The organism is Methylobacterium sp. Leaf93 (assembly GCF_001422345.1).
Lineage (GTDB): Bacteria > Pseudomonadota > Alphaproteobacteria > Rhizobiales > Beijerinckiaceae > Methylobacterium > Methylobacterium bullatum.
In genome coordinates this window covers 1-113,979 of record NZ_LMMS01000004.1, presented here as the reverse complement: position 1 = coordinate 113,979, position 113,979 = coordinate 1, and the positions used below count along the sequence as shown (strand labels likewise).

Annotated in this window: 107 protein-coding genes and 5 pseudogenes (1 of these 112 only partly in view); 70 read left to right on the top strand and 42 right to left on the bottom strand. The window is 66.6% G+C overall.

All coding sequences use genetic code 11. From position 1 onward, the window contains the following. The 14 genes from ASF26_RS05850 to ASF26_RS05785 form a co-directional block, all read left to right on the top strand. A protein-coding gene (locus ASF26_RS05850) for an MFS transporter (RefSeq protein WP_200925888.1) crosses the window boundary here: on the top strand, positions 1-85 show its final stretch. 1,271 nt of this gene lie to the left of the window's left edge; 85 of the gene's 1,356 nt are visible here — the last part of the coding sequence; the start codon falls outside the window, past its left edge; its stop codon occupies positions 83-85. A gap of 22 nt (positions 86-107) precedes the next feature. Then, a complete protein-coding gene (locus tag ASF26_RS05845) occupies positions 108-575 on the top strand; it encodes a low molecular weight protein-tyrosine-phosphatase (protein WP_056250736.1) in 468 nt (155 codons plus the stop codon). Positions 576-591: 16 nt separating this feature from the next. Next, positions 592-1,392, top strand: coding sequence for a fructosamine kinase family protein (locus tag ASF26_RS05840; RefSeq protein WP_056250734.1), 801 nt, complete (start codon positions 592-594; stop codon positions 1,390-1,392). 192 nt (positions 1,393-1,584) lie between these two features. Then, positions 1,585-2,247, top strand: a complete 663-nt coding sequence (locus ASF26_RS05835; RefSeq protein WP_056250726.1) for a protein-L-isoaspartate O-methyltransferase — start codon at positions 1,585-1,587, stop codon at positions 2,245-2,247. A gap of 291 nt (positions 2,248-2,538) precedes the next feature. Beyond that, the gene (locus ASF26_RS05830; RefSeq protein ID WP_056250725.1) at positions 2,539-3,933 is read left to right on the top strand and encodes a TolC family outer membrane protein; all 1,395 of its coding nucleotides are present in this window, start codon (positions 2,539-2,541) and stop codon (positions 3,931-3,933) included. Positions 3,934-4,068: 135 nt separating this feature from the next. Continuing rightward, on the top strand, positions 4,069-4,671 hold the full coding sequence (locus ASF26_RS05825) for a DUF2497 domain-containing protein (RefSeq protein WP_200925886.1): 603 nt from the start codon (positions 4,069-4,071) through the stop codon (positions 4,669-4,671). Positions 4,672-4,768: 97 nt separating this feature from the next. Then, positions 4,769-7,504 (top strand): valine--tRNA ligase, encoded by a 2,736-nt coding sequence (locus tag ASF26_RS05820; protein ID WP_056250723.1) that lies wholly within the window; start codon positions 4,769-4,771, stop codon positions 7,502-7,504. After that, positions 7,501-8,223, top strand: a complete 723-nt coding sequence (locus ASF26_RS05815) for a DUF2459 domain-containing protein (protein WP_056250722.1) — start codon at positions 7,501-7,503, stop codon at positions 8,221-8,223. Before ASF26_RS05820 ends, ASF26_RS05815 begins: the two co-directional genes overlap by 4 nt. Before the next feature lie 93 nt (positions 8,224-8,316). Next, positions 8,317-9,849: a Do family serine endopeptidase gene (locus ASF26_RS05810; RefSeq protein WP_056250720.1), complete on the top strand. Its 1,533-nt coding sequence runs from the start codon at positions 8,317-8,319 to the stop codon at positions 9,847-9,849. 243 nt (positions 9,850-10,092) lie between these two features. Further along, entirely contained in the window at positions 10,093-10,566 is a 474-nt protein-coding gene (locus tag ASF26_RS05805; RefSeq protein ID WP_056250718.1) for a hypothetical protein, read from the top strand. Between the two features lie 42 nt (positions 10,567-10,608). Continuing rightward, positions 10,609-11,154, top strand: a complete 546-nt coding sequence (locus ASF26_RS05800) for a hypothetical protein (protein ID WP_056250715.1) — start codon at positions 10,609-10,611, stop codon at positions 11,152-11,154. 10 nt (positions 11,155-11,164) lie between these two features. Beyond that, positions 11,165-12,022, top strand: a complete 858-nt coding sequence (gene kdsA / locus ASF26_RS05795) for a 3-deoxy-8-phosphooctulonate synthase (RefSeq protein ID WP_056250713.1) — start codon at positions 11,165-11,167, stop codon at positions 12,020-12,022. Between the two features lie 104 nt (positions 12,023-12,126). After that, complete coding sequence (locus ASF26_RS05790; protein WP_056250711.1) at positions 12,127-12,480, top strand: hypothetical protein; 354 nt, start codon at positions 12,127-12,129, stop codon at positions 12,478-12,480. A 154-nt stretch (positions 12,481-12,634) separates the two neighbouring features. Continuing rightward, on the top strand, positions 12,635-13,153 hold the full coding sequence (locus ASF26_RS05785) for a hypothetical protein (RefSeq protein WP_056250710.1): 519 nt from the start codon (positions 12,635-12,637) through the stop codon (positions 13,151-13,153). Positions 13,154-13,177: 24 nt separating this feature from the next. Here ASF26_RS05785 and queF read toward each other — a convergent pair whose 3' ends face one another. Beyond that, positions 13,178-13,645: a preQ(1) synthase gene (gene queF / locus ASF26_RS05780; protein WP_018043795.1), complete on the bottom strand. Its 468-nt coding sequence runs from the start codon at positions 13,643-13,645 to the stop codon at positions 13,178-13,180. 354 nt (positions 13,646-13,999) lie between these two features. Here queF and eno point away from each other — a divergent pair, with 354 nt between their 5' ends. The 3 genes from eno (at position 14,000) to ASF26_RS05765 (ending at position 16,637) form a co-directional block, all read left to right on the top strand. Beyond that, a complete protein-coding gene (eno, locus tag ASF26_RS05775; protein ID WP_018043794.1) occupies positions 14,000-15,289 on the top strand; it encodes a phosphopyruvate hydratase in 1,290 nt (429 codons plus the stop codon). A gap of 164 nt (positions 15,290-15,453) precedes the next feature. After that, positions 15,454-15,870 (top strand): DUF393 domain-containing protein, encoded by a 417-nt coding sequence (locus tag ASF26_RS05770; RefSeq protein ID WP_056250708.1) that lies wholly within the window; start codon positions 15,454-15,456, stop codon positions 15,868-15,870. A gap of 110 nt (positions 15,871-15,980) precedes the next feature. Beyond that, positions 15,981-16,637: a DUF1345 domain-containing protein gene (locus ASF26_RS05765; RefSeq protein ID WP_056250706.1), complete on the top strand. Its 657-nt coding sequence runs from the start codon at positions 15,981-15,983 to the stop codon at positions 16,635-16,637. A 14-nt stretch (positions 16,638-16,651) separates the two neighbouring features. Here the strand turns inward: ASF26_RS05765 and ASF26_RS05760 are convergent, their stop codons facing one another. The 6 genes from ASF26_RS05760 to ASF26_RS05735 all read right to left on the bottom strand — a co-directional run bounded on the left by ASF26_RS05760 (position 16,652) and on the right by ASF26_RS05735 (position 24,183). Then, positions 16,652-17,533 carry a WecB/TagA/CpsF family glycosyltransferase gene (locus ASF26_RS05760; protein WP_056250704.1) on the bottom strand — a complete coding sequence of 294 codons (882 nt, stop codon included), beginning with the start codon at positions 17,531-17,533 and terminating at the stop codon, positions 16,652-16,654. Further along, positions 17,530-19,500 (bottom strand): GumC family protein, encoded by a 1,971-nt coding sequence (locus tag ASF26_RS05755; protein ID WP_056250703.1) that lies wholly within the window; start codon positions 19,498-19,500, stop codon positions 17,530-17,532. The genes ASF26_RS05760 and ASF26_RS05755 overlap by 4 nt, the downstream gene beginning before the upstream one ends. Before the next feature lie 324 nt (positions 19,501-19,824). Beyond that, positions 19,825-20,703 carry a polysaccharide deacetylase family protein gene (locus tag ASF26_RS05750; protein ID WP_056250701.1) on the bottom strand — a complete coding sequence of 293 codons (879 nt, stop codon included), beginning with the start codon at positions 20,701-20,703 and terminating at the stop codon, positions 19,825-19,827. Further along, positions 20,700-21,512 (bottom strand): class I SAM-dependent methyltransferase, encoded by an 813-nt coding sequence (locus ASF26_RS05745; protein WP_056250698.1) that lies wholly within the window; start codon positions 21,510-21,512, stop codon positions 20,700-20,702. The genes ASF26_RS05750 and ASF26_RS05745 overlap by 4 nt, the downstream gene beginning before the upstream one ends. 258 nt (positions 21,513-21,770) lie before the next feature. Next, entirely contained in the window at positions 21,771-22,751 is a 981-nt protein-coding gene (locus ASF26_RS05740; RefSeq protein WP_244475844.1) for a DUF6492 family protein, read from the bottom strand. A gap of 100 nt (positions 22,752-22,851) precedes the next feature. After that, the gene (locus ASF26_RS05735) at positions 22,852-24,183 is read right to left on the bottom strand and encodes a hypothetical protein (protein ID WP_056250694.1); all 1,332 of its coding nucleotides are present in this window, start codon (positions 24,181-24,183) and stop codon (positions 22,852-22,854) included. A 269-nt stretch (positions 24,184-24,452) separates the two neighbouring features. Between ASF26_RS05735 and ASF26_RS05730 the strand changes: the two genes are divergently transcribed. Genes ASF26_RS05730 through ASF26_RS05720 form a run of 3 tightly spaced genes read left to right on the top strand, consistent with a single transcriptional unit; the run spans position 24,453 to position 27,845 of the window. Then, a complete protein-coding gene (locus ASF26_RS05730) occupies positions 24,453-25,532 on the top strand; it encodes an endo-1,4-beta-xylanase (protein WP_056250692.1) in 1,080 nt (359 codons plus the stop codon). Then, the gene (locus tag ASF26_RS05725; protein WP_056250689.1) at positions 25,532-26,494 is read left to right on the top strand and encodes a glycosyltransferase family 2 protein; all 963 of its coding nucleotides are present in this window, start codon (positions 25,532-25,534) and stop codon (positions 26,492-26,494) included. Before ASF26_RS05730 ends, ASF26_RS05725 begins: the two co-directional genes overlap by 1 nt. Positions 26,495-26,507: 13 nt before the next feature. Beyond that, complete coding sequence (locus tag ASF26_RS05720) at positions 26,508-27,845, top strand: O-antigen ligase (protein ID WP_056250687.1); 1,338 nt, start codon at positions 26,508-26,510, stop codon at positions 27,843-27,845. Between the two features lie 26 nt (positions 27,846-27,871). On the opposite strand, the gene ASF26_RS22545 is transcribed toward ASF26_RS05720, so the two are convergent. Beyond that, positions 27,872-28,033 (bottom strand): hypothetical protein, encoded by a 162-nt coding sequence (locus ASF26_RS22545; RefSeq protein WP_018043782.1) that lies wholly within the window; start codon positions 28,031-28,033, stop codon positions 27,872-27,874. Between the two features lie 58 nt (positions 28,034-28,091). Beyond that, positions 28,092-29,204 carry a hypothetical protein gene (locus tag ASF26_RS05715; RefSeq protein WP_244475843.1) on the bottom strand — a complete coding sequence of 371 codons (1,113 nt, stop codon included), beginning with the start codon at positions 29,202-29,204 and terminating at the stop codon, positions 28,092-28,094. Between the two features lie 295 nt (positions 29,205-29,499). Between ASF26_RS05715 and ASF26_RS05710 the strand changes: the two genes are divergently transcribed. The 3 genes from ASF26_RS05710 (at position 29,500) to ASF26_RS05700 (ending at position 33,065) form a co-directional block, all read left to right on the top strand. Beyond that, positions 29,500-30,432, top strand: a complete 933-nt coding sequence (locus ASF26_RS05710; RefSeq protein WP_056250683.1) for a hypothetical protein — start codon at positions 29,500-29,502, stop codon at positions 30,430-30,432. A gap of 107 nt (positions 30,433-30,539) precedes the next feature. Beyond that, positions 30,540-31,619, top strand: a complete 1,080-nt coding sequence (locus tag ASF26_RS05705; protein ID WP_244475842.1) for a GNAT family N-acetyltransferase — start codon at positions 30,540-30,542, stop codon at positions 31,617-31,619. 117 nt (positions 31,620-31,736) lie between these two features. Continuing rightward, positions 31,737-33,065 carry an LLM class flavin-dependent oxidoreductase gene (locus ASF26_RS05700; protein ID WP_056250679.1) on the top strand — a complete coding sequence of 443 codons (1,329 nt, stop codon included), beginning with the start codon at positions 31,737-31,739 and terminating at the stop codon, positions 33,063-33,065. A 42-nt stretch (positions 33,066-33,107) separates the two neighbouring features. Here the strand turns inward: ASF26_RS05700 and ASF26_RS05695 are convergent, their stop codons facing one another. Further along, a complete protein-coding gene (locus ASF26_RS05695; RefSeq protein WP_018043776.1) occupies positions 33,108-33,611 on the bottom strand; it encodes a ferritin-like domain-containing protein in 504 nt (167 codons plus the stop codon). Positions 33,612-34,181: 570 nt separating this feature from the next. Here ASF26_RS05695 and ASF26_RS22540 point away from each other — a divergent pair. From ASF26_RS22540 to pqqA, 3 genes are all read left to right on the top strand, one after another. Beyond that, positions 34,182-34,319, top strand: a complete 138-nt coding sequence (locus tag ASF26_RS22540; RefSeq protein ID WP_156462881.1) for a hypothetical protein — start codon at positions 34,182-34,184, stop codon at positions 34,317-34,319. Between the two features lie 84 nt (positions 34,320-34,403). Continuing rightward, positions 34,404-35,219 (top strand): shikimate 5-dehydrogenase, encoded by an 816-nt coding sequence (locus ASF26_RS05690; RefSeq protein WP_056250676.1) that lies wholly within the window; start codon positions 34,404-34,406, stop codon positions 35,217-35,219. A 183-nt stretch (positions 35,220-35,402) separates the two neighbouring features. Beyond that, complete coding sequence (pqqA, locus tag ASF26_RS05685; RefSeq protein ID WP_018043773.1) at positions 35,403-35,492, top strand: pyrroloquinoline quinone precursor peptide PqqA; 90 nt, start codon at positions 35,403-35,405, stop codon at positions 35,490-35,492. Between the two features lie 112 nt (positions 35,493-35,604). On the opposite strand, the gene ASF26_RS05680 is transcribed toward pqqA, so the two are convergent. Both ASF26_RS05680 and ASF26_RS23055 read right to left on the bottom strand, forming a co-directional pair. Then, positions 35,605-36,762 (bottom strand): helix-turn-helix transcriptional regulator, encoded by a 1,158-nt coding sequence (locus ASF26_RS05680; RefSeq protein ID WP_056250674.1) that lies wholly within the window; start codon positions 36,760-36,762, stop codon positions 35,605-35,607. A 70-nt stretch (positions 36,763-36,832) separates the two neighbouring features. Continuing rightward, positions 36,833-37,930 (bottom strand): helix-turn-helix transcriptional regulator, encoded by a 1,098-nt coding sequence (locus tag ASF26_RS23055; protein WP_200925885.1) that lies wholly within the window; start codon positions 37,928-37,930, stop codon positions 36,833-36,835. A gap of 285 nt (positions 37,931-38,215) precedes the next feature. Here ASF26_RS23055 and ASF26_RS05670 point away from each other — a divergent pair, with 285 nt between their 5' ends. From ASF26_RS05670 to ASF26_RS05650, 6 genes are all read left to right on the top strand, one after another. Continuing rightward, on the top strand, positions 38,216-44,752 hold the full coding sequence (locus ASF26_RS05670) for a calcium-binding protein (RefSeq protein WP_056250668.1): 6,537 nt from the start codon (positions 38,216-38,218) through the stop codon (positions 44,750-44,752). Between the two features lie 349 nt (positions 44,753-45,101). Continuing rightward, on the top strand, positions 45,102-45,254 hold the full coding sequence (locus tag ASF26_RS23050; protein ID WP_018043771.1) for a hypothetical protein: 153 nt from the start codon (positions 45,102-45,104) through the stop codon (positions 45,252-45,254). 163 nt (positions 45,255-45,417) lie between these two features. Continuing rightward, positions 45,418-45,693 (top strand): hypothetical protein, encoded by a 276-nt coding sequence (locus tag ASF26_RS05665; protein ID WP_156462880.1) that lies wholly within the window; start codon positions 45,418-45,420, stop codon positions 45,691-45,693. A gap of 380 nt (positions 45,694-46,073) precedes the next feature. Continuing rightward, on the top strand, positions 46,074-47,177 hold the full coding sequence (locus ASF26_RS05660; protein ID WP_056250664.1) for a helix-turn-helix transcriptional regulator: 1,104 nt from the start codon (positions 46,074-46,076) through the stop codon (positions 47,175-47,177). Positions 47,178-47,360: 183 nt separating this feature from the next. Further along, a complete protein-coding gene (locus tag ASF26_RS05655) occupies positions 47,361-48,242 on the top strand; it encodes an aldo/keto reductase family oxidoreductase (RefSeq protein ID WP_056250659.1) in 882 nt (293 codons plus the stop codon). Positions 48,243-48,600: 358 nt separating this feature from the next. Next, positions 48,601-48,861, top strand: a complete 261-nt coding sequence (locus ASF26_RS05650; RefSeq protein WP_056250657.1) for a hypothetical protein — start codon at positions 48,601-48,603, stop codon at positions 48,859-48,861. A 284-nt stretch (positions 48,862-49,145) separates the two neighbouring features. On the opposite strand, the gene ASF26_RS23370 is transcribed toward ASF26_RS05650, so the two are convergent. After that, entirely contained in the window at positions 49,146-49,454 is a 309-nt protein-coding gene (locus ASF26_RS23370) for a hypothetical protein (protein ID WP_244475841.1), read from the bottom strand. Between the two features lie 60 nt (positions 49,455-49,514). Between ASF26_RS23370 and ASF26_RS22535 the strand changes: the two genes are divergently transcribed. Then, positions 49,515-49,655, top strand: coding sequence for a hypothetical protein (locus tag ASF26_RS22535; RefSeq protein WP_156462879.1), 141 nt, complete (start codon positions 49,515-49,517; stop codon positions 49,653-49,655). A 19-nt stretch (positions 49,656-49,674) separates the two neighbouring features. Beyond that, entirely contained in the window at positions 49,675-49,923 is a 249-nt protein-coding gene (locus ASF26_RS05640; RefSeq protein ID WP_056250787.1) for a hypothetical protein, read from the top strand. A gap of 45 nt (positions 49,924-49,968) precedes the next feature. On the opposite strand, the gene ASF26_RS05635 is transcribed toward ASF26_RS05640, so the two are convergent. Then, on the bottom strand, positions 49,969-50,265 hold the full coding sequence (locus tag ASF26_RS05635; RefSeq protein ID WP_244475840.1) for a hypothetical protein: 297 nt from the start codon (positions 50,263-50,265) through the stop codon (positions 49,969-49,971). A 32-nt stretch (positions 50,266-50,297) separates the two neighbouring features. Here ASF26_RS05635 and rsgA point away from each other — a divergent pair, with 32 nt between their 5' ends. Then, positions 50,298-51,410 carry a ribosome small subunit-dependent GTPase A gene (gene rsgA / locus ASF26_RS05630; protein ID WP_244475839.1) on the top strand — a complete coding sequence of 371 codons (1,113 nt, stop codon included), beginning with the start codon at positions 50,298-50,300 and terminating at the stop codon, positions 51,408-51,410. Positions 51,411-51,454: 44 nt separating this feature from the next. After that, a complete protein-coding gene (locus ASF26_RS05625; RefSeq protein ID WP_056250653.1) occupies positions 51,455-52,084 on the top strand; it encodes a 2,3-bisphosphoglycerate-dependent phosphoglycerate mutase in 630 nt (209 codons plus the stop codon). Positions 52,085-52,123: 39 nt separating this feature from the next. Here the strand turns inward: ASF26_RS05625 and ASF26_RS05620 are convergent, their stop codons facing one another. After that, positions 52,124-52,510 carry a phage holin family protein gene (locus tag ASF26_RS05620; RefSeq protein ID WP_056250650.1) on the bottom strand — a complete coding sequence of 129 codons (387 nt, stop codon included), beginning with the start codon at positions 52,508-52,510 and terminating at the stop codon, positions 52,124-52,126. A 131-nt stretch (positions 52,511-52,641) separates the two neighbouring features. Then, positions 52,642-53,733 (bottom strand): DNA polymerase IV, encoded by a 1,092-nt coding sequence (gene dinB / locus ASF26_RS05615; protein ID WP_056250648.1) that lies wholly within the window; start codon positions 53,731-53,733, stop codon positions 52,642-52,644. 431 nt (positions 53,734-54,164) lie between these two features. On the opposite strand from dinB, the gene ASF26_RS05610 reads away from it, so the two are divergent. From ASF26_RS05610 to ASF26_RS05590, 5 genes are all read left to right on the top strand, one after another. Then, the gene (locus ASF26_RS05610; protein ID WP_348271076.1) at positions 54,165-54,569 is read left to right on the top strand and encodes a response regulator; all 405 of its coding nucleotides are present in this window, start codon (positions 54,165-54,167) and stop codon (positions 54,567-54,569) included. Between the two features lie 139 nt (positions 54,570-54,708). Beyond that, positions 54,709-56,868, top strand: coding sequence for a PAS domain-containing protein (locus tag ASF26_RS23045; protein WP_056250643.1), 2,160 nt, complete (start codon positions 54,709-54,711; stop codon positions 56,866-56,868). Positions 56,869-56,919: 51 nt separating this feature from the next. Then, positions 56,920-57,597 carry a sensor histidine kinase gene (locus ASF26_RS23040; RefSeq protein ID WP_056250641.1) on the top strand — a complete coding sequence of 226 codons (678 nt, stop codon included), beginning with the start codon at positions 56,920-56,922 and terminating at the stop codon, positions 57,595-57,597. Between the two features lie 222 nt (positions 57,598-57,819). Further along, positions 57,820-58,563, top strand: a complete 744-nt coding sequence (locus ASF26_RS05595; protein ID WP_056250638.1) for a Crp/Fnr family transcriptional regulator — start codon at positions 57,820-57,822, stop codon at positions 58,561-58,563. 40 nt (positions 58,564-58,603) lie between these two features. Then, a complete protein-coding gene (locus tag ASF26_RS05590; RefSeq protein ID WP_056250636.1) occupies positions 58,604-59,293 on the top strand; it encodes a sensor histidine kinase in 690 nt (229 codons plus the stop codon). 118 nt (positions 59,294-59,411) lie between these two features. Here ASF26_RS05590 and ASF26_RS05585 read toward each other — a convergent pair whose 3' ends face one another. From ASF26_RS05585 to ASF26_RS05570, 4 genes are all read right to left on the bottom strand, one after another. Beyond that, the gene (locus ASF26_RS05585) at positions 59,412-60,083 is read right to left on the bottom strand and encodes a sigma-70 family RNA polymerase sigma factor (RefSeq protein WP_244475838.1); all 672 of its coding nucleotides are present in this window, start codon (positions 60,081-60,083) and stop codon (positions 59,412-59,414) included. Between the two features lie 633 nt (positions 60,084-60,716). After that, positions 60,717-61,970, bottom strand: a complete 1,254-nt coding sequence (locus ASF26_RS05580; RefSeq protein WP_056250632.1) for a glutamate carboxypeptidase — start codon at positions 61,968-61,970, stop codon at positions 60,717-60,719. Between the two features lie 266 nt (positions 61,971-62,236). Then, a complete protein-coding gene (locus ASF26_RS05575) occupies positions 62,237-63,535 on the bottom strand; it encodes a HAMP domain-containing sensor histidine kinase (protein ID WP_162240216.1) in 1,299 nt (432 codons plus the stop codon). A 13-nt stretch (positions 63,536-63,548) separates the two neighbouring features. Then, a complete protein-coding gene (locus tag ASF26_RS05570; RefSeq protein WP_056250626.1) occupies positions 63,549-64,202 on the bottom strand; it encodes a response regulator transcription factor in 654 nt (217 codons plus the stop codon). Positions 64,203-64,704: 502 nt separating this feature from the next. Between ASF26_RS05570 and ASF26_RS05565 the strand changes: the two genes are divergently transcribed. The 6 genes from ASF26_RS05565 to ASF26_RS05540 all read left to right on the top strand — a co-directional run bounded on the left by ASF26_RS05565 (position 64,705) and on the right by ASF26_RS05540 (position 72,796). After that, the gene (locus tag ASF26_RS05565) at positions 64,705-65,598 is read left to right on the top strand and encodes an antibiotic biosynthesis monooxygenase (protein ID WP_244475837.1); all 894 of its coding nucleotides are present in this window, start codon (positions 64,705-64,707) and stop codon (positions 65,596-65,598) included. A 59-nt stretch (positions 65,599-65,657) separates the two neighbouring features. Further along, positions 65,658-66,140, top strand: a complete 483-nt coding sequence (locus tag ASF26_RS05560) for a nucleoside deaminase (protein WP_056250621.1) — start codon at positions 65,658-65,660, stop codon at positions 66,138-66,140. An 87-nt stretch (positions 66,141-66,227) separates the two neighbouring features. Continuing rightward, complete coding sequence (locus tag ASF26_RS05555; RefSeq protein ID WP_056250619.1) at positions 66,228-67,622, top strand: FAD-binding oxidoreductase; 1,395 nt, start codon at positions 66,228-66,230, stop codon at positions 67,620-67,622. A 759-nt stretch (positions 67,623-68,381) separates the two neighbouring features. Next, entirely contained in the window at positions 68,382-68,927 is a 546-nt protein-coding gene (locus tag ASF26_RS05550) for an RNA polymerase sigma factor (protein ID WP_056250617.1), read from the top strand. 207 nt (positions 68,928-69,134) lie between these two features. Further along, the gene (locus ASF26_RS05545) at positions 69,135-70,142 is read left to right on the top strand and encodes a DUF4880 domain-containing protein (protein ID WP_056250615.1); all 1,008 of its coding nucleotides are present in this window, start codon (positions 69,135-69,137) and stop codon (positions 70,140-70,142) included. Positions 70,143-70,225: 83 nt separating this feature from the next. Next, on the top strand, positions 70,226-72,796 hold the full coding sequence (locus ASF26_RS05540; RefSeq protein ID WP_244475835.1) for a TonB-dependent siderophore receptor: 2,571 nt from the start codon (positions 70,226-70,228) through the stop codon (positions 72,794-72,796). 285 nt (positions 72,797-73,081) lie between these two features. Here the strand turns inward: ASF26_RS05540 and ASF26_RS21875 are convergent. Next, positions 73,082-73,514, bottom strand: a pseudogene (locus tag ASF26_RS21875) (SDR family oxidoreductase); the annotation flags it as partial. A 91-nt stretch (positions 73,515-73,605) separates the two neighbouring features. Between ASF26_RS21875 and ASF26_RS22520 the strand changes: the two are divergent. After that, entirely contained in the window at positions 73,606-74,445 is an 840-nt protein-coding gene (locus tag ASF26_RS22520) for a transposase (protein WP_156462878.1), read from the top strand. On the opposite strand, the gene ASF26_RS05535 is transcribed toward ASF26_RS22520, so the two are convergent. Further along, positions 74,436-75,293 (bottom strand): hypothetical protein, encoded by an 858-nt coding sequence (locus tag ASF26_RS05535; protein ID WP_244475834.1) that lies wholly within the window; start codon positions 75,291-75,293, stop codon positions 74,436-74,438. The genes ASF26_RS22520 and ASF26_RS05535 overlap by 10 nt on opposite strands. A gap of 55 nt (positions 75,294-75,348) precedes the next feature. Continuing rightward, on the bottom strand, positions 75,349-75,969 hold the full coding sequence (locus ASF26_RS05530) for a response regulator transcription factor (protein WP_280136344.1): 621 nt from the start codon (positions 75,967-75,969) through the stop codon (positions 75,349-75,351). A gap of 295 nt (positions 75,970-76,264) precedes the next feature. On the opposite strand from ASF26_RS05530, the gene ASF26_RS05525 reads away from it, so the two are divergent. From ASF26_RS05525 to ASF26_RS05475, 12 genes and pseudogenes are all read left to right on the top strand, one after another. Continuing rightward, on the top strand, positions 76,265-76,852 hold the full coding sequence (locus tag ASF26_RS05525; protein ID WP_056250610.1) for a hypothetical protein: 588 nt from the start codon (positions 76,265-76,267) through the stop codon (positions 76,850-76,852). 3 nt (positions 76,853-76,855) lie between these two features. Further along, positions 76,856-77,407 (top strand): annotated as a pseudogene (locus ASF26_RS23735) (ATPase); the annotation flags it as partial. Between the two features lie 82 nt (positions 77,408-77,489). Then, positions 77,490-77,873, top strand: a complete 384-nt coding sequence (locus tag ASF26_RS23360; RefSeq protein WP_244475833.1) for a hypothetical protein — start codon at positions 77,490-77,492, stop codon at positions 77,871-77,873. 66 nt (positions 77,874-77,939) lie between these two features. Beyond that, positions 77,940-78,530, top strand: a pseudogene (locus ASF26_RS23730) (ATP-binding protein); the annotation flags it as partial. A gap of 73 nt (positions 78,531-78,603) precedes the next feature. Beyond that, entirely contained in the window at positions 78,604-79,842 is a 1,239-nt protein-coding gene (locus ASF26_RS21865; RefSeq protein ID WP_244475832.1) for an AAA family ATPase, read from the top strand. 19 nt (positions 79,843-79,861) lie between these two features. Beyond that, positions 79,862-81,241, top strand: a complete 1,380-nt coding sequence (locus ASF26_RS05505; protein ID WP_056250606.1) for a hypothetical protein — start codon at positions 79,862-79,864, stop codon at positions 81,239-81,241. Further along, entirely contained in the window at positions 81,238-82,599 is a 1,362-nt protein-coding gene (locus ASF26_RS05500; RefSeq protein WP_056142183.1) for a hypothetical protein, read from the top strand. The genes ASF26_RS05505 and ASF26_RS05500 overlap by 4 nt, the downstream gene beginning before the upstream one ends. After that, complete coding sequence (locus ASF26_RS05495; RefSeq protein ID WP_056250604.1) at positions 82,596-83,969, top strand: peptidoglycan-binding protein; 1,374 nt, start codon at positions 82,596-82,598, stop codon at positions 83,967-83,969. Before ASF26_RS05500 ends, ASF26_RS05495 begins: the two co-directional genes overlap by 4 nt. 9 nt (positions 83,970-83,978) lie before the next feature. Further along, positions 83,979-85,307: a hypothetical protein gene (locus tag ASF26_RS23620; protein WP_056250601.1), complete on the top strand. Its 1,329-nt coding sequence runs from the start codon at positions 83,979-83,981 to the stop codon at positions 85,305-85,307. A gap of 44 nt (positions 85,308-85,351) precedes the next feature. Next, positions 85,352-86,164, top strand: coding sequence for a cadherin-like domain-containing protein (locus ASF26_RS05485; RefSeq protein ID WP_244475831.1), 813 nt, complete (start codon positions 85,352-85,354; stop codon positions 86,162-86,164). A gap of 85 nt (positions 86,165-86,249) precedes the next feature. Next, entirely contained in the window at positions 86,250-86,447 is a 198-nt protein-coding gene (locus ASF26_RS05480) for a hypothetical protein (protein WP_056250597.1), read from the top strand. A 60-nt stretch (positions 86,448-86,507) separates the two neighbouring features. Further along, positions 86,508-87,014, top strand: coding sequence for a lysozyme inhibitor LprI family protein (locus tag ASF26_RS05475; RefSeq protein ID WP_082477529.1), 507 nt, complete (start codon positions 86,508-86,510; stop codon positions 87,012-87,014). A gap of 411 nt (positions 87,015-87,425) precedes the next feature. Here the strand turns inward: ASF26_RS05475 and ASF26_RS22515 are convergent, their stop codons facing one another. The 4 genes from ASF26_RS22515 to ASF26_RS05455 all read right to left on the bottom strand — a co-directional run bounded on the left by ASF26_RS22515 (position 87,426) and on the right by ASF26_RS05455 (position 89,879). Continuing rightward, positions 87,426-87,581 (bottom strand): hypothetical protein, encoded by a 156-nt coding sequence (locus ASF26_RS22515; RefSeq protein ID WP_156462877.1) that lies wholly within the window; start codon positions 87,579-87,581, stop codon positions 87,426-87,428. A gap of 254 nt (positions 87,582-87,835) precedes the next feature. Further along, positions 87,836-88,201, bottom strand: a complete 366-nt coding sequence (locus tag ASF26_RS22510; protein WP_156462876.1) for a hypothetical protein — start codon at positions 88,199-88,201, stop codon at positions 87,836-87,838. A 1,109-nt stretch (positions 88,202-89,310) separates the two neighbouring features. Next, positions 89,311-89,643, bottom strand: coding sequence for a hypothetical protein (locus ASF26_RS05460; RefSeq protein ID WP_056250589.1), 333 nt, complete (start codon positions 89,641-89,643; stop codon positions 89,311-89,313). Next, complete coding sequence (locus ASF26_RS05455) at positions 89,640-89,879, bottom strand: hypothetical protein (RefSeq protein ID WP_056250587.1); 240 nt, start codon at positions 89,877-89,879, stop codon at positions 89,640-89,642. Before ASF26_RS05455 ends, ASF26_RS05460 begins: the two co-directional genes overlap by 4 nt. Before the next feature lie 427 nt (positions 89,880-90,306). Between ASF26_RS05455 and ASF26_RS05450 the strand changes: the two genes are divergently transcribed. Then, a complete protein-coding gene (locus ASF26_RS05450; protein ID WP_056250584.1) occupies positions 90,307-90,516 on the top strand; it encodes a hypothetical protein in 210 nt (69 codons plus the stop codon). A gap of 32 nt (positions 90,517-90,548) precedes the next feature. Here ASF26_RS05450 and ASF26_RS05445 read toward each other — a convergent pair whose 3' ends face one another. From ASF26_RS05445 to ASF26_RS05385, 14 genes are all read right to left on the bottom strand, one after another. Next, positions 90,549-91,049 carry a hypothetical protein gene (locus ASF26_RS05445; protein ID WP_156462875.1) on the bottom strand — a complete coding sequence of 167 codons (501 nt, stop codon included), beginning with the start codon at positions 91,047-91,049 and terminating at the stop codon, positions 90,549-90,551. Positions 91,050-91,305: 256 nt separating this feature from the next. Beyond that, positions 91,306-92,502, bottom strand: a complete 1,197-nt coding sequence (locus tag ASF26_RS05440; RefSeq protein ID WP_056250579.1) for an FAD-dependent monooxygenase — start codon at positions 92,500-92,502, stop codon at positions 91,306-91,308. A gap of 331 nt (positions 92,503-92,833) precedes the next feature. Then, positions 92,834-93,154 (bottom strand): thioredoxin domain-containing protein, encoded by a 321-nt coding sequence (locus ASF26_RS05435; RefSeq protein WP_056250578.1) that lies wholly within the window; start codon positions 93,152-93,154, stop codon positions 92,834-92,836. 282 nt (positions 93,155-93,436) lie between these two features. Continuing rightward, the gene (locus tag ASF26_RS05430) at positions 93,437-93,715 is read right to left on the bottom strand and encodes a hypothetical protein (protein ID WP_056250576.1); all 279 of its coding nucleotides are present in this window, start codon (positions 93,713-93,715) and stop codon (positions 93,437-93,439) included. Positions 93,716-93,787: 72 nt separating this feature from the next. Next, positions 93,788-94,921 carry a hypothetical protein gene (locus ASF26_RS05425; RefSeq protein ID WP_056250574.1) on the bottom strand — a complete coding sequence of 378 codons (1,134 nt, stop codon included), beginning with the start codon at positions 94,919-94,921 and terminating at the stop codon, positions 93,788-93,790. 104 nt (positions 94,922-95,025) lie between these two features. Next, the gene (locus ASF26_RS05420; RefSeq protein WP_056250572.1) at positions 95,026-95,526 is read right to left on the bottom strand and encodes a YidB family protein; all 501 of its coding nucleotides are present in this window, start codon (positions 95,524-95,526) and stop codon (positions 95,026-95,028) included. A gap of 58 nt (positions 95,527-95,584) precedes the next feature. Next, a complete protein-coding gene (locus ASF26_RS05415; RefSeq protein ID WP_082477527.1) occupies positions 95,585-97,063 on the bottom strand; it encodes a TAXI family TRAP transporter solute-binding subunit in 1,479 nt (492 codons plus the stop codon). Beyond that, positions 97,038-97,484 (bottom strand): BA14K family protein, encoded by a 447-nt coding sequence (locus tag ASF26_RS05410; protein ID WP_056250568.1) that lies wholly within the window; start codon positions 97,482-97,484, stop codon positions 97,038-97,040. The genes ASF26_RS05415 and ASF26_RS05410 overlap by 26 nt, the downstream gene beginning before the upstream one ends. 178 nt (positions 97,485-97,662) lie before the next feature. Beyond that, positions 97,663-98,100: a CsbD family protein gene (locus ASF26_RS05405; RefSeq protein WP_056250565.1), complete on the bottom strand. Its 438-nt coding sequence runs from the start codon at positions 98,098-98,100 to the stop codon at positions 97,663-97,665. Between the two features lie 67 nt (positions 98,101-98,167). Beyond that, on the bottom strand, positions 98,168-98,371 hold the full coding sequence (locus ASF26_RS05400; protein WP_056171488.1) for a CsbD family protein: 204 nt from the start codon (positions 98,369-98,371) through the stop codon (positions 98,168-98,170). Positions 98,372-98,467: 96 nt separating this feature from the next. Then, positions 98,468-99,388 carry a hypothetical protein gene (locus ASF26_RS05395; protein WP_056250564.1) on the bottom strand — a complete coding sequence of 307 codons (921 nt, stop codon included), beginning with the start codon at positions 99,386-99,388 and terminating at the stop codon, positions 98,468-98,470. A gap of 128 nt (positions 99,389-99,516) precedes the next feature. After that, positions 99,517-100,020 carry a CsbD family protein gene (locus ASF26_RS05390; protein ID WP_056250562.1) on the bottom strand — a complete coding sequence of 168 codons (504 nt, stop codon included), beginning with the start codon at positions 100,018-100,020 and terminating at the stop codon, positions 99,517-99,519. Positions 100,021-100,077: 57 nt separating this feature from the next. Then, positions 100,078-100,239: a CsbD family protein gene (locus tag ASF26_RS22505; protein WP_156462874.1), complete on the bottom strand. Its 162-nt coding sequence runs from the start codon at positions 100,237-100,239 to the stop codon at positions 100,078-100,080. Between the two features lie 92 nt (positions 100,240-100,331). Then, positions 100,332-101,792, bottom strand: coding sequence for a helix-turn-helix transcriptional regulator (locus ASF26_RS05385; protein WP_056250561.1), 1,461 nt, complete (start codon positions 101,790-101,792; stop codon positions 100,332-100,334). A gap of 997 nt (positions 101,793-102,789) precedes the next feature. Here ASF26_RS05385 and ASF26_RS05375 point away from each other — a divergent pair. From ASF26_RS05375 to ASF26_RS05360, 5 genes are all read left to right on the top strand, one after another. After that, the gene (locus tag ASF26_RS05375) at positions 102,790-103,020 is read left to right on the top strand and encodes a hypothetical protein (RefSeq protein ID WP_056250559.1); all 231 of its coding nucleotides are present in this window, start codon (positions 102,790-102,792) and stop codon (positions 103,018-103,020) included. A gap of 10 nt (positions 103,021-103,030) precedes the next feature. Then, on the top strand, positions 103,031-103,399 hold the full coding sequence (locus ASF26_RS05370; protein ID WP_056250558.1) for a hypothetical protein: 369 nt from the start codon (positions 103,031-103,033) through the stop codon (positions 103,397-103,399). 589 nt (positions 103,400-103,988) lie between these two features. Continuing rightward, entirely contained in the window at positions 103,989-104,333 is a 345-nt protein-coding gene (locus tag ASF26_RS05365; RefSeq protein ID WP_056250556.1) for a hypothetical protein, read from the top strand. Between the two features lie 23 nt (positions 104,334-104,356). Next, positions 104,357-104,620 carry a hypothetical protein gene (locus tag ASF26_RS22500; protein ID WP_156462873.1) on the top strand — a complete coding sequence of 88 codons (264 nt, stop codon included), beginning with the start codon at positions 104,357-104,359 and terminating at the stop codon, positions 104,618-104,620. A 113-nt stretch (positions 104,621-104,733) separates the two neighbouring features. Further along, positions 104,734-107,250, top strand: coding sequence for a CheR family methyltransferase (locus ASF26_RS05360; protein WP_056250553.1), 2,517 nt, complete (start codon positions 104,734-104,736; stop codon positions 107,248-107,250). Between the two features lie 877 nt (positions 107,251-108,127). Here the strand turns inward: ASF26_RS05360 and ASF26_RS23615 are convergent. After that, positions 108,128-108,253 carry a hypothetical protein gene (locus ASF26_RS23615; RefSeq protein ID WP_280136343.1) on the bottom strand — a complete coding sequence of 42 codons (126 nt, stop codon included), beginning with the start codon at positions 108,251-108,253 and terminating at the stop codon, positions 108,128-108,130. A 287-nt stretch (positions 108,254-108,540) separates the two neighbouring features. Between ASF26_RS23615 and ASF26_RS05345 the strand changes: the two genes are divergently transcribed. From ASF26_RS05345 to ASF26_RS05330, 4 genes and pseudogenes are all read left to right on the top strand, one after another. Next, positions 108,541-110,178: a pilus assembly protein TadG-related protein gene (locus tag ASF26_RS05345; RefSeq protein WP_056250548.1), complete on the top strand. Its 1,638-nt coding sequence runs from the start codon at positions 108,541-108,543 to the stop codon at positions 110,176-110,178. A 1,149-nt stretch (positions 110,179-111,327) separates the two neighbouring features. Then, a pseudogene (locus ASF26_RS23345) lies at positions 111,328-111,526 on the top strand (IS3 family transposase); the annotation flags it as partial. 360 nt (positions 111,527-111,886) lie between these two features. Continuing rightward, entirely contained in the window at positions 111,887-113,371 is a 1,485-nt protein-coding gene (locus ASF26_RS05335) for a PAS domain-containing methyl-accepting chemotaxis protein (protein ID WP_056250544.1), read from the top strand. 33 nt (positions 113,372-113,404) lie between these two features. Further along, positions 113,405-113,698: pseudogene (locus ASF26_RS05330) on the top strand (transposase); the annotation flags it as partial. Positions 113,699-113,979 lie beyond the last annotated feature (281 nt).

Sequence of the window (113,979 nt, the reverse complement as noted above, 5' to 3'; positions counted from 1 at the left end):
CCGCCAGGAGGCGAGGCGGGTCGCGATGGAGGAGGCAGAAGGCTCCGACGGGAATCGGGCGACCGGGCCGTCGCGCGACCGCTGACTTCGACATTCGAGGAGCCGTTATGTCCGCAGCCAAGCCAGCCATCCTGTTCGTGTGCCTGGGCAACATCTGTCGCTCGCCCCTGGCGGAGGCCGCGTTCCGCCTGGAGGCCGAGCGGGCGGGCCTCGACGCCGAGGTCGATTCGGCCGGCACCGGCGGCTGGCATGCGGGCGAACCGCCCGACCCGCGCGCCCAGGCCGTCGCCCGGCGCAACGGCGTCGACATCTCCGGCTACCGTGCGCGTCAGGTCGAGCCGGCGGATTTTGCCCGCTTCAGCCATATCGTCGCCCTTGATGGCGACAATCTCGCCGTGCTGCGCCGGCTTCGTCCCAAAGAGGGCGCCGCGCTGTCGCTTCTCCTCGACCATGTGCCGGGGCGCAGGGGCGAGGCAGTCGCCGACCCCTATTACGGCGCCGATGCGGGGTTCGACGCCACCTGGGCCGACGTGACCCTGGCCGCCCGCCACCTCGTGCGCGCGCTCACGACATGACGCCTCTGGCCGAGCCATGATGCCACTGGCAGAGCGCGGAGCGGCATTGCTCGGGCGCCGGCTGGTGCGGGCCGACCCCATGAGCGGCGGCAACCTCTCCGGCCTCGTGCGGATCCTGCTCGACGACGGCAGTGCGGCCATCGTCAAGGACGGACCCGATCCGCCGGCGGAGGCCGGGATGCTCCGCGCGATCCGCGCCGCCGGCATCCCCGCGCCGGAGGTGTTCGCGGCCGACCTGCGCACCCTCGTGATCGAGCCCCTGCCGGCCGGCGGCGGCAACGCGGATGCGGATCTCGGCCGCGTGATGGCGCGCCTCCATGCCGTGACCGGCGAACGTTACGGCTGGAACCGTGATTACGCCTTCGGGACGGTGCGGATCGACAATCACGGAAGCGAGGATTGGCCCGACTTCTGGGCCGAGCGGCGCCTCCTCTGCCACGCTCCTCATCTCGACCCCACGCTCAGGCGAAGGATCGAGGCCCTGGCGAGGGCGCTCCCCGAGCGTCTCCCGGCCCGTCCGCGTCCGGCCCTGCTGCATGGCGACCTGTGGAGCGGCAACGTCCTCACCGATGGCGGCCGCGTTTCCGGGCTCATCGACCCCGCCTGCTACCACGGCCATGCCGAGGTGGACCTCGCCATGCTGTCCCTGTTCGGCATGCCCGGCCCCGCCTTCCGCGAGGCGTATGGCGAGGCCGAACCGGGCATGGCGGAGCGCAGGGCGATTTACCGCTTGTGGCCGGCGCTGGTGCATCTGCGCCTGTTCGGATCGGGCTACCGCTCCATGGTCGAGGCGCTGCTCGACGCCACCGGCTGCTGAAACCTCCGCGCGTCCCATCGGACCGGAAGCGCGGCGCTCTTCGCGCGACACGAACCGCACCGCGAACCTTGCGTTTTCAGGGCCGATCCCCGACAACCCGGCAAGCTTCGGCGCTGGCGTCCGGCTCCTTCCGAATGTCCGGATGAGGCGGAGGGGCGCCTACGGTCGATGCGGCGAGGGAAGACGAGACCCATGCTCGATTACGCGCAGGCGCGACGCCTCATGGTGGATTGTCAGTTGCGGACCTTCGACGTCAACGACATCCCGGTCCTCGACGCGTTCGAAGCCGTGCCGCGCGAGCGCTTCGTGCCGCAGGGCCGCGAGGACTTCGCCTATATCGACCAATCCCTGCGCATCACCGGGCAGGACCCGGCGACGGATCGCGTTATCCCGGCGCCGATGCTTCTCGCCCGCATGATTCAGGCGCTCCAGCTCACGCCGGGGAAGGTCGCCCTCGACGTCGCCACCGGCTACGGCTACGCCGCCGCCATCATGCGGCAGCTAGGGGCTCGGGTGGTCGCCCTCGAATCCGACGACGCCATCGCCGCCGAGGCGGAGAGCCGCCTATCGGCAACGGACGGAATCGAGATCGTTCGCGGCCCCCTGCCGGCGGGCGCGGCGAAGGCGGGACCGTTCGACGCCATCCTCGTCAATGGCCGCGTCGAGACGCGGCCCCAATCCCTCCTCGACCAGCTGAAGGATGGCGGACGCCTCGCCTGTGTGCTGGGCCGCGACAAGGCCGCGAAGGCCACCCTGTTCATCCGGACCGGGGACGCGTTCGGCGCGCGTCCGCTCTTCGATGCGTCGCTGCCCGCCCTGTCGGCCTTCAGTCCGGAATCCAGCTTCTCCTTCTGAGCGGGCTCGGCAAAAACGGTCGCCTGTTTCGCGTCCCGAAACCCGCGACTCTTCAAAGCCCTGTGCGAGGGGAAGCGTTGGCCCGCCCATGCGAACCAGCTTGGCGGCGAGGATCAGGTGTCGCTTTTATGCGGCACTGCGCCATCAATCTCCTGCCTAATCCCTCTCCGCCGATGCCCTGAAGCACAACCTCCGCTAAGCTGACCTGTGAGGCGGGCAATCCGGATGGCACCCTAGGCGCTATGGCTGTGATGAACAGCCGACCGGTTCATCGAGAAACCGCAAGGGCAGATGGACGTGAGACAACGCAAACTTGCGAAAAGCTTCCGGCTACGGCTGGGTGGCTTCGCCGCGCTGACGCTCGCCGCCGCCTCTCCGGCCGTGGCCGAGACGCTGGATAGCGCGCTGGCCCGTGCCTATGGCGCCAACCCGGCGCTGAACGCATCGCGTGCGGGACTGCGCGCCACCGACGAGAACGTCGCGCAGGCCAAGGCCGGCTACCGTCCCACCGTGAGCCTCGACGCCGATATCGGGCTCAGCCAGTTTCAGGGCCGCATTAGCGGCGCGACCCTCAATCAGGCGACCAAGCCCGGCGGGGCGGGGCTGACGATCAACCAGACCCTGTTCAACGGCTTTCAGACCGACAACCAGACCCGCCGCGCCGAATCGGACGTGCTCGGAACGCGCGAATCGCTGCGCTCCACCGAGATGACGACCCTGTTCAACGCCGCCCAGATCTACATGTCGGTCCTGAGCGACACGGCGACCCTGGAGCTTCGCCGTAACAACGTCGAGGTGCTCGAAGAGCAGCTGCGCCAGACCCGCGACCGCTTCAATGTCGGCGAGGTCACCCGGACCGACGTGGCCCAGGCCGAGGCCCGCCTCGCCGGCGCGCGCTCCGACGTCAGCGGCGCGGAGGCCAATCTGCGCGCCAGCATCGGCACCTATCGGCGCATCATCGGCGTCGAGCCGCGCCAGCTCGCGCCGGGACGGCCCCTCGACCGGTTCGTGCCGCCGAACCTCGACAGCGCCATCTCCATCGGCCTGAAGGAACACCCGCAGATCCTGTCCTCGATGCACGCGGTGGACGTGGCCGAGGCGCAGGTGAAGATCTTCGAGGGTCAGCTCGCTCCGAGCGCCGCCCTCCAGGGTAGCGTCCAGCAGCGCTACGACACACAGTTCCCGGGCGATAACGGCGTGACCGCCTCCATCGTCGGCCGCATCTCGGTTCCGCTCTACGAGGGCGGCCAGACCTATTCGCAGATCCGTCAGGCCAAGGAGCTGGTCGGCCAGGCCCGCATCAACGTCGAGGACATCCGCGACCAGGTCCGTTCGGCCATCGTCACCGCCTGGGGCCGGCTGGAAGCGGCCAAGGCGCAGGTCATCGCCTCGCAGGCCCAGGTTCAGGCCAACGAAGTGGCGTTGAACGGCGTGCGCGAGGAAGCCCGCGTCGGCCAGCGTACCACCCTCGACGTCCTGAACGCCCAGCAGGAACTCCTGAACTCGCGGGTGAACCTCATTCTCGCCCAGCGCGACCGTGTGGTGAACTCCTATGGCGTGGTCCAGACCGTGGGCCGCCTGACCGTGCGCTTCACGTCGATCCCGGTGGTGGCCTACAGCCCGAAGGAGCATTTCGACCAGGTCAAGGATCTCTGGTACGGCGTGCGCACGCCCGACGGGCGCTGACGGTCGCAAGGAACCCGCGAGGCACCGGTGTTATCCTGTGCCTTGCGCCCGGCCGGTGCTTGTTTCGGGCGTCCGTGGTGAAATACTCAGGGTGACCGAAATACTTCTTTAACCATGTGACCGAGCGTCGTCCGGATGAGTGCAGCGAGCCCCAAGGCGCCGGACAAGGCCCCGGAACCCTCAATGGAGGAGATCCTGGCGTCCATTCGCCGGATCATCGCCGACGACCAGAACGCCAAGGCGGAGGTTGTCGCGCCGGTACGCTCCCCTCCGCCACTACCGGAGAACGACGACGTGCTCGACCTCGCCGAGGTCGCACAGCCGCGGAAGCCCCAGCCCGCTCCCATCGAGGAACCGGAGATCGACTTCGCCGAGAGCGGCCAGATCGATTTCGATTCGATCTCCTTCGACGACGACGAGCCCGAACCAGAGCCCCTGCCGCCGCCACCGGTGGTGCGTCAGCCCGAGCCGCCCCGCGCCGCCCCCCGCCCCGAGCCGGTGGAGGCCCCGCGCGAGAGCCTGAAGCAGCGCCTCGTGTCCGACATCACCGATGCCAGCGTCGGCCATGCGTTCCAGCTTCTCGCCGGTACGAGGGTGAGCCAGAATGCCCGGACCATCGAGGACATGGTGCAGGACATGCTCCGGCCGATGCTGCAATCCTGGCTCGACGACAACCTGCCGCGCATGGTCGAACGCCTCGTCCGCGCCGAGATCGAGCGCGTGGCGCGGGGCCGCTGACCGCCCTGCGATGTTGACGCGGGGGGCGTGACGGGGTGAAAGCGGGCCAACACGCGGCCTGACGGTCGCCTCGCACGAACTGGCCCGACGCAAGCCCATGATGGACAAGACCTTCGATCCCGCCGCCGTCGAGGCGCGCATCGCGTCCGCCTGGGAGGCGGGTGACGCATTCAAGGCCGGCAGGCCGGAGCGCGCGGACGCCCGGCCCTTCACCATGGTGATCCCGCCGCCGAACGTCACCGGCAGCCTGCATATGGGCCACGCCCTCAACAACACCCTGCAGGACATCCTCTGCCGGTTCGAGCGCATGCGCGGGCGCGACGTGCTGTGGCAGCCGGGCACGGACCATGCCGGCATCGCGACCCAGATGGTGGTGGAGCGCCGCCTCGCCGAGGCGAAGGAGCCGGGCCGGCGCGAGCTCGGCCGCGAGGCCTTCGTCGAGAAGGTCTGGGCCTGGAAGGCCGAATCCGGCGGGGCCATCGTCAACCAGCTGAAGCGGCTGGGTGCCTCCTGCGACTGGTCGCGCGAGCGCTTCACCATGGGCCTGTCCGGCCAGCCCGACGACCAGATGGTCCGCGCCGTCACCAAGACCTTCGTCGATCTCCACGCCCAAGGGCTGATCTACCGCGACAAGCGGCTCGTGAACTGGGACCCGAAGTTCCAGACCGCGATCTCGGATCTCGAAGTGCTGCAGGTCGAGGTGAAGGGCCATCTCTGGCACTTCGATTATCCGATCGTCGACGAGGCCGGAAACGAGACCGGCGCGGTCATCACGGTGGCCACCACCCGGCCCGAGACCATGCTGGGCGACACGGCGGTGGCGGTCCATCCAGACGACGAGCGCTACACCCATCTCGTCGGCAAGCACGTGCGGCTGCCGCTGGTCGGCCGCCTCATCCCCATCGTCGCCGACACCTATTCGGACCCGGAGAAGGGCACGGGTGCCGTCAAGATCACGCCCGCGCACGACTTCAACGATTTCGAGGTGGGCAAGCGGGCCGGCTGCACGCCGATTAACATCCTGGATCCGGAAGCGCGCATAACCCTGGACGGGAATGCGGCTTTCCTGAAGGACTCGAACCCGGAGCCGGAGGCCCTGGCCCTGCACGGCCTCGACCGGTTCGAGGCGAGGAAGCGCGTCGTCGCCCTGATGGAAGCGCGCGAGCGGCTGCGGCTCACCGAGCCCAACACCCATGCGGTGCCGCATGGCGACCGTTCGAACGTCGTCATCGAGCCCTACCTTACGGACCAATGGTACGTGAACGTGAAGCCCCTGGCCGAGCGCGCCCTCCAGGCGGTGCGCGACGGGCAGACCAGGTTCGTTCCGGAGAATTACGAGCGGACCTTCTTCCAGTGGCTGGAGAACATCGAGCCCTGGTGCATCTCGCGCCAGCTCTGGTGGGGCCACCAGATCCCGGTCTGGTACGACGACGAGGGCGGCATCTTCGTGGCCTCCAGCGAGGTCGAGGCGCAGGCACAGGCCGATGCGAAGCACGGACGCGCCGTTGCTCTACGCCGGGACGAGGATGTCCTCGACACGTGGTTCTCCTCCGCCCTGTGGCCGTTCTCGACGCTGGGCTGGCCCGATGCGACGCCGGAGCTCGACCGCTACTATCCCACCGACACCCTGGTCACCGGCAAGGACATCATCTTCTTCTGGGTCGCCCGGATGATGATGCTCGGCCTCCACGTCACCGACCGGGTGCCGTTCGCCACGGTCTATCTCCACACCCTGGTGCGCGACGCGTCGGGCGCCAAGATGTCGAAGTCGAAGGGCAACGTCGTCGATCCCCTCGGCCTCATCGACCAGTACGGCGCCGATGCCCTCCGTTTCACCCTGGCCGCCATGGCCGCGCAGGGCAGGGACATCAAGCTCGCGGTGAACCGCGTCGAGGGCTACCGCAACTTCGCGACCAAGCTCTGGAACGCCTCGCGCTTCGCCGAGATGAACGGCTGCGTGCTCCGCGCCGATTACCGCCCGGAAGACGCCACCGAGACCCTGAACCGCTGGGCCCTGGGCGAGGCCGCGCGCGCCGTGGCCGAGGTGTCGGCGGCACTCGACGCCTATCGCTTCAACGATGCGGCGGCGGCCGCCTACCGCTTCGTCTGGAACATCTTTTGTGATTGGTATCTCGAACTGGCCAAGCCGGTGCTTCAGGGCGAGAGCGTGGAAGCCGGCCTCAAGGCCGAGACGCAGGCCACGGTGGCGTTCCTGATCGACCAGATCGCCAAGCTGCTGCACCCGTTCATGCCGTTCCTCACCGAGGAGCTCTGGGCGATCAAGGGCGAGGGCATCGCCGAGCGTGGGCTCCTGGCGCTGGCGCCCTGGCCCGACCTGTCGGGGCTGGCGGATGCTCGGGCCGAAGCCGAGATCGGCTGGGTGGTGGACCTCGTCTCCGAGATCCGCTCCGCCCGCTCGGAGACCAACGTGCCGGCCGGCGCCCAGATTCCCCTGGTCATCGTCGGCGCCGACGAGGCCCTGCGGGCGCGGGCAACGCAGTGGCAGGACACGCTCCTGCGCCTCGCCCGCCTGTCGGACATCTCCTTCGCCGAGACCGCGCCGAAGAACGCGGTCCAGCTGCTGGTGCGCGGTTCGGTGGCGGCGCTGCCCCTGGAGGGCATCGTCGACCTCAAGGCCGAGGTCGCCCGCCTGAACAAGGAGGCGGTGAAGGCGGCCTCCGAGATCGGAAAGATCGAGGCCAAGCTCGGCAATGCCGACTTCCTCGCCCGTGCCCCCGACGAGGTGGTGGACGAGCAGCGCGAGCGCCGCGACGCGGAAGCGGCACGTCTGGAGAAGATCCGGGAAGCCCTGGCGCGGTTGTCCGACGCGTGATCCTGCGCCGGCTGGGCCAGGGCCTCGCCGGCCTGTTGGCCCTCCTCGTCCTCGCAGCGATCGTCACGGCGAGGCCCGGCGACCCCGCTCTCTATCCCGCCCCCGACGACGACTCAGAGAAAATCGAACTCGTCAGCCACGGCTGGCATTCGGGTCTCGTGATCCCGCGCGAGGCCCTCACCGGGGAGGGCGCCGGCACGGCTTTGCGGAGCATCGCCACCCGCTTTCGGGCCTATCCGGGGATCGAGTTCGGCTGGGGCGAGGCCCGCTTCTACCGGGCGACGCCGACCCTGGCGCAGTTCGACCTGGGCCTCGCCCTCGAAGCCCTGTTCACCCCCGGCGGCCGCGAGGGCGTCGTCCAGGTGGTGGGCCTCGAAGACGATACCCGCACGAACTTCCCGCATTCGGATATCGTCCCCATCCGGGTCTCGAAGGCCGGCCTCGCCCGTCTGCTCGCCCGCCTCGACGCGAGCTTCCGCCTCGCCGACAATCTCCCCATCGAGGGCGGCCGCGGCCTCTACGGACCGAGCCTGTTCTACGAAGGGCAGGGCCGCTTCAGCGCCGCCAACGTCTGCAACCACTGGGCCGCCCACCTCCTCCACGCCGCCGGCCTGCCGATCACGCCTGTCCTCGACACGCACCCGGCGGGATTGCTGCTGGATCTGAGATGGCGGGCGGGGGTGAGGGCGCTCCCTCTTCCCAACCTGTCCAAACCGTAATCTCGGCGACACGGGCGGGTCAGGCTGAGGTCTCTACATGGAGGGTCATGGCCCCGCTCAGCGGGGACACGACCTTTCCGGAGAGCCCAGTCCATGATCTCGTCCACCTCTCGCCTGCGCCGTAACGCCCTCGCCTCCGTCGCCGCTATCGCCCTGGTGGCGACCGGCGCGGCCGGCGTTGGCCTAACCCAGCCCTCCACCCCTGCCTATGCCCAGGCCCTGTCCAAGAACCCCATCGACGTGCCGGACCATCCGCCCGGCTCCTTCGCCAGCGTGGTCGACAAGGTGAAGCCCGGCGTGGTCGCCGTGAAGGTGAAGCTCGACGACAGCGCCGGCATGGATGACGATGACGGCCCCGGGCAGGGCCAGCAGCAGGTTCCGCCGCAGCTGCGCGAGTTCTTCAAGCGCTTCGGCCAGGGCGGTCCGGGGCAGGGCCAGGGCTTCGGCGGTCCCTCGCCCAAGCGTCAGGGCCAGCGCGGCGCCATGGGCTCGGGCTTCATCATCTCGGCCGACGGCTACGTCGTCACCAACAACCACGTGGTCGACAAGGCCAAGACCGTGCAGGTGACGCTCGACGACAACCGCACCCTCGACGCCAAGGTCATCGGCAAGGACCCCAAGACCGATCTCGCGCTGCTCAAGATCACCGAAGGCGGCACCTTCCCCTACGTCTCGCTGGGCAAGACCGCGCCCCGCGTCGGCGATTGGGTGGTGGCCATCGGCAACCCGTTCGGCCTCGGCGGCACGGTCACCGCCGGCATCGTCTCGGCCCGTGGCCGCGACATCGGCGCCGGCCCCTATGATGACTTCCTCCAGATCGACGCGCCCATCAACAAGGGCAATTCCGGCGGTCCGACCTTCAATGTCGGCGGTGAGGTGGTGGGCGTGAACACTGCCATCGCCTCGCCCTCGGGCGGCAGCGTGGGCCTGGCCTTCGCCATCCCGGCCGAGACCGTCCAGGCGGTGGTCGATCAGCTCCGTGCCGACGGCAAGGTGGCCCGCGGCTACCTCGGCGTGCAGGTCCAGCCGGTGACGAAGGACATCGCCGACGGTCTCGGCCTCGACAAGGCCAAGGGCGCCCTCGTCGATCATGCCGAACCCGGCACCCCGGCGGCCAAGGCCGGCCTCAAATCCGGTGACGTGATCGAATCGGTCAACGGCGCGTCGGTGAACGATGCCCGCGAATTGTCCCGCCGCATCGCCGGCCTGAAGCCCGGCGCCAAGGTGGAACTCGCCTATCTGCGGGCTGGCAAGTCCGACACCGCCACGGTTGAGCTCGGCGCCCTGCCGAACGATCCGAAGGCGGGCAACGATAACCGCAGCAGCTCGACGAGCGACGGCCAGCCGCGCCTGGGCCTCAGCCTCGCCCCGGCCGCGCAGGTCGGTGCCGGCGACGAGGGCGTCGCGGTGATGGATGTCGATCCCGACGGTCCGGCCGCGGCCAAGGGCATCGAGCAGGGCGACATCATCCTCGATGTGGCCGGCTCCAGCGTCTCGAAGCCCTCGGAGATCGCCGAGCGCATCAAGGCGGCCGAGGCCAGCGGCCGCAAGGCGGTGCTGATGCGGGTCAAGAGCACCAAGGGCGTGACCCGCTTCGTCGCCGTAGCCCTCAACAAGGCCGGGTGAACACCCGCTCGGCGGCCCGACGGTGACAAGTCCGGCCGCCTCTCAGACGGCCTTTCCATCAGCGCCGGCCCGTTCGTTCGGGCCGGCGCTTCGCGTGACGGCATCCAAGGCCGACGGGACCGAATCTTGCTTCGAGCGCCGAGGTGCCTTCGCGCACGCCGAGGCCGGATCCTGTCGCAATCCAGAGACATGACGGAGCGAGGCTGCGGGTCTCCTGATGCGAGCACGGAGGGGGAGAATCCGATGCAGGTTGTGAAGCGGTTGTTGATGGCCGGCCTGCCGCTTGCGGCCCTCGCCTCGACGATGGCGGCGACAGGGCCTGCCCGCGCCAAGTCCGTGGCGGCGAAACCGGTCTGGGCCACGGGAACCTTCGTCTTCGCGGATCTCTGCACGGCCACCGAGAGCGGCGAGCGGGCAGGGCGGCGAATCACACTCAGGCGCTTTCCCACCGGCGACGTGCTGATCTACGAGACCGCATCCCAGTCGGCGCAGGCCGAGAGCCTCACCCTCGACGACGACACCAAGACCTTGTCGTTCCTCGTAGGCGGCGAACGGGGCAACGTCGCCTTCCGTGGCACCCTGGCGACGGATGCGCTGGTGGGCACGGTGGAAGACGAGACGGGCGCCTATCCGTTACGACTGCGCCGGGTCCTCCGCTCGCACGCCCACGAGGCCTGTCCCCCGGATGTGACGGGATCGATCGGAACGCGACGCTGAGATCGTTGGGCTCGAGCGGCGGCCTGCTTTAGGATCGGGCCCATGAAAGCCCGATCCCTTCCATCCATCGCCTGCCTCCTGACCGCCATCCTCCTGCCCTCGACACCGGATCCGGCGAGGGCGACGGAATCCTGCGACCGGCTCACCGCGCGGATGATCCGGGCCACCGGCGCGTCGCTGACAGGGCGCGAGGCGTCGCTCGCCGTGTTCCGCGCCGAGGATGCGAATCGCATGAGCCTCGATTGCCGGGCTCCGGCGCGGATGGCGTTCGGGTCGCGCGACCCTGAGCCGGCCGGCGCCTATTTCATCCTGATCGGGCTGGCGGCGGAAGGGCTGACCGGCGCGAGGGCCGGCATGGTCGAGATCCTGGCCCGCACGCTTCATCGGGATTCCCGCCTCACGGGGATGGCGCAGGCGGGACGGGCAGGGAATGCGGCCCTGCGATGCGAGACGAGCGGGCAGGGGCTCGCCGACACGCTCGGTCTGGTTGGCGCAGCGCCCGACCTCACCCGCTGCATGCTCACCCGGCATGGTCGGACGATCCTTCGCCGTCGCGCCGGTCTTTTCGACGGGGCTCAGGCGGGCTAGACCGGGCGCCATGTCCGAACCCGCTCGCTCACCCGCCGGTCCCGTCGTGATGGCGGGGTCCACCGCCTTCGCCAACCATCTACCCTTCGCGCTCATCGCCGGCCCGTGCCAGCTCGAGAGCCGCGACCACGCCATCGAGATCGCCGACGCACTCAAGGGCATGACCGACCACCTCGGGATCGGCATGGTGTTCAAGGGCTCGTTCGACAAGGCCAACCGGACCTCGGGCTCCACCGCGCGCGGTCTCGGCCTCGCCGGGGCGCTGCCGATCTTCGCCGAGATCAAGGAGCGCTTCGGCCTGCCCGTCCTCACCGACGTCCATGAGGCGGCCCAGTGCGCGCCGGCGGCGGAGGTCATCGACGTCCTCCAGATCCCGGCCTTCCTGTGCCGGCAGACCGACCTGCTCCTGGCGGCCGCCGCCACGGGCCGCGTGGTGAACGTGAAGAAGGGCCAGTTCCTCGCCCCCTGGGACATGGCCCACGTGGCTGCCAAGGTGACGAATGCCGGCAACCCGAACGTCCTTGTCACCGAGCGCGGCGCCTCCTTCGGCTACAATACGCTGGTCTCCGACATGCGCAGCCTGCCGATCATGGCACAGGTCACGCACGGTGCCCCCGTCGTGTTCGACGCGACCCATTCGGTGCAGCAGCCGGGCGGGCAGGGTGCCACCTCCGGCGGGCAGCGCGAGTTCGTGGCGGTGCTGGCCCGCGCCGCCGTGGCGGTGGGGGTCGCCGGCCTGTTCATCGAGACCCATCCCGATCCGGATCATGCTCCGTCGGACGGCCCCAACATGGTTCCTCTCCGGGCGATGCCGGCGTTACTGGAGACCTTGCAGGCTTTCGATCGCCTAGCGAAGTCCAGCCGCTGACCGAGACTCGTCACCCGGACTCGTTCGTACCGCCATGACAATGGAACCAACCCGTTTTCATCCCGTTGTCATCACTTGAATGTGACAACGATTTGAGGAGCCCCATGCGCAAGTTCGCACTGATCACGGCCGTCACCCTTTCCCTCGGCGCCATGGCTGCCGGAACGGCGGCGGAAGCCCGCCCCGGACACGGTCATGGCTATGGTCGCGGCGGCCATGGTGGTTACGCCCACGGTGGCTACGGCCATCGCGGTTATGGACATCGTGGGTATGGCAGCCGCGGTTACGCCTACGGTGGTGGCCATCGTCGTGGCATCGGAACCGGTGCCGCAGTCGGCCTGGGCATCGCGGGCCTGGCAGCCGGCGCCATCGCGGCCGGAGCCGCGCGGGATTCCTATTACAACAACGGTTATGGTCGCCCGGCTTATGGTCGGCCCGCCTACGGCTACGGCTACTGAGCCGACACACCCGAAACTTCGTGCGAGAAGGGCGGCCGGTTTTTACCGGCCGTCTTTTTTTTGTGTTCCGATCCCGGCCGCATGGCCGGGTGGTTGCGGGATGGGCCGCACGGTTGCATGGAGGCCCCGTTTCGAACAGGTGGGGACCCGCGCAATGCCGATCATCGCAGCCGTCTTCGGCGCCCTCGTCGCCGGACTGGTCTATTGGATCAAGTACGGCAACGGGATGGAGCATATCGACAACGCGGTGCGAGACTGGCGCGGCACCCGCCGCCGGATGGCGAGCGAACGGCAGATCCGCTCCGCACCCCTGCGCTCCCTCCGCCATCCCGCCGATGCGGCCGGCGTCCTGATGGAAATGGTCGCCCGTCTCCGTGGCGTACCGACGCCCGAGCAGGAGGCCGTCATCACGGCGCAGATGCGCGGCATCGTGGAGGCCGGGGACGACCTCGATGCCCGGATGGTGTTCGTCCGCCACGCCGCCGCGCAGGCTCCCGATACGACGCTGGCCATCAAGGTCCTGGCGCCAATCCTGCACGATGCCCTGAGTTTCGCGGAGCGAGACCATTTCGCCGACATGCTCCGGACGGTCGCGGAGGTCCATCAAGGTCCCACCGAGGCACAGGAACGCCTGATCGACGAGATCGTCCGCGCCGTCGCCGAAGATCGGTGAGGCAGGATGCGGCTTCGCCGAGGCTCAGCCGCGGCCGCGATAGGGCGCGATCCCCTGGTCCGGCAGCCAGATGGCTTTCGGCGGCTCGCCGGTCTGCCAGAACACGTCGATGGGGATGCCGCCGCGCGCGTTCCAGTAGCCGCCGATGCGGAAGTACCGGGGCTTGAGCAGGTCGACGAGGGTGAGGCCGATGCCCACGGTGCAATCCTCGTGGAAGGCGCCGTGATTGCGGAACGCGCCGAGATAGAGCTTCAGCGATTTCGATTCCACGAGCCAGAGGTCGGGCACGTAGTCGATCATCAGGATGCCGAAATCGGGCTGGCCGGTGACCGGGCAGATCGATGTGAATTCCGGCGCGGTGAAACGCGCGAGGTAATCGGTCTTGGGATGCGGATTCGGCACCCGGTCCAGGCGCGCCGCCTCCGGAGAGGCGGGCAGGGGGGTGGCCTGGCCGAGTTGCAGGCCGTCGGAGGAGGGGGGCGGGCTGGTCATGTCCGCCGCTATAGCGCACCGGTCGCGGCAAGGGAACGTGTCGCCTCGATTCCCCGTATGAAATCAAGGGCGTAGACGCGGCCGGCGAAGTCCGGCCCTTCGCCCGCCGCATGGCCTCGCGGGATGGCCCGAACGGACCGCTTCAGAAATTCTCGTGCGCGCCGCAAAGATTTGTCACGGTCCCAAGCCCTCCGCGCACAGGGGGACGCTTGCCGGACGCGGCGTGTTGACGGATAAGCCTGCCCTGGATCAGACCGGTTCCGCTGGCTCATCCCTCGGTTGAGGGGTTCCCGCGGGATCATGACGGCTCGGGCGAGCGCCCGCCGCACCACATCTTGAGAGCTAGGGGCACGCATGACCGCGATCACCAACATCGCCGCCCGCGAGATCCTCGACAGCCGGGGCAACCCGACCATCGAGGTGGACGTCCTGCTGGAGGACGGCTCCTTCGGCCGTGCCGCCGTGCCGTCGGGCGCCTCCACCGGCGCCCACGAGGCGATGGAGCTGCGCGACGGCGACAAGGGACGCTATGGCGGCAAGGGCGTGCGCAAGGCGGTGGCCGCGGTCCGCGGCGACATCCTCGACGCCATCGGCGGCATGGATGCCGAGGACCAGATCGCCGTCGACGAGGCGATGATCGAGCTCGACGGCACCCCCAACAAGGCGCGGCTGGGCGCCAACGCCATCCTCGGCGTCTCGCTCGCCGTGGCCAAGGCCGCCGCCGAGACCGCCGGCCTGCCGCTCTACCGCTACGTCGGCGGAACCCAGGGGCGGGTGCTGCCGGTGCCGATGATGAACATCATCAACGGCGGCGCGCATGCCGACAACCCGATCGACTTCCAGGAATTCATGATCATGCCGGTGGGCGCCTCCTCGCTCGCCGAGGCGGTGCGCATGGGCGCCGAGGTGTTCCACACCCTCAAGGGCGCGCTCAAGAAGGCCGGCCACAACACCAATGTCGGCGACGAGGGCGGTTTCGCCCCCAACCTCCCCTCGGCCGAGGCCGGGCTCGACTTCGTGATGGAATCGATCCAGGCGGCCGGCTTCAAGCCCGGCACCGACATCGTGCTGGCGCTGGACTGCGCCGCCACGGAGTTCTTCAAGGACGGCGCCTACCATTACGAGGGCGAGGGCCAGACCCGCTCGATCGAGGCCCAGGTCGATTACCTCGCCAAGCTCGTGGATTCCTACCCGATCCTGTCCATCGAGGACGGGATGTCCGAGGACGACTGGGCCGGCTGGAAGCTCCTGACCGAGAAGGTCGGCAACCGCTGCCAGCTCGTGGGCGACGACCTGTTCGTCACCAACGTCACCCGCCTGTCGCGCGGCATCGCGGAGAACACCGCCAACTCGATCCTGGTGAAGGTCAACCAGATCGGCACCCTCACCGAGACGCTGGCCGCCGTCGATATGGCGCAGCGCGCCGGCTACACCGCCGTGATGTCGCATCGTTCGGGCGAGACCGAGGATTCCACCATCGCGGATCTCGCTGTCGCCACCAATTGCGGACAGATCAAGACCGGCTCGCTCGCCCGCTCGGACAGATTGGCCAAGTACAACCAGCTCATCCGCATCGAGGAAGGCCTCGGCGCGCAGGGTCGCTACGCCGGCAAGGCCGCGCTCAAGGCCTTCGCCGCCCGCTGACCCGCGGGGGGCATCCCGAAACACGGGTGCCTCTCCGACATCACATCGAAAGACGGCCACACCTCCGCTTCCATCGAGGCTGTGGCCGTTTCGCGTGTATCGGCGTTGTCCCCGGACACGGTCTCCCTCTCTGGAGCCGATGAAGAGGGACGGTACCGCCCACCATGACCCCACCCGCCGCACTGACCGTCTATTACGACGGGGCCTGTCCGCTCTGTTCCGCCGAGATCCGGACCTACCGGCGTAGCCGCGGGGCCGAACGCCTCGCCTTCGTCGACGTCAGCGGCGACGACGCCCCCGCCACGCTCGGCCCCGATCTCAGCCGCGAAGCCGCGCGGGCGCGTTTCCACGTCCGGGACGATCAGGGCCGCCTCGCCTCCGGGGCGTCGGGCTTCATCCGGCTCTGGCGCGAGTTGCCCGGCTGGGGCTGGCTCGCGACCCTCGCGAGTCTGCCCGGCATGCCGATCCTGGCCGAGGCCGCCTATCGCGGGTTCCTGCCCCTGCGCCCTCATCTCGCCAGGCTGTTCTCCCGGTACTCGGGGACCTCCTGCGACACCGCCTGCCGCCCACCCAAGGCGTGATACCGGGCCCTCCGCCGGGTCCCAGTGAGCGCACCTCTTCTCACGGGGATGCGATGACCGCTCGGCGCGATCCGGCGTTATAGCCGGGGGCCGGAGCGCGAGGCCCATCGATGCAGAACCCCTTCCAGGCCTTCCTGCTGCGCCCGCGGCTCCTCGGGGCGATCGTGTGCGCGGTGGTGCTGTCGGTGGCCCTGCCCTTCGCCTCGATCTGGACGCGCCTCCTCGTCGGCTGGTGCGTCGGCGTCGTCGTCTACACCGCCCTGGTGATCTGGCGGACCTCGTCCCTGTCGCAGGACTCCCTGCGCCGGGAGGCCTCGCGGCTCGACGACAGCGCTCCGGTGATCTCGCTCTTCGCCATCCTGGCAGGGCTCGCGAGTTGCGGCGCCGTGGCGATGCTGGTGATCGGAGGGCGGGAGCCGGATGCGCCGCGCCTCGCCCACTTCACCCTGGCGGTCATGACGATGCTCTGCGCCTGGGTCTTCGTGCAGGTGATCTTCACCGTGCATTACACTCACCTCTACTACGGCGAGGTCGAGACGGGCCGGCACCGCGGCGGCTTGGATTTTCCGGGGAACGAGGATCCGGATTTCTGGGACTTCCTCTACTTCTCCGTCACCATCGGGGCGACGTCACAGACCTCGGATACCGACATCACCAGCAAGACCTTCCGCCGGATCGTGACGGCACAGACCGTCTACGCCTACCTCTTCAACACCAGCGTCCTGGCCCTGGCGGTGAACATGGCCGCAGGCTTCGCGCAGCATTGAGCGCGGAGGAGGGGTCAGGCTCCCTTCGCCCGTCTCCCGACGAGATCGTCCTTCTCGGGCTCCGCCAGCACCATCGCCTCGCCGGTCTTGCCCTCGCCTTGCCGCGTGCGCCGACGGTCGCCGCTGCGCGTGAGCATGAGGTAGAGGGAGTGGGGATTGGTGAGACAGTATCGCCAGAACAGGCGCCGGGGTTCCTGCACCAGCCGCCAGAGCCATTCGAACCCGACCCGCTGGACCCAGGACGGTGCCCGGCTGCGGCTTCCGGAGAGGAAGTTGAACAGGCCGCCCGAGGTCTTGATCAGGGCGACGTTGCGCAGGAGCGGACCGTGATCCCGCACGAAGGCCTGCTCGCGCGGTACCCCCAGGGCGATCCAGAGAATGTCCGGCGCCAGGGCGTCGATCTCCGCGATCTTGTCCGTCAGCGCGTCGCCCGCGAGGTAGCCGTGGTGATGACCGACGATGCGCAGCGCCGGATACAGGCGCTGCGTCGTCGCCACCGCCGCGCGGTTCTCGTCCTCCGTGGCGCCGTAGAGATAGAAGGTCAGGCCCTCCGCGGCGGCCTTGCGGGCGACCTCGTGATAGAGGTCGGTGGTGGCGACCCGCACGGGCAGGGCCCGGTCGCCGACGACGCGTGACAGCGTCACCATCGGCTGTCCGTCGGCACTGATGAGATCGGCCATGTCCACCAGCCGCGCGAACTCGGCATCCCGTGCGTGCCGCGACATCACCTCACCGTTGGCCGAGGTGAAATAGAGGGGCGTTCCGGGTCTCGGATGGAGGCGCACGGCCTCGGCCATCCTATCCACGGTCTCCTGCATTCCCAGAGCCGCGATCGACATCCCGCCGAGAAAGGTCACGGGAACCTGCCCGAGGACCGCCCGGGACGGCGTCGTCATCGTCCCCCTCCCACCAGCGCAGCGGCGCCCGAAACGCTGAACGATGTGGTCGAGGCGCGCTTCCCCGCGGGACGCTTGGCCGAGGCGGGATTGTCGAACGACGGTGTCACGGCCTGTTCCGGTTCGTGGGGCGGCTTGAGTTCGGCGCGGGATTCGGGCTCGGGACGGATATGGGATCTGACCGGACGTGCCGGCTCCACGGGACGTGCCGGCTCCGCTCGCGCTACGGGTTCGACGGCCGGCTTGCTATCCGCCTCCTTCGCTCCGCCGCGAAAGAAGGCCATGGGCGATCGCCGGGGTGTGGGGAGATCGGCCGCGCGGAAGGCGCGGGGGGTCGCGGGGTTTCGGCTGTCCCTGGGGGCACGCGGCGGGACCGGCGCCTCGACCGAACGGGTCCGCGGGGCCGGCTCGGGCATGCGGGTCGGCTCGGGAGCGTGCTTGGCCCGCGGCACTTCCCTGGCCGGCGGGGCCTCCTCGGCTTGCGTCTGCTCGGGAGCCCGCGCTGCCGCGAAGGCCCGGGCCGGCCTCGACACGCGCTCCGGCCGGCCGAAACGCGCCCAGTCGTCGAGCAGGGCGAGGAACGCGCCGAGGCCGAGGCCCGCCAGGAGGCCCATCACCATCAGCGTGCGCGCCGGCGGCGGGAAGCTGCGCATGATCGGCTTCGTCGCCGCGGAGACGACACGAGCATTGCCCATGTCGAGATAGGCCTGCTGGCCGGTCTCGCGCGAGCGGGTGAGGAAGGCCTCGTAGACCGAGCGGCTGGCCTCGGCCTCCCGCTCGAGCTCGCGCAGGCGGATGGAGGCCTGGGCGAGACCGACCGTGCGGCCCTTGGCCTGGTCGAAGTTCTTCTCCAGGGCCGATGCGGTGGCCCGCGCCTTGGCGAGGTCGGTCTGGGCCGCCTGGGCGAAGCGGGCGACCTCCTGGTCGATGGAGCGCCGCGCCTGGGCGACCTGCTTGACCATGGAGGTGACGGCGGGATGGCGCGGCCCGAGTTCGTTGGTGAGTTCGGCCTGTCGACGGGTGAGTTCCGCGTATTGGCCGCGCAGGCCGGCCACGGTCTGCGAAGCGAGGACATCGTCCGTCGCCCCGGCATCCAGGCCGGCGCGGGCGATGCGCTGGCTCTGCTCGACGCGGGCCTGCGCCTCCACGACACGCGCGCGGGCGGCGGCGAGCTGCGCGTTGATCTGCGTCAGTTGCTGATCGCTGACGAGGGCGTCGCGGGTGCCCACGAGCCCGGTCTCGGCCCGGTAGGCCTGAACCCGGTTCTCGGCGGCGTTGAGGGCGTTGCGCAACTCGCCGAGGCGCGCGGTGAGGCCGGAATTGGCGCGGTTGGCCGCCTCCGTCCGGCTGGCGGCATCCTCGGCGAGGTAGGCCGCCACGACGGCATTGGCGAGGCGGGCGGCCTTCGCCGCGTCCCGAGACCAGACCGAGACGTCGATCACGTAGGTCCGGCCCGTCCGGCGCACGGAGAGGCGCTGCTGCAGCAGGGCGATCGCCGCATTCGCCTCGCCCTCGGCATCCGGCGGCGCGTCCGGGCTCCCGAGGCCCAGGGCGGCGGCGATCTTCGAGACCATCCCGCCGGACGCGCCCGCGAACTCGTCGTCCTTGGTGAGGCCGGTGGCATCGACGGCCCGGCGCAACACGCTGCTGGAGGTGATGAGGCGGGTCTGGCTCTCCACCACGCTCTGATAGGCGTTGGAATCCTGGCCGCCGGTGGTCAGCTCGCGGGAGACCAGGTTCAGGTCGCGCGGGTCGATGTAGATCTGCGCCTCGGCGGTGAAGCGCGGGGTCAGCATCTTTCCCACGGCGAGGCCGAGACCCGCCAGAACGAGGGCGCACGCGAGGATCCAGACGATACGACGGCGCAGGGCCGAGAACACGCCTCCGACGGACAGGCGATACGCGCTCCGCTCCGGCTCGGCCGCACCGGGCCTGCCGGATGCCGGGGGATCGTCGTAGACCAACATCAATCGCCTCCCAACATCGCGGAATTTCGACGGAAAACGGGGTCCGGCGCGCACCGGGATTGCCGACTGGACGATCCCGTTTCCATCCGCTCCTGTCCCGAGCCGGCACACTTCGCGGAGTGCGCGGCGGAATGCACGAGGGAATAGCAACTGCGAGTCCAGATTAGATTAAATTCTCAGTCGACCATCAATGAATGCGTCACGACGCGAAACGATGATGAATCACGTCTTTACGCGGCCCGACGGAAACGGATGCGACGTCTTGACGACATGGTGTCGTCACCACGCCGGACGGGACGGAAAGCCCCACGGATGCGGTCGGGATCACGGGTCGCGCGGGCCGCCCTCCGCGAGCCGCACCGAGACCTCGCTCGACGAACGGGATGCCTCCTCCATGGGGCACAGCTCCGCGGCGACACCACGCGCCCGCGCCATCCCTTGCGCGATCGAGACCACCGGAATGCCGCGCCGGCCGGCGGCCGCGAGGGTGGCCTCCAGCAGGCCGGGGGAGCAGCCATAGGGGCTCGCTCCCTCGGCGACGTCGTGACCGAAGAAGATGACCCAGCCGTTGCGGGCCACCGCCTCCTCCATCAGGCGGGCGAGGAGACCCGTGTCGAGGTAGCGGTCGAAGAGTGGGTTCGCGCGCAGGAAGTAGCGGTCGATGCGGCCGGTATTCAGGCCTGGCATGATGCTGCGGCCCGACCCGTAGGTCCGGCTCAGCACGCGCTTTGCGGCCAGCGACGCATAGCCGTAGGGAAAGGCGAAGTTCTCCAGCGTCAGTCCGGGCAGGAGGGCGGCGAATGCGTCCCGGTTGCGCCCCATATCCGCGGCGAAGTCCCGCGCGTCGAGGGTGGGAACGAGGCTGTGGTCATGGGTGTGGCAGCCGATCTCGTGCCCGCGGCGATGGATCTCCGCCAAGGCCTCGACCCCGGCGACCCGCCAATGCTCGGTGGCGGTGCCGAGGAGGGTGCGGGAGACGTAGAACGAGCCCTTGGCGCCATGGGCGTCAAGGAGGGCGGCCCCTGTGCTGCAGGCCGTGTCCGGCACGTCGTCGAAGGTGATGCTCACCATCGGGCCGGACAAACGGGGGAGCGCGGGCGCGGTCGGGACATGCCGCGACAGACGATGCGAGAGCCGCGCCCGCAGCGAGAGCCGGGCCTTGAGTTCGGTCGCGTCGCGATCGAGGATGGCGTCGGGGGTCATTGCGGCGTCGGATGCCCGGACCGCTTTTGCAGCACCAAGTGATAATCACCGCGCCGCAGATTGAAGCGCCGCCCCATCACCCTGTTCACCACATCGGTCACACCGTCGATGAAGGCGGCGAGGCGCGGACGACGTATCCGCATCTCCGCATAGCGCGGGCTCTCGTAGACGTGTTCGTAGATCGGCTCGAGCCCGAGGCGATCGAGGAACGGCTTCAGTCGGGCTGGCAGGACGAGTGGGTGATAATGGACCGGGAAGGGAGGTTCGCCCGGCTCGCCCGCCCGCTCGTGACCGCGGATATGGCGGTAAAACCAGACGTGGAACGAGTGCGGCGAATATTTCGTCACGAGGCCGGAGAGCGAGCGCGGATGCGGTGCGCCGATCAGTAGAAGGCCGCCGGGCTTCAGGCATTCGGCGAAGCGCTCCATCGCCGCGCCGACATCCGGCAGATGCTCGATGACGTTGTAGCTCGTCACGAGGTCGAAGGTCAGGGGCGTGAAGCGGTGGGCCTGGACATCGCCGCAGATCACCGTATCGGCATAGCCGTTGTTGCTCACCTGAGTCGGGTCGATATCGACCACGGTCACGCGGGAGCGGCGCAGCACCGAGACCGGAAGATAAGAGGATGCTCCGCCGCCAGCCTCGTAGACCGAGACCTCGCCCGCCGGAAGCCGCGCCTCAAGAATTTCGTGGACCTTCGCGAGGCTGAACCCGGCCTCGCCCGCCGGCATCTCCGTGTCATGGTGGAGGTCCTGCCGCCCGACCTGCCCCGCCATGGAGGTGATGTCGTCCTGTGCCGTGGCCTGCATACTCCGTCTCTATTCCGTCGTGATGGGGAGAGACGGGAGCGAGGACTTCTGCGAGGGCATGGGGGGAGAATCCGCCTTCCGGAAAGTGCGTCGACCGTGCTCCGACACATGACACGGCAAATCTTACTTTTCCAAGTACCGGGCGCGAGGAAACTTATTCGCGCCCCTGTCGATCGCCCTCATCATTCATCACCCGCGAGGGATTTGCCTCAGCGAGCGGTGTGCATCAGAAAGTGCGGGCGCAGGCGGAATGAGGCCTCAGGCCGCCTCCGTTCGTAGCTTGGAACGCTCTTCTCCGCCCTCGGCACGGAACGCGTCGATACTGGCGCGGATGGTGGCGAGCGGCGTCGATCCGAAGGACTGGATGCAGAAGGCCCGCTCCGTCGGGGTGGCGGCGTCCAGCATCGCCAGGATGTCGGCCCCGCTCAGGGCGTCGTCGTCCCAATGGGTCCGGCAGAAGCGCTGCGTCGTCACCGCATGCCGCGCCATCACCGAGGACGTGTTGGTGACGAAGGTGCCGTAGATCATGTATTCTGAAAAGTGGCGGTCCCGGCACAAAGCGGCGACCCAGCCACGGCCGGTCACCGCCTCGATCCGGTCGGTCATCGCGCGCGCCGTCGCCTGGTCCCAGATGATGATCTGGTCGATGTAATCGTCGGCGGGCACACTCTGGGGTTTGGTGCCAAGGAGCCGGCTCGCAGTGCCGAGCCATTGGATGTGGCGCGGCCGGTTGGCCACGACACCGCCGGGATGGACGTGGAACGGCGTCGGATTGGGCTCGGCCAAGGCGGCGAGGTCGAAGTCCCGGAAGAAGCAGACGTCGGAATCGATCAGGCAGTAGCGCGCCTCCGGCAGCCTGCGCGTGGCCTCGATCTTGACGATCTGCTGGATGTGCCAGCCGCTGACCGGCTTACCGAACGGCGTGAACCAGTAGCGGAGCCGGCGCCGACGCAGGTACGGGATCGGCTTGATCCACCAGGGCAGGAACTGCGACTGCGGCAGGATCCGCCGGTCGGGACGTGCAAAGCGCGCGAACAGCGCCACGTCCCTGTCGTCGACGAGGACGTAATGGCAGCCGCGCGACGCCGCGTGCCGATCGATGGTTTCGAACAGCAGGGCGCATCGCTCCAGATCGCCCCGGTGGCTGAGTGTGATCAGGCCCACCGTCTTGGATCGATCCTGCTCGGCCCGGTCCTGCCCCGCGGATGCGGCGGCACGGTCTCCGGTCTCGGCCTTCATGCCCATCTCCTTCGATCCGCCGCCCCTCATCGGGGGGACCCTGCGCCGGGAAGGGTGAAGGATTCCGTCATCGAAGGGCGCCTGTCTCGGGGTGTCGCGATCACGGTGCCGTGTTCCGCCACAGAAGACCGTAGAGTGTCAGGAAGGAGAACGCGTAGATCGCGACATAGATCGCGTTCAGCCACAGGCTCCACTGCGCCGGGTCGGGAAGCGCCGTGAGGAGCAGGGCGAAGCCCAGAGCCTTTAGGGCAATAAGGGTCGCGGTGACGCCGGCGCGCAACCCCATCCGACCGAAGGCGAAGAACAACTCGCCATGAAATTCGAGAAGATTGCGCACCGCCGGAACGGCGACGATGACGGTGAGCATGCCGTAGGCCGCCGACACGTTCGGGCCGAGAAGGTCGGGGCGGATGTGCAGGACAGCGACCATGAAGACGAGGGCGCCGGTCGAGACGACCGCTACCATCGCTTCCACCTTTAGAGATTTCCGTAAGGACGCCCGGGTGGCGCGGCCGGCCTGGATGAGCTGACGCGAATACATCATGAACATCGGCCGCAATGGCACACCGGTGAAATCGATGAGCCGCATCGAGATGGCGTAGATGCCCGCCATGCGCTCGCCGGCCAGCGTCAGGACGATGAGCTTGTCGATCTCGCCCTGGGCGAGGAACATGAAGTAGGAAGCGGCAAAGAGCAGTCCGTCGCGCAGCCGGCCCTTGAGCAGTGCTGCCCGGAACCGCATCCGCGTGCGCGGATGGAAGCGGATGGCGAGGACGACGACCGAGATCGCGTTGCCGACGAGATAGTAGACGGCCCAGGTTTCGGCATCGCCGCCGCCCGCAGCCCAGAACGCCACGGCGGCGGCGGCGCGGAAGCCGATGGGAAGCGACATCACCGTCGCCGCCGCGGCGTAGCGGCCGAGCCCGTTATTGACCTGAACCAGGAGCTCAATCTGGCGCCAGAGCGCCATCTCGACCACGATGATCGCGAGGTAGCCGGGCAGGGCGATCACGTTGCGGAACAGCAGGACGTAGAGGGCCAGCGAGAGGCCGAGCATGATCGGCAAGGCGAGCCCGAAACAGGCATAGTAGACGGCGAGATATCCTCCCATCGACGAGCGCCGGCCGGCGGCAGAGCGCATCACGAAGGATTGGAAGCCGAAGCCCGCCAGACAGCCGATCATCACGCCCGCCGCCGAGACGGAGGCGAAGACGCCCATCTCCGCGAGGCTCAGCGTGTTGGCGAGAACCAGGAAGTAGACCATTTGGAGCACGAGGCGCCCGCCGGCGCCGGCCAGGAGCTGGCCGTAGCCGATCAGCACGGTGCGGTGGGTCGACCATGCGCCGGCGACGAGGCGCAAGGGCGCGAGGCGTAGGGGCGCGAGGCGGCGTCCCGCGCCGGGTGTCGGATTTCGGGACGATTGGGCGGTCATGGCCGATGCATCCGCAGAGCCCGTGCCACAAAACGGGGCAGGAGAAGGGCCGGCCTCGCCCGAGGCGGGCGGGTCGGAACGAGACGCCGTCGAGTTTTGGCGTCTAAGGTGCACGGTTCGATCGCCGGGCGGCGGACGGCATGCCGCACCTATCGACCGTATCGGGACATCTATCATCTCATGTGCGGACCCGAACTTGCAAAATCCTTCGCCATGCCCCGGCGGAGTGTGCCGTTTTGGACGTCTCCCACCCTTTGCGAGGTTTCGGCATGAGGCAGGGCTTTCCCCATCGCCGGTCTATCCTCAAGGGAGTCCTGGGCGGCGTGCTCGGCGCGGGAGGCATCCTGCACGACAGTCCGGTCCTCGCCGGTCCGCGAAAGACGATCCCGTTTGGCGCCGCCGTCCGGGGGGACGCGCTCATGGCGGATGCCGGCTACGGTGCCGCCCTCGCGGAGAGGTGCCGCCTGCTGGTGCCGGAGGGCGCCCTGAAATGGCCGGTCCTGCGGCCGAACCGAGAGACGTTCGATTTCGGCGACGCCGACCGGATCGCCACCTTCGCCCGCCGCAACGGGCTCGGCCTGCGCGGCCACACCCTGGCCTGGTATGGCGGAATGCCGGCCTGGGCGGAGGCGATCACCAGCCGGGTCGAGGCGGAATGGGTGCTGACCGGCCATATCGAGACGGTGGTGTCCCGTTATCGCGGCTTCATCGGTTCGTGGGACGTGGTGAACGAGCCGATGCCCGACGATCCGGCCTCGCCGCAGGACCTGCGCCCCTTCGTCTGGACGAAGACTCTCGGGGCCGAATACATCCCGATCGCCTTCAAGGCCGCCCACGCGGCCGATCCCGCGGCCCGGCTCGTCCTCAACGAATACGACATCGAGTATGTCGGCCCGCGCTTCGCCATGCGGCGCGCCGGCATCCTCGCCATCGCGCGCTCCCTTCTCGACCGGGGCATCCCGATCCACGCCATCGGCCTGCAGGCTCACCTGTTCGCCGACCGGGAGATCGACCGGGACGGCCTTCAGGGCTTCCTGCGGGAGATCGCGGCGATGAAGCTCGACGTTCTGATCACCGAGCTCGACGTGATCGATGTCGGCCTGCCGACGGACGTCGCCATCCGCGACGAGATCATCGCGCGGAAAGCAGCCGACTTCCTGCGGATCGTGGATGAAGTGATACCACCGAGCGAGGTTCTTACCTGGGGCATTACGGATCGTTATACCTGGGTGCCGATATACTTCACCCGTCCCGACGGCACGGCGAACCGGCCGCTTCCGCTGGATTCCGACCTGAGGCCCAAGCCGCTGATGACCGTGATTGAGCGCTTCACCGGAAGCGCGTCGTGATGGCGCGCGCCAATCCTTTCGACGCGGTGGTCTGCGTCCCGACCTTCAAACGGCCGGAGCACCTCGTCCAGACCCTCGCCTCCCTGGCGCGCCAGCGGACCGGTCTCCGCTTCGCCGTCGTGGTGGTGGACAACGACGGCGCGTCGCAGGCCGGCTTGGCGGCCGCCGAAGCGGTGTTCGCGAAGGGACCGCTCCAGGGCCAATGCGTGGTCGAGCAGCGCCAGGGCAATTGCTCGGCGATCAACCGCGCCTTCACCACTGCCCTCACGGCCTATCCCGACACCCGTTATTTCCTGATGATCGACGACGACGAGCTGGCACAGCCCGACTGGCTGGAGCGCATGGTGGCCACGGCGCAGCGCACGGGGGTCGGCATCGTCGGCGGCCCGGTGATCCCGCGCTTCCAACCGGGAACACGGCCCGGCCTCGACACCCACCCCGCCTTCGCCCCCGCCTACGACAAGAGCGGGCCGGTTCCGATGATCTACGGCAGCGGCAATTGCCTGATCACGCGGCGCACCTTCGCGCTGATGGGAGCTCCGCCCTTCGACACGAGCTACAATTTCCTCGGCGGCGGCGACACCGACTTCTTCACCCGTGCCCGCCGCTCCGGCGTGACCTTCTACTGGGAGGCGGATGCGGTCATCACCGAGACGGTGCCTCTCGCCCGCACGCGGACGGGATGGCTCGCCGCACGCGGCCTGCGGATCGGCGCCATCAATTACCGGATCGAGCGCAAGCATGCGCAGGGCAGTCTGGGCCTCGTGACCCTGGCCGGCAAATCCTTCGCCATCTTCGGGGTCTCGTTCGGACGCGCCATCCTCAATCTGGCGCGGACACGGGAACCCACCATCGCCCTGCATCCGATCCTCGTAGCCCTCGGGCGCTGCTTCGCCGCCCTGGGCGTCGAGCCGCAGCCCTACCGCGCCAGCACCCCGCGCCTGCGGACGCGCGGGAGATGAAGGTGGCGGGTCGATGAAGACGGGGGCGATCGGAGTGCCGGCATCGGAGGCAGCGCCCGGCGGATGGCGCCGCCTGCAGGCGGTACTCGCGGACACGCCCGCCATCCTCATCGCGCGCAAGGTCGTCTTCCTCGCGGTCCTGCTGCTCAGCTGGATTTCGCTCAAACCGTTCCAGGATCTCAGCAATCCGGACGTCCTGGAACTCGCCACGGGGCGGGAGGGGCTCACCTATGCGGGCTTCGGCCTTCTCGCGCTGCTGTGCCTCGCCCTGACGCTCCCGGCTCACGCCAAAGCCTTGCGCGGCTTCGCCTCGCCCTGGTTCCTGGCGCTCGGAGCGTGGCTCGCCGTGAACGTCGTTCTGTCGCAGGATCCCGGGACGTCGGCCAAGCGCCTGACCCTCGCGGGCTCCGTGATGCTGGCGGCCGCCTGCCTGCCCCTGCTGGCGCGGTCGCGGACCGATCTGCGCAACCTCCTGGCCATTGCCTCCCTTCTGCTGCTGGGCGCCTGCTACCTCGGCATGCTGCTCGCGCCGGACCTCGCCATCCATCAGGCGAAGGACGTGGGGGAGCCCATGCTCGCGGGCAATTGGCGCGGCGTGTTCGGCCATAAGAACAGTGCGGCGGCGGTCATGGCCATGCTGGTCTTCATCGGCATCGCCGTGGCGCGTTCGGGGCTCGCGACGGTGGGCCTCGTCATCGTCGCCCTGTCGGTGCTGTTCCTCCTCGGCTCGGAAGGCAAGAGCGCGACGGCGCTCCTGGTGGCGGTGCTGGCGATCACGGGGCTGTTCGGCGTCATCCGTTCGTTCGCGGGCCGAATCCTCCTCACGCTGGTTCCGCTCTTCACGATCAACCTGTTCAGCGTCGGCACGGTGGTGAGCGAGCCCCTCGCCGCCGTCGTGCGGGCTCTGCCCGTGGATTCCACCTTCACCGGTCGGACCGATGTATGGCAGTTCGCCATCGAGGCCCTCACGGCGCGTCCGCTCACCGGCTACGGCTTCTCGGCATTCTGGAACAACGTCACCGTGCGCGCGGCGTCCGATGACGGGTCGAGCTGGGCCGGATACGCCTCGCACAGCCACAACAGCTATCTCGACACCGCCGTCACCCTGGGCCTGCCCGGCCTCGTTATCGTTCTCGCGATCTTCGTCGCCGCCCCCCTGCGGGACGTGATGAGGATCGAGGCGAACGGCCGGGCCGACCCGCTGGTGACGATCTTCGTACAGGTCTGGCTGTTCGGCCTGCTGCTCTCCTGCATGGAGAGCTTCTTCTTCGATGGAGGAGACCCGGTCTGGGTCACCTTCCTGATCTCCGTCTTCGGCCTGCGCTACCTCGCCCGTTTCCGCAGCGCGTGAGACGCCCCACGTTCGGGATGGCTCCCTCAGAACTCGATGATTCCGACGGCCCAGCCGCCGAGGGTCATCAGGAGGCCGCACCAGAGCACGGTCGCCACGCAGCCGACGACCAGCCCGCCGACCGCCCAGTGTCCGGACCAGCCGGACCTGCTCGTTTCCGGAACGCCGCTTGGGTCAGATTGGGTCATAACGCGTCTCCTTGCCCTTCGATCGCTGCGAAAGGGCAAGGTTCGCACCCTCGGACCGTCAGCCGAGGGCATCCCTAAGGCTACTGGCGGCATCGGCGAACCAGACCCGGCGATCGAGGGCGGGGGGCAGAGTCGGCCGTCCCGACGCGGCCAGGGCGAGGTCGGCATAGGCCTCCGGTCCGGCGCCGCCCGGGGCGAGGACGATGGCCCCGCCGGACAGGAGCGCACGGAAGCGCGGATGGTGATCGAACTCGTCCGAACGCACCGACTCGGTGACGATGACCGGGCGTCCGGCCTGGACGCAGGCCAGGATGCTGGCGCGGCGCGCGGTGAGCCCCTCGGGGAGGACGTAGACGAAGGCATCGACCTCGTCGAACAGGCCGAACAGCTCCTCGGGCGAGGCGACGTAGCCGGAGACCACCACGGTCTCGGCGAGGCCGAGTGCTGCGACCTTGTTCCGGAAAATGTCCTCGATTCCGTCCGAGGCGCGGATGAACGAACCGATGAAGACGACGAGCGGATCGGCGCCGCGGACCTTCAGGCTGGCGGCGATGTCGAGGATCGCCTCCGGCTGCTTGCCCGGATAGATCGAGCCGAAATGACCGACCACGAGACGGCCCTGCTCACGGGCGGCGCGCATCCGCTCGGACAGAGCGCTCGGCACGCTGATTTCGGGCCGCGTGATGTTCGGGGGCAGGGGCATCATCACCGCCCGCCGGGCGAGACGGCCGATCACCGGATCGGCGGCGAGCTCGTCCCGGACCTGGGGCGACAGGAGGACGATCGTGTCCGCGAGGAGGAGAAGCGGCCTCAGCACGAGCCGACGCAGGCGGTGCAGGCTGCCCCATTCGTGCAGGATCGCGACCCGTCGCCGGCCTTGCAGGAGCGCGATGGCGAAGGCGGAAGGCGGCCCGGAGAACGCCCGCTTCCAGGCGACCACGGGCAGGTTGGCGACGACCGCGCGGCTCTTCCCCACGGCGCGCCAGATCTGGCCGAGCGGCACGCGGCCCGGCGCGAGCACGAGGGTCTCCTGAGGCTGTCCCTGAAGCCCGAGCGCCTCCACCAGCTGGCCCGCGAAATCGCCGACGCCGCAGGGCGGATGCCCCGTTCCCATGAGATGGAGGCAAGGGGAGGGTGCCTTCGTCTCTCCCGGTCCAGGGCGTTGCGTCATGCGGCGAGATTCCGGAAGAGAACGTGACCGCGCGGTCCTAGCAGGCCGTCGCTTGCGAAAGGCTTTCGCCCGAACGGTTTAAAGCGCTCGATCCGCCCGCCGACGGCTCTTCGACGAGGAGCACGACAGCGTATTCACGCGGCCCGCGCAGAAATCCTGTCCCGGCGGCACCGCGAATGCAAAGATTCCATCTCAGTCGGATATGATGTCCGGAAATGGATCGGACCTGTCCCGCAGGGGGACCGACCCACCTCGTCTGAAGAGCAGCGGGACACGATACGGATTGACCGTAGCCATGAACGACCCGATCTTCACCTCCTGGGACGAGACCCACAGCGCCCTCTGGGGCCATCAGCCCCTGCGGCTCGAGCATCGGCTGCACCAATCCCCCCTGTTCTCGCGGGAGGCCCTGGCCGACCTGATCGACACCTATCCGCGCGACCAGTACAGCCTCGTCCATATGGGCGCGCCCGGTCAGCGCAAGTTCTGGCGCGAGGGCGAGACCGGGGGACTTCCCGGCGCGCAGGTGATCGAGTCCATCGCCCAAGGGCGGATGTGGCTCAACCTGCGCAATGTCGAGACCGTGGACCGGCGCTACAGCGACACGCTCGACGCCCTATTCGAGGAGCTGGCCCGGCGCGTTCCCGGCTTCTCGCCGGCGAAATCCACCTGCGGCATCCTGATCTCGTCACCCAACGCCCAGGTCTATTATCATGCCGACCTGCCGGGGCAGCACCTGTGGCAGATCATCGGCGCCAAGCGGGTCTACGTCTATCCCTCGACCCCGCCCTTCGTGACGCCGAGGCATCTCGAGGACATCGCCCTGTTCGATGTGGAGGTCGATATGCCCTACGCGCCCTGGTACGACGCCCATGCCCAGGTGATGGAGCTGTCGCCCGGCCAGATGCTGAGCTGGCCCCTCAACGCGCCGCACCGGGTCGAGAACCTCGACTGCCTCAACGTGTCGATGACGGTCTCCTTCGTGGACGAGCCGATCCGCCGCAAGCAGATCGTCAACCTCGCCAATGGCATGCTGCGCCATCGCTTCGGCCGCGAGCCGGCGAGCCACGCCATCACCGGGCCGGGCTACTGGTCCAAAGCGGTGATGCAGAAGCTGCTGCGCAACAGTGATTGGGTGAAGAAGGAGCGCGCTGCCCGCCGCGCCGTTGATTTCCGCCTCGATGCGGCCCGACCGGGCCAGATCCTCGAACTCTCCGCTCCGGCGTGAGCGGGACGGCGCTCCCGGCCCATCGCCGGGGCATCGCGCCATCGGGAACTGGTGCGTCGGGAGCGCGACGCTATGATGTGGCGGTCGCATCCGACTGGACGGAGTGCGTGCCCGGATGGACGGGTGCGCCGACGCCGTTCCAGGATCCGGTCTGGATCGAGACCTGGTATGAATCGCTCCACGCCCGCGCGGGGCTGACGCCCCTCCTGGTGACGGCGCGGGACAGGGCGACGGGCGCGCTCGCGCTGCATCTTCCCCTCGTGATCGACGAGACGGGGACCCGCCGCATCATCGCCTTCGCCGATCTCGGCCTCACCGATTACAACGCGCCGCTCCTCGGCCCAGCGGCTCCGAGAGACCATGCCGGCGCCCTGGAGCTTTGGCGGGCGATCCGCTCCGCGCTGCCCCGCGCCGACCTTCTCTCCCTGCGCAAGATGCCGGCGACCTTGGCCGACGGACCCAATCCGCTGTCTCTCCTCAGGGGCGTGTGCCCGTGCCCGCTCAACGGCAACGAGGTCAGGACGGGCGAGGACTGGGATGCCTATCATCGCAGCCTCGCCAAGACCGTGCGCAAGGAACTGGAGCGAAGCTGGCGGGTGTTCTCCCGCGAGCCCGAGACGGATTTCCGCATCGTCACCGACCAAGACGAGGCCCAGCGGGTCCTGAAGGTGATGGCGCGCCAGCAGGAGGCGCGCATGCGCAGCCTCGGCGCCGATTACCGCCTCGACGAGGCCGAGTTCGACGCGTTCTACCGTCGCCTGGTCGGACGGGGCCTCGGCCGCGGCTATGCCGTCGTCAGCGCCCTGATGGCGGGAGACGAGGTCGTCGCCGCGCTGCTCGGCATCCGCGATGCCGACACCTACGTCATGATCCGCATCAGCAATGCCGGGGAGGGGTGGTCGAACTGCTCGCCGGGCCGCCTCGTGATCGACAAGACCATGGAGGCCCTCCACCGAGAGGGCTGCCGCTCGTTCGATTTCAGCATCGGCGACTACGATTACAAACGCCGTTTCGGGGTCGAGCCCCTGCCGCTGGTGGACCTCGTCGCGCCGCTCGGCTGGCGCGGCCTGACGGGCGCGGCGCGGGCGAGGCTGGTCGCGACCCTGCGCCGCTATCCCGCCCTCGACAGGCGGGTGCGGGACGTCGCCTGCCGGGGCATCCTGCTCTGGCGCAAGCGCCGTTCGTGAGGGCGGCGGCTTCCCAGCATGGTCGTTGCCTAGCTCGGCAAAAACCAGAACCCTTTTCTCCCGCCGCTACTGTATTCCAACACCGTGCTTTCATCGGCCGGACGGAGACAGCCCCGCATGAGCCAACCTCGTCGCCTGCATCTCGGCGCCTTCATGCGGCCGATCGGCATCCACACCGCGTGGTGGCGCTATCCCGGCGGATATCCGGACGCGAATTTCAGCTTTCCCCATCTCAAGCGCTTCGCCCAGCGCCTGGAGGTGGCCAAGTTCGATGCGTTCTTCATGGCCGACCATCTGGCGGTGATGAACATGCCCATGGCCGCGCTGAAGCGCAGCGCCACCGTGACCTCCTTCGACCCGATGACCCTGCTGCCGGCCCTCGCCGCCGTCACCGAACGGATCGGGCTCATCGCCACGGCCTCCACCACCTATAACGAGCCCTATCATGTGGCCCGGAAGTTCGCCTCCCTCGACCATATCTCCAACGGCCGCGCCGGCTGGAACCTCGTCACCTCCGGCAACCCGGACGAGGCCCTGAATTTCGGCCGGGACGCCCATCTCGACCATGCGGTCCGGTATGCCCGCGCGCGGGAGTTCTTCGACGTGGTCACAGGCCTGTGGGATTCCTGGGCCGACGACGCCTTCATCCGCGACGTGGAGGAGGGGGTCTATTTCGACCCCGACAAACTCCATGTCCTCGACCATGCCGGCGAGTTCCTGAAGGTGAAGGGGCCGCTCAACATCGCCCGTCCCGTCCAGGGCTGGCCCGTGATCGTGCAGGCCGGCGCGTCGGAAGCGGGACGCCAGATCGCCGCCGAGACCGCCGAGATGGTGTTCGGCGCCGGCTCGAAACTCGCCGCTGCCCAGGACTTCTACGCCGACGTGAAAGGCAGGATGCCCGCCGCCGGCCGCGATCCCGACCATCTCAAGATCCTGCCCGGCGCCTTCATCGTCCTCGGCGAGACGCGCGACGAAGCCGAGGCCAAGAAGGCCCGGCTCGATGCGCTCGTGCCCACGGACAGCGGTATCGCCAACCTCTCGGTGCGCCTCGGCGTCGATGCCTCGGGCTTCGACCTCGACGCCCCCCTGCCCGATCTCCCGGAGACCAATGCCAGCAAGAGCGCCCAGGCCCAGATCGTCGGCTATGCCCGGAAGACCGGGGCCACGGTGCGCGAACTCGCCCAGCGGGTCGGCGGCTATGGTGGGCTCACCATGGTGGGGACGCCGGCCGAGGTGGCCGACCAGATGGAGGAATGGCTCGTGACGCGGGCCTGCGACGGGTTCAACGTCATGTTCCCCTTCGTGCCGGAAGGCCTCGACGACGTGGTCGATACCCTGGTGCCGGAACTCCAGGGGCGGGGCCTGTTCCGCACCGAATACGAAGGCACGACCTTGCGCGACCATCTCGGCCTGCCGCGCCCGGCCAACCAGTTCTTCCCGGCCTGACGGACGGGCCGCCCTCCGACCGGGGAGGGCGGCGTTCTCGGGTCAGGCGGCGCGGCGGTTGACCTGGCTCTCGGCCAAACGTGTCAGGCGCTCGTCGGTGGCGCGCTCCTCGTCCAGGGTCTGCTGCAGCACGCCAGCGCAATCGTCCCGGCCGAGCTGCTTGGCCCACGCCACGAGGGTGCCGTAGCGCGTGATCTCGTAATGCTCCACCGCCTGGGCGGAGGCGATGAGGGCGGCATCGAGAACCTGCTTGTCGCCGATCTCTCCGGAAACCTCGTTGGTCTCCTTGATGATGCCGTCGATGGCCGGGCAGGTCACCGCCTTCGGCGTATGGCCATGCATCTTGAAGACCCTCTCCAGGCGCTCGATCTGGCCTTCGGTTTCCTTGAGGTGCTTCTCGAACCCGCTCTTGAGTTCGGGAGCGGTCGCCTTGGCGATCATCTTCGGCAGCGCCTTGGTGATCTGATTCTCGGCGTAATAGATGTCCTGCAGGGTGTGCACGAACAGGTCGTCGAGAGTCTGGATGTCCTTGGTGAAAATGCCCATGGCTCGTTCCTCCGTGAGTGAATTCGTGACGCATCGGACAGGCCGCGGCGCGCTTTCATCGACGATGACCTGGATCGTGACCCCGCAACTATTTGCGCACGGCAAAGCTCGATCCAGGTGACATCATGATTTCGTCGCGCGCTTGCTAGGACGGATCAAGAGATTCACGCCGCGATGGTTCCGGACGACATGAGGCGGCGGAGGTCGGGATTCGTCTCGCCGCGGCGATGGACCGCGCCCCTCTCACGGACGTCGGGCGCCGGGCCGGAGAACCGGATCGGCCCGGGGCAGGGGATCGCCTGAGGACCCGAGCCGCGGCAGTGCACCATCATTCTTTGCGTGAAACAAATTAAGGCATGCTCGAATTACCGGCATGTACTGTTTTTCGTACGTTTAGCCGGTGCAAATATCAGACACTGCTCATATCATCACGAGACGTCGGGGGCATGAACGCCCAGCAGCCATCGGAGACGTCGAACCATGACTTTGAGCGCACCTCGGAATTCGGCCGAAATCTTCACTTTCGTGCCCAGAAAGGACGCATCACCCGCACGTGCCTATTCGACAGGCATGCGGAAGGGCATCAATGCCGTGGTGGACCTCGTAGGGCGCATTGCGCAGCCGACGGCGTTGCCCAGGATGGATTTCGGCGACAGCTGGTACCATGCCGAGGCGATCCTGGAGGATGGGCGCAGCCGGAAGCTCTGACGGGCGCGACGCAGCACGGGACATGGTATCGCTCCGGGACCGGAACGCGGGACGCACCGCGCCTCCGGCCAGCCGGAGACCGCGATGAAGCCACCGATCGGACGCGAGACCACGCTGTGCATGTCCCTGTCGGGACGACCGGGCCATTTCGGGTCGCGCTTCCACAACCGGCTCTACGAGCTCATGGGGCTCGACTATGTCTACAAGGCCTTCACCACCACCGACCTGCCCGCCGCGATCGGCGGCATACGGGCTCTCGGCATTCGCGGCTGCGCCGTCTCGATGCCGTTCAAGGAAGCCGTGATCCCGCTTCTCGATCGCCTCGAAGCCTCGGCGGCGGCCATCGACAGCGTCAACACGGTGGTGAACGAGGCCGGGCGCCTCACCGGCTACAACACCGATTACATCGCCATCCGCCTGCTCCTCGAAAAGCACGAGGTCGATCCCCTCACGCCGTTCCTCCTGCGCGGCTCCGGCGGCATGGCCAAGGCCGTCGTCGCGGCCCTGCGCGATGCGGGCTTCCCGAACGGCACGGTCGTCGCCCGCAACGAGCCGGCCGGACGGGCCCTGGCGGACAGCCATGGCTATGCCTGGCGCGCCGAGATCGGCGAGGCACAGGCCCCGCTCCTCATCAACGTCACGCCCCTGGGCATGGAAGGCCCGCAGGCCGATGTCCTCGCCTTCCCCGCCCCTCAGATCGCCGCCAGCACCATCGCCTTCGACGTGGTGGCGCTGCCCTCGATGACGCCCTTCCTGCGCGCGGCCGAAGACGTGGGGAAGCGCCTCATCACCGGCCACGAGGTCGTGGTGCTGCAGGCCCTGGAGCAGTTCGTCCTGTATACCGGGCAGATTCCGGGCGAGGATCAGGTCGCCGACGCTGCGGCCTTCGCCCGAACCTGACGCGCCCTCTGCTCATGAGGCTTCATGCACCGTTCCATGAGAGAAAACTAAGGGACTCCTGCAGGATATTTCCGTCTTTCGGCTTGCTTTGGCGGGGGGCGGGCAATAGGTATCTCTCAAGCGCGGTGAGCCCGCGCAATCGAGATGTCTTCTAAAGAAGACTTGCAACGCAGGAGAAACATCATGGCTTGGACTGCCCCCGTCGTTCAGGAAGTGTGTGTCGGCATGGAAGTCACCAGCTACGAGTCGGCTGAGATCGACACCTTCAACTGAAGCAGCCGGAAGCGTTCGGGCTTCCAGCGCATGACATGAGAGTCATCTCTCCGCGACGAGCCGCCTCCGGGCGGCTTTTTGCGTTTTCGGGACCCGATAAGACCTGAGCCGCTCAGCACCCGGTGCCGCCCTCGCGCTCCCGCCGCCGGCTCAGGATGGCATCCAGGCGAGCCACGATGATGGCGAGTTCGCTCTGGCGCCTGAGGCCGAGCCTGCCGAAGATCGCCTTCAGGTGAACCCGCACGGTGCCCTCCCGGATCGCGAGCGATTCCGCCGCCTCCCGGGGCGAACTTCCCCGGCCGATGGCCATCGCCACCAGGGCCTGCATCCGTGTCAGGCCCAATTGCTCGAGTTGCGGCGCGATGGAGACGAGGTCCGGCGGCGTCATGGGGTGGAGCAGGAGCAGGGCACCGCCCTTGGTCGAGCCGATCAGTTCGAGGCCGGGCTCACCGGCGCGCAGAGGCATCGCCTCCGCCAGGAGGCAAGGGGACCCGTCCGACGAACGCAGGATGATGGGCTCGGCGGCGCAGAACCTGCCCTCCGCCAGGGCAGCGGCGACGAGACGGTCGAGTCGCGGGCCATCGGCCGCCACGACGGTCCTCACGGGCTGTCCCGGAGAGATCTTCAGACGGCCGGCGACCATCCTTTCGGAGCCGGGATTGACGAACCGCACAGCGCCGCCCCGGTCGAGCAGGACGACGCCGATCTCCGCCCGCGCCAGGGCCGTACCGAGATCGGCCGCCGCCCGGTGGGCGACGCCCAGCCGCGTCGTGAGGTCGAAGGCCCGGGCGACATGCGGCCCCACCTGCGCGAGGAGGGCGATCTCGCCCGCCTCGAAATACCCCTTGCGGGCCTCGCGCAGGGCGCTGACCGACATCAGCCCGCCGCCCGGATCGGGGGCGCAGAAGGCCATGAGTTCGTCGAGACCGTGCTGGGCGCAGAAATCCTGGAAGAAGGGATCCTTCCGCTTGTCCCCCGGCGAGAACAGCATCGGGTCCGCCACGATGAGGCCGGGCCGCATCCCGAACGAGCGCGCCCGCGCGATGCGGGTGTCATGTTCCCACCACCCGCCGCTATACGCGGCGTGCACCTCCCGCAGACTGTCCGAATGGAGCGTGTCGGCCGTCCGGCGAGGGTCCTGGGAGACGATCACCGTCCCCCGCGCCCCGAGGCAGGCGCTCACCTGATCGAGAACTCCGGGCCAGAGCGAGGCATCGAGGGCGGCCGCGTAGCAGGCATCGACGAGGCGCAGCGGATCAGGAAGGGTCATGGCGATCCGGCGGAGTCGAGCAGGTGTCGCGCTTCATACAGGCATCTCCTCGGATCGAACGGCCCGATCCCTACGATGTCCGCCAGTCCCCCGGGGTCGTTCCCGCGAGGAGCCCGACGAGTTCGGCCTGGCGGTTGGTTCCGGTCTTGGACAGGACGGATCGCAGCTGCGTCCGGACCGTGCTGGTGGCGACGCCGGTCCGCAGGGCGATGTCCTCCACCGTCCTGCACAGGGCGATCTCGCGCGCCACCCGCGCTTCGGCCACGGTCAGGTCGAAGAGGCCGGACAGGACGGTGAGGTCTGGCGCGGCGCCTTGCACCACGGGCGTGACGATCGCGATGGCGGAGGCGGCGTTGAACAGGTCCGCCGCCGCCCGCCGGATCGGCAGCAGATGCAGGATCAGCGGGCCGCGCTCGTCGGTGGCCGGGATCGGGATGGACCGGGTCGAGGTCCGCCGCTCCGTCGCCAGCCCTTCGAGGGCCCGCTCCAGCAGGCGGTCCGCCTCCGGGTTGGACAGGGTCAGGCGATGCGCCTCCCGGATGGTGCCTCCGAGGAACGCCGCGCAGCCGGCATTGACCGCCAGGATCTGGGACCGCTTGCCGAGGATCGCGGCGGGAATGTCGACGACATCGAGCACTTGAGCCGCCACCTGGACGGTCTGCAACCGCAGCCGCGCCGATAGGGTCGCTGCCCGGGCGAGGTGGGGGCGCAGGGCATCGAGGCGGGCGACGATCTCGCCGGGGACGGGTCCGCGCGCGAATTCCCGCTCCACGTCGAAGACGAGGCGATCCCCGCTCGGCACCGCGATGGCGCTGGCGACGCCCCAGCCCAGCCCCCTCGGCCGCAGGAAGTCGCGGAAGACCGGCTCCACCTCCATCTCCGCTTCGGTGTAGACGTCGAGATCGGTGAGGAAGCCGGCATGTTCCCGGGCGAACAACCGCGCCGGCCTGTCGGTCCGCGCCGGCCAGCCTCCGGCGACATACTCTGCGATTCCCGCCTCGAAGCCCGGGGACGTGACGTAGCGGAACTCGCTGCCCACCGTTGTGAACAAAAGCGCGCCATTTCCCTCGCCGACCCGCACGAGTTCGGCCAGTACACTGGGCCACATCTCCGGAATGACTGCGGCTTCGTAAATATGGTCGATCAGATTATCTGAACTCGCTGCCACCTCAATCCCCTACGGCAATCGACCAACCACGTGCTACTGACTTATTTCACCACAGGAGGGCTAACCGAAAATCATCCACGGCAATATCATGAAGTGACGTACATTCGGTCTTTGCCGGTTGTCGATGAGAAAGTTCACCCCAGTGACACTGCTGATTAATCCGCCTCCTATCCCCCATATGGGTGATGGAGGAGCTTGGCCAGTCACTTAAGGCTCCCCGGACGACACCCGTCATGTTCGAGCTTCGAGAACGTCACGGCGCGTTTCCAGGGGAAGACGACCATCATGGCTCAGCTCAATGTTCCCGGTACCTACGCAACGATCGCCGATGCCATCGCCGCATCGAGCCCCGGCGATACGATCGTGATTTCATCGGCTTATGCCGGGAACGAGTCCACGGCGGTGACGGTCGACGACCTCAGTTTCGACGCGCCGGCGAGCGTGACCGGCATTTCCCTGCAAACCGCCGGAACCGCGAAAACCATAACCCTCCTCGGCGCGTCGCCCATCGCGATCATCGGCTCCTCCTCCTTGAGCGAAACATTCATCGGCAACGCCGGCGCCAACGCCATCGACGGGGGCTTCGGCAGCGACACGATCTCCGGCGGGGCGGGCAACGATTCGATCGTGGTCTACGATGACGGCGAAGACCGCCTCGATGGCGGGGCCGGCAACGACACCTTTCGCGTGATCGGCGGCTATGGCGGAACCGTCGTGGTCGATGGCGGAACCGGTACGGATACGCTGCGTGCCCAGACCCTTGGGGGGGCGAGCTTCACCAGCGTCGAGGTGCTCGATACGCCAAGGGTCAACGCCACGATCGCGCAACTCTCATCCTTCGGCAGTCTCATCGATAGCGAGGCGGAGATCTCGCAGATCCAGGTCAGGATGATGGGTGAGGGCGGCTCGATCGACTTCACCAATCGGATCGGCGGCTCCGATTCGGTCTACCTCTCCAGTGACGGGTTGACCTCCGGCGCAATTGTGACCGGCACCGTCAACGGCGACACCCTGAATGGTTCACGCTTCGGCGACACGATCAACGGCGGCGCCGGAGAGGACACGATCGATGGCGGGGCCGGAGACGACACGATCAACGGCGGCGCCGGAAACGACACGATCATCAGCGACATCGGAGGTGGTACGGACACCCTGCGTGGCGGGGCCGGCAACGACACCTTTCGAGGAATCGGCGACTACGACGGAACCGCCACGGTCGATGGCGGCACCGGAACGGATACGGTGCGCGCCCAGAACCTCGGGGGGGCGAGCTTCACCGGCGTCGAGGTGCTCGATACGCCATGGATCAACGCAACGATCACACAAGTTTCCTCCTTCGTTAGCCTCGTGGATAGCGAAGCGACGAGCACGCAAATCTCGGTCAGAGTAAGGGGCGACGGTGGCACGATTGACTTCACCAATCGCATCGGAGGCTCGGATTCGATCTACCTCTCCACTAACGAGTTGACGTCCGGCATCACCGTCACCGGCACCGTCAACGGCGACGCCCTGAATGGTTCGCGGTTCGACGACACGATCGACGGCGGGGCCGGGGACGACACGATCTACGGTGGCGGCGGCGGTGCGGACACGCTGCGTGGCGGGGCCGGCAACGATTTTTTCCAGACCACGGGCGGATTCAGCGACGGAGGCACGATCAACGGAGGCACCGGCGCGGACACCGTCACAGCCTTTGCTCTCGGCACTTACACATTCACCAACGTTGAGACGCTGGATTCCAGTTTCGTCTACGCCACCGTCGCGCAATTGGCCTCCTTTCAGAACATCATCGACAGTTCCGCCTCGAGCACACGGTTCAACTTCATCCTGAACGGCGCGGGCGGGACGATCGACTTCACCAATCGCGTGACCGGCACCGACACGGTCAGCATGTACGACAACGGGCTGACCTCCGGCATCACCGTCAGGGGAAGCGCCAGGGCCGACGCCCTCTCCGGTTCCGTCTTCGACGACATCCTCAACGGCGGGGGTGGAGACGACGAACTGTCGTCGAACTACGGAGGCAGCGACACGCTCAACGGCGGCACCGGCAACGACGTCTTCAACCTCGGCGCGAGTGCCGGCATGGCTGGGACGGTGAACGGCGGCGCCGGCACGGATACCGTCGTGGGAAGTAGCTTCGGCGATTACCAGTTCACCTCCGTCGAAATCTTGCGTTCTGCATACATCAACACGACGATCGCACAATTGTCGGCCTTTGCCACCATCACGTCCGGCGGGGGCGCCGACGATCGGATCACCCTCGATCTTTCCGGCGCGGGCGGAACGATCGATTTCACCAATCGGATCACGGGGGCTCAATCGATCCAGTTTGACGGCCGCTACCAGACCGCCGGCGTGACTATAACCGCGACGGTCAACGACGACACGCTCCAAGGCTCCGACTTCGACGACACGATCAACGGCGGCGACGGCAACGACCGAATCGACGGGTCCGATGGCACCGATGCCCTGAACGGCGGGGCGGGCAACGACACGTTCCGGATCGGTGCGCAGACCAATTCGGCGGGTAGCACGGTGGACGGTGGTGCGGGAACCGATGTCGTCACCGGTTCTCATTTGGGCAACTACAGCTTCACGGGCGTCGAAACCCTCGATACGGATTACGTCACCGGAACAGTAGGCCAGCTATCTTCCTTCGGTCGCATCATCGATAGCGTCCATGAAGGATCACAGATTAGTATCAACTTGACAGGTGCCGGCGGAACAATCGATTTCAGTCAATACCTCGAAGCTACCGATTCCGTTTCGGTGGGCATTGCATATTTCGAATCCAGCGCCGGGTTCACGGTAACGGGATCGATCAACGGCGACAATTTTAACGGCGCTAGGCTCGCCGACACGTTCCACGGCGGTGCCGGTGACGACATCTTCACCACCAGCAGTGGCGGCGACACACTGAACGGCGATGCCGGCAACGACACATTCCGGCTCGAAACCCCCGACGCCTCGGGCACGATCGACGGCGGCGCCGGCATCGACACCGTCAGGGGCACATATTTCAGCACGCTCAGCTTCAAGAATGTCGAGATCCTCGACACGAATTACTTCGATGGAACGCTCTCCCAACTGGCCTCGTTCGGAACAATTCTCAACAGCAGCCAGCCGGACGCTCAGATCGCTTTTATCCTTAACGGCGCCGGCGGGCGCATCGATCTATCCGGTGTGGTCACGGGCAACCATTCCGTGTCGTTCAATGGCTCCTCCCTGACGACCCGGCTCATCGCGACAGGCTCGTCGAAGGACGATGTTTTCCAGGGAACCAGTTTCAACGATGTCCTCACCGGCGGCGCCGGCAACGACTATTTCTACACTTCCCTCGGCACCGATACGTTGAACGGGGGCACAGGCGACGATCTCTTCGAGATGTATTCCGGTGCCGATGTCGGTGGCAGCGTGAACGGCGGCGCGGGGCTCGACACGGTCAGGTCCACCGACCTCGGACAATTTAGCTTCACGAATGTCGAGACTCTGGTCTCCACCGACGTCCTCGGCACGGCGGCCCAGTTTTCCTCGTTCACCGGTCTCAGCGACGCGAGTTCGTCCTCGACACGGATCGACGTCCGCTTGAGAGGCGAGGGCGGCACGGTCGACTTTTCGACCCGGGTCGGGGAGGGCGACTCGATCTACGTCTTCGACAGGGGCCTGACTGCCGGAATCACCCTGACAGGCTCCGCCGGGGACGACATCATCGAGGGCTCGGGCTTCGACGACACTCTGAAGGGTGACGCGGGCAACGACACGATGAATGGCGGGCTGGGCAAGGACACGCTGGAAGGCGGTCTGGGCGACGACGCCATCTCCGGTGATGGCGACGATACCGCCTCGTATGCCGGTGCGGCCGCGGCCGTGACGGTCAGCCTCGACGTGGCGTCGGCGCAGGACACGCTGGGTGCCGGCACCGATACCCTCACGGGCATCTCCCATCTGATCGGATCGGCTCGTGCGGACCGGCTGACCGGCAACGATGCCGCCAATAGGCTCGATGGCGGCGCCGGAAACGACACGCTGGATGGCGGGGCAGGGGCGGATACCCTCGCCGGTGGAAGCGGCGACGATACGTTCATCGTCAGCAGCGCGAGCGAGATCGTCATTGAGGCCGAGGGCAGCGGCTCCGATACGATCAAGACCGCCGTCAGCTTCGCCTTGAAGGCGGCCCAGGACATCGAGATCCTGCAGACGACCGACGATGCCGGGACGAGAGCGATCTCGCTGACCGGGAATGCCCTCGGCAACACGCTGCGCGGCAACGCCGGCGCGAACGTGCTCGACGGCGGAGCCGGCGCCGACGGATTGTCAGGCCTGCGGGGCGACGACACCTACATCGTCGACAATGCCGGAGACCGCGTGTTCGAGGCGACGGGGGCTGGCAACGACACCGTTCGGTCGAGCGCCAGCTTCGTGATCGCCGCCGGCCAGGAGGTCGAAACCCTCCTTCTCACGGGTTCGGTCGCCATCGACGGCACCGGCAACGCCTTGGTCAACACGATCCAGGGCAACGGTGCCGCCAACCGTCTCGACGGCGGCGGTGGTGCGGACATCCTCATCGGTGGGCTGGGCAACGACACCTACGTCACCGATGGCGGAGACACGATCACCGAGGCGGCCAATGCCGGCACGGACCTCATCGAAAGCTCGATTTCCCTGACCCTCGGCGACAATCTCGAAAACCTAACCCTCACGGGGACGGGGGCCCTCGACGGCACCGGCAACACCCTCGCCAACACGCTTCAGGGCAACACCGCCGCCAACGTCCTCGACGGTGTCAGCGGTGCCGACATCCTCATCGGCGGGCTGGGCGACGACACCTACGTCACCGATGGCGGCGACACGATCATCGAAGCGCCGGGCGGTGGAACCGACCTCGTCCGGAGTTCGGCCACGTCCATCCTGAGCGAAAACGTCGAAAACCTCACGCTTCTCGGCTCGGCCGCGATCAACGGCACTGGCAACACCCTCGCCAACACGATCCGGGGCAACGGTGCCGCCAACATCCTCAACGGCGGCAAGGGCAGCGACACGCTCATCGGCGGGCTGGGCAACGACACCTACGTCACCGATGGCGGAGACACGATCACCGAAGCGATCAATGGCGGAACCGACCTCGTAAAGGCCTCGGCGACCCTCACCTTGAGCAGTAACGTCGAGAACCTGACCCTGACGGGGAAGGCGGCGATCGACGGCACCGGCAACACCCTCGCCAACACGATCACCGGCAATGCCGGGGCCAACCGCCTCGACGGCGGCGGCGGGGCCGACAGGCTCGTCGGCGGGCTCGGCGACGACACCTACGTCACCGATGGCGGAGACACGATCACCGAGGCGGCCGATGCCGGCATCGACCTCGTCGAAAGCTCGGTCTCCCTGACCCTCGGCGACAATCTCGAAAACCTCACCCTCACCGGAACGGGGGCCATCGACGGCACCGGCAACGCCCTGGCCAACACGCTTCAGGGCAACGCCGCCGCCAACGTCCTCGACGGTGTCAGCGGTGCCGACATCCTTATTGGCGGGCTGGGCGACGACACCTACGTCACCGATGGCGGAGACACGCTCACCGAAGCGGCCTCCGCGGGCACCGATCTCGTCCTGAGTTCGGCCAGCCTGACCCTCGGACTGAACCTCGAGAACCTGACCCTCGCCGGCTCGGCCGCGATCAACGGCACCGGCAACACCCTCGCCAACACGATCCGGGGCAACGCCGCCGCCAATGTCCTCAACGGCGGCAAGGGCAGCGACACGCTCATCGGAGGGCTGGGCAACGACACCTACGTCACCGATGGCGCCGACACGATCGTCGAGGCGGCCGACGGCGGCACCGACCTCGTCCAGAGCTCAGTCAGCCTGACCCTCGGCGACAATCTCGAAAACCTGACCCTGACGGGCAAGGCCGTCACCAACGGCATCGGCAACGCCCTGGCCAACCGCATCACCGGCAATGCCGCCGCCAACATCCTCGATGGCGGCACCGGCGCCGACAGGCTCGTCGGCGGATCGGGCGATGACATCTACGTCACCGACGGCGGCGACACGATCGTCGAGGCCCTCGGCGCCGGAACCGACCTCGTGCGGAGTTCGGCCACCCTGACCCTCGGCGACAATCTGGAGAACCTCACCCTCACGGGAACGGCGGCGATCAAGGCGACGGGCAATGCCCTCGACAACACCCTCCTGGGCAACGACGCCGCCAACGTCCTCAATGGCGGGACCGGCACCGACAGGCTCGTCGGCGGCCTCGGCGACGACACCTACGTCACCGATGGCGGCGACACGATCGTCGAGGCGTCGGCGGGCGGCATCGATCTCGTCCGGAGTTCGGCAGCGTTCACTCTCGGCAGCGAGATCGAGAACCTGCTTCTCACCGGCAGCGCCGACATCAACGGCAAGGGCAACGCCCTCGCCAACACGTTGACCGGCAACGGCGGCGCCAACATGCTCAATGGCGGTCTGGGCGACGACATCCTGAAGGGCGGGGCCGGTGCCGACATCTTCTTCTTCAACACGGCACTCGGCGCCGGCAACGTCGACCGCATCGTCGACTTCGCCGCCATCGACGATACGCTCCGGCTCGAGAACGGGATCTTCACGGCACTGACCAAGGCCGGAACCCTGGCGGCGGGCGCCTTCAAGGACCTTGGAGCGGCCGGTGCCGTCGTGGATGCGGACGACCGGATCCTCTACGATTCGCGGACGGGCACCGTCTCCTACGACGCGGACGGCAGCGGATCGGCCGATGCCCTCCAGTTCGCCCTCCTCACCACACGCCCCGTCATCACTTTCCAGGACATCCTCGTGGTCTAAGCGATCGGGGTCATGAGGAACGGGGCGCTCGTCACGGGCGGGAGCCCCGTTCCCGCATGCCACGCGCCGACACTCCGGCGGCATGAACCCGCGGCGGTTCCCCGGGGGAGGCGGGGGACCGACGCGCCATGGCACCGGAACGGATTCTCACGTCAGGCGGCGGTCCATCGCGCTCGGCGTCTCGGCCGTGGCAGCACCGTCGCTGAAGCCGGTGCCATTATAGGGAGGCAGAGCCGATGTGCGCGCCGGCACAGCGAAACGGATAGCGGCCAGCCATGAACCATTCAGCCGCCATAGGCGCATGATCTCAAGGTGACGCTCCGACCGCGACTCAGCCCAGGAACCCGACATGACCGTTGCACGTCCCTTCCGCTGGCTGCTCGCCCTCGTCACCCTGGTGATGCCGGCATCCCTGATCCAGAGCCGCCCCACGGTCGACGGATCCGAGCGCGGCAAGACGAAGGAACCCCAGAGCCAGGTCGTCTTCCGGCACTACATCTGATCCCGCTGTCGGCCCCGGCGACAGGATCGCGGCAAAGGCGGCGGGCGCCCTTCAGCTACGGTTCAACCAATACGGTCTAGCTTGAGCGGCCTTACGAGACAGGCCGCCGCGAATGCCCAGCGGAGGGATCGCGCAAGGCGCGTCGCGCACCCCCGTGGAAGCCATGCTCGCTCTGCCCACAACCACCCTCGGCACGCCCGTCCTGCACATCCCGTCATCGGCGTCGGCGCCGCCGCGTCCCGGCGCGGAGGCGTCCCACGCCTTCCTGCGCAGCACGATGCCAGCCCTAGACCGCGCCTTCGGCCTCGAATGCGCCGCCGACCTGCCCGAGGACATGGCACGGCTGATCGCCCGGCTTCATGCCGGCCCCTTGGGTGCCCCTTCGCAGGACACGGCGTCGGAGAGCACCGGACTGTCGGCGGCCTACGAGCCAGCCTGATCGCGGCGACCGGACGGCAAACCGAGGCGCCGCCCTCGGCCCGCCCCTCGACGGCGACGGAGCGGGCGGCATGGATAGGGGCGGATGGATTCCGGTCGACGCGTTCGCCCGTGCTTTCGCGCGCATCGTTGGTCGATCGCACGATGAGAAACCTCACCGAACGACGATCCGACAGTCGACTCAGATAGGATCCCGGCTCAATAATGAATGCCGGACGACCGATAGAGCCAACCGGCTTATACTGCCTCGACGGATGATATTTTCCTTTTCATGCGAAAAAACCTGTTGGTCTTTCAAATCTGATCCGGCCGGGTTAGTCCTTCCTTCGCCGATAGTGTGCGGCGTTACGCGGGAGCGTTCCGTGTCGCTGAAGGACTGAGATGGACCTCGACGACGAGACTTTGCAGGACATTGAGAACTCGCTCGTCACATCCGCGCTACAGTCGCATGACTGGGACAAAGCAGTCGCCAAGATCGCGACCGCGACGGGCGCGAGGGGGGTCGTCGCGATCCCGTTGAAGGGCCGCGTGCCCGGCCTGCCGATGAGCGCCAGTCTCGACGCCTTGGCCGACGGATACTTTCGCGGTGGCTGGTCGAAGAACGACTACCGCTCGAGAGGCGTGCCCAAGCTTCTCAGGACCGGCCTGTTCGTGGATCAGGACTATGCCACGCCGGAAGCGATGCGGTCCGAACCGTTCTATGCCGATTACTTGCACAGCCACGGCTTTCAATGGTCCGCCGGACTGATGGTCCAGGCGGGCGATGATGCCTGGGTGATGATGATGCAGCGGACCATCCAGCAGGGGGCCTACACGTTGGACGACCAGATCGCCCTGCGGCGCCTCATCGCCCCCCTCAACCGGGCCGCGCAGCTGGCCCACAGCCTCGGCGAGGCGCGCCTCACCGGCATCGCCGACGCCCTGGAAACGGTCCGCAGCCCGAGCCTGCTCCTCGACAGGACGGGACGGGTGCTGCGCGTGAGCAGCAGCGCGGAGCGTCTGTTCGGACCCGATCTGAACGTGCGGCTGGGGGAACTCGTGGTTCCCTCCGATGCGCAGGCCACCGCCCGGCTGCGCGCGCATGTCGCCGCCGCCCTCTGGTCCGATCCGCAGGGTGTTTCCCTGTCCCGGGCGCCGGTCGTCGTCCGCAGGGTAGCCAAGCGGCCCCTCACCCTTCGTGCCCAGCCCCTCCGCAAGGCGGGCCTGGAGTATTTCGACGGCTGCCGGGCGATCCTCACGATCACGGATCTCAACGAAAGCGGGGACCTCGACGGCGATGTCCTCAAGACGTCCTACGGGCTCACGCCTCGCGAAGCCGAATTGTGCCACAACCTGCTCGCCGGCCACAGCACCAAAGAATGCGCGGACAGGCTCGGCATGTCGATTCATACGACACGGACGCATCTGAAGAAGATCTTCGTCAAGACCGACACTGACAGTCAGACCGAACTGATGATCGTCCTGAGCCGGCATTTCGGGCTTTAGCCTGAAGACGAACCGCCCCCCTGATCTTGGCGGAAGAGATCCTTTGGCCAACGGAGGATCTCGCGAGGTTGCGATGACATCCCGTAACCCGTTCGCCCTGTCGCGCACCCCGTGCGGATGGGGCGTATTACCACGCCGATCACGAGGTTCTACGATCCCGCTCGTCACACAGGAGCGAGATGCATGACCGATATCGCACGAGCCGGGACCTACGCCCTCGGAGACCGCACGGTGAAGCGCCTGGGCTACGGCGCGATGCAATTGGCGGGTCCCGGTGTCTTCGGGCCGCCGAAGGATCGGGCCGGGGCCATCGCGGTGCTACGCGAAGCGGTCGCGCACGGCGTCGACCATATCGACACCAGCGACTTCTACGGACCGCACGTCACTAACGAGATCATCCGCGAAGCGCTTCACCCCTATCCCGACGACCTCGTGATCGTCACCAAGATCGGAGCCAGGCGCGGTGCCGACGCCTCCTGGAACCCGGCCTTCTCCGCCGAGGACCTCACGGGCGCCGTCCACGACAACCTGCGCAACCTCGGCGTCGAGGCTCTCGACGTGGTCAATCTGCGGATCATGCTCGACGTGCATGGGCCGGCCGAAGGCTCCATCGAAGCGCCGCTCTCAATCCTCGCCGATCTCCAGCGCCAGGGTCTCGTCCGCCGGATCGGGCTGAGCAACGTGACGGCGCGGCAGGTAGCGGAGAGCCGATCCATCGCGACGATCGTCTGCGTCCAGAACCAGTACAACCTGGTGCATCGGGCGGATGACGCACTGATCGACGACCTGGCCGCATCCGGCACCGCCTATGTCCCGTTCTTCCCGCTCGGCGGCTTCAGCCCGATCCAGTCGGCCGCTTTGAACGAGATCGCCGAAGGGCTCGGCGCGACGCCCATGCAGGTGGCGCTGGCCTGGCTCCTGCGGCGCTCTCCCAACATCCTCCTGATCCCCGGCACGTCGTCGGTGGAGCACCTGCGCGAGAACCTGGCCGCGGCAGACCTCGACCTGTCCGACGACACGATGGCGGCCCTCGACCGCATCGCCCCCCGCCCCGGGGAAGGCTGACGCGGCGGGGAAGGGGAGGAGCTTGGGAATTGAGCGTCTTGTATCGACGCGACCGGGGCGGCCTGTCTCGATATTGGGCCGTCGGCACAGGCACTTCCGTCACGAATGGCCCTGCGACACTCATTCCCGAGACAGGCCGGGATTATAAGAACAACCCCCCGCCATGTGCGTGTCGATCCAAAGCACATGGCGGTGGTATTTGTTATAACTCACTCATCTGACCTATCGGGCACCTTTAATCCACGACGTCGCGTGCGTGTCAGCACGCCGAAGAGGAAATTATTACTTCATAGTGGCTTCAAGCAGAAGAAGCAGCCAAGACACGGCGGCTTCACGAGACAAGAAAGCCGTTGCTCACATGAAGACTTACATTGCCGCTCTCTCGACCGCCCTCGTCATGGGCCTGGCCTCGATCGCGCCCACGACGGCGATGGAGCGCCCTTCGCGTTACACCACGTTCAACCCCTATGACGTCGACACCACCCATTCGATCCAGGCCGATCGTCGGGCACCCTCGTCGTTCGGTTGTCCGATGAGTTCGGCAGCCGAGGGCAACGCCAACCAGCAGACCCGCGAGGTCATGCAATATGGCCAGACGTCGGGCGGCAGCCGCTGCTGAACCAGTCAGGACAGCGCCTTGGCATCGATGCTGAAAGTCTTCTCTTACTTCATGGTCGGCGTTGCATCGGTGATGCTTGCAGCGACCATCGTTGGCTCCGCCAACATACTGATGAGCTCGTAGCGCGTCGTCCCGGATCACGATCCGGGACGATTTCTAGACATCACGGCCCGGATCGGCTCCTTCCCCTGCGGCCGCATCCGCTATGGGGCGGAGCCGATCCCTCGCTTCCGCCCCATGAAATGCGCGACAATTCGGATCCGGCAGACCTTCGCCGTCCGGCCTCAGGGCCGGCGCATCTGCTTGCCGGCACAGGCCACGAGCTGGGAAAAGGCCAGGGCCGCCGCCGAGGCCTGGACCCGGCTCGGATACGGCATCGGAGAATGGGCGACCTCCTGGCCGTAGGCGTCCCGCAGGGACCAGCCCCAGCGCCCCACCCGCTCCTCCAGCACGTCGAAATGCATGGTCCGGTCTCCGCTCGTGCGGGGCGACGGTGTGCTGGCCGCCGAACCGAAATTCGTCCGCCTCGCCATGCCCGAAGGCAGGCCGGCGGGAGCGAGATTCCCCGATATCCACAGGTCGGCCGTCTGCATCTTGACCTCCGCGCTTGAACTCTATGTTCACTATATGTTCTTATTGGCGGAGTGTCCACCATGCTGTTGAACCCCAGGCTGCGGCTCGCTGCCATGAGCCGGTCCGAGGCGACGGAGATCGCCGATGGAGAGGCAGCCGCCCGCGACGTCGCCCGGGCGTGGAGCAAGATCCGGGGCGCATCGCCCCTTTCGGCGGCCTGACGTGGAGCGCCTCTGCGACGTGAGGGCCTCGCACCTCGTCATCGCCTGCGGTCCCTGCGAGCGCCGGGGCGTCTACCGGGTCGCCCGCCTCCGCGAGCGATTCGGCGATCACGCCTCGGTTCTGGACGTCTATGTGAGGCTGACGCAAACCTGCCGCTGGCAGCGTGAGGTCGGCAGTCGGCCGCCCAATGTCTACGCGGTCGGGTGTCGGGCCAAGCTCGACACGTCGGGCGGGGCCGTCGCGAACGGCCTGCCCTCGCGGACATAGGCGAAGGGCAGATCCCCGATTCCGCCGGGGTCGGCCGGGCCGGATTCACGCATCGTCTTCGCGGCCGAACACCTCGCCCTCTTCGGCCAGCCGGGCATCCGCCTCGTCCCTCCGCAGTTCCAGCAGGGCGCGGTACTCCCGTAGCCGCAGCCGGAGCTGCGTGCCCGCCTCCTCGCAATCGGCCGGCTCGTCCGTCTCGAGGGCACAGCCCTCGATCACCTCCGAGGTCTGGCGATCAACGGCCGCGCGGTCGGCCTCGCTCAGTCCGGCCGGATCGCCGAGACCGAGTTCCGACGCGATCAGGGCCGCGATCTCCTCGCGCTTCTCATGGAGCTTCGACATCGTCTGACCCATTCCTTGAATCCGGCGCACCGATGATCGGGCACCTTACCGCCGGGGAGCAAGGGGACCGGTGCCGGAAGACGGGCAGGGCGCTGGTCAATCCGCCAAGGCCCTGTCATGGCTGGCTGGTGAGCGATGATCCCAGCCATTCCCATCCCCTGCGGCCCTCCCGTCTCGGATGGTCCGACTTCTTCGAGGAGCAACGTGAACCGGCCGAGGCCGGTCTCGTGCCCATGCGGATCGCGACGGTCCACCGCTCCCGCCTGACCGCCCTGTCCCTCACGGGGCCGGTAGGGCTCGTGCTCCCGGTCCACACCCAGACCGGCGATTTCGCCGTGGGGGATTGGGTGCTGGTCGAGCCCGAGACCGGGACGATGCACCGCCGTCTGTCGCGCAGGAGCGTGCTGCAGCGACGCAACGAAGGCGGAGGCCCGCTGCAGCTGGCGGCCGCCAATGTCGATACCCTCTTCGTCGTCACGTCGTGCAACGCCGATTTCAACATCGCCCGGCTGGAGCGCTACCTGGCGCTCGCCAATCAGGGGGGCACGAATCCCGTCATCGTCCTCACCAAGGCCGATATGGCGCCCGATGCCGAGACCTACCGGCGGCAGGCCGCCGGCCTGCAGCGCGACCTCGCCGTCGTCACGGTCAATCCGCGCCTTCCGGACGCCGTGGCGCAGCTTGCCCCCTGGTGCGGCGAAGGTCTGACCGTGGCGGTCGTCGGCTCATCGGGGGTGGGCAAATCGACCCTGGTCAACACGCTCGCCGGCCCGGACCAGGACCTCCCCCAGGAAACCGGCGGGATCCGCGAACACGACGCCAAGGGGCGCCACACCACCACGTCGCGCTCGCTCCACGCCATTGCGGGCGGCGGCTGGGTCATCGATACGCCGGGGATGCGAACACTGCATGTGAGCGACGCGGCGGAGGGCATCGACACGCTGTTCGCCGAGATCGTCGAGCTGGCCCCCTCCTGCCGGTTCCGCGACTGCACCCATGCCCACGAGCCCGGCTGCGCCGTCCAGGCCGCCGTGGCGGAGGGCACGCTCGATCCCGAACGCCTGACCCGGTGGCGCAAGCTCCTCGACGAGAACCGGACCAACACCCCGGTGGTCACCGGGCCGCGCGGCAGCCGTCGACGCTGACCCGCACCCCCTTCATCCAACCTCCTGCGGACACCGCTCCCCGAATGCCCCTTTCCGACCGAACCCTCGTCATCGTCCGCCACGGGCAGAGCCTCGACAACGAGCGCGACCTCTTCTCCGGCATCCGCGATCCCGACCTGACGGAACGGGGCGTCGGCGAAGCGCGGAGCTGCGGGCGCCGCATGAAGGAGGTCGGGCTCTCCTTCGACATCGCCTTCACCAGCGAGCTGACGCGGGCCCGGCGCACCCTGAGCCTCATCCTGTCGGAACTCGGGCAGCCCGACCTTGCCGTCCACCGGAGCGCGGCGCTGAACGAGCGCGATTACGGCGAGCTCGCCGGGCTGAACAAACGGGAATCGCAGGAGCGCTGGGGGGTCGCGCAGGTCCGCGCCTGGCGAAAATCCTTCGATGCGGTGCCGCCGGGCGGCGAGAGTCTGGCGATGACCGCCGACCGGCTGCTTCCCTACTATCGGGACGAGATCGAATCCCGGGTGCGCGCGGGCCAGCGGATTCTGCTGGTGGCGCATGGCAATTCGCTGCGGGCGCTGATCATGCATCTCGACGGGATCAGCGCCGACGCGGTCGCCGACGTGCATCTCGCCACGGCCCAGACCCTGGCCTATCGCCTCGACGAGCGGGGCAGGGTGGTGGAGAAACGCGCGATCTCCGCCTGAACCCTGAGGTGGACGTGCAGGGAGGACCCTGAATCGGCGTCAGCGGGCTCTCAGGGCGTCCCGATCCCGCGCGAGCTGGCGCCGCGTCCGCATCGGCTCCAGGTTCGAAAGGGACATCAGCCGATACCCGAAAGCGAAGAGACCGAGCGCCACAGCGGCGAAGGCACCGCCGACGATCAGCGACGCGATCGCCTCCGACCCGATGAGGAGCGCCAGCCCTTTGACGATCGCCACCAGGAGCACGAACAATCCGATCAGGACGAAGAGGGCCGCCATCAGGAACAGGATGAGCGGACGCGCCACCTGCCCGACCGCCGATCCGACCTCGGCCTGAAACAGGGCGAGGTGCTTGGAGAGGAGGATCTGGGTTTGCCCGATGGCATCGCCGACGAGGAGCAGGAGGCTCTTGTCATCCCGGCGGCTCATGTATCCCCTCTCATCGACGTGTTCCGATCGGACCCGGCGGATCCGTGCGCAGACAAGCCAGATAGGGCCGCCGGGGTTGCGCGGCAATCGCCGCACATTCCTGCCCGGTACCTGCCTGCCCGGTACCTGCATCAGATCGCGAGCCCGAGCTGGCGCGGTCCCTCCGTCTCGCTCTGCTGAAGGCCCGACAGGGAGACGCCGAGCAGGCGAACGCTGCGGCGGAGCGGGAACACCATGCGGAGCAATCCCAGCGCCGTGTGCATCATCGCATCGCGGCCGGCGACCGGGGCCTCGAAGGACTGCGCCCGGGTGATCTGGACGAAATCAGAGAACTTCACCTTCAGCGTGACCGTGCGCCCCGAGACGCCCTTGGCGATGCAGGAGGTCCAGACCTTGTCGATCAGCGGCGCCAGTCGCTCCGCCATGGCGTCGAACTCGGTGAGGTCCTCCGAGAAGGTGGTCTCCGCCCCCACCGATTTGCGGATGCGGTGGGCGCGCACCTGCCGCCCGTCGATGCCGCGCGCCACCGAATGATAATAGGCCGCCGAACTGCCGAAGGCCGCCTGAAGCTCTTCCAGGGAGCGGGCCTTCAGGTCGCGGCCGGTGAGGATGCCGAGGCGCTTCATCTTCGCCTCCGTGACGGGGCCGACGCCGTGGAACCGGCCGATGGCCAGATCCTCGACGAAGCCCGGCCCCATCGCGGGCGTGATCACGAACAGCGCGTCGGGCTTGCGGAAGTCCGAGGCGACCTTGGCGAGGAACTTGTTGTAGGAGACGCCGGCCGAGGCGACGAGGCCGGTCCGCGCGAGGATCTCGGCCCGGATCACCCGCGCCACCTCGGTGGCGGTGGCCAGCCCCTGCAGGTTCTCGGTGACGTCGAGATAGGCTTCGTCGAGGGCCACCGGCTCGATGATCGCGGTATGCTCGGCGAACACCGCACGGATCTCCTCCGAGATCGCCCGGTAGACCTCGAAGCGCGGCTTGACGAAGAGGAGATCGGGGCACAGGCGCCGGGCGGTGACCGAGGGCATGGCCGAGCGGACCCCGAAGACCCGCGCCTCGTAGCTGGCGGCGGCCACCACGCCCCGCTCGCGCGACCCGCCGACCGCGAGGGGCCGGCCTCGCAGGGCCGGATCGTCCCGCTGCTCCACGGACGCGTAGAACGCGTCCATGTCGATATGGATGATCTTGCGGACGGGGGTATCGTCGCCGGGGCTCGACATCGGATCGGGCTGTCACATCGGTGCGCGGGCAATGAGCGGGCGTCGTTGAGCAGACATCGTGGGGAAGGCGCTGTGTTCGTTTTTTGTTCCTCGCGGTTTCAGGGGTCCGGGTCAACCCGGCCGGGGCTGGTGCCGCGGTCTGGACTTTCCCGTGATGGCGCGCATGATGCCCCCCGGTTGTACCGTGCCTCGCGGGGAACGGCCGGAGCCGGGCCGTCGTCCCCGGCTGCATGTAGAGCACGCTCCGACCGGCTCGGCGCCGGAACGACCACCATGATGGAGAAGGACGGCATTCCCCTGCACCCTGGCGCTGCCCCTCTCGGACCGGATACGGGAGAACGAGGATGCCGAGTATCTCACGAAGCGTCTCTCCCGGAACTCCCGCTGCGCCGTCGTCCTTCGAGCGGGGACCGATCGTGATGGGGAGCTTCGTGAGGCACTCCAGGCGGGCTCTCCGGGGACGGCGCATCCTGGTTGTGGAAGACGAGTACTTCCTGGCCGATGAACTGGCGCGGGGCTTGGCCGAGGCCGAAGCGGAAGTGCTCGGTCCCATCGCCACCGTGGACGGCGCCCTCGGCCTCCTCAAGGGGCCGTCCCCGCCCAACGCGGCCATCCTGGATGTGAACCTCGGAGGCGAGGACGTGTATCCGGTGGCCGATGCGCTCCTCGCCCTCGGCGTCCCGTTCCTGTTCACCACCGGCTACGACCAGGCGACGATCCTCGGCCGCTACGCGTCGGCCCGGCTGCTGGAAAAGCCGTTGGATACCGCGGCGGTGTTGCGCGCGCTCGACCTCATCCTCGACGACCGGGCCTCACGGACGGACGCGGCCGGATAGAGTTCGCTCGGCTCCGGAAAAGACATCGGCGGTCATCCGCGCGGGAATTTGATCGAATCCTTGCGCGAGAGTAGAACTCACCATGTGTTCGGCACGCTCGACCGGTGCGACGGCGAGAGAACGGCGAGCGTCGAAAGACATGACACCGACGGTGGTGCCGGTTGGGTTCGCGGGCCTGGATGAGGTCTCGATCACCGATGCGTTGGTGACGCGTCCCGTACGCCCTCCCGACTACGAGGCGGAAGCCCATGCGCTGACCGAACTGGCCCGGGAGTTGGCCGTCAGCCCGGGCACGGTCCTGCAGCGCATCGCGGACCTCCTCGTCGAGATGGGCATGGCCGGGTCGGCCGGGATCAGCGTCCTCGAACCGGGAGAGAGCCCGAAACGCTTCCGCCGGGCCGCGATCGCTGGATCATGGGCCGCGCATCGCGGCGGCACGATCCCCTTCGCCGAAAGCCCCTGCGGCATGGCGGTGACCCGCAACACCCCGCTGCTGTTCTCGCGCCCACATGCCCGCCTCCCGGCCGCCTATGTCGAGCCGCCCATCCAGGAACTCCTGCTGGTGCCGTTCCATGCCGGCGACGAGCCAGTCGGGACGCTCTGGGTCGCCACGCATGACCTCGATCGCACCTTCGACGGCGAGGATCTCAGGCTGCTCACGCGGCTGACGCACTTTGCCTCCGCCGCCTGCGTCATGACCCACGCCCTCGATGAGGCGCGCCCCCAGGGGCTGCGCGGAACGGAAGCGTGGCATCGTGCCGAACTGGAGCGGGAGGTGAGGGAGCGCACGGCCGAGCTGCAGCGGAGCCGTGACCTGCTGCAGGCCACGCTGGACAGCTCCATGGATATGATCCAGGTCTTCGAGGCCGTCCGGGACGCCTCGGGCGAGATCGTCGATTTCCACTGGCGGCTGAACAACCACACCGCGGAACGGACGCTTGGCGAGGTGAGGGGACAAAGCCTGGTCGAACGCAGTCCAGGCGTGGTCCGGGACGGCATCTTCGATGCCTTCCGGCAGGTCGTGGAGACGGGCCGGCCCTCGGTCGCCGAGCGTCGCCATGCGCACGGGCAATGCGACGGCTGGTTCCATCAATCGGTGGTGAAGCTCGGCGACGGCGTGGCGACCACCACCAGGGAGATGACCGCCTGGAAGGAGGCGCAGGAGGAGATCCTGCGTTTGCGCGACGAAGTCGCTCGAACGCAACTGGAGGAGAGCGAGGCGAAGTACCGCCACCTGTTCAACTCCATCGACGAGGGCTTCTGCATCGTCGAAATGATCTTCGACGACCGGCAGCGACCGGTCGACTATCGGTTCCGTTCCGTCAACCCTGCCTTCGATCAGCAGACCGGACTCAGCGACGCCACCGGGCGGACGATGCGAGAACTGCTCCCCGGGCTGGAGGCGAGCTGGTTCGAGACGTTCGGCCGGATCGCGCTCGACGGCGTGGCGGAACGGTTCGAACGCCAGTCCCTCGCTCTCGGGTGCTGGTACGAAGTCTATGCCTTCCGCGTCGGCACCCCCGAACAGCGGCAGGTTGCCCTCCTGTTCAAGGACATCCAGCCTCGCAAGCGCGCCGAGGCGGCGCTGCGCGAGAGCGAGGAGCGGTTCCGTGCCTTCGTCACGGCCAGCTCGGACGTGGTCTACCGGATGACCCCGGACTGGTCCGAGTTGCAGCGGCTGGAGGGGCGCGCCTTCCGGAACGTCCCCGACCAGCCGAACAGGACCTGGCTCGACCGCTACATCCGTCCCGACGATCAAGCGGAGGTCCGTGCCGCCATCGACCGGGCGATGGCGACGAGGTCGATCTTCGAGCTGGAACATGCAGTGATCCGCAGCGACGGTTCGCTCGGCTGGTGCGTGTCACGGGCGGTCCCGACCCTCACCGACACCGGCGAGGTCAAGGAATGGCTGGGGGCGGCCAGCGACGTGACGGCGCGCAGGAACGCCGAGACGGCGTTGCGCGAGAGCGAGGAGCGCCTCAGCCAGTTCGGCGAGGCCTCGTCCGACGTCCTCTGGATGCGCGATGCCGCGACCTTCCAATGGATCTATATCACCCCGGCCTTCGAGACGATCTACGGCCTCGATCGCGTGACGGCCCTCTCCGGCAACCACTTGGTGAGCTGGGCCGAGCTGATCGTGCCGGACGATCGCGAACGGGCGGTGGGGAGCCTGCATTGCGTCCGGGCGGGCGAGCGTGTCACCTTCGAATATCGCGTCAGGCGGCCCAGCGACGGCGGCATCCGCTGGATACGGGACACCGGCTTCCCCATGCGCGACGCCGCCGGCGCGGTGTGCTGAATCGGCGGCGTCGGCCGGGACATCACCGAGGAAAAGGAGACCGCCGAGCATATGAGCGTGCTCGTGGCGGAGTTGCAGCACCGCACCCGCAACCTCATGGGCGTGGTGCGCGCCACCGCGGACAAGACCCTGCGCAACAGCAGCGGCCTCGACGACTTCCGGGAGCGCTACGGCACGCGTCTGGCGGCCCTCGCCCGCGTGCAGGGATTGCTGTCCCGCCTCGCGGAGGGCGAGCGGGTCAGCTTCGACGAGCTGATCCGAAGCGAAGTGGCGGCGCTCGACGGCGAGGCGTCGCGGGTCAGCCTGAGCGGACCGAAGGCGGTGGCGCTGCGCTCGTCGACGGTGCAGATCTTCGCGCTGGCCCTGCATGAACTGGCGACGAACGCGCTGAAATACGGCGCCCTCGCACAACCGCGGGCGCATCTCGATATCCGCTGGCACGTGGAGATTGCTGAACCGGAGCGGGCTCCCTGGCTGCATGTGGATTGGCGTGAGCGCGGCGTGCGGATGCCGGCGCGGGATGGCCTGCCGCAGGGGAGCGGCTCGGGACGCGAACTGATCGAGCGGGCGCTGCCCTACCAGCTCGGCGCCAGGACGACCTTCGTGATGGAACCGGACGGCGTCCACTGCACCATCGCACTTCCCGTGTCGGGACATACGATCCGGGAAAGAGCCAAAGCCGCCCCGCGGCGGAGTTCGGGGGCGGCCGATCCCGATCGCGGAGGATGAGGAGGCCGGCTCGCTCGCACGCACCGCCAGGAGACGCCCCGACAGTGAAGCCCCGGACGGGGCAGCGGCGATCGCAACACTACGCGACGGCTGGCACCGCCATCCGCAAGCTATTACCCCTCCATCCAGTGAGCTTAACCGGCGAGGATCGAGCCTTTAATGCAGGTGAATGACCCTGCAATGACAATTCCCTATTCGTGTCCTGTGTGCGAGGAAGAAAGAATGCCGCACTATTTCATCCGCAAGCTTGAGCAGTTCACGAAGCTATCCTCCGACGACCGGCAGGCCTTGGAGAACGCGGCCTGCAAGCGGCGGACCATTGCGAAGCACGCCGACATCATCCGCGAGGGCGACGATCCTCATCACGTCAACCTGCTCCTGGACGGCTGGGCGTGCCGCTACAAGCATCTCGACGATGGCCGGCGCCAGATCATCTCCCTCTTCGTGCCAGGCGACCTCTGCGACAGCCACGTCTATCTCCTGCGCGAGATGGACCATTCCATCGTGGCCCTCACCCCCGTCAGGCTGGCCGAGATCTCGCGCGCCGGACTGGAGCAGGTGGCCAACGACAATGTACGGGTGACGAAGGCGTTGTGGTGGGACACCCTGGTGACGGTGGCGGTTCAGCGCGAATGGACGGTCAACCTCGGCCAGCGCACCGCCCTGGAGCGTCTCGGCCACCTTTTCTGCGAACTGTTCCTGTGTCTGCGCGGGGTCGGTCTGACGGATGGCCCCAGCTGTGAGTTCCCCCTGACCCAGGTGGAACTGGCGGATACCCTGGGTCCCTCGAACGTACACATCAACCGCACGCTCCAGGACTTGCGGCGTGCCGGCCTTGTCGTGCTCAAGGGCGGGCGCCTGACCATTCCCGACTTCGATGCCCTCCGGAGGGCATCGCTGTTCAATCCGAACGACCTGCACCCCGACCGCGAAGGTCGTCAGTTCGATGCCGACGGATCGGTGTGATGCCGAACCGGTCTCCCCTCAAGCACCCCGTGGAACTGCGATGACGATGGGATCCGACCCGACGGGCGCCGAGGAACGGGTGGCGCTGCTGGCCGAGTTGCAGCACCGGGTGCGCAACACGCTGGCGACGATGCGGCTGATCGCGCGGCGCTCGGCGGAGTTCAGCGAGAGCCTGGAGGACTACACCGCGCATCTCGACGGGCGGCTGGCCGCCTTGGCACGGGTGCAGAACGTCATCATCCAGAACCCCACGGCCGGGGTCGATCTCGACCGCCTCGTCACCGACGAGCTCACGAGCGCGCTCGCCTACCAGGATGGGCGCACGCGTGTGGACGGACCGGATCTGAGGCTGCATCTGCGCGCGGCCGAGCCCCTCGCCCTCGCCCTACACGAACTCTCGACGAACGCCCTCAAGTTCGGAGCCCTGGCCACGCTGGCGGGCCGCCTCACGGTGATCTGGCGGATCGAGGAACGGGACGGCGGCCCCCGCCTCGTCTTCGACTGGTTGGAACGTGGCGTACCCCTGAACGAAGACGAGCCTCGTCGCCGGGGGTTCGGCACGGTCGTGCTGGAAGAGATGCTGGCCTACAACCTGAAGGCCGCGACGAGCCTCACCTTCGCCCCCGATGGCCTGCATTTTCGCCTGACGCTGCCCCTCACCAGCCGGACCTTGCACGCCGGGACCGGCCGCGCCTCGCCGCTCCTCCACCCGCCGGACGGCCAACTCTAAACGGGTTTCGCAGGCGCGCCCCGGGCTCTGCGAAACCCGCGGAGCGGGCAATGGAAAGACGCCTCGCGCCGGTAGGGCGCGGCGTTCTTCTCCTCCGCGGCGGTGGGTACCTGCGCCGTCACGACAGGCCCAGAGCCGTCGCGAGGTGCTCGCGCGCCCGGCTCACCCGGCTCTTCACGGTACCGACCGGACAGCCGAGGATGGCGGCCGCTTCCTCGTGCCGGAGCCCGTCCACCGTTACCAGCAGCAAGGTCTCGCGCTGCTCCGCGGGGAGGGCGTTCAGGGCGCCCTGCAACGCGACGAGCGCGACCCGGTGCTCCTGGTCGGGGGGCGAGGACAAGGCCCCCGCGATGGCTCCGTCGACGTCCTCGATCTCGCGGCGCAGGCGCTTGCGCTGGTTCAGATGGGCGTTGCGCAGGATCGTGAACAACCACGCGACGAGGTTGGTGCCGTCCTTGAAACGGGACCGGTGTTCCCAGGCCCGCATCAAGGTCGCCTGCACCATGTCGTCGGCCTCCGCGGTGTTGCCGGTACGAAGGAGGGCGAAGCGGCGCAGGCGCGGCACGAGGGCGATGAGGTCGTCGCCGAACGCCTTGGTGATCTGGCGTTCCGCCTCCGCGTCGAGCAGGGCGGCCCTCAGTCGAAGCAGGACCCGGCCGAGGCGCGTATCGGTGTCGACCGCGCTGGCGCTGGGAATGAGTTCGTCCAGTCGCCGTCCGATCTGGTCCTGGACATGACGAGGCAATCCCTCGCTCGGCGAAGGCTCGTCGGCGATTATACTGACAGGCATAGGGAGGATGCGTCCTTTCTCCGGACAACGGACCGGGTTTGTCCGCCCCTCTACGGTGAAATATGCGTATCTGGTTGTGGCTGATCGCTCGCGTTCACGTCAATGATACAGATATACCAGATAATATCTTGCGCGATCCGGAACCCGTCAGGTCACTGCACCTGCTACGGCTTGGCTTCCTCCAAACGGCAACCCGAGCCGCCTCGCCTTCATCCTGAAGACCGTACTTGGGTGGTTTGAAGCCGAGGAGCGGTTCGAGGCCACCTTCAACGCCAACCCCGCGCCAGCCGTGATCTGCCGGCTCTAGGACCTGCGCCACGTCAAGCGGCGCGGCCGAATGCGGGCTGCAATGGGACATGCCCCCATCTTAAAACTGCGATTTTACTGGGTTCTCGATAGCGTAAGCTCGGATTTGAGCAGGGTCATACGCCAAGGGCGGTCCACAGCCCGGAACGGGGGTCATTCAGTCCGTGGAGAATGGCTCGGCGCAGGGCGAGACCGACCTCGGCACACTCGAGGGGGCAGCCTGGATGAGCGGCCCGGGGCATCCGCACTACCAGGTCGAGCGGTCGGCCCGGACGACGCCATGCCTCTGGTACGGATACGTGACCATGTCGAGATGGACGTTGCCGATCAACGGCCCGTGTCCTGCGCCGCCTCCATCACGAGGCGGGTCGCGAGGTAGAGCCGCGGTGTGATGCTGGCGAGGACCGCGAACTCATCGGTGCTGTGATAATGGCCGCCGACGATGCCGAGCAACTCGAGGATGGCGGGTTTTGCCGGGCTGTCGGGCTGGAAGGCGTAGCCCGCATCGGTGCCGCCGCCGATCTCGGCCAGCGCGAGCTCCGCCCCCAGTTCGGCGTAGATCGCCTTCGCGCGGTCGCCGAGCGACGTCGATGCCGGATTGCGCGGCAGCGGCGGACGGCCTCTGGCGAGATCGAAGGTCACCTGCGTGTCGGGAACGCGATGCGCACCGACGATCCTGCGGGCCTCCGTCAGGATGCGGTCGTACTCGCTCGGCACGAAGTAGCGCATGTCGCCCTCCGCCTTGGCGGTCTCGGGGATGATGTTCGGCTTGGTGCCCCCCTGGATCATGGTCCAATGCAGGCTGGTCCCCTTGCTCGGGTCACCGAGGTCCTGCAGTTGAAGGATCTGGTGGGCGAGTTCGACCACCGCGTTGCGCCCGGCTTCCGGCGCGCCTCCGGCATGGGACGCGCGTCCCTTCACCGTCAGGCTCGCGTAGTTGATGCCCTTGGTCGCCACCGTGACGGCGTCGACGCCGGCCTCGGCGAAGGAAGGCTCGAAGGACAGGACCACATCCTGCTCGCGGGCGATCCTGGCGATCTCGTCGCGTGACCCGCGCGAGCCGCGCTCCTCGTCCGGATTGAACACCACCGTGAGGGTGCCGTAGCCGTCGAACCGCAATGTCTCCAACGCGCTGAGGACATGCAGGATCATCGCCACGCCGCCCTTGGCATCGGCAACGCCCGGTCCGTAGGCGCGGCCGTCGCGCTCGGTATAGGGGCGCTTGGCCGCGTCGCCCGTGCCGAACACGGTGTCGTAATGCACCAGGAGCAGGATCTTGCGCGTGCCCGTGCCGGATCGCGTGCCGATGAGGGTGTTGCCGCCGAAGGCGGGGGCGGTCCGGGTGCTTACGGTCAGCCCCGACGCTTCGAGGCGCTTCGTCAGGACCGCTTCGACCTTGGAAAGGCCGGGCACATCGCCGGTTCCGGTGTCGACGTCGACGAGCCCCTTCAGGGTCTCGCGATACGGGCCATTCTGGGCCTCGGCCGCTTCCAGAACGGCCTTGTCCGGCGCGGACAGGGCCGGAAGCGGCGCCAGGGCCGCGAGCAGCGTGAGGGCGAGCGAGGAGGCGATCGTGCGCATGGAGATCCTGTTCGTCGGCGGCCGACGCGGCACGTCATGCCGCACGCGCCGGGTCCGCGTTCCTCGGGGATGGCGTATCATTGCTCGCAAAACGCCGACGCATCAATTCGATGGGCAGGATCGATCCGCTCGCCCTCGATGGGGAACTGCGCAGGTTCAGCAAAAGTGGTCACCGGTTTTGCGTCCCAAAACCTGCGACGCTTCAAAAGGCCGAAGCGGGGTGAAGCATTGGCGTGCCAATGCGAACCTGCGGAGCATCGGGCGCTCTACGTCTCGGTCCCGCCCGCGGACAGCGTCACTACAAAAACCGCGCCCCCATCCGTCGCGGGCTCGCACCGCACCGCGGCCCCCATGCGGTCGGCGAGGGTCGCGACGATGAACAGGCCCATGCCCGTGCTCGGCGCCCCTTCGGAGCGTGCCCCGGCGGCCTGATGGAATTTCTTGAACAGGAGAGCGTACCCGGCCGGATCGATGCCCGGTCCGCGATCCCGGACCTCGATCGCCACGGACCCGCCATCCCGGGCGGCGGCGATCGTCAGGATGCCGCCCGTCGGGCTGAACCGAACGCCGTTGCTGAGGAGGTTGTCGAGGATTTGCGAGAGGGCGCCCGCGTCGAGGGTGGCGATCAACGGCCGGTCCGGCAGATCCACCTCGATCCGGACATCGGCCGATTGGGCGAGGGGCTGGATCCGGTCGACGGCGGCGAGCACATGCCTGCGCACATCCTCGTTCGCGAGGCGCGCGAGCGGCCGATGCTCGGCGGCGTGCGCCTCGAGCAGACGCGTGGCGAGACCCAGCATCGCGTCGATGCTCGCCTTCGCCTCTCGCAGCACCACGAGCGGCAGTTCCGGCTCCCGCGGCGCGCGCCGGACGGCGAGGTCGAACAGGTTGCGCAGGCCGTAGAGGGGACTGCGCAGGTCGTGCGCGGTGATCGCCATCAGGGTGTCGAGTTCGCTGTTCCTTTCCGTCAGCCGATCGTTCTGGAGACGGATCGTCCGCTTCTGCTCGTAATCGCTGCGCCGTCCGGAATGGATCAGCGCCGCGGCCACGACGGCGATCACCGAGACGATGGCGGCATTGACGATGGCGACGACCTGCTCGGCGGGAAAGGTCGCCGTGGCGAGCACGATCCAGCAATAGCTCACCAGCAGCGGGATCAGGGCCAGCGCGAAAGCCAGGGGCGGCAGCACGAACAGCAGGGTCAGGGACAGGAGCATCATCGGATATCCGCTGGTCAGCCGTCCCTTGGCGCCCATCGCGGCGATCGCCCCTTGGGTGTCGAGCAGGGTCAGGACCAGAAAGACCGCGACGAAGCCGCGCCGGAGCCACGGTCCGCCGCCGCGCCGCAACGCCAGCGAGGCGAGGAGGAAGGCGAACGCCAGCACGATTTCCACGACGATCTGAACGGTCCTGAGTCCGGTGGCGAACTCGATCGCCTTGGTGAACAGCCCCAGCATGCAGGCGATCTCGACCCGTCGGATATTGACGAGGGTCAGCACCTCTCCGAACGTCATGCCGGCCTGTTCGGCAGGGGTCACATCCCAGCGGGCCAGCCAGCTCTTCATGACGGACTGTCCTTCATGACGGATCGAGACGCCCCGCGACGTGATCCGCCGCATGGCGTTCGAGCATCCTGACGCTGTCCAGCCCGAGCTTGATCTTCAGGCGCTCCCTATAGGTGCCGACCGTCTTCACGCTCAATCCCAATTCCTTGGCCAGCGATTGCAGCGTCGCACCGCTGCCGATCAGCCGGAGCACTTGCAGTTCGCGGCCGGACAGGTCGCCGATCTCCGTCCGACGGTCGCGTCGCCGCGCGAGATCGCCCATCAACAGCTGCTGCACCGGCTCGCTGACATGGATGGCGCCCGCCATCACCCGGTCGAGGGCCACGGCGACGGTTTCGAGCGGCTCGGATTTGGCGACATAGCCATGCGCGCCGGCATAGATCACATGCGGACCCCAGACCGTCTCGTCGCGGCTGGAATAGACGACGATCCTGGCCGCCGGCAGCATGGCACGCAGATCCTCGATCAGCGCGAGGCCGTCGCCGTCTCCCATGATCAGATCGGTGATGATGACGTCGGGCTGCAGCCGCTCGGCCTCGATGCAGGCCGCCTGCGCCGATCCGGCTTCCCCGCACACGTCGAAACGGCCGTCGCCACGCAGCAGCAGCTTCAGGCCCGCCAGCACGATCGGGTGGTCGTCGACGATCAGCAGCCGAAAGAAGGACATGTCTACCCCGAGCGAGCCGGCCAAGCAGGGTCTTGTCCCCTAAAATCCATGCCGCTGCTGTCGGTCATCGACCTACAGCAGACTTCGGCCGGTGCCCATCGCTCCCGATCATGAACAGCGAGCCTTCGAACAGGGATCGAAACGCTGAGGACAGCCGGACAAGGCGGCATTGATTGCAGACCAGCCGTTTACCATCACGGCGATCATGCTCGTCTCGTCAATAAATCAGAACCGACGCGGCGTAGTCCGTTTACAGTTCTGGGCGTAGCTGACGATGTGCCGTCAAAAGAGGCGCGAGGATCGAACTCTTGTAGGTCATCGACCTACAGGGCGGCCTCATGGGTGGCGTATTCTGGAAGCTGCCAATGAAAGGGCTTCGTCGACGATGTTCGAAACGGGTGCGATCGATGTCCCGAATGCAGGCGAAGCTCCGGGCTCCCGCCGGGATTCGTCGCGTTCGATAAAAGTCGGGGCGACGAAAGCCGTCGCGACGAAGCTCACCGTGCCGCCCGGCATGGAGGCGCGCTTCGCCGCGTGGCAGGCCGAGTTCACCCGGGTCGTCTCGGCCTCTCACGACTTCGTCAGCCTGGAGATCATCCCCGCCTTCTCCGGCTCGTCCGAATGGCAGATCATCCAACGGTTCCGCTCGCCCGAAGCGTTGACCCGATGGATCGAGGACGAGGCGCGCACCGCGCTCCTCGCCGACCTCTCGGCCCTGGAGGGCGACGGCAAGACGTCCCGCGTCGACGAGGCGGCCCCGGATTACCATTCCACGACCACCGTCACGGAGGTCATCACGACGATCGTGAAGGCGGGACAGGAGGAGGCTTTCCGGCGGTGGGCCGAGCGCATCCAGCAGGTCCAGGCCCGGTTTCCCGGATACATGGGCACCCTCGTCCAGGCGCCCCTGTCGTCGGACGTCCCCTACTGGACCACGCTGGTGCGCTTCGAAGGCCCGGCCTTCCTCGATTCCTGGCTACAATCGGCGGAGAGGAAGGCCATCCTGGCCGAAGCGACGCCTCAGGTCTCGACCTGGCAGAGCCACCGGATGAGCAACCCGTTCGCCGGGTGGTTCGCCAATGAGCAGCGTCTCGCTCCGCCTCCGGCCTGGAAGCAGACCTGCCTCGTCCTGCTCGTCCTGTTTCCCGTCGTCATGCTGGAAATCCGCTTCCTCAGCCCTCTGCTGAACGGGGTGCCGCTGGCCGTGTCCACCTTCATCGGCAATGCCATCAGCGTCTCGCTGGTGTCGTGGCCCTTGATGGCGGTCGCGATCTTCGGCCTGGGCTGGTGGCTGCGACCGGATCCGCGGACGCGCTGGCGTACGGAGTTGCTGGGGGGGACGGTTCTGGCCGCCTTGTACGCGGTCGAGTTGTTCGTGTTCTCCCGCTTCATGTGATCTCAGATTAACCAACCATGACGGCGAAAGCCGATCATCATCACCGGGGAAGACCGCAAATGGCTCACGACCACACTGATTTCATGGCTCGGGCGATCGCCCTGTCCGAGAAGACCTCACTGGTCGAGAGTGCCGGCGGTGTCTTCGGATGCGTGATCGTCCAGGATGGCGAGATCATCGCCGAGGGCGCCAATCGCGTCGTCGCGGAAAACGATCCGACCTGGCACGGCGAGATCGAGGCCATTCGCAAGGCCTGCAAGTCGCAAGGGACATTCAAGCTTCGCGATGCGACGCTCTACACCAGCGCCGAGCCCTGCCCGATGTGTATGGCGGCGGCCTACTGGGCCGGCATCAAGCGGGTCTACTACGCTGCCCAGGTCGAAGACGCACTGGAATACGGCGGCTTCGACGACAGCATGATCTATGCCGAGCTCAAGAAGGACGTCGCCGAGCGGTCCATCCCGACCACCCAGATCATGCGTGCGGAAGCCGTCGAGGTCTGGAAGAAATACGCCCAGAAAGCGGACCGGGTCCCTTACTGAATCGACGGCTCGGATTCCACCTGAAGCAAGATCCCCCGCCCGGATCGTTGTCGTCCGGGCGGTCCCTCCGTCCTACTGCGTGACGCCATGAACATCGACGGTCTGAGGGATGCCTGCAAAGGCGAGGTCTTCACTGCGGGTGATCCGCAATTCCTTGAGGCGATCCACGGAAATCTCTGGAACAGGCTGATTCCGGATCGCGCTCCCGAGGCCATCGTGAGGGCCGCGGACGAGGACGACGTCATCGCGGCCGTGCGGTTCGCCCGCGCGAGCGGGCTGAAGGTCGTCGTGCGCGGAGGCGGCCATAATTGGTGCCAGCCGAGCTTGCGTCACGGCGGTATTCTGATCGATCTCGCGAATTTCACCGAGATCGTCTCCATCGATACCGGCAACCGCAGGGCGGTCATCCAGCCGATCGTCAGCAACCGTGACATCCAGAAGGCTCTCAATCCCCTCGGGCTGGCCTTCCCGACCGGCCATTGCCCTCAGGTGAAAGCCAGCGGCTATCTGCTCGGCGGCGGCATGGCCTGGAATCCCACCGTCTGGGGCTCCGGGGCGGAGAGCATCGAGGCCATCGAACTCGTCACCGCCCAGGGCGAACTGATCACGGCGAGTGCTACGGAGAACGCGGACTTCTTCTGGGCCGCCCGAGGGGCGGGGTCCGGCTTCTTCGGTGTCGTGACGAAGTACCATCTCAAGCTTCATCCGCTGCCGAAAGCCATGCATGGCAGCACCTCTTACTATCGCCTCGCGGACGCTCCGGCGATCGGGACCTGGCTCGGCACGCTGGCTCCCGGTATCTCCCCCTCGGTCGAATTGAGCCTGTTCGTCGTGCAGGCTCCGCCGGAGTTGAGAGGACAGGTCGCCTCCGAGAGCGGCTGGCTCTGCATGGTGACGGCCACGGCGTTCGAAGACACGCCGGACGCCGCGAGGACCGCATTGCAGGTGCTGGAGCGCTCTCCGATCACACCCCTTTCATCGTCCTTCGCGACACCGCTCACCTTCGAGCAGCTCTTCGATGCGTCGGGATCCTTCTGGCCGGAAGGCGCCCGCTCTCGCGTGGAGGCGACCTATTCCGATCACAGTCCGGGCGAGTTGATCCAGGCCGTCCTGCCCTTGCTGCCCGATGCGCCGTCCGCCACCTCCGTCTTCCTGCTGACCATCTTCTGCGGCCCGGATGTCCCCGCCGCGCAGAAGGACATGGCCTATTCCGTCTCCGCCAAGGTCTATGGCGGTCCCTGGACCATGTGGTGGAAGCCCGAGGACGACGCCGCCAACACCGAGTGGCATCGCCGGATCACGACGATGCTGCGCCCCTACAATACGGGTTACTATATCGGCGAGACGAATACGGTCGAGCAGCCCGCGAACGTCCCAAAGGCCTTCACGCCTGAGAAATGGGAGCGATTGTGTGCCCTGAGACGCAAGCACGATCCGGAGGGCGTGTTTTTCGATTATTTCGACGCACTCGGCGACGAATGAAGCATATCGCATAATTGGCGATTCTTATAATATGGAGGCAATCTCCGCCCGCGGACTGTCACTATCTCATTCCCCGACATGCATCATTACGATGCTTTCTTCTACATATCGGCGACCCTAATACAATTAATGATTTGAAACGAGCCAAGATAGTGTGGCGTCGAGGCATTGTGATACATCCGGTTGAAGGGACGCCTCACCGCAGCTTGTTTCGACGTAAAGCGAAAGGGCAAAGAGGTGAGCCGGGCAGGAGATCTGCCTCATAAATTTTAGGGCAACAGGCAAGATGATGCGTTGAGGCACAGCATCAAGCAACCATAAAACATTTCCGAGATTAAGCGATAGTATTTTGGTATTTATAGATATTACGATTGAAAATCGGCATATCATGCAGCGGTACAGATTGCCTCCTTGGAATTTAAATACAAAAAGGCACACATCATCCGACGTACCGACCAGAAAATTCATAGATATCTCACGGATGAATACGCTTACTTGGAAGAGTGCGCACAGGGAAATCGCCGAAAATGCATTTGCGCTCCGTACAATGGGCCTCTTCGGTGAGACGATCGAGGAGCGCATCGATGTCATAGCTGCGTACTGTCCCTGCCCGGGAGCGGATTGATTATTTAATTGCATCAATTCTAATATTGACCGCATCACTGGTTTGCGTGAATTGCCTCTTGTGTGTGTATCGGAATTTTGCGATCCGATCCTTCATGCGCATCTGCTCCGAGATGCTTCAACTCGGCACTCGAAATGCTCCGCGTTTCCCGAACGCAGCCCGATCAGGAGTCCCGGCTCAGCATACTTTATCGCACCCATCGCGAGGCACTTTTGCGGTTTCTCGGTCGGAAGGTGGGCGTTCACGAAGCCTCCGATCTCGCGCACGAGACGTTTCTTCGCGTGGCCCACATCGTCTCGGACGATCCCCCGCTGCAGAACGAACGCGCATTCCTGTTCAAGGTCGCGGCGAACTTGGCGATCGATCATCGGCGAGCCGAGGCACGTCGAACCCGCTTGCTCACCGCGGAGGACATCGCCGCCCATCTTTCGGTGCCGGACGAGGCACCGGGACCGGAGCGGGATGCCAAGGCCCGTGCCGATCTCCGCCGTCTGACGCAGGCGCTGTCCGAGTTGCCGCCTCGTCGGGCGGCCGCATTCCGTCTCAGCCGGATCGAGGGCATGAGCCATGCGGCCATCGCCACGCATCTCGGTGTTTCGCTCCGCACGGTCGAATCGGAGGTTCGGATGGCACTGGACCATTGCGCCGAGCGTCTACGGATCGATCACCATGGACGCTGATTGCGGGGCGGCACCGGCGGAGGCGTCTTCCAACGTATCGGCCCGCAACAGAGGGGCTGTGTCGCAGAGCCGTGCCGATGCCCAGCGAAGGCTCCGAGCATCCGGTGGGATCGGCTGTCCACGCCGTCGCTCCGGGAGAGTGGCCCTTGCACGCCGCGGTCTCGGAATGCTCTTGCGGCGTGTCCACGAGGAGAAGGCGCGAAGGCTATGATCGCCGGGGATCACGACCGTGAAGATGGGTCCGGCGACCTAGCGGCCGTCGAACGGGAGGCTCGTGCCTGGATCGTCAGATTGACGTCCGGGACGGCAACGCACGCCGATGCCGAGGCCCTCACCGCGTGGCGCGCGCAGCCCGAGCACGATGCCGCCTTCCTTGCCGCGTCGAAGCTGTGGCGCCAGGCCGGTATCGCGCTCCCGAAGCAGGTCGCCCCCGCCCTTGTCCGTGTGGCACCGCGTGACATCTCCCGCCGCCGGATGCTCCGGGGTGCGGGTCTGGGCATCGCCTCGGCCTCCATCGCCGCGAGCGGGGCGGCCTTGGTTTCGAACTGGCCCGAACTCGGCGCGGATTACCGGACCGGCACCGGAGAGGTGCGGACGGTCGATCTGCCGGGAGGGGTCCGGATCGAGCTCGATGCCGAAACTGCCCTCGATGCCAGGACGGCCGAAGCCGGCACCCTCGTCCTGCATGCGGGGGCTGTCGCCGTCACGGTCCCCGCCGATGCGCGTCCGATCTCCCTGACGGTCGGTGCGACGCATGTGGCCACGCGACCCGGGATGGCGACGGAGTTCGTCGTTCGCTGCCGTCCGGCCGAGGGGCTCACCGGCTGGACCGGCGGGAGGGACGCCGAACTCTCCTGCCTGTCCGGCTCCGTCGAGGTGGTCGCGGAACCGGGCGCGCCGCCGGCGGTGCTGGCCGCCGGCCAGGGGGTCGACACGACGCGCGGGGCAGGGGGCGTCCATGCCATCGACACGGCGACGACAGCGGCGTGGCGGCGCGGCCTTCTCGTCTTCCGCGACACCCCGCTGTCTCAGGTGGTCGACGACCTCAACCGCTATCGCCCCGGTCGGATCGTGCTGGGCAGTTCGGCGGCTTCCGTCCGGCGGGTGACGGGCATCTTCCACCTGTCCCGTCCGGAGGAGGCCCTCACGAGCATCCGCACCGCCCTCGCTCTCTCCGAATTCAGACTCAGCGACCGGCTCGTCATCCTGCGCTGACCCGTCACGGACTTTTCTTGCGGGGTGACGGGCTCCGCAGCGTCTCAGGAATCAGACGGGCGATCACGACCCGTCGCACAGCGGTGGCAAGCCGCCTTGAGACGATGGGGCTGATGACGGTGCGGCGTAGCAGACAAGACCGGGGACGGGACCAGTACCGGATGGCCATTGGATTGAGCGGTCTCGCGACATTGGTCGCCGCCCTGCCGGCTCCGGCTTCGGCGGCGATCGAGCATGCCGGCACGGCCGCAGCGATGGGTCGACCACACCTCGTCCAGGCATCGGCGCTCATGCCGGCCCAGGACACGGCGATCGACTTCGCCCTTCCCGCCATGCCCCTCGACGAAGCGCTCGCAGCCTATGGCACGGCCAGCGGCGTCCAGCTGATCTATGACAGCAGCGCCACCCGACATCTGCGCTCGGTCGCGGTCGTCGGACGCTACGACCGCGCCGAAGGACTGCGGCGGCTCCTGGCCGGCACGGGACTGACGCCCCAGTTCACCGCCGAGCGATCCGCCACCCTCCTGCGCGTGGTGGCACAGGCCGATGTCGTCGCCCCGGATCAGGCCGGGGCCGTTGCCCTCGACGTGCTGGAGGTGACGAGCGAGAACGCCATAGGTCCCGTCCACGGCTATGTCGCCCGCCGCAGCGCCACCGCGACCAAGACCGGAACGCCGATCCTGGAGACCCCACAGGCCATCAACGTGGTCGGGCGCAAGGAGATCGAGGACCGTCAGGCCCAGAGCGTCAGTCAGGCCCTGCTCTACACGCCCGGCGTGATGAACCAGTACGGCACGGATGTGCGCTATGATTGGCTCTACGTCCGCGGCTTCGTGCCGGGCCGCTACCTCGATGGATTGCGCCTGCCCTTCGGAGCCCGAGGCTACTCGCAACCGCGTGTCGAATCCTATGGTCTCGAGCGTGTCGAGCTGCTGAAGGGGCCGTCATCGGGACTGTATGGCCAGAACTCCCCGGGGGGCCTGCTCAACCTCGTGAGCAAGCGCCCGACGGCGACGCCTCTGCGCGAGATCCAACTCCAGACCGGCAGTTTCGGGCGTGCGCAGGCCGCCTTCGACCTGTCCGGGCCGATCGATCCGGATGGCAAGATCCTCTATCGACTGACCGGTCTGGCCCGCACCACGGGGACGCAGCTCGACTATCTCGAGGAAGACCGCGTCTTCATCGCGCCGAGCCTCACCCTGCGCCCGGATGCCGATACGTCCCTGACGATCCTGTCGCAGTATCTCAACATCGACTCACCCGGCGGCGGAGCGCCTCAGGGCCTGCCCGCCCTCGGTACGCTCTACGCGAACCCGAAGGGGCGCATCCCCACGAGCCGCTTCATCGGAGAGCCGAATTACGACCGGTTCAAGCTGCAGCAGGGCTTCATCGGATACGCGTTCGAGCATCGCTTCAACGACGTCTGGACCGTCCGGCAGAACCTGCGTTACTCGCATGTCGACGCCAATACCCAGCGTGTGCAGGCGATCGGCCTCGGCGCCGATAACAGCACGCTCTCCCGCTACGCCTGGGCCTTCCCGGAGCGGTCGGACCTGTTCAACATCGACAACCAGGCCGAAGCCCGCTTCTCCACCGGCCCCTTCGCGCATACGCTTCTCCTCGGTGCGGATTATCTGCGCGAAGACGCCCGGTACGATGAGTCCGAGCTCCGGATCGTACCCTCCCTCGACGTGTTCGCCCCGGTCTATGCGGGCACGGTCACGCGCCCCCCGCTCGGCACGCGGATCACCCAGGGACGAAACCAGACCGGACTCTACGCGCAGGACGAGATCCGCTTCGGCGGCTTCCGCCTGACCGTCAGCGGGCGTCAGGACTGGGCCGACGCGGTGACCCGCACGACGAATGCCGCAAACGGTGCGCTTTCCCGGGTAAAACAGGATGACGCCGCTTTCACGGGCCGCGTCGGGCTGAGCTATCTGCTGGACGGCGGCTTGGCCCCCTACATCAGCTACGCCACCTCGTTCCAGCCCACCGCCGGCACGGACCGAGCCCTCCAGCCTTTCGCACCGACGAAGGGCGAGCAGATCGAAGGCGGCATCAAGTTTCAGCCGCCCGGCACGAACCTCCTGATGACGGGAACGGTGTTCGATCTGACGCAGAAGAACGTTCTGACACCGGACTCGGTGGATTTCCGGTTCAATACGCAGACCGGCGAGGCTCGCGTCCGCGGCGTGGAACTGGAGGTCAAGGCCAGCCTGACCGAAAGCCTCGACCTGATCGCCTCCTACGCCGCCATGAACAGCGAGATCACCAAGGCCAATGCAAACGCGGCCGGGGCAAGCATCATCGGGAACGAACTTCCCTTCGTGCCCCAACACCAGGCGTCGGCCTGGCTCGACTACACGGTCCGAACGGGCGATTGGGCCGGGCTCGGTCTCGGAGCGGGCGTGCGCTACATCGGTGCCTCGGTCGGGGACAACGCCAACCTCTACCATATCCCGGTCGTCACCTTGGTCGACGCGGCCGTTCGGTATGATTTCGGCTACCGCTACCCAGCGCTCAAAGGCGTGGATCTCGCGGTCAATGCGACGAACCTGTTCGATAAGACCTACGTATCGACCTGCATCGCCGCGACCGGCTGCTTCTACGGAAATCGTCAAACCGTGCTGGCGACGCTGCGCTACCGTTGGTGAATAGCTGAAGACAACTTCCTCCCAGGCGAATCGATACCGTCGCTTCGCTTGGCCCTGATAAGATTATGCTTGCTGGACGAATTTGGGTATTTCGCTGGAAGCGTAAAGATTGCCTATGTAGCAATGTTCCGCTCAAGGCGGATGTTGGCGTTGTGGGGGGCAATCCGGTAGTGCCTTACTTCGATCTCCGAATTGCCAGTAGAGAAAACCAGCGGCAGCGCCGTAGAAACCAAAGGGCGCCGTTCTCGTCTCGACGAACGCCCCTCCGCTTCGAAAGAGGCGGGTTCAGAGCTCCCCACCCGCTACCGTGACAACCTGACCGGTCATGGCACCCGCGGCGGCTCCGCCGAGCCAGGCAACGGCGTCGGCGATCTCGTCGGGGTGGATGAGGCGACCCTGCGGGTTGTGGCGCACCAGGGAGGCGAGCACCGCGTCCCGGTCACGGCCATGATTCGCTCCAGGCTGTCGCCGACGAGGTCGGTATCGGTGAAGCCGGGGCAGACCGAATTGACGGTGACACCGCTGCGGGCTGTCTCCTGGGCAAGGGCTCGGACGAGGCCGACGACCGCGTGCTTGGCCGCGCAATAGGCAGAGACGTAAGGGTAGCCCTTCTGTCCGGCGGTCGACGGGATGGCGACGATCCGGCCGCCCCCCCCCGGCGCGTCATGTCCGGCAGCACCGCCTGCGCGGCGTGGACCACGCCGAAAAGGTTTACATCCTAAGAGCCTGTTTGAGGTCCTACGCCGGCTGTCCCCATCTGTCTCCTGTGCAAACACAAATTCCGCCTAGCGGGGCTGAGTGGAGAGCAGATGTGGACGGACCGACATCGGACACGCCATGAGGCGCGCCTGAAGGACATGGTGCTGCAGGCAGGCCTGGACGAGGTGGCCGGTTTCCTGGAACGAGCCGATCCGCCGGGCCGACCGGACGCGACAGCGGCGCGCCACGTGTTGGCGGGCATCGCCTGGCACCTGCGGACGGGCGGAGGGTGGCGGGCGCTGCCTGTGGGCTTTCCGCCCTGGCGCACGGTCTACGGCTGGTTCCGGCGCTGGATTGAGAAGGGACTGTTCGAGAGCCTGATGCGGGCTCCGGCCCGCCGCCAGCGGCAGCGCTGCGGACGTCGGCCCGATCCGAGGCTGGCGATCATCGACACGCAAAGTGTCAAGTGCATCGGGGTGCGGGGGCCGCGTGGCTACGACGGAGCCAAGAAGCTGGTCGGGCGCAAACGCGTCGCGCTGGTCGACGCCGAGGGGCACGTGCTGGCGTTGGCCGTCCTGCCGGCCAACGTGCAGGATCGCGACATGCTGCCGGCGCTGGACGCGGGCAAGGAGAACTGGCCCAGCTCAACGTCTGGCCCTCCTCGACGGTGCCCTCACGGCCCAGCGCTGCCAGGAGTGGTGCAACCTCCACGGCATGCGCCACCGCGTCGTCGAGAAGCGGCCCGACCAGAAAGGGTTTCGTCGTTCTGGAGCGGCGCTGGATCGCGGGGAGGACCTTCGGCTGGCTCACCCATTGGGGTGGCCTGCAGCGCGAGCGCGCTGGCCGCCTCGACGTCGCAATTGGGCGTCTCGCCTGTGCCACAAGCCTTATGGCCGCCAATGCACTCAACAACCCAGCTTAAAAAAGCTGAAACAGGCTCTCAGCGATAGGCGCCCTTCGCCTCGTCGAACGCGAAGGTCCGGGCATCCCGGTCCGTCGCCGGGCGGACCTTCCCATCCTCGCCACGGACCGTGCCCGTGAGGGTGACCCGGACGGGAGGCCATGCGAGGGGCTTGAACGACTCCTCCGGCAGGATCTCGAGCCGGCCCTCGCTCTTGCCCATCCGGCAGGGCTCGCCGTCCTCGGAATCGCAGGCGGCGGTCTCGTCGGACCCGGCGGGGACCTCCCCCGCCACGCTCCAGCGCAGCGGCACCTTGCTGAATTGCAGCAGGAGAAACGAGAAGCTGCGCGCGCCCGCCGCTCCATACGAGGTGAGGCGCAGGCCCATCACCAGGCGCACCCGGTTCACGGCCCTGGTCACCGCCCCGAGACCCTCGTCCACCTGCGGAGCGTCCCCGTTGCGGTTGCCGGTACCGATGCGCCCGATCTCGGTCTGCACACCCTTGAGGCGCCAGCGTGAATCCTCGAACGCGAAGGTCGCGGTCGCGACGGTCCGCCGGTTGGGCGTGTCCGCGTCCTCCCCCGGCGCCGGCATCGTCGCGAAGCCCGTAAACCAGATCCCGTTGGCGGCGGGGATCATCGCCCCGTACCAGAACGCCGCCGGGCGGCCGTCCTTCATCCGGCAGGTCCCGGTCTCCGTGCGTGGCGGATTCCCGCAGATCGCCGCCAGCACCGTCTCCTCGGGCGGCCCGACGAGGTCCGGATCGGCCGCGGCGGGGGAGACACCACCGATGGCCGAGGCCGCCAGCGCCAGCGCGCTCGCGCGGGCCGAACGCCCGCACAGTCCCTTCAATCGCTTCATGCCCTTCGATTGCTTCATGGGGCCGAGCAATGCCACGGGCGCCGCCGGTCCGACACCGGAACAGATGTACGATGGCCGGGACCGGGGCCGGTCACCCGCACACCCCGGCATCGGCCGCCTTCGCTGCGGCCGCGGAACGGGAGGTGACGTCGAGGGCTCGCAGGAGCGCAGAGACATGCACCCGGACCGTGAACGGGGAGATGTCCAGTTCGCGGGCGATCTCCTTGTTGGTGTGCCCCATGGCAACGAGGCGCAGGACATCGCGCTGGCGCTGCGTCAGGGCCGGCAGGGGAGAGCGCGGCGCGGCGAGGCCCGAGGCGAGGTCGCGCCGGATCACGAATTCGCCATCGCGGATCGCGGAGATCGCCCGGGCGATCTCCTTCGCGGGCAGGGATTTGCGGATGAATCCGTCGGCGCCCTCGGCCATGACCGCGCGGATCACCGCCTCGTCCTCGATCATCGAGATGACGACGATCGAGGCCCTCGGAACCTCCTCGCGCAGCGCACCGATGGCGCGATGGGGATCGAGGCAGGGAAACACGGGGTCGAGGAAGACGATCTCCGGCGGCGGCCCCGCGCGCGACAGCGCCAGAACCTGTTCCAACGTGGCGGCCTCCTGCACGAGCGCTTCCGGGTAGAGCCGTTCGGCGATGTGCACCATCCCCGCGCGGAACAGCGGATGGCCATCGGCGACGATGATCGTCTCTTTCACCGTTCCACTCACTCCACTCCCGATCACGACATCGGACTTGAGCCCCCATGCGATCGGATTGGCTGCCTAGTGCCAGGCAAGGGGCACGAGGGGTCAAGGCCAAGGCCATAGGTCATGTGTACTAGTAGACCGGTTTTTGGCGGGTGCATAGAAGCTCGAACGAATAACGAACGCATCTTAGCCGAGAATTTTTAGAATAATTTTAATTCATGCGATGAGCGATGTTCCTGTGGAAGACAAAATCCAGAAAAAAGCAGCAAATAGGTTGAGTCAGTCAAGATAAAGGGCCGGATCAATGTCGAATACTGAGCACCAGACGCAGGCTCAGGTTAAGGGCGCCGAGAGCAAGGCCGCCCCGTCCAGACCGGGTCCGTCAAAGCCAGCCCTCTCTCCGAGCGTCATCGCCCTCGCGGGCGGCGTCGTGGCGGCGGGCGCCATCGCGGGTTTCCTGCTCCTGAGCGGCGGCGGGGAGACGGCCGGGACCGTGGAGCGACCGGCCCTGAACCTCGTCAAGACGAGCGAGATCGACAAGGCCGCCGAGACCCTGGTGCCAGAGGAGAAGGAGAAGCTCGTCGCGCAGGCCAAGGCCTGCACCGCGCCCCTCGGCAACATGCGCCTGTCGAAGATGACGGCGAATGCCGGCGGCGTGGTGCGTATCCGGGCCGGCAATTACCTCTCGCCGGCCTTCAACGTCGCCGAGGGGCCGATCAACATCGCGGTCCCGTTCCCCGCCCCCTACGAGGTCGGCAAGGGAGAGATCGTCGTCGAGGGCGCGGCCAAGGACGTCTTCTTCGAGCTGACGCCGGGCCTGAAGATCGACACGACGGGCGGCGTCCAGCGGATCCCCGTCATCTGGAACACCAGCAAGCCCTGTGGAGGCTGACCGATGTCGAAATCCGCCATCATCCCGTTCGTCATCTCGGGACTTCTCGTCGCGATCCTGACGCCTTTGCTGATGAGCACGGAGTACGGGCCGGTGGCATGGTGGAACGCCGCCGGAAGCGAGTTGCGCTGGCAGGCCGCCATCGGGTCGGCCGCCGCCCTCTTCGCCGCCCTCGGCCTCGTGGTGACGGCCACGGCCGCGCGGCGGGCCGAGGCGGGCCTGGGGCAGCCGGCCGGGGGCTTGAGCCTGCCGCGCCTGCTCTTCGCCCCGCGCCGCATCGTTGAGGCGCGGTCCCCCGAAGAGGTCATCGCCACGCTCGAGGGCATGGTCGGCCTCGCGCCGGTCAAGCGCGAGGTCAACGCCCTCATCGCCCGGCTCGAACTGGAGCAGCGCCGCCGCGCGGAAGGCCTCCCGGTCTCGGCGATCAGCCAGCACATGATCTTCACCGGCCCCCCCGGCGTCGGCAAGACCGAGGTGGCGCGGGCGATCGGCGAGATCTTCCGGGCCCTGAACGTCCTGCGCCGGGGCCATCTCGTGGAGGTCGACCGCGCCGGGCTGGTGGCGGGCTATGTCGGGCAGACCGCCGCCAAGACCCTGGAGAAGTGCCAGGAGGCCCTCGACGACCCTGCTGAAGTTCATGGAGGACAACCGCGACCGGATCATCGTCATCGTGGCCGGCTACACCAACGACATGCGCCGGTTCATCGACACCAATCCGGGGCTCGCCGGGCGCTTCACCAAGACCATCGAGTTCCCGCCCTACAAGCCGAAGGAGCTGTGCGAGATCCTCCGGCGCATGGCCGCCCGCCAGCAATTCACGCTGCCCGAGGGGTTCGAGGCGGCGCTGACCCCATGGCTCGCCCAGCGCTCCCGTTCCGACGATTGGTCGAACGCCCGCGAGATGCGCACCCTCCTGGAGAAGGCCCGCGAGGCGCAGGCCGCCCGCGTCGCCCTGGAGGGCGGCGACATGCGCCGCCTGGAGATCGTCGACCTGCTCTTCGCGATCGGCGAGGACGCCTGAGGGCCAGCGCCCATTCCGGACCGCGACACGCACCGCGCCCGACCCGCATCAAGGCACGTCACATCCATGGAACGCCTCGACAAGCATCCCGCCGCCCTCTTCCTGGCCATCGTGCTGGGCGCGACCGCCCTGGTGGTCGCCCTGCGGCCGGACGTGCTCGCCCCCCTGGCGGCGACACCCTCGGCCCTGCTGCGCAACGTTCTGATCCTGGGGGGAATCGTCGGAGGCCTGCTCGCCGCCACCTACATTCCGGCGCGGATCGCCGGCATGCGGCGCGCGATGGATCAGGAGAGGGCGAACCGGAAGATCCGTCCGATCCAGTTCGAGGATGACGGCGCGGCGGTGGAGAAGAAGGACCTCCTCGCCACGGCGCTGGCGACCCTGGACGGCATGGTCGGCCTCGCGCCGGTGAAGGCGGAGGTGAAGGGCGTCATCGCCCGGATGCAGGTGGAGCAGCAGCGCCGCGCCCAGAACCTGCCCGTGGCGGCCATGAGCCAGCACATGGTCTTCACCGGTCCCCCCGGCGTCGGCAAGACTGAGGTGGCGCGGGTGCTCGGCAGCGTCTTCAAGGCGCTGAAGGTACTGCGCAAGGGACACCTCGTCGAGGTCGACCGGGCCGGGCTGGTAGCGGGCTATGCCGGCCAGACCGCGATCAAGACCCTGGAGCGCTGCAAGGAGGCCCTCGACGGCATCCTGTTCATCGACGAGGCCTACGACCCTGCTGAAGTTCATGGAGGACAACCGCGACCGGATCATCGTCATCGTGGCCGGCTACACCAACGACATGCGCCGGTTCATCGACACCAATCCGGGACTCGCCAGCCGCTTCACCAAGACCATCGAGTTTCCGCCCTACAGCCCGCCGGAACTCGCCGAGATCCTGCAGCGCATGGCGGCCAACCAGGGCTTCGTCCTGCCGGAGGGCTTCCAGAAGGAGCTGCTCCCCTATGTGAGCGCCCGCTCCCGCGCCGAGGATTGGGCCAATGCCCGCGAGATGCGCACGGTGCTGGAGAAGGCCCGCCAGGCCCAGGCGATGCGGCTCTCCGCCCATCCCGGCGGCGACATCAACCGGTTCGAGCCCTCGGACATCGCCGCCGCCCTCGGCAGCCAGGGCGCCGGCGCGATCGACATGGAGGAGGCGCGCAGGGTCATCGGCCGCCTTGAGGCGATGATCGGGCTCGCCCCGGTCAAGCAGCAGGTGAAGACCGTGGTGGCGCGGGTCCTGGTGGATGCCAAGCGGCGCGCGGAGGGCATCGAGGTCGGCGCGGTGAGCCAGCACATGGTGTTCACCGGTCCTCCCGGCGTCGGCAAGACCGAGGTGGCGCGCATCATGGGCGACATCTTCAAGGCTTTGGGCGTCCTGCGGAAGGGCCACGTGGTGGAGGTCGACCGCGCCGGGCTGGTGGCGGGCTATGTCGGGCAGACCGCGGCGCGGACCCTGGAGCGCTGCAAGGAGGCCCTCGACGGCATCCTGTTCATCGACGAGGCCTACACGCTGGCCGCAGGCGGCGGCGGTGGCGGCAGCGATTTCGGCAAGGAGGCGATCGACACCCTGCTGAAGTTCATGGAGGACAACCGCGACCGGATCATCGTCATCGTCGCCGGCTACACCGAGGACATGAGCCGGTTCATCGACACCAATCCGGGGCTTGCCGGCCGCTTCACCAAGACGATCGAGTTCCCGGCCTACGATCCCTACGACCTCCTCGAGATCCTGCGCCTGATGGCGACCCGGCAATCGTTCCGGCTGCCGGCCCGGTTCGAGACCCTGCTGCTCCCGTGGATCGAGCGGCGCGCGCAAGGCCGCGACTGGGCGAACGCGCGCGAGATGCGCACGCTCCTGGAGCGCCTGCGCGAGGCCCAGGCCCTGCGGCTCTCGGCCGATCCCCTGGGCGATCACGGCCAGTTCGAACTCGTCGACGTCGAGCGCGCCATCGGGGGCGCGGCGCCCTCCGCCACGGCGTCGTGAGCGCATGAGATCCGGCACGATGACCCCGCGCGCGGCCGTCCATGGCAGCCTGTGGTACGAGGATCCCTGGTACAGGCTGGCCTGGCTCGCCCTGCCGCAGGCCGGCACCGTTCTGCTCGCCAACCTGCTCTTCGCCCTCGTGGCGCAGGGCGAATGGGGTCGCCCCGCCACCGGGTCCCGGCAGCGCGCCGCCGAACTCGAAATCCTGCGCGACCGCGCGGGCGGGGAGGGCGACGCCGCCGCGCTGAGCCAGCTCGCGGCCGGAGCCAAGGCGGGGGAGATCGACGCTCAGACCCGGCTGGCGACCCTCTACGATCCCCTCGTCGCCGGAAAATTCCCGCGCAAGGCCGTGCCGAGCGATCGTGCGCGCGCAACCGAGCTCTACCGCGCCGGCAGCGAGGCCGGAGACCTCGTGGCCATGGCACGCCTCGCCGACCTGCTGCTCGAGGAAGCCGGTTCCGAGGACGACCGGAGGCGGGGATGCCGCCTGGCCAAGGCCTGGCTCGACCATCCGGCGACGACGCGGGACATGCTTCGCGGGGAGGAGCGCCTGGCCGAGAAGCTCGCCCGCTGCCTCGTCGATGCCGAGAGCGGCATTCCCCAGGAGCCGCGGCGGGCCGGCGACCTCATCGTCGACACCCTCCGGCTGAAATACGAACCGTCGATCCGCACCTATGTGCGCGGCCTCGGCCTGCACAAGCCCGCGCTGATCCGCGCGCTGCAGGAGGCGATGGCGGCGCGGACCATCGGCCGCTACACCGGTCCGGTGGACGGGCTCGTCCACCCCGAGACGATCGCGGCGCTGGAACGGGAGGCGGGCCTGCGCCCGTTCCTGCCGGATCCCGCCCCGGAGCGCCGTGCCGAGACCGGCACCGGCCTGACGGCGGAGGAGTTCCGCAGCCTCGCCCAGGCGGCGACCCGGGATCTCGCCGCCCTGGCGCGGGTCCAGGCCATCGCCGACCGGGGGGATGCCACCGCGCTGGCGACCCTCGGCTACCTCTACAGCCCGTTCCTCAACAAAGGCGAGGTCTTCGCGCCGGACGCCCGGCGGTCCGCCGCCAATTTCGAGCGGGCGGCAGCGGCCGGCGCCCGCGACGCCGCCGCCCAGGCGGCGGGTCTCTACGACAAGGGCGCGGGCGCCCTGGAGAAGAACCCGGACCGGGCGGCCTCCCTCATCCTTCGCCAGCTCGAGCTCGATCCGGGCTACCAACTCTTTCTGACGGACCCGGTCTTCGGCGCGACCTGGAGCCCCGCTTTCTGGGGAGCGCTCCAGCGGGCGCTCGCCGCGCGCGGCATCTACACCAACCCGGTCGAGAACCGCCGCAACGACGCGGTCATCGCCGCGATCCGACGCTTCGCCCAGGCGAACGAAACGGCCCGGAGCCCATCGAGACCATGAGCAACGCGCGAGACGAGTGGCTGCGCGCACACGCGGCCCTATGGTACGGCGATGCCCGCTACCGCCTGGCCTGGTTCGGCCTGCCGCAGGTGGTGACGCTGGGGCTGGCGGGGCTGTGCCTGTCCCTGGCCGCGCAGGGGGAATGGGGACAGCCGGCCACGGTCTCGAAGGCGCGGGTGGCCGAACTGACGACCTTGCGCGACCGGGCCGGCAAGGAGGGCGACCTCAAGGCGTTCCAGGAACTCACCGCCGCGGCCACGCGCAACCAGATCGACGCCGCGACCAAACTCGGCACGCTCTACGACCCGCTGACCGCCGCCTATTTCCCGAAGAAGCCGTCGCCCAACGACTTCTCCCGGGCCGCCGCCCTCTATGCTCCCGGCGCCGCGGCGGGCGACCTCCTGGCGATCACGCGCCTGGCCGACGTGCTCCTCGACCCCGCCAACCCCAATGGCGACCTCAAGCGCGGCTGCCGCCTCGCCCAGACCTGGATGGACGACCCGGAGACGCTCAACCGGACGATTACCGGCGAGGAGCGCGTCACCATCAAGCTCGCCAAATGCTATGTCGAGCCCGAGAGCGGCCTGCCGCAGGATCCCGTCCGGGCGGGCGAGCTGGTGACCGCGGTGCTGTGGCGCAAGCACCAGCCGACCATCGACGCCTTCGTCAACAATCTCGGCATGCAGAGCCCGGCCCTGGTGGCGGGGATCCAGCGCCATCTCGCCAAGTCCGGGCGCTATATCGGCCTCGTGGACGGGCGCGCCAATCCCGCCATCGTCACGGCCCTCCAGGTGGAGGCCGGGATCAAGAACACCGTCGCAGCCCCGAGGCCCGAGCCGCGCAAGGTGGCACCGAGCGGGCCGGACCCGGAAGTCACGGCCCTGGCGGGGGCCGCCATGGCCGGAGACCGGGGGAAGATGGCGCAGCTCAAGGCCCGGGCCGATTCCGGCGACGCGGACGCGCAGATCGCCTATGCGCGCCTGTACAATCCGGTGCGGAACAAGGGACAGGTCTTCGCGCCGGATGCGCAGGTCGCCGTCGCCTATTACGAGCGCGCCGCGGCCGCCGGCAACGTCATGGCGGCGGGTGAGGCCGCCTCGATCTACGATCAAGGCTGGGGCAACGTCGCCAAGGATCCGAAGAAGGCGGCCGCCCTCGCCCTGCGCGGCGTCGACCTCAAGGACGACCAGGTCACCTTCTGGCTGTTGTTCGAGGAGGCGGGCAGCTGGAGCGGCCCGTTCTGGGGCGCCCTCCAGGCCGAGCTGACGGCGCGCGGCTTCTACACGCTCCCCGTCGAGAACAAGCGCAACCCCGCCGTCATCACGGCCCTGCGCGCCTACATGAAGGCGAAGTCGTGAGCGGGACCGACCGGCTCGGCGCGCACGCCGCGCTCTGGTACGCGGATGCGCGCTACCGTCTCGCCTGGTTCGCCCTGCCACAGGTGGCGGTCGCCCTCGCGGCCGGCCTGGCACTCGCGGTGCTGAAGCCCGCCGGGGAATGGGGCAAGCCGGCCGACAGCAAGGAGAGCGAGAAGACCTATCTCGACCTCCTCGACAAAGCCGGCAAGGATGGCGACAAGGCCGCCTTCGACAAGCTGAAGGCCGCGGCGGATGCCGGCGACATCTCCGCCCGCTCGTTCATGGGCGCCCTCTACAATCCCGAATGGGCCGGGATCTACGTCAAGAACCCCGTCAAGGCCGATGCCGCTACCGCCCTGAGCTATTATCAGAAGCCCGCCGATCTCGGTTATCCGGGCGCCCAGCGGGGCATGACCGACCTCCTGCTCAACCGCGGGCGCGGCCAGTACGACCTGAAGCGCGGCTGTCGCTACGGGCTCGCCTTTCAGGCGAACCCGGTGGCGATCCGGAACAACTATCTGAACTCCTGGTCGACACTCTTCTGGATCGCCGGCTGCTACGCCGACGCGGAGAGCGGCGTGCCGAAAGACCCGCAGAAGGCCGCCGACATCTACATGGACACGGTGGCGGCCAGGCTGCCGCTGGCCATAGGCACCTTCACCGACGATCTCGGCCGCCAGCCCCCCGATCTCGTGGCCGCGATCCAGCGCAATCTCGCCCGGCGCGGCTTCTATTCCGGGCCGACCGACGGGGCGGCGACGCCCCAGACCCAGGCGGCCATCCGTGCCCTGTCGGGCACAGCCGCCGCTCCGCAGGGCCGGCCGGCCGATCCGGGCCAACCGCCGCCCCAGGCGCGCCCCCCGGCACCGGCGCCGGCGCCAAGCACCGACGAGATGATGGCGCTCTTCAAGAGCGCGACCACCGACGCCGCCGCCGAGGGGAAGCTTCGCGCCCTGGCGGAGAGCGGCGTATCGGTGGCGCAGTATCTCTATGCACTCCTCCTGTCCCCGGCCAACACCAACAAGCAGCGGATCACCGCACCCGACGCCGCCCTGGCGAGCCGGTATCTCGAACGCCTCGTGGCGGAGCGGTCCTTCGCGCCAGCGGCCGCGGCGGCGGCCTTCCTCTACGATGTCGGCGGCGCCAATTTCCCCCGCGCCCCCGGGAAGGCGGCGGACATGACGATCCGCGCCCTGGAATTGAAGTCCACCGACATCATTCAGAACCTCAGCGAGGACAAGTGGGGCGCCGGCTTCTGGGCCGCCCTGCAGCAGCGCCTGGCCGACCGGAATCTCTATCAGGGCCGCATCGTCGACCAGCGCAACGACCGGACCATCCAGGCGGCGCGCCGCCTCCTCGGCAACCCTTAGGAGATGCCCGTGGCGGCTGATCGCGAACCGAACATTCCCGACTCGCCTTGCCGGCGGGTCGGCCGTTGCCTCGCCCTCCTGGCGGGCATTCTCATGCTGACCCTCGTCCAACCCGGCCGCGCCGAAGCGCAGATCAAGGTCCGCAAGGCCGATTGCTACGTCGAGGCCGATGGCAGGATCGCCATCAACGGCGTCTGCGAGTTCCTGACCGACGCGCGCAGCTACGGGACGGGCGGGTTCCGTCTCGCCACTTACGAGAACGGCTACCTCCGCTACGGGGTGGTGGTGGCGGTGACGAGCCCCGGAAGCGGCACGGCGACATGGAACGAGACGCCCGGCGGCAAGCCCGACGAGGGTCCCTCCGAAGCCGTCACCTCCGGCGGGGCCTGCTGGACGGGGCCCCGCACCCGGACCTGCGCCTGGAAGATCGGCGAGGGCCGTCCCGGTTTCGCCGGGGGCGGCGTCGCGCCGGCACCCGGGATCGGCGCGCCCCGCACCGCCGATTGTCTCATCGAGGTCAGGGGCGCGGCCCGGATCGACGGCCCCTGCCAGTTCCGGGTGGATGCCGGACAGGACGGGGCGGGCGGATTCGAGGTCCGCTCCTATGCCAGGGGAGGGCTGGACTTCATCGCGCGGCTCACCCGCGATCCACGGGACCCGCAGAAGGCCACCGCCTCGTGGAATGAGCGCCCCGGCGCACCGCAGGCGACGGCTCCCCTCGGCACCCTGGCGCCCAAGGGGCCGTGCTGGGAGGGTGCGGAGGCGCGTCTCTGTGTCTGGCAGGCCGGACAGCCTCGCGACGCGTCGGACCGGCCCGGTACCGATCCGGGCCGCGCCCCGCCCGCCGAAACGCCGCCGGCCGAGACCGCGCGCCCGGCCTCGCCGCCCGTGCCCCGGGACAATGCGGGGACGGAGACGGGAGAGACACCGCCGGGGATGGTCCTGAAGCTGACCTTCAAGGGCCGCTGCGAATCGCTGGTGGTCGATGGCGAGGACATCACCGCGTCCTGCGCCCCCACCGCCAGGAATTCCTCCACCACCGGGTCGGCACGGGCCGAGTTCGTGTTCGGAACCACCGACGACCGGGAGGTCAGCTTCCTCGCATCGGCGAAGGGATGGGTCGAGAGCGGCACCCTGCGTCAGCCCATCGACGAAGTCATGTACGAGGAGCGCGGCCAGAGCCTCCTCGTGAAGGCCAAGGGCGTCTGCGAGATGCCCAACCCCATGGGCGGTCCCGTTGTGATCACGTGCAGCGCCCAGACGTCCAACAGCACCTACACCGTCCGCTTCCGCACGGATGGCGGCAAGCCGGTCCTGGAGCGGTCCAGCCCCGGCTGAGCGCCCGCCACGACACGCCCGTCCCGAAGCCGAGGAGAAGCCCCATGAAACACCGTCTCCCGAACTTGGCCCTGCGATCCTTTGCCCTCCGATCCTTGGCGCTCGCCGGCCTCACCGGCCTCCTCGGGCATGGCCTCGTGCTGCCGGCGCAGGCGGAGACCGAGAACAAGACCGCCCGCCCGGGCCAGCGGATCTTCCTCCAGGGCTTCACCCATTACTTTCCGACGCAAGGATGCCGCTCCAAGGCGGCCCTGGTCGATATGGTCTCGCCACCGCGCGGCGGACGCGTCGAAATACGCCGCGAGTTCAGGATTCTCAGCAACAAGATCGACGAGCGGGGCGCCACGATCCGGCAGGTGGATGGCTGCGAGGACGTGAAGAAGGATTCGATGTCGATCTTCTATACCGCACGGCCCGATTTCTCCGGTCTCGATACCCTGTCCGTCGCCGTGACTTTCGGCGACGGGACGACGGTGCCCTACACCTTCCGGATCACGGTGCCGGAGGGCGAACGCCGCCAGGCTCCGGCCGTCTCGCAGGCGCCGGCCCCGCGCGGCAACGGCGCGGGCCAGGCCGCCGGAACCACCGCGACGGCACCGGCGGCGCGGGCCGCCACCACCGGCGACTTCCTGCGCGACACGGTCCGCGAGGCGACGCCCGCGCCCCGGCAGGTGCCGGCTTCTCCGCCACCGCCGGCGGCGAATGCGCCCGGCGCCACCGCCGCCGGCGTGGCAGCACCTCCTGCCCGCGTCGAAGCCCCGCCGCCCGCGCGGATCGAAGCCCCTGCGTCTCCGCCCGCCCCGCGAGAAATGGCGCCCGCGCCCCGGCCCCGTCCCGCTCCCATGCCACAGCTGTGATGTGTCCCGCCTCGAAATCCGGTGGTCCGAGCGAGCGCTGCCGCAGCACCGCCGACGATGACCTGCCGAGCGGTGCTGTGAGGCGATGACGCAGCTTCTCATCGGGGCGATCGTCGCCCTCGGCGCGATCCTGTCTGTCGCACGCGTGCGGCAGATGCTGAACGCCGCCGCGCGCGCGCATTTTCCGCGACGGATCCTGCTGGTCTACATCCTCGTCCGGACGCTGATCTTCGGGGCCGTCCTTGCAGGCGGCATCTGGCTGGTGTCGTGGCTGATGCGCTGACGGGGGGACGACCGGCAGCGCCTTGCGGAGCGGGGCGGGATCATTGCAGAACCGGGCGCAATGACGTCCGGCTTCCACGGCCACCTGAGAGCCGGCTTCATACCGGTCAGATCATGGCTGTTCTTGTCTGGAGAACCGAAGATCACAATGACCCGCACACTAGCCTTTCTCGTCGCCGTGATGGTCAGCCCGCTCGGCAGCATCGTCGTCGAGCCGTCCTACGCCGCCGGCATGAATACGCAGACCTATTCACCGGACTACGATAAATGCATGGACAAATCCGGTGGCGTCACGGCCGAAATGCTGGATTGTGCGTCCGCCGAACTGTCGCTGCAGGACAAGAAGCTGAACGCTGCCTATCAGGCGCTCATGCGCAAATCGACGGACGAGGAGAAGACCGCGCTGCGCGATTCCCAGCGGGGCTGGCTGGCCTACAGGACCGCTTCCTGCAAGCTGACGATGATCTTCGGAGGAGGCGGAACCATGGACCTGATCGCCGCCTCGAGCTGCAATCTCGACGAGACGGCACGGCGGGTGTTCTTCTTGGAAAGCCTGCTCGCCGAGTAGGGCCGTCCGACCGGGGACATCGGCAATGGCGTGCTGATCTACGTCCTGGCCGGCATCCTGCGGGACTATGCCCTGAACGCCGCCATGGAGACGTTCACGGCGGCCAAGCACGACGGGCACCCGACCGAGATCGCGGCGTTGCGCGGGGCCCGCCTCGTCACGGGGTCCGAGACCGAGCATGGTCGGCAACGGACCGAGAGCCGGATCAAGCAGCTCACCGGCGGCGACGTCATGCGCGCCTGCTCCATGCGCCAGGACGAGTTCGAGTTCACGCCTGTCCTGAAGCTCCTCATCATCGGCAACAACAAGCCCGGCCTATCGGGTGTGAATGACGCCGCCCGGGCGCCGGTTCAACTTCCTCCCCTTCCTATTCAAGCCCGCGGTGCCCGACTCGAAGCTGGAGGAGAAGCTTCAGGCGGAATGGCCGGCGATCCTGCGCTGGATCATCGAGAGATGCCTCGGCTGGTAGACAAGGCGGCTGGTTCGGCCCGACGTCGTGAAGAACACCACCGACACGTATTTCCACGCGCAGGACACGTTCAGCCAGTGGCTGGAGAAGCGCCGCATCGTCGATCGGAGGACCCCATACCGGAAAGCCGCCACGAAGGAGCTGTTCGATTCCTGGTCGAAGTATGCCTTCGGCAACAACGAGGCGGTTGGCTCGCTGAAGGCGTTGCCGGAAAGCTTCGAGAAGCGTGGCTTCGCAGGTGTCGAGGTGCGCCCGGACCACACCGTAGGTGGTTCAGGAGGTAACGATGTACATCATCGTGATCAGTGTCTTGGTCCAACGACCAGGCCCCTGTCCACCCGACGAGATCTTACTATGCCGGTTTTAGACCAATCAGCTTCCGGCCCATATTGTATAGGCGTTTGCCGTCTTCATGGGCGCATCGTGAGAAATTAGACAACTTATGGTCGTCTCTTTGGCCCATCCGATATGCGTCCATAGCGGACGAGACGTATTTAGGGTCGCCTTTGCTGAAAGCTTCTCTGAGTTCGTCACGGCCCTTTACGTCTTCGCCTTGATTCAGGCTCCAATCCAGGTCGTCTTTAACTGATTTCCAGTTTGCAGACATTTTTCTCTCCCTCGTCCCATGCGGGACAAGAAGGAGGATACTCCCCTTTTGATCTTCGTCGAGCACATCCACATCGGCGGCCGGGCACGAAGCTATAAGGGGATCGAGCATGGGCCATCCCCATCTTATCGCTGTTGATGGTCGCCGATCCGCAGCGATACCGACGCATGGCCGACGCCACGGATCTGGTGGCAGCAAAGCCTTTTCAGGAGAACGAACCGAAGCTTTCGAAGACCGACGGAGACACAGCTCTGGCATATGGGGGCTGAGGCGCGGGCGCAGCATTATCCGCCACATTGTCGGTAGCCGACTTGCAAAGGCCAATATTGTTCAGAGGGGCGGCATCGCTATCCATCACCTGGCCGGTCAAAGTCAAGGAAAGACGATCACGTTCAATGTGATTGTACATTTTTCAGGCCCATCTGGACGCGTTGAGTTGGGAGCGGCGAGCTTAGAATGCGCTGCCAGCAGGCGTGTTCCAACTGGTATGCCTATGGTCTGGTGTCGCACCGGTACACGCTCAAGCTACGATCTACTGTCCGCTGAGGGATGGACCACCGGACGTTCCGCCAGTGCCGGGCGGGCTGCTGGTGAGCGTGCCGCCAATATTCACATCGGGCGTACTGCCGGGAACGGACGATGGGCTCGGATTACCGGGAATAGCATCGGCAGGGCGGCTACTCGTACCGCTCGCCCGCGGGACCGGACCCGGCTCCATGGATGGCGTCATGACGCCGGTGTTGCCGGCCCCACCGGTGGGAGCCAACGGCTCGGCGAGTGCCGGCACGGCCATCAAGCCAGCCAGCGCAGCCGAGAGAGCGAGTTTCATTCGTGTCATGTGTCCGTCCGGTTGAGGTCCATCGGCAACTGACGGGATGCTCGGAAGTTCAGAGCGTTGGAGCGGGGTGGGCCATCCCAGGAGCAGCGATGATGAGGATTGACGAGTGTCTACCGTACTGCACGCACACGCGCTGGCGCGTATGAAGGCCAACCCGCATCGACCCTCATCATCCTGACGGGTGGTGGTCAGTGGCGCCTCGGCCGAGCCGTCCTATCAATCGATCCATAGACGTGAGCAAGGCGGACACAGCATTCGCGCTGCTGGGTGAATTATGCCCGTCTCGTCGGCGGTTCAGGGTATCGACACTGCGACCTACCCACGATGGCCGACAAATGCACGCCCATGCGGCGCCACCGATCAGGCCCCAGCGAGCCCCACTCTACCTGGATGGAAGACGACAGGATGGTGGCGTATCGATGACGCATGACGGCGGGGCCTCGCGGTAGATCCTGACCAGCGGCGGCTCCTCTGCATTCTCTATCGCATACAGACGTTCCTCCTCGACGTAGGCCCAGCCTTTCTCGTCCGAGTGCTCTGCTTCCAGGAACACGCCGGATCGGCAGCCCCAGCCGTGAGCCCGTGCCACCTGCGCCTGCTCGTAGCTCACCGAATAGTACCCGAACTCAAGAGCCTCCCGATCGCGGCACAGGATCTTGCCGTCGTCGGTGACGATATCGCCTGGCTTGGCGCCGGCCGGAATGTCGATGGTCATTGGGTCGCTCCGGGAGCGGGATGGGGGACCGTTTCGATCGCGGCCTTGATCAGATCACGGAGAAGGTCCGGTGCCAACTCCGGGTCGTCCTGTGGGATCTCCGCCTCTCTGGAGGCTGAGGTGAGGCGCGTCACGATCTCCGCGACGCGGGCTTCGATGTCCTCCGAAAAGGAAGGATCGCTCCGGACATTCTCGCTGATCCAATCGCGCACGAAATTCGATGGGTTCTCGGCCATGGCATCCTCTGCATCCGACCCGTGATCAGATCGCGGGGGCGGGGATGCTAGCTCGACTTTCGTCAAGGAGAAGCGAAGCCCCGCTTTCATCCGCATCCGCTAATTTCGTCGCGGTTATAGCGGCTTCGCGTTCCAGCCTCGCAGCTTCGAGATCCAGTCGGATGTCTTCGAGTTCTGCAGGTCCAATCATCGCAGCGCACTCCCAAGACGATTGCAACGCAGCACGATAAAGAGATGCTGGCAGCCAGCCGTTCCCCCACCTGTGGCGTCGGTACGAAATCGGACGGCGCTCTTCCGGTTCGAGCGGACGCGGTACTTTCGAGACGTGCCGGGCCGGCCGAAGGGGGCCGTGGCCATTGGTAGTCGAAGCGGTAGACGACCGGGAAGCCTACCCTACTTCTTTGCGGGCACCGCCAGGAACCCGATCATGAGCACCGAACGCGCCGAGGGCTACATCGAGGCTTTGTCCGGCATGAGGGCGACAATCCAGCGTCGGGTCTATGAGCCGGACATCACGAGCGACGGCAAGCTCGAACTCCTCGATCTGCTGTCAATGGTGGACGACATGCTGAAGGGCAACCAGCCACCCGAGGAGCCCGACAACGCCGCACCGGAGCCGCTGAGCGGGAGCTTCTAGCCAAAGCCACCCGCACCTCATGCGGATCACATTCAGGCCGTAAGTCGCTTTTCATCCTTCGCAGCGAATTCCTCAGTAATCGTCATCGAGATCTTCGACAGCCACGCTTCTGCGGTGCGCGCCCGCTCTTCCGCTTCCTTGATGCGGGCATCCGCGGCTTTCAGCAGCGCATCGGACCGGGTTTGAATGTCCTGGGCATGGCTCTCGGCCGCCCGGATGCGATTCTGCGCGGCCGTCATATCCTCGCGAACCCGGTCCAAAAGTTCACGAACGCGGATTTCCTGCTCCTGAGCTTCAGCCTCAGCCTCCCTTACGCGATGCGCCGCGTTCCTGACCCTATCGATCAGGTCCGACCAATCCTCCGGAGTCGCGTGATGATTAGGCGGGAAGTCGGCGGTTTGCCGGTCGGTCGGACCGATGACACGCAGGATGCCCGCCAGTGAAGGCGTGGGATTTTGCTTTGCGTCAGGCGCCTGCCGCTCGGCTTCGAAGTCCTTGGTGAGATCACGCATGATCTTTTCGATCTGATCCACCGTATGATTCCTTACAATCAACCTAAGCACATCTTCTCGGCTTCTCGCATGCCGAACCAGCAGCACTCCCTAATTTTTCGTATCCGTCAAGCGAGATAAAGTTGACTAACTATACTCGGGAAGAACCGAGTGGTCGGTGTTGCTCATATATCTCTCGGTATCAAAGCCACGACGTCCCCGCCCTGCTCGCGTGTGGCTGCTCAACCCTCGTAGCGTAGGTTGGACTGCCCGCCCCACCTAGCCGGCGCATCGGCCATCACGTCTTCGGGCCATCGTAAGTTGAGAGGTCGGGCGCCCTCGGAGGGCGGGAGAAGAGCTTGCCGAAAACGCGGCGGACGAAACGGGTGCTGGCAATGCGCAGGGCGCCATGGAGTAGTCGGATACCGAGGCGGGTCTTCGGGTTCGCTAGCTTCGGAGCGATCTTCGGGACGCCTTGTCCCTGTTCGACCATAGGACGCATCGCCCGCTCGTAGGCCGCAAAGCCCGCCCGGACATCCCGCGTTCGCGAGAGTTCCTGGGCGAGGATGAAGGCGCCGGTGATGGCCAGGGTGGTGCCGATGCCCGCGAGCGGCGTGGCGCACCAGGCCGCGTCGCCCATGAGCCCGACGCGGCCTTTCGACCAGCGCGGCATCCGCACCTGCCGCAGGACGTCGAAGTAGAAATCCTCAGTCGAGTCCATCCCCGCGAGGACGCGTCGCGCCTGCCAGCCGGCATCGACGAACCGCTCGCGCAGGAACGCCTTCTGCCGGTCGACGTCCCAGTCCTGCTCGCCGGCGGGAGGCTGCCGGACAGAGATCATCGCCCTGGTGGTCCCTTTCCGGTCGGGGCGCAGCGATACGCTCCGGCCGCCGGTCGCATTGTACCAACGCCAGAGCCGATCATCGTCGGCGACTCGTGGAATGGTGAAGTAGGCGATGGTCAGGCCCATCCAGCGCGGCTCGTTCTCCCCGGGGAACGTGAGTTCGCGCGTCGTTGAGCCCACGCCCTCGGCGATCACGACGGCGTCGTACCGCTCCGTGAGGCCGCTCGCGAACGTGACGGCCGCGGCGTCTCCCTCGTCTTGGATGTGCTCGACCCTGTCGCCGAAACGGAAGTTCGCGGTGTCGCGCGCCGCCTCGTAGAGGAGACGGGCCAGGTCACCACGCAGGATCTCCATCTCCGCGGTCGGCCCGTCACCACCGAGCTCGTCCGTCATGAACCTCGCGACGACCCGGCCGTCTCCGTCGACCCACGCCGTTCCGGTTTCGCCTGTGCCCTGTTCGAGGGCGCGCTCATCCAGTCCCATCCGGCGTAAAACCTCGCGGCCGACGCCACGCACGTCGATGTTCTGCCCCCCGTCCCGGAACTCGGGTGCCCGCTCCACCACTGTGACCTCGTTTCCGAGATGGGCGAGCCACCATGCGAGGGTGGAGCCGGCAACGCTGGCGCCGGTGACGAGAATGCGATGAGCCATGATTCCTTTCCGCAGCGGGAGCGAGGATCGGGACGTAACCGGGTGCAGCCGCGATCCCATCGACATCGATGGACCGAGCATCGGTGTCGGAGGTTGACGCCGATCCGTTCGAGCAACGTACAGACGATTTCTCGCCGGGCCGATGCGAAACCCGTCGGGCATGCTCGCACTCCGTTCGCATTGTACCCCCAGGGGATCATCGAGGGCAGCGAAAATAGGCCGAAACGACTGTGTGGGGGCGAGACCGCAGGAAGTTCGATCCCTGCTCCCGCAAACCGGATGCCGAGGTTTCGTCGAACCTGCCGATGGACGACACATCGGCGGCATGCACCTAGGCTGGCAGCTTGGCGATGACCTCATCGAAGCCCTCGGTCGTGAGCGCCCCTTCGTAATGGGCGTCGTTCACGAACAAAGTCGGGGTGGCACGAACGCCGAGCCACTCCCTCGCGCGGGACTGCACGCGGTTCACCTGGTCGTAGAGCGCCTGATCGGCGAGGATGGCGTCGAACCTCGCCCGGTCGAACCCGGCCTGACGCAGGAGGTCGCGCGTTGCATCGAGGGGCTTCGGCACGAAGGCCCACGTGGCCTGCCTCTCGAACAACAGGTCGGTGATCGCATAGTAGTGCCGTCCGCCATCGGCCCGGGCGAGCATGAAGGCGGCCGTGTCGAGCGGGTTCAGGGGGGAACCCTCGCAGGGCGAAGCGCACCCGCCCGGTATCGATCCAGCGCATCCTGATGGCCGGCAGCACCCGGAGGAAGGCGCGGCTCAGGCGGGTCAGCATAGCGTTCGCGTTTCTCATGCCGCCGTGACGATCGTCCGGGGCCCCGGTCATAGGGGCTTCGATCCGTCAGAGCCGGTGCCTGGCCATCATGCCCGGGCCGGACTGCCCCCAGGCCAGCAAGCCCAGGCGCCAGCCTGCATCGTTCCGTGAGGTCAGTCGTCGGCCTCACCGGACGATCCGGCACGGGACCGTTCGTAGACGGCGATGGCCTGCGAGCATCCCTGCGACAGATTCTGGCGATTGCGTTTGAAGCAGGCCTTCACCTCCGGCCCGCCCGGCTTCATGCCAGCGCAAAAGCGAAGGTAGTCGCCCCCGCAATTCGCTCGCATCGCCTCCATCTCGGCGCTGTCCTGCGCGGTGGATGGCTGGGAACAGACCAGGGAGCCTGCGAGTGCGACGACCGTGAGGGCAAAGATACGGATGTTCATCATGCGGTCTTTTCGTGCGGTGAGGCCGGGATAGACGACCCATGCGAGCGGTTGCCCGCATGGGTTGCCGTTGGCTCAGCGAGCCGGCTGGTTCGGCGCGGCGGCGGGCGGGTTGGCAAGTTGCTGACGGATTTCGGCGAGCTTCGCCTGGGCCGTGCCCAGGTCTTGCCGGGCCGAGGCCAGTTGCTCGTCGATGGCCGCAGCCTCCTTGTTGCGGGTGGCCAGCGTCTCGGTGAGGGCGGCCAACTCGCCTTGCGCATCGGTCTGGCGCTTGCGCAGGGCATCCAGGGCGGCCGTGCCGGCATCGCGTTCGGCGGAGAGCTTCTGCAGCGCCTGCTCGGCCTGGCCGCGCTCGGACACGACGCGGTCACGTTGCGCTTGGGTCTCGGCGAGCTCCTTGCGCACGTTCGCAAGGGCGTCGCGGGCTTGCTGAGCGTCGCGATTGGCCTGTTCGATCTCGGCGGTGAGCTTGTCCTTGCTGGCGGTCAGTGCCGCGACCGCTTGGTCCGTCTCCGTGCGCTGCTTGGCGGCCTGCTCGGTTGCGGTCCGCGCGTCGGCCAGTTCCTTCTGGGCTGCGGCGGCGGCCTCGCGGGCGTTCTGCTGGCGCTCTTCGGCTTTGGCGAGATCGGCGGTCTTGGCGGTTGCCTCCTGCGTCATGGTCGCAAGATCGGCGCGGAGCTTGGCCTCCAGCACCCGGGCGTCTTCGAGCCGGCGTCCGACCTCGGCGAGATCCTGGGTCCGGTCGACGGCGGCCTTCTCAGCGGTCGTGATGGCCTCGCGCAAGGGCGCGAGCTTCCCCTCGGCCTGCGTGACCTGGGACTGGAGCTTGGATAGCTTCAGGGTCTCGGCCTCGGCCGCCTTCTTGGCGTCGGTCGCCTTGGCCTCGGCCGTCTGCTGCTCCTTGGTCAGGGTCGCGGCACGGGACTTCGCCTCCTCGGCGGCCTTACTTGCCTGCTGGTCCTGCTGCTGGGCGGTGGCGATCTTGGCCTGGAGCGCGGTCAGGGTGCCGGCGGTCGCGATCTGGCGGTCGAGGTCGGTGCGGAGCGCCGTTTGCTGAGTCTGCAGGTCCTCGATGCGGTGATCACGGGCGCTGCGCTGACGCGCGCCGGCGATGGAGGCAACGATGAGCCAGACGAGCAGCACAACCGCGACGACCGCGAGGCTGAAGGGTAAGGGGCGGCGGAGTTCGGAACGATAGTCAATGGCCATGGGGGTCTCGCAAGGTCGGGGAAAGGCGGTGGATCGAACCCCGGCGCGGCGTCGCCCGGCGTCGTGTGTGGCCGATGCCCTGGGGCACCGGCCATGTCGTCGAATCAGACCGGCGCGCGGCCGTCGGTGGCGTAGCGGTCGATGGCCGAAGGCAACTCACGCGAGAGGCGGGACAGAAGCGCGCCGCGGCTCAGGCCGGTCTGCTGCGTGAGGTGATCCAGGGTGTCCGAGCCGATGGCTTTCTCCAGGTCCGCCTCGGGGATGTCGCGGTTGGCTCCCTGGTTGACCCAGGAGTTGGCCGTCTCGCCGTGCCCGCCCTTGGTGAAGTGGTCGACGAGCTCGCTCAGGCCGCTGGCGATCAGGCCGCCGACACCGGCGGTGCCGAGACCGCCGAGCAAGCCGCCAAGGCTGCCGATGCCGCCCGTGGAACCTGTGCTCGATGCGGAGCTGGGGACCGGCGGGACGGTGCCGTGGTTCGTTCCTAGGGCCGGGTTCGCGGGGGCGTCATGCCCCTTCAGGAGTTCGGCGAGCTTGTCGCGGTTCTGGTAGCCGGCCACGGCCAGCAGACCCAGAAGCGCGGTCATCGAGGGGTAGCCCTTGCTCATCGTGTTCCCTTTCCAATGTTGAACGTGGTGCCGGATGAGGTCATCCGGGGTCTCGCGGTCAGCCTGACGCGTCGGACGCGGAGGCTCCCGTCGATGTCATGCGCCCGGCAAGCTCGGGCTCGTCGCCCGATGGTTGCCCGGCGACGATGGTTCGCTTGACCGTGGAGCGGGCCGCGTCGATGGCGATGGCCGCCGCCGACATGGTCCTGGCTTCGGTCGGCCGCTCCAGCGCATGCTTGGCGATGTCGCCGGCAAGATCGTCGATCTCGCGGGCGAGCGCTTCGAGGCGCTGGGCATCCGCGCCGTCCTGCGCTTCGCGACGGATCTCCAGCAGCCGGTCGGTGGCCTCCTCGATGCGTTCGCGCCGGATACGGGACAGGCGCTGCCCCACCCACGCGACCGCCGAGCCGATACCGCCGCCTAGGAACGCGACGAGGTAGATCCAGGTTTCGTAGCGCTCGACGAAGCCCTGCTGTTCACGTTCGAAGTAGTCGACGGCACCGGGATGGATCGGGAGGCGTGCGCTGGTGGCGGCCGCGGTGCTGTCGTAGCTCGGCGCCTGCAGGTAGTCCGCGGCCGGGGTCACGTTCGCCATGCCGCTGCGCAACTCGAACAAGTGCTGGGTCACGTCGGCCGCCACCGGCCGGGACAGGTTCGCCCGCGCCATCAGCCGGTAGGAGGCGCCGACGGTGGCCACGTCCTCGGCCGGCACCTTCGGGCTGCCGCCGAAGGTCTCGGCCGGCATGCTCACGGCCTGGAGGCGTGGCAGCCGGGCGACGATGGCGTCGGCGTTCGCGACCGTCACGAAGGCCACCTTTCGGTTCTTGCTCGCACCCTGCACGATGCCGATGATGCGTTGGGCCGCCGGGGCAGTCGGCGAGATCACCGAGATGACGGCGTCGATGCGCTTCTTTGCGAACGCGACCGCCAGGTCGGCCTCCGGCATCTCGACCAGGGCGACGTGACGGGGTGGCAGCGGCCCCTCGGGATCCTTGTCGAGGAGCGTCAGACCGTAATGCTCGACCATCGCCTTGATCAGGGTCTGGTCGGCGTCGCGGTGGGCGAGGATGGCCAGGCGCTTGCGGTCGAGATCCGGAAAGCTGGTCAGGCCGGAGGCCTCGGGGGACGCGATGATCATCGCCTGGTCGCGCAGGATCGCGAGCGTCAGACCGTTGTCGGGCAGGTCGACGTCCGGACGCACGACCGCGAGGTCGGCCCGGCCGTCCTGCAGCGCCGCCGCGCTGTCGCGCACGTCGTCGAACGGCAGGATCTTGAGGCGGATCTCCTTGTGCCGCCGAGCCAACGCGTCGGCATAGGCCTGGATGACGGCCGGCTCGGTCCCGTCGCTCGGCGCCACGGCGATGGTCAGCACCGTGGCGCGGGACACCCAGTAGGCCGCCGCCGCCCCGAGCCCAAGCAGCACCGCGAGGGCGAGGAACACGAACTCGCGGCGCAGGACGAGGCCCCGAACGGTCACAGGGTCTGGGCCGTGGCTCGGCAGGGCGATCCGCCTACGGGCAAGGGTGGCGGTCGCCATCGTTGCCGAGATACGTCCCGCTCGACGCGTCGTAGGACCGGAAGCGACGGGCACATGCGGCCACCGCCTCGGGGCCCGGACCACCCTGCACCACGACCGGGGCGGCCTGTGCCTGCGAGTTCGCGATGGCGCCGCCGATGATGGCGCCCGCCGCCAGGCCCGCTACGCCTGCGCCCACCGCAGCGCCTACGCCGGGTCCGCGGCGATAGCCATAACCGCGACGGTAGCCGTAGCCCCGGCCATAACCGCGTCCGCCACGCCATCCATGCCGATGACCGAAGCGGCGGTACTGGACGTAATCGGTCGGCAGGTCACCGCGCACGAGCGCCTCAATGGGCGCCGCGGAGGCCGGCGCTGCATGGGCCGGCAGGCCGGCCAGGGTGGCTGCGACGGTGGCGGCGAGGGCTAGAGTCAGCTTCATTGTGGATCCGTTTCCTGAATCGGTTTCGAGGGGAGCAGGAAGGTCAGTAACCGCGGCAGTTGGGGGGGGGGGTGCCGGAGCGACCGGAGAAGCGGCGGCTGACATAGGCGATGACCTACGGAAGCAGGAAGGCGGTGAGAAGCTTGCGGATCATCAGGTCGTCTCCAGGATTGCGGGTTCAGTGCGTGCGACGTGATAGCCAGCCCACCGCGAAGGCGACGGCGGCGAGGCCGAGCAGCATTGAGATGCGGTGGTGGTCGGCGTAGCGCATGGCCTGACGGCTGTAGGTCGTGCCGCGCTTACGAGCGTGACGGGCGAGGTCGCGGCCGTCCGAGACGAGGCTCCCCGCGCGGTCGCGTGTCTCATCGACGAGGTGACGTCCGTCCTCGATCAGGTTGCCGGCACGGTCCCTGACCTCGTGGGCGATGTCGCGTCCGTCGTCGAAGAGATCCTCGGCCCGGTCGCGAGCGCGGCCGTAGGCGTATTGAGCGCCGCCTGCGACCTGGTTCACGGCGCCGCGCACCTGACGGGCCGGATCACCGGTGATGCCGCCGACGGCGGTCTGTGCGCGTCCCTTGAGGTGGCGGGACGCGCCGCGGAACTGGTCGCCGTTCATGGGGGACTCCTGGGTTCGAATGATGGGGCGACGGAACCCAGTCGGGTCACCCGCCGCCCATGTGGGATCAGTGCTTGCCGGTGACCTTGTCGACCACGGAGGCGACGCCATCCTTGGCCTCGCCAACGGTGCGCTGTGCCTCGCCCTTGAGTTCCTGGGCCTTGCCTTCGACGACGAGCTTGTCGTTGCCCGTGACCTTGCCGGCGGCCTGCTTGACGTTGCCGGCAGCCTCGTTGGCGAGGCCCTTCAGCTTGTCGGTGGTGCTGCTCATGGGATGATTCCTTCAGTTCAAGGGAGCGGGTTTTTAGGGAGGTGGGTTTTCAGGGAGGAAGGACCGGCCGGTCGCGAGGAGCGGCCGGGGATCGCCTCAGACGCGGCGGGAGTCGTAGCCGGCGACCAGGGTGGCGGGCTTCGGGGCACCGAGGCGACCGCCGAAGAAGCCGGCGAGGGCGCCGAGGATCAGGGCGAGCGCGCCGTAGAAGGCACCCTGGGTGGCGGCGGACTTGGCGGCGACGGCCGCCTGCTCAGCCTTCACCTTGGCGGTGGCGACCGTCTCATCGTACTGCTTCTTGTAGTCTTGGATCTGGGTCTTGGCCTGATCGACCGGGATGCCCTGGGCTTTGGCCAGTGCGTCGGCGGCGCGGTTCTCGGCCTGGGCCTTTTGGGCGGGATCACCCGTGAACAGGGCGCGGATGGCTGCCACGGCGGCGTCCTTGGCGGCCTGCGGGTCCTGGCCGGCGGCCTGGTTGCGGACCGACTGCTCGATGCCGTCGAAGGGGTTCGAGATCTTGGACAGCGAGGGAGCCGCGGCCTGGGCCGCCGTCTGCACGGTCCCGCCGACAAGCGAGCCGGCGCCGCCGAGCGTGCTGGTCACGCCCGAGAAGGCGCCGCCGATCAGGCCACCGGCCGCCGAGGTCAGCAGGTACAGCACCACGAGGGTAGTTACTGCCCAGGACACGAGGCCGTGCAGGCCAGCTGCACCATTGATGGGCTTACCAGAGAGGCGCCCGGCGATGAAACCGCCGGCGAGCGCGGCGACGATGCCCGAGCCCACGAACCAGATGCCGGCGCTGAGAGAGAGCGTCGAGGCGGCCGGGTTGTCGGCGGCGTTCGTTCCGACGCTGGACAGGCCGACGCCGACGCCGACCATGTTGAGGATGACCTGGGTCACCAGCGCGGTGACGGCGCCGGCAAAGATGGCGCCCCACGACACTTGGTTCAGCAGGACGGCGCGGGTGTCGGCCGAGGCCGCGGCGGTCTGGCTCGCGAGAATGGGGGAAGTGGACACGATACTGGTACTCCGGGTCGTCGGTCGTCCGAGAAATTCGGTCGTTCGAGGGGTCAGTCGGTGGGGTGGAACTCCAGGGTCCGACCGCGCAGTCCCGGCGCGGTCGGACCAAGATCAAGGGATGCGGGTCAGTCGCGACCGTGGATGAGCAAGCCGAGGCCGTAGCCGAGGAGGCCGGCCACGAGCAGGGCGGCGATGGGATGCTCTGCGATCTGGTTGGTGGCCTCGCGGCCGCCCTCGCGCAGGGCGCGGCCACCGTTCTCGTAGGCGCCCTCGGCCCGGTCGTAGGCATCGCGGCCGGCGCTGCGCACGTAGCGCTCGCCGCGCTCGTAGGTGTCGCTGGCGGCGCCCTGGGCGCGGCGCGCGCGGTCCTCGACGTCGTCGTACCCGATCAGGTTGCCGACGGTGTCGCGGACCTTACCACCGATATCGCGGGCGGTGTCGGCGACATGCTCGGCGGCGTCGCGCACGGTGTCCTTGGCGTGGCCGTAGAGGTTCTCGGCGGCACCCTGCGCCTCGCGGGCGCGTCCCTCGACCGAGTCCCGCTTCGACCCGGTGAGGTCGCCCACCGCGCCCTGCACCTTGCCGCCGAACTCCTTGGCGGCGCCGGTGAAGCGATCCGTATCAACCATGATGTCGTTCCTGTGTTCGTCGGTGATGGTGTTCGTGGGTGCGGCGCCTGACCGAAGCTACGACTTGGAGGTGGCCTTCGGTTTCACGTCGGACTTCAGTAATTTCTGCTGAGACTTGCCCTCGGCCTCGACCTTGGGATCGCCGACCAACTTTCCGATAGCTTCCTTGATCGAGCCTTTGATCTTGTCGGATTTGTCTGTCGTCTTCTGCGCGCTCACGAGGTGCTCCAAAGCCTGGGCAAGTGCCACACCCCATCAAGTGGCCCGTCGTTCCCGGCGAGCAATGATGCAGACATACCAGTTGACGGATTTTATTTGCTTGGTTGGCTCAACGGAAATCCGTTGTCCCGGCCCCAGACGATGGCCTCGGAGCGCTTGTGGACGTCGAGCTTCCGGTAGAGCGACGCTGAGTGGTTCCGCACCGTGTTCTTCGACAGGTTCAACCGCTTGGCGATGGCGTCGTCCCCGAGTCCTTGGCAGATCAGGTCGAGGATCTGGCGCTCACGGACGGAGACGTTCGGAACGATGCCGTCCTTGTGGTCGGCGCCGGGCCGGCGCAGGTTGGCGAGCTTCTCGATGAGCCCCCGGCTGAACCATGAGGTGTCGGCCATCACCGCCTCGATGGCCTCGAACAGTTCGCGCTCCGTGCGCTTGCGCTCGGTGATGTCCTGCAGGACGATGAGGGCGAAGGTCTCGGCGCCGATCTCCACCCGCTCCGCCGAGGCCAGGCAATCGAAGTTGGTGCCGTCCTCGTGCTTGAGGCAAACCTCCAGCCCGAGCACGTAACCGGTGCGCGACACCGCCGACTCGAACTTGATCCGGGCTGCCTCGTGAACCCAAAGTCCGAGATCCGCGGGCGAGCGCCCGGAGACCTTGTCCGCGCCATAGCCGAACACCCGGGTGAAGGCCTCGTTGACGTTGGTCACGGCGAATCCGTCGGCTCGCGCCAGCAGGGTCGGCACCGGGGTCATGTTGAACGCCTTGGCGAAGCGCTCCTCGCCCTGGCGCAGAGCCGTCTCCGCCTTCCGGCGCAGGTCCAGGTCGGCGAAGGTGAAGAGCATACAGGGCTCATCGCCCAATGCGATGGGCTGTCCGGCGACGATGACGTAACGCGATCCGCCGTCGGGCAGGTCGAGGCAGGCTTCCATCTGCGGGATGGTGCCGCCACTGTTGAGGCGCGATATCGCGAGGTCGCGGCTGCGGGCCCCAGCCAGCACGTCGACCTCGTAGACGCTGCGGCCGATGACGGCGTCGCGGGTGTAGCCTGTCATCTCCAGGAAGCCGAGGTTGACCTTGACGTGGCGCAGGTTTGAGAGTCGGCAGATCACCGCCGGGGCCGGGTTGGCGTTGAAGGTGGCTTCGAAGCGCTCCTCGGCCTCGAACTGGTCTGAGACGTCCTTGAGGATCAGCGCGAGACAGCTCGGATTGCCCTCCCGGTCGGTGGCGACGAGGCTGCGCAGGGAGTGGACGAAGTCGACGTCCGGCCGGTCGGTTCGCTTCACGTCGACGATGACGTCGTGGAAGCGTTCGCCCGAGACGACGCGCTCCATCGGGTAATGGTTCGGCGTGTGGTTGTTGCGATAGCGCAGGGCGAAGCGCTCGCGGTAGGCCTCTACCGTTTCGCCGAGTTCGCCGACGGTCTCCGCGCCATGCATCGCGAGCGCGGCCTCGTTGGCGTAGGCGATGGTCTGGTCCGGCTCGACCAGGATCACGCCCTCGCTGAGGCCGGCGATGATCTGCCGGAGCTCATGCCTGTCGACGCCTACCGCCACCCTCGACCACCCTCCCACTTCTTGGATCAAGCCGAGCCGTAACAGGGGAGGGCGGGGGACGGTTCCGCGGCAATTGAGCGGCCTGCTGGTATATCTGGATCATTGACGCGAACGTGACCGATCAGCCACAAACTGAGATGCAAAGTGCACCGTAGAGGGGGCGGACACACCCGGTCATCATCCGGTACAAATATAAATTCCTCCGTATGTACTTAAGCATCATCTCTGAAAGACCTTCGCGCAGCGAGGGATTGCTCCGTCATGTCTCCGACCTGATCGGACGGCGGCTGGACGTGCTCATTCCAAGAACGGAGGCGGTCACCAAGAACGGACGCGGTCGATCCGAATACGGAGCACGGCCGGGTGCTGCTTCGGCTCCGGGCCTCTCCCGACGAGCGGCTGGCGTTCTGAAAGTCCGTTGCGCTCGGCCACGGCGGGAATGACGAAAGCCTGGCCGGATGTCGGATGCCAGCTTCCGCCGCGACGTCGCCATAGATGGCGATTGACCGCGCATGGGTCAGAAATGACGCGACGCATGCTAGATTTTACCAAGTCACAGCCTGCGGAAATGATGCATCTGCATCATTGAGCAAGCTTGGGACGATCATATCTCACGGTCATCGCCCAACGCATCGAAGCGAACGGTGAGTGAATCCCGACGTTATGCCGGGCCTCAAGAGTCCCCCCCGATCAGGTCCGGCATGGCCGGAGGGCCGGGCGTCGTGCCGCTCCGGGCGCACGCTCGGCCCGTAGGCCATCCATTACGAGCAACCATGGAGGATCCCACGATGGCCAATCCCGGCATGCCCGATCGCATCCCCGATGGTGACATCCCGTTGGAAACGCCGCCGCGTCCGTTCCCGGGCGAACGCCCACTCGGGCCGGACGAGCCATCCGTGCCCTACGAGGATGCGCCTGTCGACGAGCCGGTGGGGCCAGGCATCGGCCCCGATCATCGGCCAGAGGCGCCCACGGACCCGGGGATACGCGCCTGAGCGTGGTCGTGCATGCCTACGAGACGCAGGCCATCCAGGAAGCCCTCGAGTCCGGCATGGCACGTTCCGAGCTCATGGCGATCTTGGACGAGCTAAGCGTGACGGATCTCATCCCGCCCCATGCCGGCGAGGCGATAGCGGACTACGCCGCCCGGGCCACGGGCGAACTCATGGTCCGATACCTTGCCCATAACGAAGACGACACCATGCCTCCCCTGACGGGCGGGCCGTGAAGAGGAGCCGATGTCACCCCATTGGAAGATTTCCGCGCTGGCGATGGCCATCGCGTGCGCCACGCCCGTCCCGGTCGTCGCCCGGGGCAAATTCGACGGGCGATGGTCCGTCTCCGCGACCGTCGACGATGGCGGCTGCACCGGGCCGTATCGGTACCCCATCGTCATCCGTGGCGGCATCGTCGATGACGCGAGCGGCAGCGAGGCCGACGCCTCTGGACGCGTCGGTAAAAACGGGCGCCTCGTCGGCTCCATCAAGAGCGGCCTGGCCAGCATCGCCGTCGAGGGGCGACTCAGGTCATCCGACGGTTCGGGACGCTGGGACCTTGCCGGTCCGATCTCCTGCAGCGGCCGTTGGACGGCGAGCAAGTCAGGGTAATCTGGCCAATACCCTCGCCGCAACGAACGAATAGGCCATCGACCTCGGGTGAGCCAAGGGCAAAGCCGGGGCGTCACGTCCCGAAGTCCCGACACTCGTAACCGTTCAGGTCGACGGGACCAAAAATTCGTAACGCGTGGCGAACAAACCGCCCCGTAACGCGCGACCTTCGGGGTCGCTAGACGTGCTCCCCCTCATCCTTGGGGCCGACCGCGTAGCGATGATCGCCGAGCGGGTGGAGATCGGTCTTCGGGCCGCCATCGACGCATGAGCGTCCGGACGTGCGGTCTCTGCCCTCCTCGGTCCGGAACCGGGTGGATGTCGAGCGGGCTCGCGAAGAAGTAGCGCAGGTCGCCATCTGGGGTGAACACCGAGCTGACGCAGAGCTCGCTGCGGAAGGTCGAGCCGTCGCGGCGGCAGTTCAGGATTTCGACGACCACGTCCCACCTCGGCTACCAGATGAGCGCAAACCACGGCACTCCCCGAGAATTAATTTGCGTCATGCTTTTTCTCAGCGCAGTCTACGAAGGTGTCTAGGTCGCTTCGTAGACACTGGAAGGTTCACTAAAAATTTCGGTCGGGACGAAAAATGAGTGATGCCAATACGGGAGATCGCGCCCTCGAGACGGCTCGGGCGTTGCGCGCAGCGGCCGAGGAGGCGCGGCGGACAATCCTGGCGTCGCGTGAAATCGTACAGAGATCGCAAGAGCAGACGCGCGCAATGATAAACCGGCCTGAGATTGAGCCGTGTGATCATCACACCAACCAGCCCCCGTCGGAGAAACTCGTCCGCTGCCTGATTCAGGCTTACGAACTCGCGATAGATGAGGATGATGTTCGGACACAGGCCTTGCTTGGCAGCATGTTACATGATGTGGGGGGACGCATCGCTGCGGCGGTTGGACCGAAGGCGGCCCAAATGATCCTGCATTGATCATCGCGGAATGGAAAAATGGGATGGCTCAGGATTTTGATGAAGATCCGATGGATCGTCACGCCACTCAAATACTGGCCCGTATCGCCCAAACACTCGACGTACCGCTCACTACTTTCTTCTCGAAGAGGCCCCCCTCGCCGTCAATTGGCTCATTGAATGCTGCCGAGTTAAAAAATCTCGCCCAGACAACGGAGATGCTTCGAAATTTTGTCAAACTGAAAGATACCGACGCTCGCGAGCGTTGCCTGGATTTCGTGAAAAGGGAAATCGAACGGCAGGATTAGTTTGGCTCAGTTGGCAGGAACGTCATCAACATCCTCGATTTCGTGGGGTTGATCCGCCAAGCCCTTTGTGTCCGTGTCCCTCGAGGCGACACGTAGCGGGGTTAGGATAGGCGATGACCACACAGGATCGGTTCCCGATCATCGGTATTGGTGCATCCGCCGGCGGCATCGAGGCTATGAGAGCCTTTTTCAATGGGTTTCCACAGAGCCTCGATGCGGCTGTGATCGTCGTGACGCACCTCAACCCCGAGCGTGAAAGCCTGCTGACCGAAGTCTTGGCGCGATTCACGGCTTTGAAGGTCGAGAACATTATCGACGGCGTGTTGGTTCAGCCTCGTCACGTTTACGTCATGCCCCCCGGCGTCACTCTCGGCATCCAAGACGCTCGGCTCATCACGACGCCACTCCCTCCTGGCACCCGCGAGACGAAACCAGTCGATATCTTTTTTACCAAACTCGCGCTCGACCAGGGGGAGCGGGTGGTGGGCGTCATTCTGTCGGGCGGTGATGGCGACGGCGCAATCGGAGTCAAAGCGATTCGGGAGCACGGAGGCCTCACTCTGGCTCAGGTCGGAGACGAAGACGGCCCCGAAACGCCGGACATGCCTTTCAGCGCAATGCGGACCGGCTACATTGATTTCGGCTTACGGGCCAGCGAAATGGGCGCCCGGATTGCTGAAAGTTATCTAGGAGACCGGGAGCCTTCACTAAGCGGTTTCGACAACGCCGATTCGGCGGATGCCACAGTTTCCGAGGATTTGCTCGCAGACATCTATGCCATCCTGCGGCGACAGGTCGGGCATGATTTCGCGGGCTACAAACCCAGCACGTTTCTCCGCCGCCTGTCCCGGCGCATCAGCGTCAGCGGCTCGGCCGGGCCACAGGCCTACCTCGACCTGCTGCGCGCAAACTCTGCGGAGGTCGCCGCCCTTTTCCGGGACCTGCTCATTGGCGTGACGAAGTTCTTCCGCGACGCTGCCGCTTTCGACGCGCTCTCCGCCCTCGTGATCCCTCTGCTATTCGAGGGACGTGGCCCCGACGATACGGTACGGGTCTGGGTGCCCGCCTGCTCGACCGGCGAAGAGGTCTATTCCATCGCCATACTGTTGCGTGAGCACGCCGATACGTTGCCCAATCCCCCACGTATCCAGATTTTCGCCACCGATATCGACGAACGCTCGCTTACCGTCGCCCGATTTGGCCGCTACCCGCGGGCCTACCTCGATGCCGTCTCGCCAGAGCGTATTGCTCGCCATTTCGTCTCGGAGGCGGAGAGCGTCGTCATCAGCAAGAAGCTGCGGGACATGTGCACATTCTCGCCCCACAGCGTGCTGCGCGATCCACCGTTCTCGCGCCTCGACCTCGTCTCCTGCCGTAACCTGCTGATCTACCTCGGCCTTGCCGCCCAGGAGCAGGTTCTACCTATCCTTCACTATGCCTTGCGCCCATCCGGGTATCTGTTCATCGGCATGGCTGAAAACGTCACGCGCTTCGAAAATCTATTCGCCACCGTTGAGAAGAAGCACCGAATTTTTCAGGCCCGTAACACGATCCGACCGGTGCGTTTGCCGTCCATGCTCGACCCTGACAGGACTGGTATCCTTGCGGCTGGTGAAGGCCGGCGCCGAAGCGGGACGACGCACGCGACGCTGCGGCAGGTGGTAGAGGCAGAGATACTCATCACGTTCAGTCCACCGCATGCGGTTGTGACGCGCTCAGGCGAAGCCGTGCATTACTCCCCTCGGATCGGTGACTATTTGGAGATCGCCTCAGGCCAACCGACGCAGGATTTAGCCGCTATGGCTCGTCGCGGACTGCGTCTGGAACTTCGCATGGTTCTCAGTGAGGCCATCGAGGGGAACCGGTTGGCAGTTCGAGATGATCTTGAATATACCCTGCCGGATGGTCGTATCCGAAAGCTATCTCTGATCGTCAAGCCGCTTGCGATGACAGCCGAAGCGGAGCCACTGTTTCTCGTTGTTTTCGATGATGCGGCGTCCCCCATCGATCCGACCCTCCGGCGCGCGCAGATGAATGGCGAGCAGAACGAGGAAATCGCTCGGCTGGAGCGTGAACTGACTGATGCGCGCGAGCGTATGCAGGCGATCGTTGAAGAGTATGAGACCTCTCTTGAAGAGCTGAAATCGTCAAACGAAGAAATGCATTCTGTCAACGAAGAAGCACAATCAGCAAACGAGGAGTTGGAGGCTTCCAAGGAAGAGGTCCAGTCAATTAACGAAGAGCTTCACACAGTCAATACAGAATTGAACCTGAAGATTGACCTCATGGATCAGATGAGCGACGATCAGGAGGCTCTGTTTGAGAGCACTGAGCTTGCGAGTGTATTCCTCGACAAAAGCTTACGGATCCGCTCGTTCACACGGGCCGCCGCGGACATATTCAACATAGTGCCAAGCGATCATGGACGTTTGTTGAGTAATTTCTCGGCTCCGTTCTCGTTGGTGTGGTTGCCGGATGAAGCCTATAGAGTGATGGTCGAAAGACAGACGAGCGAGCGAACGATCGACGGACTGGACGGCGCACGTTACCGAATTCGCCTTACGGCAACGGCTCGAAGAGGCGCTGAAGTGTCGGGTGTCGTGGCGAACTTCGTCAAGTTGGCCGAATAGGCAGCCTCGGCACGGGGCTCATAGGCTCTACGCAAGCCCCGATATGAGCAGGCAACGTCGCTACGCGCAGGCCGCTGCGCGGGCCGTGTCCCTGGGCGTGGTGAAGCTCACTGAGGGCCACCACGATCACCGGCTTGGGCCAGGAGGATCAGGCTTCCAGGGTCAGCAAGCTAACGGACGAAAACCTACGCCGAGACATCGTCTGCCCGATGAAGAATGCGCAGATCGTGAGGGAGATCTGGCAGATCACCGACACCCGCATCCGACCGAATTCCTTGTCGGGCTGCCGACCGCCCGTGCCTGCAACCTTCCCGGTTCTGGCTCTTCGACTACCCATGGTCACCACCATGCCGTCGCCCTTACAAGAATCGGCCTAAAATACCCGCCGATTCCCTCACTCATCCCACCTCATCTGGTAGAGCTTAATTTAAAACAACAATCTTAACCTTGAAAATACATCTATCTACGCAAATTTATGGATATTAAAGCTCACCATCATATCAACAATAGAGCATGATATTATTATAACACTGATTTTTAGTTTCTTATTGAATATTACACTCATAAAATCAAACAACGAAGGCATGGGTTCCAGCACAAATACAGTTTATAAAAAGGTAAATATTTTCTATAAAATTAATGCATATTTAAGTGCGCCGTCAAATACCCCATACCGCACTGTGGCTCCTCAAAATCGCGAATCTTTTTGATCGGCCGTAGCTTGTGGCGGCATTTTTCTCATGTAAGTTGATAAGTGCAACCGCGCTGTCTGTCGCTCCCAGCGGGCGCTCTCGGTGACCTTATCGCCTGAAGCCCCATCCTCAGGATTGGTCGCTCTCTCGAAGATTGAGGAAAGATGGCTAGAAACGGTCGTTTCTCACTGAGACGTTTTCGGGTCGCCGAGGAAGGTGCCGCGGCCGTAGAGTTCGCTCTTCTCGTACCAATCCTCATGGTTCTGCTGTTTGGAATCGTTGGTTTCGGGTGGTTCCTGGGGATCGCTCATAGCCTACAGGAAGCCGCCTCCCAATCTGCACGAGCGTCCGTAGCGGGCATGGATGTCACGGAGCGGTCCGCCGTAGCCCTGGCGACCATCAAGCGTAGAACCTCCGACAATCCCTTGATCGATCCCGATTCACTGACGGTGAATGTCGGGACCGATGCGGGAAATCCCGATCTCTTCACGGTCACTCTTCGCTACGACATGAGTGCGAACCTACTCAAGATCGTACCAACGTTCGTCCCCTTGCCAACGACCTTGACGAGGACCGCCAGTATCCGTCGGGGAGGACTGTGAAGCAGACCATGCTAAAAGCTTTTCAAGCAGACCGCAGCGGCGCGATTGCTCCCCTCGTTGGCTTGGCGATTTTCGCTCTGCTTGGCTTTTGCGGTCTCGGAATCGATTTCGGCGTTGCCTTCAACCACAAGCGTAAGCTTCAGTCTGCCGTGGACTTAGCTGCCCTGGCCGCTACGGGCGCCAAGGATAAGGTCGGTGCTGCCACCCTCGCCATGATCGACAACGGCTTCAGCGTCCCGACAAAACTTACGGTGACGCCTGGGACGTACACGGCGGACCGCAGCCTCAGTCCCGAGGCCAGATTCTCGGAAGGGGGGACCTCCCCGAATGCGACCAGGGTCACGGCGAGTTCGTCGATCATCACCAGCTTCTCCCACCTGATCGGCGGGCCTGGATCCATGGAGATGACGGCAAGCGCAACGGCCATCCGGGCCGAACTCGCTGCCTTCAGCATTGGCTCTCGCGCCGCTGCCCTCGATGGAGGAATCGGCAACGCCCTCCTGTCGAGCATTCTGGGAACGTCCGTATCCTTGTCCGTTCTCGACTACCATGCCCTGGCCGGTTTAAAGATCGATGCGCTCACCTTCCTGAAGAACGCAGCCGCTCGGGGCCATATTCAGGCCGCGACCTACAAGGATGTCCTGGACGGTTCGGTCACCGTCGGCGAGTTGGCTCTCGCTTTAGCCGATACCGCTCGTGCGACACCCGGCGGATTCGAGGCCGCACAAATTCTCAGTCGTCTTGCGGCGGGGAAAGGCGGGACCGAACGCGTGAAGCTTGGAGACCTGCTATCGGTCGGTGACCTTGCACAACAACCCCTCACATCTCCTGGCTCGCCACTGACTGTCGGTGCGCTTGGCATGCTGAGCGCGGGGGCGGTTCTCGCCAATGGGACGAACCAGATCAGCGCCGACCTGGGTGTCAACATACCGGGCTTGCTCAAGTCTAAAGTTACATTTCGAGTTGGCGAGGCTCGGCGTACGTCAGGCTTCGTTCTACCCGGCACCACGCTCTCGACGGCACAGGTTCGGGCTCTCATAGAGGTCTCCCTTGCGGCTCCTCTTGGGCTTGGAGAATTGAAAGTTCCAATTTATGTGGAAGTTGGGCGCGCGACAGCGAAGCTGGCAAAGCTCACATGCCCCTGGAACTCCCCGGATCAGAGGTCGGTCACATTGGACGTGACAACAGGCCCTGCCTATCTCTCTCTTGGAGAGACGCCCTCATCGTATCTCGATCCTGAAGGACCACGTCCTCCATTAACGCCGGCGGTCATCCTGCGTGCCCCGCTCCTCGAGGTGCGAGCTTCCTCAAAATTTGAGTTGGGACAGACCACCCGCAATGTTAATTTTACTGACGCGGATATCACATCGGGACGAATAAAAACCGTGTCCTCGGACAAGCTGACGTCGTCTTTATCTCGTTCACTCTTCTCCAGTCTGTACCTCGATGTGAATGGCCTCCCATTAGGTGGCATTCTCAACCTGCAGCAACTGATCGGCTCGGTGCTCATGTCGGCCGCACCTGCCGTCGATGCCATTATCGACGGATTGCTGGCAACATTGGGGGTCCAGATTGGGACCGCCGATGTCTCCGTAGATGGGACGCGCTGCAATGGTGCAGCTCTGGTGCAATAGCAAAGTCGCTCGGCTTCTTAAGTCATTGATATGACTAAAAATGAGATTGTTTCGATTTTGGCGGAATATGATTTCCGATAACCCTGTGAAATACATACCCGTAAGGCACGAGTCTATGCTCGCCACGCAAGCAAATTATGCTGAAAGGACGCTCGATTCGACACGATGATGCGTTCGCCAACGGGCAATGACAAACGTTTGAAGCATACCTCCGCCTATCCTTTGCGCTTTCGATTTTGTCTCGCCAACTGTCAAAATTCGGCGTCGCACCTACGTTCCGCAGTCGTAACAAGCCTCAATAATTTCGGGCGTTCGCCAAACAGTCTTGCAGACCTGCAAGGTTTGGAAACTCGCTAGCTTCAATAGAAATATATCTGGAACGACGTCCGCATCCAGCAGAACCAGTCGCACACTCACCTTAGTCCGGCTACAGACCACCACCGGCACCAGTGTATGTTCGTTCAAAAAAATGGCCCCAGACTCGAAAGCAACGGCGCACTTCTCCTTCAGTTCATAAATCATTTTTCACCTCCGTGCGACAATCAAATTTCCACAACATTAAATTACTTGCTAATTTTATTTGACGTGACATATCTCTGCTCAATAATACGAAGACTGTGTCCAATATTATGGCGTAGGCAAATTGCGTCACCTATTGTCTGGAGCAGGCAGAATGAGCTTCGCGTTCATATCCAACCCATTTCGGCGTCTGGATAGGAATGTCATCCCTCGGAGAGCCATTCTAAATGGCGCTCACAAAACTCTCGTCGCACCGTCGGACTCGCGGCGAGAACCGATCGCGATCAGGAATGTTATGACGCACTCTAAGTTTCTGGAAGCAAAGGTACGCTCAGTCCGAGACTGCGAATGAAGCACCTGCGCGCTCGTTGCTCTCCCTATCAACGTTCGATCAAGATCGTTGCATACAGGTTAACACTCGCCTTAATTTCTTGAATGATTCAATTCAGAGGCGATTTTCTCCCGTTGGCAACGCGGCTGGCAATGTGGAGAATGATCGGTCGTGAATTGATCCCCTTTCTTGGATCGGGACGAGCGTCCTCGGGTTTTTCTTTTTGAAAGGAGAGGCCGATGGCTCGATGTGATCCGACGGGTGCGGAATGGACGGTCATCGCGCCGGTCCAGCCGACGGCTATTCGGACCGCTCGTAAGCTCGAGGCGCTGGACGTGATCGACGCGTTCTCGTTCCTGTTCAGCCTCCGCGGGGTGCCCGGGCATGTTCCCTCGAACAACGGAACGGATCGGAGTGCGTTGCCGAGACCGTTCAGGACCGGATCACAGCGGTGGGATCAGGCGTCGCCTACATCGGGTCGGCAGCCCGTGGGAGAACCGCCGATGATGAGCAGGTGTCGGCTTCTTGAAGTTCCAGCAGCGCCGCTTGGGCCTCGATCGCTTTCTGGCGGGCATGATGGCCGGCTTGGGCGGAGCCTCGACAGTGACTGGCAGCAGACGACCCAAGGCCTGGTTGCCGCTCACGGTGGCCTCCATCATGGGCTCATGATCGCGGGCCAATCCACACGAAGGACCAAAAGCTCGCATCTCAGTTGAGTTATGGAAGGAGTTAAAGCCATTGTTAACGGGTGCGGCGTGATGGTGGTGATCTGTTGTTCGAGTATTCAGTCAGAGCTGGAGCGTAGATTGTGGGCGCGACGCGCCGACGTCGCGCAAGAATTTCCGAAAGTATTTGAGAATGCTTTTCAGTCGCCCCCTTCATCCGAGGACGGAAGATTGTGCCAAGATCGCTGCGCTTGAGCGGTCCCAGGGGGTGATCGAATTCGATCTTTATGGAACGGTGGTTCGCGCCAACGAGAATTTCCTTTCCGTGCTCGGTTTCAGCGCAGGGGAGGTCGTTGGGCAGCACCACCGAGGTTTTGTCGAGCCGGCCGTGCGGGATAGCCGCGCATACAGTGAGTTTTGGGAGAAGCTGCGGGCCGGCGAGTTCCAGGCCGGGCAATTCAAGCGCATCGGTAAGGATGGCCGCGAGGTCTGGATCGAGGCGTCCTACAACCCGATTTTCGACCGTCGGGGCAAGCCCTACAAGATCATCAAATTCGCTGCCGACATTACGCGTCAGAAGCAACTCGATGCGGATTGCAAAGGGCAGATCGAGGCCATCCAGAAGGCCCAAGCCGTCATCGCCTTCAATCTAGATGGCACCATTATCGAGGCCAATAAAAACTTCCTGTCGGTTGTTGGCTACACGCTCCCCGAAATTGTCGGTCAGCATCACAGGATATTCGTCGATCCAGCTTTCGGCGACAGTCCTGGTTATGCGGCGTTCTGGGCGAAGCTACGCCAGGGTGAATACCAGAAGGGGCAGTTCAACCGCATCGGCAAGGACGGTCGCGAGGTTTGGATTGAAGCTTCCTATAATCCCATCTTTGATGCGAGCGGACGTCCCTACAAGGTGGTGAAGTTCGCCATCGACATCACTGCGCAAGTCGTTTTGCTGGCTAACCTCAAGCGCCTGATCGAACAGAATTTTGCGGAGATCGACGGGGCCATTTCGATCTCCTCGCAGGAGTCGAGGTCCGCCACCCGGGCTGCGGGAAGTACAGCCAACAACGTACAGACCATGGCCGCCGCCTCCGAAGAACTGGCCGCCTCCGTCGACGAAATCTCACACAGCATGAGCAAGGCGCGGATCGCAACGGACGATGCGCATGCGCAGGTGGAGGCAGCGGGTGCGGTCACCCAGAAGCTCACGGCAGCCACCACGGCGATGAGCGGCATCGTGGCCCTGATCCAGGCTATCGCCAGTCAGATCAACCTGCTGGCCCTTAACGCGACCATCGAGGCGGCGCGAGCCGGCGAAGCCGGACGCGGTTTTGCGGTGGTCGCGCAGGAGGTCAAGAACCTCGCCGCTCAGGCGGCCCGTGCCACGAGCCAAATTTCCAGCGAGATCGACAGCCTACAAACAGCGTCGGAAGAGGTCGCCGGGACGCTTGGAACGATCCAGGGATCGGTCGAGACCATGCGCGACTACGTGGTCAGCACAGCCGCTGCGGTTGAGGAGCAGAGCGTTGTAACGCGTGAGATGTCATTGAGCATGCAGGGGGCAGCTGAAGCCGTTCGAGACATTTCACGGAGCGTGCTGGCGATCTCGGAATCCATCAACGAGGTCTCATGGGCCGTCGACACGACAAAGGAGGCTGCTCGTGTTCTCGCCCGTTGAAAGTGTGCGCTGCATCATCCCCGATCCCGTTGCATGGGTCGCTCGCGCAGCGGCCTGACCACCAAGATCCATGCCCCGGTCGATGCCGAGAGCCGCCCCATCGCCCTCAAGCTGACCAAGGGTCAAACTCATGACGGCCGCTCCTCGGACGATATGCTCGGCGCGCTCGGTCCGGGTCAGACCCTCCTCGGCGACCGGGCCTACGACAGCGACGAACGGCGAGACCGTCTGGCGAAACAGGGCGCCTGGGCCAACGTCCGCGCCATGTGCAACCGCTGCCTCGTCGAACGCCTCTTGAACACAATCAAGCACTTCAAAGCAGTTGCCGCATACCTCGGCATCGTTGTCTAGGATGGCAGAGAGATCGAGCGCCTCCCATACCGTATTGTGGCCGAAGTGCTCCATGCGCCCTGGCGGTAGGAGCCAGCCCTGATTCCCATCCGAGAAGCGAAGCACATTGGCCAGGAGCCCAATGAATCAGCCTCACAACCTGTCGTGGAGAGTATGACTAGGGTCTGAACCGAACCAAGATATTGCTGAGGCTGCAGTTTTGTGATTCACGTTCGCGGTTTTCAGCATGGAGGCGATGATGGTGGACCTGTTCTGGC

What these genes read in the sequence shown, in the direction of transcription:
- ASF26_RS05845 (WP_056250736.1), top strand. Translation starts at nt 108, where the DNA reads ATGTCCGCAGCCAAGCCAGCCATCCTGTTCGTGTGCCTGGGCAACATC.
- ASF26_RS05840 (WP_056250734.1), top strand. Translation starts at nt 592, where the DNA reads ATGATGCCACTGGCAGAGCGCGGAGCGGCATTGCTCGGGCGCCGGCTG.
- ASF26_RS05835 (WP_056250726.1), top strand. Translation starts at nt 1,585, where the DNA reads ATGCTCGATTACGCGCAGGCGCGACGCCTCATGGTGGATTGTCAGTTG.
- ASF26_RS05830 (WP_056250725.1), top strand. Translation starts at nt 2,539, where the DNA reads ATGGACGTGAGACAACGCAAACTTGCGAAAAGCTTCCGGCTACGGCTG.
- ASF26_RS05825 (WP_200925886.1), top strand. Translation starts at nt 4,069, where the DNA reads ATGAGTGCAGCGAGCCCCAAGGCGCCGGACAAGGCCCCGGAACCCTCA.
- ASF26_RS05820 (WP_056250723.1), top strand. Translation starts at nt 4,769, where the DNA reads ATGATGGACAAGACCTTCGATCCCGCCGCCGTCGAGGCGCGCATCGCG.
- ASF26_RS05810 (WP_056250720.1), top strand. Translation starts at nt 8,317, where the DNA reads ATGATCTCGTCCACCTCTCGCCTGCGCCGTAACGCCCTCGCCTCCGTC.
- ASF26_RS05805 (WP_056250718.1), top strand. Translation starts at nt 10,093, where the DNA reads ATGCAGGTTGTGAAGCGGTTGTTGATGGCCGGCCTGCCGCTTGCGGCC.
- ASF26_RS05800 (WP_056250715.1), top strand. Translation starts at nt 10,609, where the DNA reads ATGAAAGCCCGATCCCTTCCATCCATCGCCTGCCTCCTGACCGCCATC.
- kdsA (WP_056250713.1), top strand. Translation starts at nt 11,165, where the DNA reads ATGTCCGAACCCGCTCGCTCACCCGCCGGTCCCGTCGTGATGGCGGGG.
- ASF26_RS05790 (WP_056250711.1), top strand. Translation starts at nt 12,127, where the DNA reads ATGCGCAAGTTCGCACTGATCACGGCCGTCACCCTTTCCCTCGGCGCC.
- ASF26_RS05785 (WP_056250710.1), top strand. Translation starts at nt 12,635, where the DNA reads ATGCCGATCATCGCAGCCGTCTTCGGCGCCCTCGTCGCCGGACTGGTC.
- queF (WP_018043795.1), bottom strand. Translation starts at nt 13,645, where the DNA reads ATGACCAGCCCGCCCCCCTCCTCCGACGGCCTGCAACTCGGCCAGGCC.
- eno (WP_018043794.1), top strand. Translation starts at nt 14,000, where the DNA reads ATGACCGCGATCACCAACATCGCCGCCCGCGAGATCCTCGACAGCCGG.
- ASF26_RS05770 (WP_056250708.1), top strand. Translation starts at nt 15,454, where the DNA reads ATGACCCCACCCGCCGCACTGACCGTCTATTACGACGGGGCCTGTCCG.
- ASF26_RS05765 (WP_056250706.1), top strand. Translation starts at nt 15,981, where the DNA reads ATGCAGAACCCCTTCCAGGCCTTCCTGCTGCGCCCGCGGCTCCTCGGG.
- ASF26_RS05760 (WP_056250704.1), bottom strand. Translation starts at nt 17,533, where the DNA reads ATGACGACGCCGTCCCGGGCGGTCCTCGGGCAGGTTCCCGTGACCTTT.
- ASF26_RS05755 (WP_056250703.1), bottom strand. Translation starts at nt 19,500, where the DNA reads ATGTTGGTCTACGACGATCCCCCGGCATCCGGCAGGCCCGGTGCGGCC.
- ASF26_RS05750 (WP_056250701.1), bottom strand. Translation starts at nt 20,703, where the DNA reads ATGACCCCCGACGCCATCCTCGATCGCGACGCGACCGAACTCAAGGCC.
- ASF26_RS05745 (WP_056250698.1), bottom strand. Translation starts at nt 21,512, where the DNA reads ATGCAGGCCACGGCACAGGACGACATCACCTCCATGGCGGGGCAGGTC.
- ASF26_RS05740 (WP_244475844.1), bottom strand. Translation starts at nt 22,751, where the DNA reads ATGAAGGCCGAGACCGGAGACCGTGCCGCCGCATCCGCGGGGCAGGAC.
- ASF26_RS05735 (WP_056250694.1), bottom strand. Translation starts at nt 24,183, where the DNA reads ATGACCGCCCAATCGTCCCGAAATCCGACACCCGGCGCGGGACGCCGC.
- ASF26_RS05730 (WP_056250692.1), top strand. Translation starts at nt 24,453, where the DNA reads ATGAGGCAGGGCTTTCCCCATCGCCGGTCTATCCTCAAGGGAGTCCTG.
- ASF26_RS05725 (WP_056250689.1), top strand. Translation starts at nt 25,532, where the DNA reads ATGGCGCGCGCCAATCCTTTCGACGCGGTGGTCTGCGTCCCGACCTTC.
- ASF26_RS05720 (WP_056250687.1), top strand. Translation starts at nt 26,508, where the DNA reads ATGAAGACGGGGGCGATCGGAGTGCCGGCATCGGAGGCAGCGCCCGGC.
- ASF26_RS22545 (WP_018043782.1), bottom strand. Translation starts at nt 28,033, where the DNA reads ATGACCCAATCTGACCCAAGCGGCGTTCCGGAAACGAGCAGGTCCGGC.
- ASF26_RS05715 (WP_244475843.1), bottom strand. Translation starts at nt 29,204, where the DNA reads ATGACGCAACGCCCTGGACCGGGAGAGACGAAGGCACCCTCCCCTTGC.
- ASF26_RS05710 (WP_056250683.1), top strand. Translation starts at nt 29,500, where the DNA reads ATGAACGACCCGATCTTCACCTCCTGGGACGAGACCCACAGCGCCCTC.
- ASF26_RS05700 (WP_056250679.1), top strand. Translation starts at nt 31,737, where the DNA reads ATGAGCCAACCTCGTCGCCTGCATCTCGGCGCCTTCATGCGGCCGATC.
- ASF26_RS05695 (WP_018043776.1), bottom strand. Translation starts at nt 33,611, where the DNA reads ATGGGCATTTTCACCAAGGACATCCAGACTCTCGACGACCTGTTCGTG.
- ASF26_RS22540 (WP_156462881.1), top strand. Translation starts at nt 34,182, where the DNA reads ATGCGGAAGGGCATCAATGCCGTGGTGGACCTCGTAGGGCGCATTGCG.
- ASF26_RS05690 (WP_056250676.1), top strand. Translation starts at nt 34,404, where the DNA reads ATGAAGCCACCGATCGGACGCGAGACCACGCTGTGCATGTCCCTGTCG.
- pqqA (WP_018043773.1), top strand. Translation starts at nt 35,403, where the DNA reads ATGGCTTGGACTGCCCCCGTCGTTCAGGAAGTGTGTGTCGGCATGGAA.
- ASF26_RS05680 (WP_056250674.1), bottom strand. Translation starts at nt 36,762, where the DNA reads ATGACCCTTCCTGATCCGCTGCGCCTCGTCGATGCCTGCTACGCGGCC.
- ASF26_RS05670 (WP_056250668.1), top strand. Translation starts at nt 38,216, where the DNA reads ATGGCTCAGCTCAATGTTCCCGGTACCTACGCAACGATCGCCGATGCC.
- ASF26_RS23050 (WP_018043771.1), top strand. Translation starts at nt 45,102, where the DNA reads ATGACCGTTGCACGTCCCTTCCGCTGGCTGCTCGCCCTCGTCACCCTG.
- ASF26_RS05665 (WP_156462880.1), top strand. Translation starts at nt 45,418, where the DNA reads ATGCTCGCTCTGCCCACAACCACCCTCGGCACGCCCGTCCTGCACATC.
- ASF26_RS05660 (WP_056250664.1), top strand. Translation starts at nt 46,074, where the DNA reads ATGGACCTCGACGACGAGACTTTGCAGGACATTGAGAACTCGCTCGTC.
- ASF26_RS05655 (WP_056250659.1), top strand. Translation starts at nt 47,361, where the DNA reads ATGACCGATATCGCACGAGCCGGGACCTACGCCCTCGGAGACCGCACG.
- ASF26_RS05650 (WP_056250657.1), top strand. Translation starts at nt 48,601, where the DNA reads ATGAAGACTTACATTGCCGCTCTCTCGACCGCCCTCGTCATGGGCCTG.
- ASF26_RS23370 (WP_244475841.1), bottom strand. Translation starts at nt 49,454, where the DNA reads ATGCAGACGGCCGACCTGTGGATATCGGGGAATCTCGCTCCCGCCGGC.
- ASF26_RS22535 (WP_156462879.1), top strand. Translation starts at nt 49,515, where the DNA reads ATGCTGTTGAACCCCAGGCTGCGGCTCGCTGCCATGAGCCGGTCCGAG.
- ASF26_RS05635 (WP_244475840.1), bottom strand. Translation starts at nt 50,265, where the DNA reads ATGTCGAAGCTCCATGAGAAGCGCGAGGAGATCGCGGCCCTGATCGCG.
- rsgA (WP_244475839.1), top strand. Translation starts at nt 50,298, where the DNA reads ATGATCGGGCACCTTACCGCCGGGGAGCAAGGGGACCGGTGCCGGAAG.
- ASF26_RS05625 (WP_056250653.1), top strand. Translation starts at nt 51,455, where the DNA reads ATGCCCCTTTCCGACCGAACCCTCGTCATCGTCCGCCACGGGCAGAGC.
- ASF26_RS05620 (WP_056250650.1), bottom strand. Translation starts at nt 52,510, where the DNA reads ATGAGCCGCCGGGATGACAAGAGCCTCCTGCTCCTCGTCGGCGATGCC.
- dinB (WP_056250648.1), bottom strand. Translation starts at nt 53,733, where the DNA reads ATGTCGAGCCCCGGCGACGATACCCCCGTCCGCAAGATCATCCATATC.
- ASF26_RS23045 (WP_056250643.1), top strand. Translation starts at nt 54,709, where the DNA reads ATGACACCGACGGTGGTGCCGGTTGGGTTCGCGGGCCTGGATGAGGTC.
- ASF26_RS23040 (WP_056250641.1), top strand. Translation starts at nt 56,920, where the DNA reads ATGAGCGTGCTCGTGGCGGAGTTGCAGCACCGCACCCGCAACCTCATG.
- ASF26_RS05595 (WP_056250638.1), top strand. Translation starts at nt 57,820, where the DNA reads ATGCCGCACTATTTCATCCGCAAGCTTGAGCAGTTCACGAAGCTATCC.
- ASF26_RS05590 (WP_056250636.1), top strand. Translation starts at nt 58,604, where the DNA reads ATGACGATGGGATCCGACCCGACGGGCGCCGAGGAACGGGTGGCGCTG.
- ASF26_RS05585 (WP_244475838.1), bottom strand. Translation starts at nt 60,083, where the DNA reads ATGCCTGTCAGTATAATCGCCGACGAGCCTTCGCCGAGCGAGGGATTG.
- ASF26_RS05580 (WP_056250632.1), bottom strand. Translation starts at nt 61,970, where the DNA reads ATGCGCACGATCGCCTCCTCGCTCGCCCTCACGCTGCTCGCGGCCCTG.
- ASF26_RS05575 (WP_162240216.1), bottom strand. Translation starts at nt 63,535, where the DNA reads ATGAAGAGCTGGCTGGCCCGCTGGGATGTGACCCCTGCCGAACAGGCC.
- ASF26_RS05570 (WP_056250626.1), bottom strand. Translation starts at nt 64,202, where the DNA reads ATGTCCTTCTTTCGGCTGCTGATCGTCGACGACCACCCGATCGTGCTG.
- ASF26_RS05560 (WP_056250621.1), top strand. Translation starts at nt 65,658, where the DNA reads ATGGCTCACGACCACACTGATTTCATGGCTCGGGCGATCGCCCTGTCC.
- ASF26_RS05555 (WP_056250619.1), top strand. Translation starts at nt 66,228, where the DNA reads ATGAACATCGACGGTCTGAGGGATGCCTGCAAAGGCGAGGTCTTCACT.
- ASF26_RS05550 (WP_056250617.1), top strand. Translation starts at nt 68,382, where the DNA reads ATGCTCCGCGTTTCCCGAACGCAGCCCGATCAGGAGTCCCGGCTCAGC.
- ASF26_RS05545 (WP_056250615.1), top strand. Translation starts at nt 69,135, where the DNA reads ATGATCGCCGGGGATCACGACCGTGAAGATGGGTCCGGCGACCTAGCG.
- ASF26_RS22520 (WP_156462878.1), top strand. Translation starts at nt 73,606, where the DNA reads ATGTGGACGGACCGACATCGGACACGCCATGAGGCGCGCCTGAAGGAC.
- ASF26_RS05525 (WP_056250610.1), top strand. Translation starts at nt 76,265, where the DNA reads ATGTCGAATACTGAGCACCAGACGCAGGCTCAGGTTAAGGGCGCCGAG.
- ASF26_RS23360 (WP_244475833.1), top strand. Translation starts at nt 77,490, where the DNA reads ATGGAGGACAACCGCGACCGGATCATCGTCATCGTGGCCGGCTACACC.
- ASF26_RS21865 (WP_244475832.1), top strand. Translation starts at nt 78,604, where the DNA reads ATGGAGGACAACCGCGACCGGATCATCGTCATCGTGGCCGGCTACACC.
- ASF26_RS05505 (WP_056250606.1), top strand. Translation starts at nt 79,862, where the DNA reads ATGACCCCGCGCGCGGCCGTCCATGGCAGCCTGTGGTACGAGGATCCC.
- ASF26_RS05500 (WP_056142183.1), top strand. Translation starts at nt 81,238, where the DNA reads ATGAGCAACGCGCGAGACGAGTGGCTGCGCGCACACGCGGCCCTATGG.
- ASF26_RS05485 (WP_244475831.1), top strand. Translation starts at nt 85,352, where the DNA reads ATGAAACACCGTCTCCCGAACTTGGCCCTGCGATCCTTTGCCCTCCGA.
- ASF26_RS05480 (WP_056250597.1), top strand. Translation starts at nt 86,250, where the DNA reads ATGACGCAGCTTCTCATCGGGGCGATCGTCGCCCTCGGCGCGATCCTG.
- ASF26_RS05475 (WP_082477529.1), top strand. Translation starts at nt 86,508, where the DNA reads ATGACGTCCGGCTTCCACGGCCACCTGAGAGCCGGCTTCATACCGGTC.
- ASF26_RS22515 (WP_156462877.1), bottom strand. Translation starts at nt 87,581, where the DNA reads ATGCGGCGCTTCTCCAGCCACTGGCTGAACGTGTCCTGCGCGTGGAAA.
- ASF26_RS22510 (WP_156462876.1), bottom strand. Translation starts at nt 88,201, where the DNA reads ATGCTCGATCCCCTTATAGCTTCGTGCCCGGCCGCCGATGTGGATGTG.
- ASF26_RS05460 (WP_056250589.1), bottom strand. Translation starts at nt 89,643, where the DNA reads ATGACCATCGACATTCCGGCCGGCGCCAAGCCAGGCGATATCGTCACC.
- ASF26_RS05455 (WP_056250587.1), bottom strand. Translation starts at nt 89,879, where the DNA reads ATGGCCGAGAACCCATCGAATTTCGTGCGCGATTGGATCAGCGAGAAT.
- ASF26_RS05450 (WP_056250584.1), top strand. Translation starts at nt 90,307, where the DNA reads ATGAGCACCGAACGCGCCGAGGGCTACATCGAGGCTTTGTCCGGCATG.
- ASF26_RS05440 (WP_056250579.1), bottom strand. Translation starts at nt 92,502, where the DNA reads ATGGCTCATCGCATTCTCGTCACCGGCGCCAGCGTTGCCGGCTCCACC.
- ASF26_RS05435 (WP_056250578.1), bottom strand. Translation starts at nt 93,154, where the DNA reads ATGCTCGCCCGGGCCGATGGCGGACGGCACTACTATGCGATCACCGAC.
- ASF26_RS05430 (WP_056250576.1), bottom strand. Translation starts at nt 93,715, where the DNA reads ATGATGAACATCCGTATCTTTGCCCTCACGGTCGTCGCACTCGCAGGC.
- ASF26_RS05425 (WP_056250574.1), bottom strand. Translation starts at nt 94,921, where the DNA reads ATGGCCATTGACTATCGTTCCGAACTCCGCCGCCCCTTACCCTTCAGC.
- ASF26_RS05420 (WP_056250572.1), bottom strand. Translation starts at nt 95,526, where the DNA reads ATGAGCAAGGGCTACCCCTCGATGACCGCGCTTCTGGGTCTGCTGGCC.
- ASF26_RS05415 (WP_082477527.1), bottom strand. Translation starts at nt 97,063, where the DNA reads ATGGCGACCGCCACCCTTGCCCGTAGGCGGATCGCCCTGCCGAGCCAC.
- ASF26_RS05410 (WP_056250568.1), bottom strand. Translation starts at nt 97,484, where the DNA reads ATGAAGCTGACTCTAGCCCTCGCCGCCACCGTCGCAGCCACCCTGGCC.
- ASF26_RS05405 (WP_056250565.1), bottom strand. Translation starts at nt 98,100, where the DNA reads ATGAACGGCGACCAGTTCCGCGGCGCGTCCCGCCACCTCAAGGGACGC.
- ASF26_RS05400 (WP_056171488.1), bottom strand. Translation starts at nt 98,371, where the DNA reads ATGAGCAGCACCACCGACAAGCTGAAGGGCCTCGCCAACGAGGCTGCC.
- ASF26_RS05390 (WP_056250562.1), bottom strand. Translation starts at nt 100,020, where the DNA reads ATGGTTGATACGGATCGCTTCACCGGCGCCGCCAAGGAGTTCGGCGGC.
- ASF26_RS05370 (WP_056250558.1), top strand. Translation starts at nt 103,031, where the DNA reads ATGTCACCCCATTGGAAGATTTCCGCGCTGGCGATGGCCATCGCGTGC.
- ASF26_RS05365 (WP_056250556.1), top strand. Translation starts at nt 103,989, where the DNA reads ATGAGTGATGCCAATACGGGAGATCGCGCCCTCGAGACGGCTCGGGCG.
- ASF26_RS22500 (WP_156462873.1), top strand. Translation starts at nt 104,357, where the DNA reads ATGGCTCAGGATTTTGATGAAGATCCGATGGATCGTCACGCCACTCAA.
- ASF26_RS05360 (WP_056250553.1), top strand. Translation starts at nt 104,734, where the DNA reads ATGACCACACAGGATCGGTTCCCGATCATCGGTATTGGTGCATCCGCC.
- ASF26_RS23615 (WP_280136343.1), bottom strand. Translation starts at nt 108,253, where the DNA reads ATGAGCGATCCCCAGGAACCACCCGAAACCAACGATTCCAAACAGCAG.
- ASF26_RS05335 (WP_056250544.1), top strand. Translation starts at nt 111,887, where the DNA reads ATGCTTTTCAGTCGCCCCCTTCATCCGAGGACGGAAGATTGTGCCAAG.